At 55.8% G+C, this 112151-nt stretch carries 112 protein-coding genes, 3 tRNA genes and 2 pseudogenes; 22 read left to right on the top strand and 95 right to left on the bottom strand.

The window, feature by feature from the left end; genetic code table 11:
* The first annotated feature begins 33 nt into the window (after positions 1 to 33).
* The 4 genes from M8N44_RS01255 (at position 34) to M8N44_RS01240 (ending at position 5521) form a co-directional block, all read left to right on the top strand.
* Entirely contained in the window at positions 34 to 672 is a 639-nt protein-coding gene (locus M8N44_RS01255) for a polymer-forming cytoskeletal protein (RefSeq protein WP_102728891.1), read from the top strand.
* Between the two features lies 1 nt (position 673).
* Positions 674 to 3175, top strand: coding sequence for an excinuclease ABC subunit UvrA (locus M8N44_RS01250; protein ID WP_102722590.1), 2502 nt, complete (start codon positions 674 to 676; stop codon positions 3173 to 3175).
* A gap of 76 nt (positions 3176 to 3251) precedes the next feature.
* A complete protein-coding gene (locus tag M8N44_RS01245; RefSeq protein WP_102722591.1) occupies positions 3252 to 4247 on the top strand; it encodes an IdeS/Mac family cysteine endopeptidase in 996 nt (331 codons plus the stop codon).
* A gap of 131 nt (positions 4248 to 4378) precedes the next feature.
* On the top strand, positions 4379 to 5521 hold the full coding sequence (locus tag M8N44_RS01240) for a tetratricopeptide repeat protein (protein WP_180971835.1): 1143 nt from the start codon (positions 4379 to 4381) through the stop codon (positions 5519 to 5521).
* 159 nt (positions 5522 to 5680) lie between these two features.
* On the opposite strand, the gene M8N44_RS01235 is transcribed toward M8N44_RS01240, so the two are convergent.
* From M8N44_RS01235 to argC, 3 genes are read right to left on the bottom strand one after another with little or no spacing between them, the layout of a single operon-like run.
* On the bottom strand, positions 5681 to 6184 hold the full coding sequence (locus M8N44_RS01235) for a YkgJ family cysteine cluster protein (protein WP_102728892.1): 504 nt from the start codon (positions 6182 to 6184) through the stop codon (positions 5681 to 5683).
* A gap of 11 nt (positions 6185 to 6195) precedes the next feature.
* Positions 6196 to 7449 carry a bifunctional glutamate N-acetyltransferase/amino-acid acetyltransferase ArgJ gene (gene argJ, locus M8N44_RS01230; protein WP_022396168.1) on the bottom strand — a complete coding sequence of 418 codons (1254 nt, stop codon included), beginning with the start codon at positions 7447 to 7449 and terminating at the stop codon, positions 6196 to 6198.
* Positions 7450 to 7481: 32 nt separating this feature from the next.
* Positions 7482 to 8525, bottom strand: a complete 1044-nt coding sequence (gene argC / locus M8N44_RS01225; protein WP_102728893.1) for an N-acetyl-gamma-glutamyl-phosphate reductase — start codon at positions 8523 to 8525, stop codon at positions 7482 to 7484.
* Between the two features lie 102 nt (positions 8526 to 8627).
* Between argC and M8N44_RS01220 the strand changes: the two genes are divergently transcribed.
* The 3 genes from M8N44_RS01220 to M8N44_RS01210 all read left to right on the top strand — a co-directional run bounded on the left by M8N44_RS01220 (position 8628) and on the right by M8N44_RS01210 (position 11048).
* Positions 8628 to 8704 (top strand) — tRNA-Pro (locus tag M8N44_RS01220).
* 357 nt (positions 8705 to 9061) lie between these two features.
* A complete protein-coding gene (locus M8N44_RS01215) occupies positions 9062 to 9832 on the top strand; it encodes a phage tail protein (RefSeq protein WP_102728894.1) in 771 nt (256 codons plus the stop codon).
* 262 nt (positions 9833 to 10094) lie between these two features.
* Positions 10095 to 11048 carry a retropepsin-like aspartic protease gene (locus M8N44_RS01210; protein ID WP_102728895.1) on the top strand — a complete coding sequence of 318 codons (954 nt, stop codon included), beginning with the start codon at positions 10095 to 10097 and terminating at the stop codon, positions 11046 to 11048.
* Positions 11049 to 11071: 23 nt separating this feature from the next.
* On the opposite strand, the gene M8N44_RS01205 is transcribed toward M8N44_RS01210, so the two are convergent.
* The 21 genes and pseudogenes from M8N44_RS01205 to M8N44_RS01110 form a co-directional block, all read right to left on the bottom strand.
* The gene (locus tag M8N44_RS01205) at positions 11072 to 12139 is read right to left on the bottom strand and encodes a glycosyltransferase family 2 protein (RefSeq protein ID WP_102728896.1); all 1068 of its coding nucleotides are present in this window, start codon (positions 12137 to 12139) and stop codon (positions 11072 to 11074) included.
* 19 nt (positions 12140 to 12158) lie between these two features.
* On the bottom strand, positions 12159 to 13319 hold the full coding sequence (locus M8N44_RS01200) for a glycosyltransferase family 4 protein (protein ID WP_102728897.1): 1161 nt from the start codon (positions 13317 to 13319) through the stop codon (positions 12159 to 12161).
* A 5-nt stretch (positions 13320 to 13324) separates the two neighbouring features.
* Positions 13325 to 14215, bottom strand: coding sequence for a glycosyltransferase family 2 protein (locus tag M8N44_RS01195; RefSeq protein ID WP_102728898.1), 891 nt, complete (start codon positions 14213 to 14215; stop codon positions 13325 to 13327).
* Positions 14212 to 15330 carry a glycosyltransferase gene (locus tag M8N44_RS01190; protein WP_102728899.1) on the bottom strand — a complete coding sequence of 373 codons (1119 nt, stop codon included), beginning with the start codon at positions 15328 to 15330 and terminating at the stop codon, positions 14212 to 14214. The genes M8N44_RS01195 and M8N44_RS01190 overlap by 4 nt, the downstream gene beginning before the upstream one ends.
* Positions 15327 to 16367 carry a glycosyltransferase family 2 protein gene (locus M8N44_RS01185; protein WP_180971702.1) on the bottom strand — a complete coding sequence of 347 codons (1041 nt, stop codon included), beginning with the start codon at positions 16365 to 16367 and terminating at the stop codon, positions 15327 to 15329. Before M8N44_RS01185 ends, M8N44_RS01190 begins: the two co-directional genes overlap by 4 nt.
* The gene (locus M8N44_RS01180) at positions 16364 to 17479 is read right to left on the bottom strand and encodes a glycosyltransferase family 4 protein (protein ID WP_102728901.1); all 1116 of its coding nucleotides are present in this window, start codon (positions 17477 to 17479) and stop codon (positions 16364 to 16366) included. The genes M8N44_RS01185 and M8N44_RS01180 overlap by 4 nt, the downstream gene beginning before the upstream one ends.
* A gap of 1 nt (position 17480) precedes the next feature.
* Positions 17481 to 18668: a glycosyltransferase gene (locus tag M8N44_RS01175; RefSeq protein WP_215451197.1), complete on the bottom strand. Its 1188-nt coding sequence runs from the start codon at positions 18666 to 18668 to the stop codon at positions 17481 to 17483.
* Positions 18665 to 20179 (bottom strand): lipopolysaccharide biosynthesis protein, encoded by a 1515-nt coding sequence (locus M8N44_RS01170; RefSeq protein ID WP_102728903.1) that lies wholly within the window; start codon positions 20177 to 20179, stop codon positions 18665 to 18667. The genes M8N44_RS01175 and M8N44_RS01170 overlap by 4 nt, the downstream gene beginning before the upstream one ends.
* Positions 20176 to 21366: a glycoside hydrolase family 88 protein gene (locus M8N44_RS01165; RefSeq protein WP_102728904.1), complete on the bottom strand. Its 1191-nt coding sequence runs from the start codon at positions 21364 to 21366 to the stop codon at positions 20176 to 20178. Before M8N44_RS01165 ends, M8N44_RS01170 begins: the two co-directional genes overlap by 4 nt.
* Positions 21363 to 22526, bottom strand: coding sequence for a polysaccharide pyruvyl transferase family protein (locus tag M8N44_RS01160; RefSeq protein ID WP_180975246.1), 1164 nt, complete (start codon positions 22524 to 22526; stop codon positions 21363 to 21365). The genes M8N44_RS01165 and M8N44_RS01160 overlap by 4 nt, the downstream gene beginning before the upstream one ends.
* Positions 22519 to 23544: a glycosyltransferase family 2 protein gene (locus M8N44_RS01155; RefSeq protein ID WP_022396183.1), complete on the bottom strand. Its 1026-nt coding sequence runs from the start codon at positions 23542 to 23544 to the stop codon at positions 22519 to 22521. The genes M8N44_RS01160 and M8N44_RS01155 overlap by 8 nt, the downstream gene beginning before the upstream one ends.
* A 6-nt stretch (positions 23545 to 23550) precedes the next feature.
* Complete coding sequence (locus M8N44_RS01150; protein ID WP_102728906.1) at positions 23551 to 24699, bottom strand: glycosyltransferase; 1149 nt, start codon at positions 24697 to 24699, stop codon at positions 23551 to 23553.
* Positions 24696 to 25829 carry a glycosyltransferase gene (locus M8N44_RS01145; RefSeq protein ID WP_102728907.1) on the bottom strand — a complete coding sequence of 378 codons (1134 nt, stop codon included), beginning with the start codon at positions 25827 to 25829 and terminating at the stop codon, positions 24696 to 24698. Before M8N44_RS01145 ends, M8N44_RS01150 begins: the two co-directional genes overlap by 4 nt.
* A 21-nt stretch (positions 25830 to 25850) precedes the next feature.
* On the bottom strand, positions 25851 to 28232 hold the full coding sequence (locus tag M8N44_RS01140) for a GumC family protein (protein ID WP_102728908.1): 2382 nt from the start codon (positions 28230 to 28232) through the stop codon (positions 25851 to 25853).
* 4 nt (positions 28233 to 28236) lie between these two features.
* Positions 28237 to 29022 (bottom strand): polysaccharide biosynthesis/export family protein, encoded by a 786-nt coding sequence (locus tag M8N44_RS01135; RefSeq protein ID WP_022396187.1) that lies wholly within the window; start codon positions 29020 to 29022, stop codon positions 28237 to 28239.
* Between the two features lie 18 nt (positions 29023 to 29040).
* Positions 29041 to 31023 carry a UDP-N-acetylglucosamine 4,6-dehydratase family protein gene (locus M8N44_RS01130; protein WP_180970965.1) on the bottom strand — a complete coding sequence of 661 codons (1983 nt, stop codon included), beginning with the start codon at positions 31021 to 31023 and terminating at the stop codon, positions 29041 to 29043.
* Between the two features lie 11 nt (positions 31024 to 31034).
* The gene (locus M8N44_RS14020) at positions 31035 to 32192 is read right to left on the bottom strand and encodes a DegT/DnrJ/EryC1/StrS family aminotransferase (protein ID WP_343132764.1); all 1158 of its coding nucleotides are present in this window, start codon (positions 32190 to 32192) and stop codon (positions 31035 to 31037) included.
* 399 nt (positions 32193 to 32591) lie between these two features.
* Positions 32592 to 32822: pseudogene (locus M8N44_RS14015) on the bottom strand (PglD-related sugar-binding protein); the annotation flags it as partial.
* Positions 32819 to 33427 (bottom strand): sugar transferase, encoded by a 609-nt coding sequence (locus M8N44_RS01120; RefSeq protein ID WP_102728947.1) that lies wholly within the window; start codon positions 33425 to 33427, stop codon positions 32819 to 32821. The pseudogene M8N44_RS14015 and the gene M8N44_RS01120, both read right to left, overlap by 4 nt.
* Entirely contained in the window at positions 33427 to 34545 is a 1119-nt protein-coding gene (locus M8N44_RS01115; protein ID WP_102728909.1) for a glycosyltransferase family 4 protein, read from the bottom strand. Before M8N44_RS01115 ends, M8N44_RS01120 begins: the two co-directional genes overlap by 1 nt.
* Positions 34542 to 35633: an EpsG family protein gene (locus tag M8N44_RS01110; RefSeq protein ID WP_180975248.1), complete on the bottom strand. Its 1092-nt coding sequence runs from the start codon at positions 35631 to 35633 to the stop codon at positions 34542 to 34544. Before M8N44_RS01110 ends, M8N44_RS01115 begins: the two co-directional genes overlap by 4 nt.
* Before the next feature lie 461 nt (positions 35634 to 36094).
* Here M8N44_RS01110 and M8N44_RS01105 point away from each other — a divergent pair, with 461 nt between their 5' ends.
* The 4 genes and pseudogenes from M8N44_RS01105 (at position 36095) to M8N44_RS01095 (ending at position 39552) form a co-directional block, all read left to right on the top strand.
* Complete coding sequence (locus M8N44_RS01105) at positions 36095 to 37165, top strand: glycosyltransferase family 2 protein (protein WP_146021175.1); 1071 nt, start codon at positions 36095 to 36097, stop codon at positions 37163 to 37165.
* 160 nt (positions 37166 to 37325) lie between these two features.
* A pseudogene (locus M8N44_RS14010) lies at positions 37326 to 38039 on the top strand (transporter substrate-binding domain-containing protein); the annotation flags it as partial.
* Between the two features lie 81 nt (positions 38040 to 38120).
* Positions 38121 to 38810, top strand: a complete 690-nt coding sequence (locus M8N44_RS14005; RefSeq protein ID WP_343123150.1) for an amino acid ABC transporter permease — start codon at positions 38121 to 38123, stop codon at positions 38808 to 38810.
* Positions 38803 to 39552 (top strand): amino acid ABC transporter ATP-binding protein, encoded by a 750-nt coding sequence (locus M8N44_RS01095; protein WP_022396195.1) that lies wholly within the window; start codon positions 38803 to 38805, stop codon positions 39550 to 39552. The genes M8N44_RS14005 and M8N44_RS01095 overlap by 8 nt, the downstream gene beginning before the upstream one ends.
* Positions 39553 to 39634: 82 nt before the next feature.
* Here the strand turns inward: M8N44_RS01095 and M8N44_RS01090 are convergent, their stop codons facing one another.
* The 7 genes from M8N44_RS01090 to M8N44_RS01060 all read right to left on the bottom strand — a co-directional run bounded on the left by M8N44_RS01090 (position 39635) and on the right by M8N44_RS01060 (position 46550).
* The gene (locus M8N44_RS01090; protein WP_102722365.1) at positions 39635 to 40540 is read right to left on the bottom strand and encodes a hypothetical protein; all 906 of its coding nucleotides are present in this window, start codon (positions 40538 to 40540) and stop codon (positions 39635 to 39637) included.
* Between the two features lies 1 nt (position 40541).
* The gene (locus M8N44_RS01085) at positions 40542 to 41408 is read right to left on the bottom strand and encodes a hypothetical protein (protein ID WP_102728912.1); all 867 of its coding nucleotides are present in this window, start codon (positions 41406 to 41408) and stop codon (positions 40542 to 40544) included.
* 102 nt (positions 41409 to 41510) lie between these two features.
* Positions 41511 to 42428 carry a hypothetical protein gene (locus M8N44_RS01080; protein ID WP_102722367.1) on the bottom strand — a complete coding sequence of 306 codons (918 nt, stop codon included), beginning with the start codon at positions 42426 to 42428 and terminating at the stop codon, positions 41511 to 41513.
* Positions 42425 to 43105: a hypothetical protein gene (locus M8N44_RS01075; RefSeq protein ID WP_215709552.1), complete on the bottom strand. Its 681-nt coding sequence runs from the start codon at positions 43103 to 43105 to the stop codon at positions 42425 to 42427. Before M8N44_RS01075 ends, M8N44_RS01080 begins: the two co-directional genes overlap by 4 nt.
* Before the next feature lie 456 nt (positions 43106 to 43561).
* Positions 43562 to 44098, bottom strand: coding sequence for an adenylate kinase (locus M8N44_RS01070; protein ID WP_102728914.1), 537 nt, complete (start codon positions 44096 to 44098; stop codon positions 43562 to 43564).
* 216 nt (positions 44099 to 44314) lie between these two features.
* Complete coding sequence (locus tag M8N44_RS01065) at positions 44315 to 44866, bottom strand: cysteine hydrolase family protein (RefSeq protein WP_205597318.1); 552 nt, start codon at positions 44864 to 44866, stop codon at positions 44315 to 44317.
* Between the two features lie 301 nt (positions 44867 to 45167).
* Positions 45168 to 46550, bottom strand: coding sequence for a tetratricopeptide repeat protein (locus M8N44_RS01060; protein ID WP_180970968.1), 1383 nt, complete (start codon positions 46548 to 46550; stop codon positions 45168 to 45170).
* 137 nt (positions 46551 to 46687) lie between these two features.
* Here M8N44_RS01060 and M8N44_RS01055 point away from each other — a divergent pair, with 137 nt between their 5' ends.
* Together M8N44_RS01055 and M8N44_RS01050 are read left to right on the top strand one after the other, a co-directional pair.
* A complete protein-coding gene (locus M8N44_RS01055; protein WP_102728915.1) occupies positions 46688 to 47380 on the top strand; it encodes a pseudouridine synthase in 693 nt (230 codons plus the stop codon).
* 14 nt (positions 47381 to 47394) lie between these two features.
* Positions 47395 to 48171, top strand: coding sequence for an RluA family pseudouridine synthase (locus tag M8N44_RS01050; protein ID WP_102728948.1), 777 nt, complete (start codon positions 47395 to 47397; stop codon positions 48169 to 48171).
* 11 nt (positions 48172 to 48182) lie between these two features.
* Here the strand turns inward: M8N44_RS01050 and M8N44_RS01045 are convergent, their stop codons facing one another.
* The 5 genes from M8N44_RS01045 to M8N44_RS01025 form a co-directional block, all read right to left on the bottom strand.
* On the bottom strand, positions 48183 to 48824 hold the full coding sequence (locus M8N44_RS01045; protein ID WP_022396205.1) for an NAD(P)H-dependent oxidoreductase: 642 nt from the start codon (positions 48822 to 48824) through the stop codon (positions 48183 to 48185).
* A 532-nt stretch (positions 48825 to 49356) separates the two neighbouring features.
* On the bottom strand, positions 49357 to 51738 hold the full coding sequence (locus M8N44_RS01040) for an LPS-assembly protein LptD (protein ID WP_102749518.1): 2382 nt from the start codon (positions 51736 to 51738) through the stop codon (positions 49357 to 49359).
* Positions 51739 to 51824: 86 nt separating this feature from the next.
* On the bottom strand, positions 51825 to 53729 hold the full coding sequence (locus M8N44_RS01035; RefSeq protein WP_180975249.1) for an NPCBM/NEW2 domain-containing protein: 1905 nt from the start codon (positions 53727 to 53729) through the stop codon (positions 51825 to 51827).
* Positions 53730 to 53747: 18 nt separating this feature from the next.
* Positions 53748 to 55898: a hypothetical protein gene (locus M8N44_RS01030; protein WP_102728918.1), complete on the bottom strand. Its 2151-nt coding sequence runs from the start codon at positions 55896 to 55898 to the stop codon at positions 53748 to 53750.
* 144 nt (positions 55899 to 56042) lie between these two features.
* A complete protein-coding gene (locus tag M8N44_RS01025) occupies positions 56043 to 57032 on the bottom strand; it encodes a malate dehydrogenase (RefSeq protein ID WP_012420473.1) in 990 nt (329 codons plus the stop codon).
* Between the two features lie 184 nt (positions 57033 to 57216).
* On the opposite strand from M8N44_RS01025, the gene M8N44_RS01020 reads away from it, so the two are divergent.
* Positions 57217 to 58539 (top strand): UDP-glucose dehydrogenase family protein, encoded by a 1323-nt coding sequence (locus M8N44_RS01020; RefSeq protein WP_249852987.1) that lies wholly within the window; start codon positions 57217 to 57219, stop codon positions 58537 to 58539.
* 109 nt (positions 58540 to 58648) lie between these two features.
* Here the strand turns inward: M8N44_RS01020 and M8N44_RS01015 are convergent, their stop codons facing one another.
* The 5 genes from M8N44_RS01015 to M8N44_RS00995 all read right to left on the bottom strand — a co-directional run bounded on the left by M8N44_RS01015 (position 58649) and on the right by M8N44_RS00995 (position 63687).
* Positions 58649 to 59629 carry an Amuc_1434 family mucin 2-degrading aspartic protease gene (locus tag M8N44_RS01015; RefSeq protein ID WP_249852986.1) on the bottom strand — a complete coding sequence of 327 codons (981 nt, stop codon included), beginning with the start codon at positions 59627 to 59629 and terminating at the stop codon, positions 58649 to 58651.
* 54 nt (positions 59630 to 59683) lie between these two features.
* Positions 59684 to 59968: a hypothetical protein gene (locus tag M8N44_RS01010; protein WP_102722378.1), complete on the bottom strand. Its 285-nt coding sequence runs from the start codon at positions 59966 to 59968 to the stop codon at positions 59684 to 59686.
* A gap of 254 nt (positions 59969 to 60222) precedes the next feature.
* Positions 60223 to 61608, bottom strand: a complete 1386-nt coding sequence (locus M8N44_RS01005) for a hypothetical protein (RefSeq protein WP_146021176.1) — start codon at positions 61606 to 61608, stop codon at positions 60223 to 60225.
* Positions 61605 to 63236: a hypothetical protein gene (locus tag M8N44_RS01000; RefSeq protein WP_146020135.1), complete on the bottom strand. Its 1632-nt coding sequence runs from the start codon at positions 63234 to 63236 to the stop codon at positions 61605 to 61607. The genes M8N44_RS01005 and M8N44_RS01000 overlap by 4 nt, the downstream gene beginning before the upstream one ends.
* Positions 63217 to 63687: a hypothetical protein gene (locus tag M8N44_RS00995; protein WP_146021177.1), complete on the bottom strand. Its 471-nt coding sequence runs from the start codon at positions 63685 to 63687 to the stop codon at positions 63217 to 63219. The genes M8N44_RS01000 and M8N44_RS00995 overlap by 20 nt, the downstream gene beginning before the upstream one ends.
* 200 nt (positions 63688 to 63887) lie before the next feature.
* On the opposite strand from M8N44_RS00995, the gene M8N44_RS00990 reads away from it, so the two are divergent.
* Positions 63888 to 64805 (top strand): IS1595 family transposase, encoded by a 918-nt coding sequence (locus M8N44_RS00990; protein WP_102728924.1) that lies wholly within the window; start codon positions 63888 to 63890, stop codon positions 64803 to 64805.
* 105 nt (positions 64806 to 64910) lie between these two features.
* Here the strand turns inward: M8N44_RS00990 and M8N44_RS00985 are convergent, their stop codons facing one another.
* Positions 64911 to 65654: an outer membrane beta-barrel protein gene (locus M8N44_RS00985; protein ID WP_102728925.1), complete on the bottom strand. Its 744-nt coding sequence runs from the start codon at positions 65652 to 65654 to the stop codon at positions 64911 to 64913.
* Between the two features lie 174 nt (positions 65655 to 65828).
* Here M8N44_RS00985 and M8N44_RS00980 point away from each other — a divergent pair, with 174 nt between their 5' ends.
* From M8N44_RS00980 to M8N44_RS00970, 3 genes are all read left to right on the top strand, one after another.
* Complete coding sequence (locus M8N44_RS00980; protein ID WP_102728926.1) at positions 65829 to 66185, top strand: hypothetical protein; 357 nt, start codon at positions 65829 to 65831, stop codon at positions 66183 to 66185.
* Between the two features lie 265 nt (positions 66186 to 66450).
* A complete protein-coding gene (locus M8N44_RS00975; RefSeq protein WP_146021178.1) occupies positions 66451 to 66924 on the top strand; it encodes a hypothetical protein in 474 nt (157 codons plus the stop codon).
* Between the two features lie 20 nt (positions 66925 to 66944).
* Positions 66945 to 67490 carry a hypothetical protein gene (locus M8N44_RS00970; RefSeq protein ID WP_146021179.1) on the top strand — a complete coding sequence of 182 codons (546 nt, stop codon included), beginning with the start codon at positions 66945 to 66947 and terminating at the stop codon, positions 67488 to 67490.
* A gap of 111 nt (positions 67491 to 67601) precedes the next feature.
* On the opposite strand, the gene M8N44_RS00965 is transcribed toward M8N44_RS00970, so the two are convergent.
* The 41 genes from M8N44_RS00965 to M8N44_RS00770 form a co-directional block, all read right to left on the bottom strand.
* The gene (locus M8N44_RS00965; RefSeq protein ID WP_146021180.1) at positions 67602 to 68267 is read right to left on the bottom strand and encodes a hypothetical protein; all 666 of its coding nucleotides are present in this window, start codon (positions 68265 to 68267) and stop codon (positions 67602 to 67604) included.
* The gene (locus M8N44_RS00960) at positions 68264 to 69457 is read right to left on the bottom strand and encodes a ligand-binding sensor domain-containing protein (protein ID WP_215709555.1); all 1194 of its coding nucleotides are present in this window, start codon (positions 69455 to 69457) and stop codon (positions 68264 to 68266) included. Before M8N44_RS00960 ends, M8N44_RS00965 begins: the two co-directional genes overlap by 4 nt.
* A gap of 386 nt (positions 69458 to 69843) precedes the next feature.
* Positions 69844 to 70257 (bottom strand): hypothetical protein, encoded by a 414-nt coding sequence (locus M8N44_RS00955; protein ID WP_215709556.1) that lies wholly within the window; start codon positions 70255 to 70257, stop codon positions 69844 to 69846.
* A gap of 43 nt (positions 70258 to 70300) precedes the next feature.
* Positions 70301 to 72808 carry a hypothetical protein gene (locus M8N44_RS00950; RefSeq protein ID WP_215709557.1) on the bottom strand — a complete coding sequence of 836 codons (2508 nt, stop codon included), beginning with the start codon at positions 72806 to 72808 and terminating at the stop codon, positions 70301 to 70303.
* Positions 72809 to 72833: 25 nt separating this feature from the next.
* Complete coding sequence (locus M8N44_RS00945) at positions 72834 to 73256, bottom strand: SGNH/GDSL hydrolase family protein (protein WP_249852985.1); 423 nt, start codon at positions 73254 to 73256, stop codon at positions 72834 to 72836.
* 64 nt (positions 73257 to 73320) lie between these two features.
* Positions 73321 to 73926, bottom strand: coding sequence for a cytidylyltransferase domain-containing protein (locus tag M8N44_RS00940; protein ID WP_215709480.1), 606 nt, complete (start codon positions 73924 to 73926; stop codon positions 73321 to 73323).
* A complete protein-coding gene (locus tag M8N44_RS00935) occupies positions 73923 to 74657 on the bottom strand; it encodes a hypothetical protein (protein ID WP_215709479.1) in 735 nt (244 codons plus the stop codon). The genes M8N44_RS00940 and M8N44_RS00935 overlap by 4 nt, the downstream gene beginning before the upstream one ends.
* Positions 74654 to 76870: a hypothetical protein gene (locus M8N44_RS00930; protein ID WP_215709478.1), complete on the bottom strand. Its 2217-nt coding sequence runs from the start codon at positions 76868 to 76870 to the stop codon at positions 74654 to 74656. Before M8N44_RS00930 ends, M8N44_RS00935 begins: the two co-directional genes overlap by 4 nt.
* Positions 76867 to 77277 carry a hypothetical protein gene (locus M8N44_RS00925; protein WP_022395963.1) on the bottom strand — a complete coding sequence of 137 codons (411 nt, stop codon included), beginning with the start codon at positions 77275 to 77277 and terminating at the stop codon, positions 76867 to 76869. The genes M8N44_RS00930 and M8N44_RS00925 overlap by 4 nt, the downstream gene beginning before the upstream one ends.
* Before the next feature lie 71 nt (positions 77278 to 77348).
* On the bottom strand, positions 77349 to 77930 hold the full coding sequence (locus tag M8N44_RS00920) for a hypothetical protein (protein ID WP_022395964.1): 582 nt from the start codon (positions 77928 to 77930) through the stop codon (positions 77349 to 77351).
* A gap of 5 nt (positions 77931 to 77935) precedes the next feature.
* Positions 77936 to 78142 (bottom strand): hypothetical protein, encoded by a 207-nt coding sequence (locus M8N44_RS00915; RefSeq protein WP_022395965.1) that lies wholly within the window; start codon positions 78140 to 78142, stop codon positions 77936 to 77938.
* Positions 78132 to 78617, bottom strand: coding sequence for a hypothetical protein (locus M8N44_RS00910; protein ID WP_215709477.1), 486 nt, complete (start codon positions 78615 to 78617; stop codon positions 78132 to 78134). The genes M8N44_RS00915 and M8N44_RS00910 overlap by 11 nt, the downstream gene beginning before the upstream one ends.
* A complete protein-coding gene (locus M8N44_RS00905) occupies positions 78614 to 79048 on the bottom strand; it encodes a hypothetical protein (protein WP_215709476.1) in 435 nt (144 codons plus the stop codon). Before M8N44_RS00905 ends, M8N44_RS00910 begins: the two co-directional genes overlap by 4 nt.
* Positions 79049 to 79053: 5 nt before the next feature.
* Positions 79054 to 79452, bottom strand: coding sequence for a hypothetical protein (locus M8N44_RS00900; protein ID WP_215709475.1), 399 nt, complete (start codon positions 79450 to 79452; stop codon positions 79054 to 79056).
* A 23-nt stretch (positions 79453 to 79475) separates the two neighbouring features.
* Positions 79476 to 80507 (bottom strand): hypothetical protein, encoded by a 1032-nt coding sequence (locus M8N44_RS00895; RefSeq protein WP_215709474.1) that lies wholly within the window; start codon positions 80505 to 80507, stop codon positions 79476 to 79478.
* 3 nt (positions 80508 to 80510) lie between these two features.
* Positions 80511 to 81392: a phage protease gene (locus M8N44_RS00890; protein ID WP_249852984.1), complete on the bottom strand. Its 882-nt coding sequence runs from the start codon at positions 81390 to 81392 to the stop codon at positions 80511 to 80513.
* A gap of 266 nt (positions 81393 to 81658) precedes the next feature.
* Positions 81659 to 82261: a hypothetical protein gene (locus M8N44_RS00885; protein ID WP_215709472.1), complete on the bottom strand. Its 603-nt coding sequence runs from the start codon at positions 82259 to 82261 to the stop codon at positions 81659 to 81661.
* A 6-nt stretch (positions 82262 to 82267) separates the two neighbouring features.
* A complete protein-coding gene (locus M8N44_RS13860) occupies positions 82268 to 82396 on the bottom strand; it encodes a hypothetical protein (RefSeq protein WP_257228584.1) in 129 nt (42 codons plus the stop codon).
* A 164-nt stretch (positions 82397 to 82560) separates the two neighbouring features.
* Complete coding sequence (locus tag M8N44_RS00880) at positions 82561 to 83928, bottom strand: phage portal protein family protein (RefSeq protein ID WP_215709471.1); 1368 nt, start codon at positions 83926 to 83928, stop codon at positions 82561 to 82563.
* Positions 83929 to 83952: 24 nt separating this feature from the next.
* The gene (locus M8N44_RS00875) at positions 83953 to 84534 is read right to left on the bottom strand and encodes a lysozyme family protein (RefSeq protein ID WP_249852983.1); all 582 of its coding nucleotides are present in this window, start codon (positions 84532 to 84534) and stop codon (positions 83953 to 83955) included.
* Positions 84535 to 84590: 56 nt separating this feature from the next.
* On the bottom strand, positions 84591 to 84833 hold the full coding sequence (locus tag M8N44_RS00870; RefSeq protein WP_022395990.1) for a Thoeris anti-defense Tad2 family protein: 243 nt from the start codon (positions 84831 to 84833) through the stop codon (positions 84591 to 84593).
* Between the two features lies 1 nt (position 84834).
* Positions 84835 to 85044 (bottom strand): hypothetical protein, encoded by a 210-nt coding sequence (locus M8N44_RS00865; protein ID WP_215709410.1) that lies wholly within the window; start codon positions 85042 to 85044, stop codon positions 84835 to 84837.
* A 4-nt stretch (positions 85045 to 85048) separates the two neighbouring features.
* On the bottom strand, positions 85049 to 85327 hold the full coding sequence (locus M8N44_RS00860) for a hypothetical protein (protein WP_215709411.1): 279 nt from the start codon (positions 85325 to 85327) through the stop codon (positions 85049 to 85051).
* Positions 85328 to 85332: 5 nt separating this feature from the next.
* On the bottom strand, positions 85333 to 85737 hold the full coding sequence (locus M8N44_RS00855; protein ID WP_215709412.1) for a hypothetical protein: 405 nt from the start codon (positions 85735 to 85737) through the stop codon (positions 85333 to 85335).
* Complete coding sequence (locus M8N44_RS00850; RefSeq protein WP_215709413.1) at positions 85734 to 87959, bottom strand: hypothetical protein; 2226 nt, start codon at positions 87957 to 87959, stop codon at positions 85734 to 85736. Before M8N44_RS00850 ends, M8N44_RS00855 begins: the two co-directional genes overlap by 4 nt.
* A gap of 56 nt (positions 87960 to 88015) precedes the next feature.
* Positions 88016 to 89545: a hypothetical protein gene (locus tag M8N44_RS00845; protein ID WP_022397853.1), complete on the bottom strand. Its 1530-nt coding sequence runs from the start codon at positions 89543 to 89545 to the stop codon at positions 88016 to 88018.
* A complete protein-coding gene (locus M8N44_RS00840) occupies positions 89521 to 90030 on the bottom strand; it encodes a terminase small subunit-like protein (protein ID WP_249852982.1) in 510 nt (169 codons plus the stop codon). The genes M8N44_RS00845 and M8N44_RS00840 overlap by 25 nt, the downstream gene beginning before the upstream one ends.
* A 160-nt stretch (positions 90031 to 90190) precedes the next feature.
* Entirely contained in the window at positions 90191 to 91768 is a 1578-nt protein-coding gene (locus M8N44_RS00835; protein ID WP_215709468.1) for a hypothetical protein, read from the bottom strand.
* Between the two features lie 2 nt (positions 91769 to 91770).
* On the bottom strand, positions 91771 to 92037 hold the full coding sequence (locus M8N44_RS00830) for a hypothetical protein (protein ID WP_022397849.1): 267 nt from the start codon (positions 92035 to 92037) through the stop codon (positions 91771 to 91773).
* Positions 92034 to 93380 carry a replicative DNA helicase gene (locus M8N44_RS00825; protein WP_022397848.1) on the bottom strand — a complete coding sequence of 449 codons (1347 nt, stop codon included), beginning with the start codon at positions 93378 to 93380 and terminating at the stop codon, positions 92034 to 92036. Before M8N44_RS00825 ends, M8N44_RS00830 begins: the two co-directional genes overlap by 4 nt.
* A gap of 20 nt (positions 93381 to 93400) precedes the next feature.
* Positions 93401 to 94171 carry a hypothetical protein gene (locus M8N44_RS00820; RefSeq protein ID WP_215709467.1) on the bottom strand — a complete coding sequence of 257 codons (771 nt, stop codon included), beginning with the start codon at positions 94169 to 94171 and terminating at the stop codon, positions 93401 to 93403.
* A gap of 2 nt (positions 94172 to 94173) precedes the next feature.
* Positions 94174 to 94959 carry a DNA adenine methylase gene (locus M8N44_RS00815; protein ID WP_022397182.1) on the bottom strand — a complete coding sequence of 262 codons (786 nt, stop codon included), beginning with the start codon at positions 94957 to 94959 and terminating at the stop codon, positions 94174 to 94176.
* The gene (locus M8N44_RS00810) at positions 94956 to 95558 is read right to left on the bottom strand and encodes a hypothetical protein (RefSeq protein WP_215709419.1); all 603 of its coding nucleotides are present in this window, start codon (positions 95556 to 95558) and stop codon (positions 94956 to 94958) included. Before M8N44_RS00810 ends, M8N44_RS00815 begins: the two co-directional genes overlap by 4 nt.
* Before the next feature lie 282 nt (positions 95559 to 95840).
* Positions 95841 to 96179: a hypothetical protein gene (locus tag M8N44_RS00805; RefSeq protein WP_215709420.1), complete on the bottom strand. Its 339-nt coding sequence runs from the start codon at positions 96177 to 96179 to the stop codon at positions 95841 to 95843.
* A 1-nt stretch (position 96180) separates the two neighbouring features.
* Positions 96181 to 96483 carry a DUF1064 domain-containing protein gene (locus M8N44_RS00800; protein ID WP_215709421.1) on the bottom strand — a complete coding sequence of 101 codons (303 nt, stop codon included), beginning with the start codon at positions 96481 to 96483 and terminating at the stop codon, positions 96181 to 96183.
* A gap of 35 nt (positions 96484 to 96518) precedes the next feature.
* Positions 96519 to 97208 carry a lambda exonuclease family protein gene (locus tag M8N44_RS00795; protein ID WP_022397177.1) on the bottom strand — a complete coding sequence of 230 codons (690 nt, stop codon included), beginning with the start codon at positions 97206 to 97208 and terminating at the stop codon, positions 96519 to 96521.
* Position 97209: 1 nt separating this feature from the next.
* A complete protein-coding gene (locus M8N44_RS00790; protein WP_249852981.1) occupies positions 97210 to 98157 on the bottom strand; it encodes a recombinase RecT in 948 nt (315 codons plus the stop codon).
* 65 nt (positions 98158 to 98222) lie between these two features.
* Entirely contained in the window at positions 98223 to 98699 is a 477-nt protein-coding gene (locus tag M8N44_RS00785) for a hypothetical protein (RefSeq protein ID WP_249852980.1), read from the bottom strand.
* Positions 98700 to 98733: 34 nt separating this feature from the next.
* Positions 98734 to 99102, bottom strand: coding sequence for a hypothetical protein (locus M8N44_RS00780; RefSeq protein ID WP_022397838.1), 369 nt, complete (start codon positions 99100 to 99102; stop codon positions 98734 to 98736).
* Positions 99103 to 99107: 5 nt separating this feature from the next.
* A complete protein-coding gene (locus M8N44_RS00775) occupies positions 99108 to 99290 on the bottom strand; it encodes a hypothetical protein (protein ID WP_215709424.1) in 183 nt (60 codons plus the stop codon).
* A 352-nt stretch (positions 99291 to 99642) separates the two neighbouring features.
* The gene (locus M8N44_RS00770; RefSeq protein ID WP_215709425.1) at positions 99643 to 99837 is read right to left on the bottom strand and encodes a hypothetical protein; all 195 of its coding nucleotides are present in this window, start codon (positions 99835 to 99837) and stop codon (positions 99643 to 99645) included.
* An 85-nt stretch (positions 99838 to 99922) separates the two neighbouring features.
* On the opposite strand from M8N44_RS00770, the gene M8N44_RS00765 reads away from it, so the two are divergent.
* Together M8N44_RS00765 and M8N44_RS00760 are read left to right on the top strand one after the other, a co-directional pair.
* Positions 99923 to 100738: a S24 family peptidase gene (locus M8N44_RS00765; protein ID WP_022397834.1), complete on the top strand. Its 816-nt coding sequence runs from the start codon at positions 99923 to 99925 to the stop codon at positions 100736 to 100738.
* 119 nt (positions 100739 to 100857) lie between these two features.
* Positions 100858 to 101205, top strand: coding sequence for a helix-turn-helix domain-containing protein (locus M8N44_RS00760; RefSeq protein ID WP_022397833.1), 348 nt, complete (start codon positions 100858 to 100860; stop codon positions 101203 to 101205).
* Here the strand turns inward: M8N44_RS00760 and M8N44_RS00755 are convergent.
* From M8N44_RS00755 to M8N44_RS00705, 11 genes are all read right to left on the bottom strand, one after another.
* Positions 101200 to 101958: a hypothetical protein gene (locus tag M8N44_RS00755; protein WP_249852979.1), complete on the bottom strand. Its 759-nt coding sequence runs from the start codon at positions 101956 to 101958 to the stop codon at positions 101200 to 101202. The two genes, M8N44_RS00760 and M8N44_RS00755, sit on opposite strands and share 6 nt — an antisense overlap.
* A gap of 125 nt (positions 101959 to 102083) precedes the next feature.
* The gene (locus tag M8N44_RS00750; RefSeq protein ID WP_022397831.1) at positions 102084 to 102602 is read right to left on the bottom strand and encodes an IbrB-like domain-containing protein; all 519 of its coding nucleotides are present in this window, start codon (positions 102600 to 102602) and stop codon (positions 102084 to 102086) included.
* A complete protein-coding gene (locus M8N44_RS00745; RefSeq protein WP_215709426.1) occupies positions 102599 to 102979 on the bottom strand; it encodes a hypothetical protein in 381 nt (126 codons plus the stop codon). Before M8N44_RS00745 ends, M8N44_RS00750 begins: the two co-directional genes overlap by 4 nt.
* Positions 102980 to 103028: 49 nt before the next feature.
* Positions 103029 to 104147, bottom strand: a complete 1119-nt coding sequence (locus M8N44_RS00740) for a phosphoadenosine phosphosulfate reductase domain-containing protein (protein WP_022397829.1) — start codon at positions 104145 to 104147, stop codon at positions 103029 to 103031.
* A complete protein-coding gene (locus tag M8N44_RS00735; RefSeq protein ID WP_249852978.1) occupies positions 104116 to 104928 on the bottom strand; it encodes a hypothetical protein in 813 nt (270 codons plus the stop codon). The genes M8N44_RS00740 and M8N44_RS00735 overlap by 32 nt, the downstream gene beginning before the upstream one ends.
* Positions 104856 to 106025: a DEAD/DEAH box helicase gene (locus M8N44_RS00730; RefSeq protein WP_022397827.1), complete on the bottom strand. Its 1170-nt coding sequence runs from the start codon at positions 106023 to 106025 to the stop codon at positions 104856 to 104858. Before M8N44_RS00730 ends, M8N44_RS00735 begins: the two co-directional genes overlap by 73 nt.
* Positions 106000 to 107016 (bottom strand): hypothetical protein, encoded by a 1017-nt coding sequence (locus M8N44_RS00725; RefSeq protein WP_022397826.1) that lies wholly within the window; start codon positions 107014 to 107016, stop codon positions 106000 to 106002. The genes M8N44_RS00730 and M8N44_RS00725 overlap by 26 nt, the downstream gene beginning before the upstream one ends.
* A 59-nt stretch (positions 107017 to 107075) precedes the next feature.
* A complete protein-coding gene (locus tag M8N44_RS00720) occupies positions 107076 to 107900 on the bottom strand; it encodes a tyrosine-type recombinase/integrase (RefSeq protein ID WP_215833323.1) in 825 nt (274 codons plus the stop codon).
* Between the two features lie 371 nt (positions 107901 to 108271).
* Positions 108272 to 108348: transfer RNA gene (locus tag M8N44_RS00715), tRNA-Pro, on the bottom strand.
* A gap of 35 nt (positions 108349 to 108383) precedes the next feature.
* A tRNA-Phe gene (locus tag M8N44_RS00710) sits at positions 108384 to 108459 on the bottom strand.
* A gap of 134 nt (positions 108460 to 108593) precedes the next feature.
* A complete protein-coding gene (locus tag M8N44_RS00705; RefSeq protein WP_146021181.1) occupies positions 108594 to 109460 on the bottom strand; it encodes a hypothetical protein in 867 nt (288 codons plus the stop codon).
* Positions 109461 to 109619: 159 nt separating this feature from the next.
* On the opposite strand from M8N44_RS00705, the gene M8N44_RS00700 reads away from it, so the two are divergent.
* Both M8N44_RS00700 and tilS read left to right on the top strand, forming a co-directional pair.
* On the top strand, positions 109620 to 109895 hold the full coding sequence (locus tag M8N44_RS00700; RefSeq protein WP_022396217.1) for a type B 50S ribosomal protein L31: 276 nt from the start codon (positions 109620 to 109622) through the stop codon (positions 109893 to 109895).
* Between the two features lie 104 nt (positions 109896 to 109999).
* A complete protein-coding gene (gene tilS, locus M8N44_RS00695; protein ID WP_102728930.1) occupies positions 110000 to 111007 on the top strand; it encodes a tRNA lysidine(34) synthetase TilS in 1008 nt (335 codons plus the stop codon).
* Here tilS and M8N44_RS00690 read toward each other — a convergent pair.
* The gene (locus M8N44_RS00690) at positions 110961 to 112052 is read right to left on the bottom strand and encodes a phosphate acyltransferase (protein ID WP_022396219.1); all 1092 of its coding nucleotides are present in this window, start codon (positions 112050 to 112052) and stop codon (positions 110961 to 110963) included. The two genes, tilS and M8N44_RS00690, sit on opposite strands and share 47 nt — an antisense overlap.
* Positions 112053 to 112151 lie beyond the last annotated feature (99 nt).

Below are 112151 nucleotides of genomic sequence, written 5' to 3'. Positions count from 1 at the left end.
AACGGATCGTTCTTTTGCCGCCCTCTTTGTTCCATGACTCCCTCCTTCCATCCCGTTCCACGGACCAGCAGCGCGCCTTCCGGGAAAATCAGGCGTCCCGCTCCGGCCCCGCCCTGGACGCTCCCGGCAGCCGCGGAAAGGAGGCCTGCGCCCACCCGGGAGGTGGAATGCTTTTCCTGCCGCAAAAACACTTCCGTTCCCGTCACGGCCGTTTCCGCCAGATGCGGGCACTGCTCCGCCTACATCAAGCTGGACGACGTTATCCTGCACAGCAGGACGCACAGAACGAAGGTGCAGACCTGCGGAAGCGTCACCGTGCAGGCCAATGCAGACCTGAAGGGACTGAACATCGAATGCCGGGACCTGGTCTTATACGGCAGGGCGTCCGGCGATTTTCTGTGCCGGGGCGTCTGCAAGATCAAAACGGACCAGCACATCTCCGGCTCCATCTCCGCCCGCAGGCTGGTGGTGGAAAAAAAGACGACGGTGCTGGTCACAGGAGCCATCCAGGTGGAAAACATCTGGATACAGGGTTCCCTGGAAGGAACGCTCACGGCGGATGAAACCGTTACCATCCACCGGCATGCCAAATTCCTGGGGGACATCACGGCGCGCCGCCTCATCATTGAGGAAGGGGGGGCGCACCAGGGCTCCTTTACCCGGCTTACGTGACATGAACCTTCCCATCTCCATCCGCGGCGCACGCCAGCACAACCTCCGGAACCTGGATCTGGACCTTCCATCCAACAAGCTGATCGTGTTCAGCGGCCCTTCCGGCTCCGGAAAATCCTCCCTGGCGTTCGACACGCTTTTCTCCGAATCCCGCAGGCGTTTCCTGGATTGTCTTTCGGCACGGGCCAGGCAGGGCATGGAACAGCCGGAAAAGCCGGAGGTGGACAGCATCACCGGACTGCCCCCGGCCCTGTGCCTGGAACAATCCGCCAGGCAGCAGAGTTCTCGCACCCTGCTGGGGAGCATCACGGAAATTCTGGACTACCTGCGCATCCTGTATGCGGCTGCCGGCACTCCCCATGACCCGGAAACGGGCAAGGAACTGGTGCGCAAAAGCCCGGACCAGATTACGGAGGAACTCGTCTCCCTGCCGGAACAGACGCGCCTGGTCCTGGCCGCTCCGGCGGAAGCCCTGCTGGCCCAGGATCCTGCGGCGACTCTGGGCGACTTCCAGCGCCAGGGCTTTCTGCGGGTCTATTGGAACGGGGAAATGCAGGATATTGAGGAAATAGGCTCCCCGGCTCCTCCCCCGCCGGATGCCGCCCTGGTCATCGACCGCATCATCGTCCGCGGGGAAAACACGGCCTCCCGCCTGGCGGACTCCCTCCAAACGGCCCTCCGGATCAATCCGGACGAGGTGCGGGCCATCATCACCAGGCCGGGGGAAGAAACTACCGTCCAGGCCTTCCATACCCGCTACCGCAACCCGGAAACGGGCTTCCTGCTTCCCCAGCTTACGCCCCGCCATTTCTCCTTCAACTCTCCACTGGGCGCGTGCCCTTCCTGCCAGGGCTCCGGCCTGAATGAGCGGGAAAAAGGCCCATGCTCCGCCTGCGGCGGCCTGCGGCTCTCCCCCCTGGCGCTGGCCGTCACCATGCACACGCCGGACCGCGCCTATAACCTGGCGGAACTGACGGCTCTACCGCTGGAAGACATGGCCGGAGAGCTGGAACGGCTGAAGACGCCCGCCTCCCTGGCGGCGGCGCTGGACCCGCTCATGAAGGAGATCAACAAGCGCGTGCGCTTCCTGAACGAACTGGGCCTTTCCTACCTCTCCCTGGACCGGCAGGCAAACACTCTTTCCGGCGGGGAACTGCAAAGGGCGCGCCTGGCCTCCCAGCTGGGCGGCGGTCTTTCCGGGGTCCTTTACATCCTGGACGAACCTACTGCCGGACTTCACCCCGCCGATACGGACCGCCTGCTCCGCGCGCTCCGGACGCTCCGGGACCAGGGCAACACGGTCCTGGTAGTGGAGCACGACGAACAAATTCTGAACGCGGCGGACCATCTGGTGGACATGGGCCCCGGCTCCGGCACCCACGGCGGCCGTATTCTGGCGCAAGGTCCCCTTCCGGAAATTCTGGAAAACGCCGAGAGCCCTACCGGAGCATGGCTCTCCGGCAAACGGAGCATGCCCGCCTCCGGACACAGGACGGTTCCCACCGGGCATCTGGTCCTGGCCGGGGCGGACAAGCACAACCTCAACAACGTCACCCTGAACATCCCGGTAGGCACGCTGACCTGCATCTCCGGGCCCTCCGGTTCCGGAAAATCCACTCTTGTCCGGGACTGCCTCATTCCCGCGGTCAGGCAGGACATCCCCGGGAAAAAGGGCGTTCCGCGCCGCGTGCAGGGCTCGGAACACTTCAACCGCCTCGTCGTCATCGACCAGTCGCCCATCGGCAGGACGCCGCGCTCCACGCCGGCCACAGCCACCGGACTGCTCCAGGTTCTGCGCCCCCTTTACGCCCAGCTCCCTCTTTCCAAGCAAAGGGGATACACGGCGGCGCGCTTTTCCCCCAACATCCGCGGGGGGCGCTGCGAACGGTGCCTGGGCACGGGCATGATTGAAGTGGACATGAACTTTCTGGGCAACGTCACGATGCCCTGCGACGCCTGCCAGGGCCAGTGCTACAACCGGGAAACGCTGGAAGTCACCTGGAAGGGAAAATCCATCGCCCAGGCGCTGGCGCTGACGGTGGATGAAGCGGCGGAATTCTTCTCCTCCCTGCCCCGGGCCGCCGCTATCCTGAAAAGCATGCAGGACGTAGGCCTGGGATACCTCAGCCTCAACCGCCGGGCAGACACCCTCTCCGGCGGGGAATCCCAGCGCATCAAAATAGCCGCGGAGCTGGCCAAGGCCCCGGCCTGGAAACTGGCGGAGGACGGCAAGCGCGCCCTCTTCATTCTTGACGAACCTACCAGCGGCCTCCACTTCAATGAAGTGGCCCTTCTTCTGACGGCTCTTTTCCGTCTGAGGGACGCCGGGCACACCATCCTCTGCGTGGAACACCACAAGGACCTGCTGAACGCCGCGGACTACCTGGTTGACATGGGCCCCGGAGCCGGAAGACATGGCGGAAACATCGTGGCGGAAGGAACGCCCGCCGCCGTAGCAGCCATGCCGGAAGCCCCCACGGCGCCGTGGCTTCTCGCCCGTTAAGGAAGAATAATTATTATTATCTTGACGTTTTTCAGGCTTTTATCTAGCAATATGGGAATTCCTCTCTGCTTTTCCGATGAATCCCCGTTCCTTTTCCCTAGCGCTGCTGGCGCTGTTTCTTCTTCCTGAAACACTCCATGCCACGCCCGTATTCCTTGAAAACGTCTCCGAATCCGGCGGATGGTATGACTGCAACAAGAAAACCAAATGGAAGTGGGGCAGCGGTTCCATGACAGACCGTCCTTCCGGCTACTACAGCCCGGACAATCCCGTAGACAGCCAGCTCTGCTGGGCAGCGGCGGCCTCCAACGTTCTTCAATGGTGGCAGAATACCAGAAGCGACCTCTCACCTACGACCCCCAACGGAAAATCCTCCACTTACGGCAACATGCCGGAAGCCTGCCAGCTGCGCATTTACCAAACCCTGGCGACGAGCTGGACTGACAAGGGAGGGTCCGTGGAACAGGCTTACAACTGGTGGTTCAACGGAGGAATGCTTCCCTCCGCCTTTTATGGGACCGACTCCACGATCAGGGACAACCCCTCCTCCGAAGGAGGCTACTGGAAAGAGCTGAACCTGACCGTGACCTACGACAAGTGGGGAACGCCGGACAACACCCCGCTATTCAATTCCTACACCTTCTGGGAGGGCGATACCAGGGACGGAATCTACAGCGTTTTGAAAAACAGCATCAACAACAACTGGGGAACCACGCTCAGCATCGGCGAGTACGGAACCGGCCACGCCATCACCATGTGGGGCTATGATATGGACGCGGACGGGAACCTGATTATCTACCTGACGGATTCCGATGACTATGCATTGGGAATGTTCCGGCAGAAAGTTATCGTGGACGATGAGAAACACATCTATCTGACCAGCGTGGACGGTGAAAACAACGTGTACGGCTATAATTACGGTGAAGCAGGCCTGACCGGCACGCGGCTGGGCGAACTTCAAAGCTTCACCGCCCCGCTGGGAGACCTCAGGATTCCGGAACCCGGCACTGGAATTCTCTCCCTCTGCGGCGTATTCCTTGCCGTGTCCCGCCGCAGGCGCATCCTGCGGTAAGGCCATCCGAACTCCTTTCTCTCTCAAAAACGGGTCTTGATTCTTGCCGGGGAAATGTGCAGAATCGGGAAACGCATAAGTTCAGAAGAGCATGAATTGTTCCAATGTTCTCCAGTGCGGTTACCTGTGAAATGAATGACGCTTCCAACAACCACGGCGAGCTGGAAAGCACCGTCTCGACCTATTCCGTCGACATAGAAACCCTTCAGCAGATAGCCCTGAAAGGAGACGCCCAGGCACTGTTTCAACTGGCGATCAGTTATGAACAGGGGCGCGGGGTAGCAGAAAACCAGCAGGAAGCCTTCTACTGCTACCAGCAGGCGGCGGAACTGGGCCACGTGACAGCCCAGCTCAACCTTGGCTGGGCCTACTCCAACGGCATAGGCGCCCCGCAGGACAATGACAAAGCCTTTTACTGGTACCGGAAAGCCGCCGAGCAAGGCCATCCCACCGCGCAATTCGACCTCGGATTCTGCTATATCAACGGGCTGGGCGTGGAAAAAGACGAAAACCAGGCCATCACCTGGTACAAAAAAGCGGCGGAACAGGGTCACGCGGTAGCCCAGCTCAACCTCGGCTGGATTTACGCCAACAGCGCCAGCCAGAAAAACTGGGAACAGGCCGTGTACTGGTACAAGCAGGCCGCGGAACAGGGGGATCCCCGTGCCCAGTACAACCTGGCCTGGTGCTACGGCAATGGAAGCGGCACTCCCCGGAATCCGCAAAAAGCCGCCTACTGGTATGAGGAGGCCGCCATGCAGAACCACGCTACGGCCCAGTATAACCTGGGCTGGTGTTATGAAAACGGTTTCGGCGTGCAGCCGAATATCGACAAGGCGCTGGTATGGTACCACAAATCAGCCCTCCAGGGCCAGATCACGGCCCAATACACGCTGGGCTGGTGCTACGGCAACGGCCGGGGCATGGAAGTGGACATGGCCAAAGCCGTCCACTGGTACACCAAGGCCGCCGAACAGGGCCATACAACGGCCCAGCTCAACCTGGGGTGGTGCCACCTGAACGGCAAGGGAACGCCCGTCAACCGGGAGGAAGCCTTGAAATGGTATCTCAAGGCGGCGGAACAGGGCAACGCCACAGCCATGTTCAATGTGGGCAACTGCTACGCCCACGGCTACGGCATTCCGCAGGATGACGAACAGGCGGCGGAATGGTACCAGAAAGCCGTCAGGCACGGCAACAAAAAGGCCGCCAGCGCCCTGCGCCACCTGGCCTCCAAGCAGGAAAAAGAGAAAAAACCGGATGCGGAGGCCTGAAAAAACGCTTCTTCTTTTTACAAGAATCGGAGAATCCCTTTTCGCAGCGCAGCAGCCATCAAAAAACGCAGGGAAAAAACATATCCCCATGGCTTAAAGAAAAAACGTCCGCCTGGGATTGAAGGCCCCCGGCCTTCATCAAGAAGCCGTTGCATTCCATCACCGCCGCCTCTTCCTCCCACCGTCCGCCGGGCCTTTCCGGGACAACCTTTCCACCGCCTCCGGTAGCCGTGTTGCGCCATCGCCGCCCAGCACGACGTCAATATCCTCAAGAGCGCGAATCAGATCAATCACTTCCCGCCGGGGCAAGGCCCCACCCGCAGACATGCAGAAATGAGTGCGGCACGCCAGCGGCCTTCCCTGGTAAATCATGCACTTCCCCTGCCCGTTCAGAAATGGGCAGCTTCCGTCCGGCGGCAGCTCCACGCGCGTGCGTCCGGCGGCGCGCCACGCCTTCCAGGCCATCCACGCCTCCCCCAGCGTCACATGCGGCGTCTCTCCTGTCAGCCGGAACCGGCAACAGTCCGCCACGCCCGTGCAGGAACGCTGCGCCCGGGAAGCCCGGAGAGCGCCTTCATCCAGAAGGCGCCGCACTTCCATCAGCATTTCAGCGGAGGGAACAGCTCCCTCCGCTCTTCCATGACGGCACTTTCCCGGTGCCATGACTGCGGCGGTTAATGCGTCAGGCCATCGGCCTTCGCCTGGTTCCAATACGCGTACTCGGAACGGTTGAAGTCCACATACTCCGGAGACAAATCCGTGGTGTACACCGTATGGGAAAACTCGCCCCGGTTCAAATTGATATCCACCTGGAATGCGGAAACCTGCACGGCCTGCCGCAAATCGTCCGACGGAGTATCCGCCTGCATGCCGCCGCGGCAGGCGGCCAATCCGGCGATGTCGATGTCGATCTTCTCTTCATCCACCTTCGCACCGCAATAGCCCACGGCATGGATAATGCGCCCCCAGTTGGGATCGTTCCCGTTCCAGGAACTCTTCACCAGGGATGACTTGGCGACGGCTTCCGCCGCCTTCTTCGCTTCATCCTCCGTACGGCCTCCGGTCACATGCACGGTCACAAACTTGGTCACGCGTTCGCCGTCCTGCACGATATGCTTGGCCAGCTCCAGCATCACATGGGCCAGAGCCTGCTGGAACGCGTAAATATCTTCCGGGGATTCCAGCTTCACGCCGGAAGCGCCGTTCGCCATCACCAGCACCGTGTCGTTCGTGCTCATGTCGCCGTCGATGGTGATGCAATTGAAGGAACTTTTCACGCCGGACTGCACGCACAGCTCCAGCACGTCGCGGGAAATGCCCGCGTCCGTCGTAATAAAGCACAGCATGGTAGCCATGCAGGGATTGATCATGCCCGCGCCCTTGCAGCACGCGCCGATGCGCACGGGCCTGCCCTGCACCATGAACTCAATGGCAATGATCTTCTCCTTCGTATCGCTGGTCATCACGGCCTGGGCCACCTCGTGCCCCTTGTCGCGGGAAAGGCCTTCCGCCAATTCCGGGAACTTCGGGTAAATGCGCATCATGGGCATCGGCAGGCCGATCACGCCGGTGGAGCACACGGCCACTTCCGCAGGCTTCAGCCCAAGAAGTTCCGCAACGCTCCTGCACTCGCCCCTGGCGTCTTCCACACCCTGGGCTCCGGTACACGCGTTCGCATTCCCGCTGTTCGCCACGATGGCGCGGATATTCCCCTTCCGGAGGTGCTCCCGGCTCACCTTCACGCAGGCGGCCTGCACTCGGTTGGTCGTGAACGTGCCTGCGGAAACGCAGGGTTCCGTGGAATAAATCAGGGCCAGGTCCAGGCGCGTGGCCGTAGGCTTCTTGATGCCGCAGCTTACGGCGCTCCCCACAAAGCCCTGAGGCGCGCAAACGCCCCCGTCAACCGGAATATAGGATGAATCATTCATCGTCTTGAAGTGCCTTCCAGCGTATCAAAAAACTACAGGACCCACAAGCCTTCCGTTTCATCGAACCCGCACATGATATTGAAGGACTGGACGGCCTGGCCGCCCGCGCCTTTCACCACATTATCCTCCGCGCTCATCAGAATCACGCGGTTCGTCCGGGGATCATGGGCCCAGCCGATGTCCACGCAATTCGTCCGCGTCACATTCTTGGTATCCGCAGGCTGGTTGCGGCCCAGAAGGCGCACGAACGGAGCCGCCGCATAAGCTTCTTCCAACAGGCGGCCGACGGACTCGGGATCCGCTCCCTTCTTCACCCTGGCCGTAATGGTGGAGCAAATGCCCGTATTCACGGGAATCAAATGGGGGGTAAAGGACATCACCACCGTCTTCCCGGCGGCATGGGAAAGCTCCTGCTCAATCTCGCTCAAATGGCGGTGCTTCGGCACGCCGTAAGCATGGAAACTCTCATTGCACTCGCAGAACAGCAGGGGAATGGACGCCTTGCGCCCTGCGCCGCTCACGCCGCTGCCGGAGCAGACCACGACGTCCTCCGGCTCCAGAATGCCGGCCTTGAACAGGGGAATCAGGGGAAGAAGGATGCTGGTGGGATAGCAGCCGGGGGAAGCTACGATGCGCGCCCGGGCAATCTCCTCCCTGCGCCACTCCGGAAGGCCATACACGGCCTCCTGCATCAGGGCCGTATCCGGATGGGCGTTGCCGTAATACTCCTCGTACACTTCCGGGCTGTCCAGGCGGAAATCCGCGCTCAGGTCAATCACGCGCACGCCGCGGTCCACCAGGCCGCGGGCATAGGAAGCGGCCACGCCATGCGGCAGCGCCAGGAAAGCCACCTCCGCGCCCGTGGCGGCAATCGCGTCCACATCGGAATCCGTAAACTTCAGGTCGGAACCCGGAACCTGCCGGAAACGGGGAAACACCTCCCACAACGGCTGTCCGGCATACTGGCGGGAGGTAGCGCACACCAGCTTCACTCCGCGGTGATTCAACAGGATGCGCAACAACTCCTGTCCGGTGTAGCCACTGGCCCCGACGACTGCAACTTGAACTTGCTTCATGACAAAAAAGATATGCTATGAAAAAAGACTCTTGCCAACACTAAAGTTTTCCTATATACACCTCGCCGTCGCAAGACACGGCCCCGGTCGGTCCGATTTTATCGGGTTGTAGCGCAGTCTGGTAGCGCACCTGCATGGGGTGCAGGGGGTCGCAGGTTCGAATCCTGTCAACCCGACCACTTTTAACCGCTGTAAGTTGAAAAGCTTACGGCGGTTTTTCATTTTCAGGCATATTGAAATAATTGCCGTCCACCTGCCTCTCAACATCATGGGGATGTGGGTCTTTCTATCCATGAGCCCGCGTCAATGCGGAAAAATTAGGAAAAGGAGAAAAGCACGTGGAATCGTTGTATTCTGCCCATTTGGCGTTTCCGCCTGACGTTGCATGCGGGATGACTTCTTTTTGAAATACATGCAAATTCCTTTCGCAAGGTGTCTGTCCTGAAACAGGTTCCCGAATAATCAGGAGATATGTATCCCAGGAAAAACAGGATGTTCACCAGCCGGGGTTATCCCGAACCAATTAGACAACAATCATGAATGAGATTATCACGATTAACGGAATCCTGATGACCACGCAGAATGAATTTTCCGCTCATGCAGGAAACGCAAGCATTCACGTCACGGCACAGGAAAAGGAAAAATGGAACTCAGGCGGTCAAGGACCTAAAGGAGACAAGGGCGATCCGGGAGCCCCGGGACCGGAAGGCCCCCAAGGCCCCAAGGGTGAACCCGGCATCCAGGGCCCTGCCGGTCCACAGGGCCCCAAAGGGGACAAGGGAGATAAAGGGGATGCAGGTCCCGAAGGTCCGCAAGGTTCCAGCGTGCCTCCTGGCTGCTTCATGTGGTTCTGCGGCAGCACAGCCCCGAACGGCTGGCTGGAATGCAATGGCACGACTCTCCAAATCAGTCAGTATCCGGAATTGTACGCGGCAATCAGCACCACCTATGGCGGCGATGGCGTAACTACCTTCGCCCTTCCCGACTTGACAAGAGACAGCGGGTTGTTCATCCGTTCCACTTCTACAGAGAGAACTGTAGGCAGCGTGCAAGGGGATGCCATCAGAAACATTAAAGGAGCCTTTGGATTTTTGGGAACTGGTAAATCTCAAGGCTGGGCGACTAATTTAGAAGGCGCCTTCGGGTATATCCAAGACACGACAAATCGAAACACAGTTTCTATGTCAAGTACTGGCACGTTAAACAATACTACTAAACAATGGACTTTTGATGCATCCAAATCTGTACCCACTGCTGAAGAAAACCGTCCCGTCAATATAGCCTTCATGCCAGTCATCAAATACTAAGACAAATTTCAAGGACAGTCCTACGGACCGTTTCAACCGCTGCAGGTACCAACCTGCAGCGGTTTTTCTTTTTCTCAAAGAAAATCCTGGCCGCCTCTCCATGCGATAAAAACCATTCTCCAAATAAAGGATTCTTCTTTTATATTGTTAGCTCTTGAAGCCTTTGCTATAGAAACGGGCATCCGTTGGCCAGCCAGTACCACCAAATGCTCCAGCCGCCTGTTCCGGAAAAACAACTTCATTGACACAGGGAGTAACTCATATGAAAAAAATCCTGTCGTTTCTCACCATTTCACTGGTTTCCCTTCTCTCCGCCCAGGGAGCGAATACCCCCAGCGGCAGCATTCCCTTTGAGCTGGGCACTGCCAGCCGTATTTACGTGAAGGGGAGCGTCAATGGCAGCCGTCCCCTGCGTTTTCTTTTTGATACCGGAGCCACATCCATGGTCATCAGCACCAATTCCCTGAAAGGCGTTCCAATGGAATTCAACGAGACCGTCGTCAACCATGGCGCCACGGGGTCCGATGAAGTACGCGGAAGCACGGAGAACAAATTCACCATCGGGGGACGAAGCCTGGAGCACGTTCCCTTTATTGCCATTCCCTATTCACCGGACCAGTGGGACGGCGTGCTGGGCCTCTGGTTCATCCAACGGCAGGTAACGGAAGTGAATTACACGGACCGGAAGATTTACCTGTACCCGCACGGTTCCTATACGCCGCCGGCGAATGCCATCCGCCTGAAGATTGAGTACGTGATGGGCGTTCCGATTGTCCCCGCACAAGTGACGGTCAACGGAAAAACCCACCAGCTCCGTTTATCCGTGGATACCGGCTCCGACCGCGTTCTGGACCTCAATACGCCTTTCATCAAAAAACATCATTTGCTGGGCAGCCAAAAGCCCTTTTCCACTTCCCGCATTTCCAGTTCGGACTCCCATACCGGGGTTCTGGAAAACGTCATGTTCGACAGCATCCAACTGGGCGGCTGCAAGCTTCCGCTCATCCCCGGCGCCTTCTCCACCGTCACCAGCGGTATTCAGAGCATCGCGGAAATGGACGGCGTCATGGGCAACAACCTGCTGAAACGGTTCAACATGGTCTATGATTCCCGGGAAGGGTATATTTACCTGATTCCCAACAATCTGCTTTACACTCCGTTTTATGATTGCCTGCTCCGCCCGCAGCCGGACGCGGCCTTTTCTTCCAGAAAGTAAGGCATTCCGGCACCACCCCTACCCTACCGGGCGCTTCCGCGCAGGTTGATGATGCGGGTGCAGAGGTCCACCAGCCTGTTCCCCATGCGGGAATGCAGGACCCGGTAGATGCCGAAGAGGGCGCACCGCACGCGGAGATCGTTCCCCTTGGCAATGTGTCTCAGCAGGCGGAAGGGGGATTCCGGGGATTTGACGAACTCACGCCATTCATATTTGTCCAGCAGCGCCCGGACGGCGTCCAGGGCCTCCTTTTTTTCTGCCGCCGTCTGGTTCAACAGGTTGGAGGAAAAGAGCTGGATACTGCCGTTCAGCCAGTTCAGCACCGTAATCCCGGCTCTTTCCAGCACGCCCTGTTCCCGGTAGGCCGCCGCAATCAGGTCGATGCGTTCCAGAGCCGGATAAAAGCCGGAACCCTTTTTGTCCGGGGCCTTGTACACGTTCACCAGGGAGTCCGGGCGGGTAGGACGGTAGATGTACAGGCAGTCCGGTATTTTCACGATTCTTTTCACATAGGGCTGGAGCAGGTTGTTGAAGAGGGCGTCACTGCCCTGCTTCATTCCGGACCGGAAGCGAAGACCCGTCTTTTTCAGGAATTCCGCCCGGTACAGCTTGTCCCAGCACAGTTCGCTGAACGGCCCCATCGTCGTGAAGTCATAGTTACCGCAATGCCATTCCGGGCATTGCAGGCCGTTGAGCATGCTCCAGCGGACGGAGAGGGGCATGTCCCCCGCAATCGTCGCCCCCATGCACGCCACGTCCGCCCGGTATTCCTCCGCCGCCAGATACAGGCGCTGGAACATGACGGGGGAAATGTAGTCGTCCGGGTCCACAAAGCCGATGTATTCCCCGGAAGCCGCATCCAGCCCGGCGTTCCGCGCCGCCGCCACGCCCGCATTCGGCTGGTCGATGACGACGAACCGTTCATCCGCGGCTTCATATTCCCTCAGGATGTCCAGGGTTCCATCCCCGGAGCCGTCGTTGATGCAGATGATTTGAATGTCCCGGAGCGTCTGGGCACAGACGGTATCCAGGCATTTTTTCATGAAGGGGGCTACGTTGTAGCAGGGAATGATGATGGAAACGAGCGGCATGTTTTTATGAAAATAAAGGTTAGCATGATGAAGAAGAGTTTAATTGACGGAAGAGGTCCATCCACGCGGCGCAGACGGCATCCATCGCATAACGGGCCGCCTTGTTCCGGGCGGCTTCCCCCATGCGGCTCCTTAGCTCCGGCTGTTCCATCAGCCGGATGATGGCGCGGGCCAGGGCGTCCGTATCCCCGGGAGGAACCAGCAGGCCGTCTTCTTCCGGGGAAATGACGTCCCGCGGACCGCACGGGCATTCAAAAGCCACGCACGGCACGCCGCACGCCATGGCTTCCACCAGCACCATGCCGAAGCCTTCAAAGAGGGAGGGGAATACCAGCATGGAGGATTGAAGCAGTTTTTCCCGCACCTCCCCTGTGGCTCCGCGCAGCAGCACGTTTTTTTCCAGCCCTTTTCCCCGGACCAGGCGTTCAAGAGAACCGCGCTCCGGACCGTCCCCCCAAATTTCCAGTTTCCAGTCCGGATGAACGGCGGCCACTTTTTCCCACGCGCGTACCAGCAGGCCGAATCCCTTCACCGGAACCAGCCGCCCAACGGCCACAGCCCGCGGACGTTCCAGGGGAGCAACCCGCTCCGGCCGCCATACGCACGGATTGGGGATGACATGCACTCCCCGCCTGCCCTTCCAGTTTTCTTCCCGGTCCTGCCGGGTGAGAACGACGGTAGCGTCATAGGTTCCCCTGCGGAGGCCGAATTCATAGAAGTCGGAAAGAGCAGCCATTACGCGCGCACGGATTCCCCCCTGAAGCCGCGCATAGTCCTTCCGGTACGTTCCGGAGTAGTGGAATTCGCGCACGGTTTTCCACGGCTTGTCGCGCGACAGGCGCGGTATCATGAATTTTTCCGACTGCCCGACGGAGACGACTATATCCGGACGGAGTTCATCCAGCGCCTTCCGCAGAGCTTTCGCATGCCTCCTGCGCCGGACCAGAATGCCCTTCAGCACATACAGGAATCCCTTCCAGTCGTCCTCATAGTAGTTCACACCCAGGTGAACCACCTTCACGCCCGGAGGGAGGGAGGAAGCGGTCCGCCGGGAATCATTGGCCGTCACCAGCATTATTTCATTGCCGGGGATGGCAGCCAGGGCGGCAGCCTTGGCGCGGGTCACGGCCTGAATGCCGCCCGCCGCGTCCAGATCATCCAGTACATAGGCTATTTTCATTTCCGTTATTCCTTTCTTCCGTTTTTGGCCAGAATAAGGCCCGTCAGGACCACTCCGAACGGCAGGGCCGCCAGAGTCAGCAACGGTCGCGGTGATTCCCGCAAAAAACCCGGATTGCGGGCCAGCAGGGAGGCGGAGACGTAATGAACCGCCTCCATGAACCGCCGACGCCGGGAGGGCTGGTATTTCATTCCCTCCTTCCGCAGAAAGGCGAATCCCCGCGGGTTGAGCACGTATTGGCGGAACATGTTCCTGGAGGAGCCGTCCTCCCGGTATTCCACCAGGCAAAGCACCTTGTTCATCGTAAGCAGCGGGGCGACGCGGTCCGCCAGCATGTACTTGTAGCCCAGCCCCACGTATTTTTCACCGGGAAAGACGGGATACGGCGGCAATTGCTTCATCAGCGCGGTGCGGTACACCAGCTTCTTGTCTCCGCGGCCTCCCGCCGCATAAAACCCGGTCAATGTGGTTTCCTGCACATCCCCTGCAAAGGCCGTGCCGATGAGTTCCCCCGTCTTCACGTCCGCATCCAGCCCTGCCAGTCCGGCCACACGGTCACTTCCGTGACGTTCCCAGAATTCCAGAATGGAGGCCACGGCGTCTTCCGGCATCAGGTCGTCGGAATCCAGGCAGACATTGAGTTCCGTGTCCATCAATTCATACGCGGCATTGTGGGCGGCATGCATGCCTCCGTTTTCCTGATGGTGGCAGCGTATGTCCAGCGCGCCTTCCCGCATCCATTCCTTCACCAGTTCCTTCGTGCCGTCGGTGGAGCCGTCGTCCACCACCAGCCAGATAAAATCACGGCAGGTCTGCCGCCGCAGGCTTTCATAGCAGTGGCGCAGGCAGTCCGCCCTGTTGAAGGAGGGCGTGAAGACGGTGAGCAGGGGGTTCATGCTTCACCTCCCTGTGACAGATAGAGTTCCTGAAGCTTTTCCGCATTGCGGACGATGTCCAGCCCCGCTTCACGGATGAAGGCGGACGCATCCGTCCGTTGCCAGCCGTCCGCCAGTTCCGCTATTTTCCGCGCCCAGGCGGCGGGGGATTTTTTCAGGGACATAAAATTCACATGGCCCGGGACCACCGCTCCATCCCCCGGCACCCGGTCGGACGCCACCACGGGCAGCCCCGCCGCCTGCGCTTCCAGCATCGCAATGCCGAAGCCTTCAAACCGGGAGGGGAAGACAAAGACATCCATCCCCTGCACCAGGGCGGCAACGTCATCCCTGCCGCCCAGCAGGCGGATGCTTCCGTCCCATTCAGGCCGCTCCGCCTCCTGCCGGATCCTGCCCTCTCCTTCCCCGCCGCTTCCCACCAGCGCCAGCAGGGCGTCCGGCCTTACCGCCAGCAGGGCGCGGAAGACGCGCAGCAGGAATTCGTGGTTTTTGGGCCAGGAAAAATTGCCGATGTGGCCCACTACCAGCCTGCCTTCCCAGCCCATTTCCTTCCGCACCCGCTCCCGGACCTCCGGGGAATAGGTGAACCGCCCCGCGTCAATGGCGTTCCGGACGACGATGGCGTCACGCGCGCCCCTGCGGCCGAAAAGCCAGCGCCCGCACAGTTCGTTGCACGTGAACCGGTGGGTCAGGCAGGGACGCATCAGGTGCTTGAGCACGAAGCGGAACAGGGAGTTTTTATCAATTCCTACCGGAGAGCTGTGGGCATGCGCCGCAATGAAAGGAATGTTCCGCGCCGCCGCCTCACGATATACCCAGTAGCCCAGCTCGGAACAGTGGCCGTGAACCATCCTGTATTCCGGATGTCCGTCAAAAAAAGCCGCTATTTTTTCCTGATACGCCGCCAGACCGCGCAGGGTGATGGGCGGCAGCCTGTAAATCCGCCCTCCCAGCCTCCGGATTTCCTCTTCATAAATGCCGGGCGTCTCCCGGTGCACCAGAAAGTCAAACTGGAGCCTGCTGCGGTCCATGTGGCGGTAATAATTCATCACCATCGTTTCCGCTCCGCCGCGGTTCATGATGGTGAATACCATGAGCACTCGTTGAGGGGTCATTTTGCCAGAATTCTTTTAATGGTCAGAAGGAACAGGTACAAACCGGGCACGCATCCCAGTTTCACGGTCAGGAAAAACGCTTTCCAATGCGGGGGGAGAGGCGCCAGAGGCAGCTCCCTGACCGCCGTCCGGCACCAGTCCCGTTTCAGCAGTTCATGGAGAATACGGCATTTCCGGAAGGAGGAGGCCGGAGCGTCGCAGACGTTCAAGCCCAGGAAAATGACGGAGAGCGCCATGCGGTTCCGCAGGGCCTGCTCCGCTTCCGGATAAGCTCCGCTTTCCCGCACCTGCCGCTCCATCCGGCGGAAGAGTTCCTCCCACTGGTCCGCCAGCTCCGGCTTGTACCGCTTGGTCAGGGCTCCCGCCGCCGTCTTCCGGTAATGGTAGAAGGTGGTGGGGATGTACACCGCCCTGCGGGCCGCCCGGAACAGGGAAAGATTGCAGAGCACGTCTTCCGCGGAGCCGATCAGGGCCGTGTCCACGAAGGAGGCTTCCCCTTCCCGGAACAGGGAACGCCTGTAGAGCTTGCCCCAGGCCGTACCGTAGGAGTCCAGCCGTTCCGGACGCCCCAGTTCAGCCCCGGACGGCCCCAGGAGCCGGTTCCTCAGCCATTCCATGGATTCCCCTTCAAACACCCGCTCCTCGCGCCAGAACAGCACCGGGGCGGACGCCGTTCCATATTCCCTGGCATAGCTCCAGAACACGATGTCCGCGTCCCTTCCCAGCATGGCTTTCATCGCGTCCGCGCAGGCGTGTTCGTCCAGCCAGTCGTCCGCGTCCACAAACATCACGCATTCCCCTTCCGCCAGCTCCAGCCCGGCATTCCGGGAGGCGGACAAGCCGGAGTTTTCCCGGCAAGCCACCTGCACCCGGCCATCCCGGCGGCGCAGTTCTTCCAGCATGTCCCCACTGGAGTCCGTGGAACCGTCATTCACGCAGATGACCTGAATATCCCGGTACGTCTGGTTCAGAATGCTTTCCATGCAGCGGGAAAGATAAGCCTCCGCGTTATAGACGGGAACGATGACGGAAATCACGGCTTGCCTCCTTTCCTTTCCTGAAGGATGCGGCGGAACAGGCCGTCCCATTGGGCCGCCACCGTTTCAGCCGCGTACCGCTTCACATTTTCCCGCGCTTTCGCGGCCATGGAGGAGCGCAGTTTTTCATTCCCCATCAGAAGTTCCAGGGCGGAAGCCAGTTCCGCCACCTTTCCCGGCCGCGCCAGAAGGCCGTCCTCCCCATGGCGGATGATGTCGCCGGGACCGCAGGGACAGTCAAAGGCCACGCACGGCACGCCGCACGCCATCGCCTCCGCCAGCATCATGCCGAATCCTTCATAGCGGGAAGACATCGCACAGATGGAAGAGGCCAGATACTCCCGCATGATCTCCCGCGTGGGGGGATGCAGCAGGAAGCTTTCCTCCAGCCCTGCGGCCCGTATCTCTTTCCTCAGCATCCCTCCGTCCTTTTCCGCTCCGAACAGCTCCACCTTCCATTCCGGAAATTTACCGTGCGCCTTTTTCCAGGCGGCCAGAAGCGCTCCGTAGTTTTTCTGGGGGGAAACCTTGCCGACGGCAATCACCCTTTTTTCTTTTCCGGAAGAGGGTGCCTCCGGATAAAACGGCAGGGGATTGGGAATCACCTCCACATTCGCCATGGGCCATTCCTCCCGGTTGCCGGGCGTCAGCACCACAAAACGGGAGAAGCGTTTTCCCAGGAACCGCATCAGGGCGAATTCCAGTTTCATGAGAGCGGAAGATTTCAGGCCGTCCGCCTGAATCAGCCGGGAAACGTGGCGTTCATAGACCACGGGGCAGCCGCAGCCCGTCAGCAGGAAGGGAATCCAGAACCCCTTGAAGCCGTCGTCGCAAACGGAAACGACAGCAGGCTTGGCGGCGCGCACCGCCTTCCGAACGCCGCTTGCCCAGGCCTTCAGCCTCGCGGCGGGATTTCCCTGCATGCGCACGTCATGGACGTGAATGCCGGGCCAGAAGTCATAAAAAGGCTCCTTTCCTTCTTCATTCAGCGTCAGGATATGGATTTCATCCCCGTACCGTTCCGCCAGCAGGCGCGTCCGGACGGAGAGCACCCGTTCCAGCCCTCCCGCTCCGGCGATGCCGTTGGTGATATACAAAAGCCGTCTTCCCATGTCAGATCAATGCCTCCAGTTTCAGGATTTCATTACGGTTGCCGTAGTCACGCCTCCGGCATTCCGCAGACAGGCTTTCCAGGCGCGCGTCATCCTTCAGCAGCCGGAACAGGGCCAGCGCGGCACCTTCCTCGTCATTCGGGATGATGATTCCGTCCACGCCGTCTTCCAGATGCCCGGCGGAGGTCGGAAAGTTTGTAATGGCTACGGGCCGTCCCAATATCTGCGCCTCCCTCACCGCCACGGCCCTTCCCTCATACCGGGACGGCTGCACATACAGCCCGCAGGCGGCCATGTACGGGTAGGGATTGGCCTTTTTACCCAGAATGACCACGTGTTCCCGCATGCCGCAGGCGGCAATTTCACGGCGCAGGGACATTTCATCCCCGTAGCCGATGAGGTACCAGCGCAGTTTTTCCATCCCCATTGCCACCAGGCGCGCGGCCAGCCTGACGGCGCGGTCCATCCCTTTGGCATGGGAGAACCTTCCCACGGTGCACAGGGACGGGGCCCCCTCCATCACGGCGGAAACGTCTTCCAGAGCGGCCTGTTCCCTCACCGCTTCCGGGGAAACGATGTTCTGCATCTCCACCAGCTTATCCTCCAGTTCCGGAAAGCGGGACAGGAAGCCCCTCCCTGCCTGCGGGGAAATGGAGATGATGCGGTCATAGCTGCGCCACACCGGCAATTCACGCTCCACATTGATTCCGATGGAGGAGTAGTCCGTATGAATCCAGGCTATTTTCCTGCGGGCCAGCACCTTGTCCCGGACGATGCGGTGGGGCGTCAGGAAGCTGATGGCCAAGTCATACACGCCCAGCTTTTTCAGGGAAGGAAGAAACGGGGAGACGGCGGCGGCGGCATCGTCAAAGACGGCGTAGTTTTCACGGCCTTCCAGCCGTTTTCCAAAACGGGCGGAACGCCGCTTGGCCCACAGGCGCGCGGCGGCAATGCCCAGCCTCCCTTCCTTCAGGATGTCCTTTACCGGACGGGACAGCGCACGGTAGGAGGGAAGTTCCGGCAGAAGGTTCACTTTATCCGGAATCAGCGGCATCAGCTCTCCGGAATGGCGGTAAACGAACAGGTCCACGCGGAAGCGGGAGGCGTCCAGCGCATCCAGCAGCCCCAGCAGAGCGCGTTCCGCGCCCCCCAGCTCCATGTATTGAATGGCTATGAATATACGTTTCATCTGCATGCCAGCGTGCGCATGTGGCCCATCAGCCCGCGGAAGGGGGACGTCCTGAACAGCACGAGTACGTCCAGCCCCAGCGGAATGACTACGGAAATAATGCCCCACATGAACAGGTCCGCCAGGGGGGAGGAAAAATAGGAACGGGCGCAGAGGGGATACGTCAGCGCATATCCCGCCGCCGCCAGCAGCAGGTACCATCCGTACGTGATGAAGTACCGCCTCAGGGGCTGGTGGAATACATGCCTGTACACCAGCCGGGGGAATTGCCAGACGCCGATGGAAAGAAGGCTGAGCGTCGCGGCCAGCAGCACGCCCGTAATCCCCCACCACTGCACCAGCGTGACGGAAAGCGCGACGTTGAGCACGCCCTGGAGAAGCGGGGAGTACCGGTCCTGGTGAAAGATGCCCGCCTTGGTCTTGAACACCATGGCGGAACGCCTCATGCCCACCACGAAGAAGTTCAGGATGATGACGAACGAGCAGGCCCCGGAGAGCATGTATTCAGGCCCCAGCCACCAGACGATGAAGGGATTCAGCGTGTTCAGCAGAACGATGGAGGACACCCCTGAAATCAGAAAGTTAATCAGGAAAACCCTCTTGAAAATCTCGTACACATGCCCTCTGTCCTCACTGGCGATCAGGTTGCCCACGCTTTCCGCCATGCTGTTGATCACCTGCATGATGAAGGTGGAAATGGTTCCCACCACCAGCATGTAGTTGGAATAGAAGCCCACCGCCGCCAGCCCCACGAAGCTGGAAATGACGATGTTGCTGGTGGAATGCATGAAGTAGCCGCCCACGCTGTGCAGGAACAGGGCCTTGACGTTGACGACGATCTGGCTTTTCGTCACGGCGTCCAGGGCATGGGAGACCCTGCTCCTGACGTAGGGGTACAGGGCATCCACCTTGCGCACCATCGCCACGTTGAACCCCGCCAGGAACAGGGATTCCACCACCAGGTACAGGACGTAGTTGCCCGTCCAGTACAGGATGGCCAGCTTGGACAGGTTCAGCCCCACCTGATAGATGAAGTTAATGGCGCCCAGCCTGTAATTTTTCTGGTCCGCGTTGATGAGGGAATTCTTGTACGCCGTCAGGTACGGCAGGATGGAGTTGAAGACAAAGATGAAATAAACCAGCGCCAGGTAGTCCAGATGCCCCTCGTCCTTGATGAAACAGCCAAGGAACGGATACAGGCACAGGCACAGGATGAGCACGGCGGCGGCAATGATGCGGTACACCTTGCGGTAAAATTGCAGCAGGGCCAGAATCCGCGGCCGGTCGTTCTCCGCCAGAGGCTTGTAGAGGTGAAAAACCACGCTGGTTCCAAAGCCGGACTCCAGCAGCGTGACAGCGGCCAGGATGTTGGTCAGCAGGCCGTTGAGGCCCAGGTACTCCACCCCTATCTCATTGACGAACAGCTTGCGCGTCACAAAGCCCAGCAGGGTCATCGTGACCATCAGGCTGATGGTCACCAGAAAGTTCTTGCCGGAGTTCAGCGTTCTCACGCCTTACCCTCCTCCCCGTTGAGTTCCACGCTCAGCCGCAGGGCCATTCCCTGGGCGAACGGCATCAGGCTCCACACGTCGGAATACATGCCGATGCCCTTGGTATCCCCCTGGCACATGTCCAGCACGCCGTTGCGGCGCGTCACCCCCATCAGCGCCTTTTCCGCACGGAAGGCGGCTTTCAGAAAACGCTCCTCTCCGGAAATACGGTAGGCGGCCAGCAGCAGAAGGCCCAGCAGGGCCGTTCCGGAAGATTCAAACACGGATTCCGGCCTGGCGACCATCCAGCCGAAGCCGCCGTTTTTCTTTTGCAGGGGCAGCAGTTCCTCCGCCAGCGCCAGAATGCGCCGGGCCATTCCAGCCGCCTCCGGCCTCCCGTGCCGAGCCATCAGGCGGTAAAGCTCACACAATCCCAGCGCGTACCAGCCCAGGCCCCGGGACCAGTCATACAGCCCCAGCGGGTAGCCGCGCTCCATTTCAAAGCCATGGGCGGGGAAGGAAGAACCCGGCAGCAGGGCCATATCATATTCCTCCACCTGCTTCACCGCCAGGTTCCAGTATTCCCCTTTTCCCGTACGTGCCGCGCAGGCGGCCGCCAGCGGGCAGGCCAGCCCGATCGCATCCACGTAACGCACGCCGGGCTGCCTGCGCCTGTAGGCCAGCGTTCCCGCCCCCGTCCGCAGGGATTCCAGCAATGCGGCGGAAGCCTCCGCCACCTGGTCCGCCCCGCGGCATCCGGCCTCCAGCACGGCATAATCCAGCAGCAGCCGGTCCGCCTCCCACCGTTCCGGCTCCGGAACGGCCAGGCAATTCCTAACCAGTTCATGTTCCTCCAGACTGTGGCGCAGCCTTTCCTTCAACGCCTCATCCTTCCTGTCCGCGGCATAGACGTGCAGACCCAGGAACAACCCAGCCGCCTGCCACCCCTGAATGGCGGCGTCCGCGTAGGTTCCCCGCGCCATCTCCCACAGGATGCGCCTGCCCTGGTCCCTTTTGGGAACGGCCGGCATGCGCCGCGTCCATGCCGCGGCCGTCCGGGCCAGGGCCTCCTGCCACGCGCGCCGGTCCTGCCAGCGCCCGATATGGAAACGCCCCGCCAGAGTCCCCAGGAATCGCCAGGCATCCACGCAAACCACGGCCAGAACCAGCAGGAGCAGGACGGACAAGATGGAAACGTACGCAATCATGACCGCTTCAACAGGGTTGAAAGTTCTTCCGGCAAACGCGCCAGGCGTTCCCGATACGCGGGGATTTTTTCCGCATAGGCGGCCTTCAGGCCGTCCTCCCTTTCCATCATCCGGATAAACGCCTTCCTCAACTCGCCAGGGTCATCCATCGCCTGCACGGGCAGCACGTGGCCGTCTTCCGTCCCGAACAAATCGCGGGCAATCCCCCTGGCCTTCACGGAATATCCCGCCACCAGCGTGGGAACGCCCGTGGAATAGGCGGCAATGGAGGCGTGGGTACGGGCGGCCACCAGGAAACGGCACCGGGAAATGCAGCCCTTCAATTCCTCACAGGGGGCGTCCCCAACCATAACGACGCGCCCCGTGTGCCGGAAACGCTCCCGCAACGCGCCCAGCGGCTTCCGGTCATCGTTGCCGGGCCACACCACATGGGGAATGAGGGCCACATTCATATCCGTAGCTTCCAGCAGGTATTCCACCAGCCGCACATAGTTTTCCATCACGGCCCCGGCCCTTCCCTCATGGCCGATAATCAGGGGGCTGACGTTGATGCCGACCATGTTCCCTTCCTTCCAGCCCTCCGGCAAAGGCCCCTCCTTCACCGGAAGGGCAAACGCCGGGTCCGGGTACAGCACCGTGCGGAGGCACCCGCATTCCAACAGGGCGTCGCAGGTCAGGGATTCCCTCGCCACAATCAGGTCAAAGGCCCGGAGGTCCTCCAGCATCCGCCCCTTCATATCCTTCCGTTCCAGGGAACACCCCCACAGGACGGCGGGCACGCCGGCGCGGCGCAGCAGGTCGTTCTGCAAATAAATATGCACGGGCTCCCCGTAGCAGTAATTGTCCCCGCCGCTGCACAGGGCCAGGTCCGCACCCTCCTTCACGATGCCGCCGAACGCGAGCCGGTCAAAGGCGTCACGGACGCCCAGCACGCGCCGCCGCAGCCACGCGCCCGCATACCCGGAGGAGCACCTCCGGATGGGCCGCTGTTCCGGCAGCACCCTCACCACTTGTTCCAGCCCATAACGCCTGTCTTCCCCGCACGCGGAGGAGAATAGAACACCCTGTCCGGGACGGAGCAGCAGCATCGTGGACCTGACGATCGCCTCGCAGCCGTGATTGCCGCTGCCTCCATGGGGATATAAAAGAATCTTATGCATGCCCATTCGATTTATTTTTTCCGGCGCGCGCGCCTTCCATCAGCAGGAACAGGCAGAAGGGCCAGCGGTTGAATAAACACATGCTCATCCACCCGGGACAGTGGAACACCCCGGGATAAGCGCGCAGCAGGTTGTTTTCCGGCGTTCCCACAATGGTTCTCACCGCCTTCATGCGCTCCGCCAGGCCGTACCGGTCCCTGAAACGGTAGATTTCAAACAGGGCGTTGTACACCAGCCCCCACCAGCGGAAGGCCAGGTATTCCTCGATTGACGCCCCTTCCAGCCCCCTGGTATGGAAGTACTTCCGCTCCAGGCGGAACTGCCTGACAATCCAGATGAATTTTTCCGGGACAAAACGCGTGGACAGGGTGCCTTCCTCCGCCCGGCGATAGAAGTATCCGGCCTTGTCCACCGTTCTCAAACGCCTGATGTATTTCAGGTACGCCATGTTGAACATCAGGTCCTCTCCATAGGAAACGTCCTCCGGAAAGCGTATGGAATGCCGGGACAGCAGGGTGCGGCGGTACAATTTCACCACCGGGCCAAAAAGCAGGAAGGAACGGAACAGCCGTACCCAGGCTTCCTCCTCTCCGGGCCTGGCGTCCAGCTCCATGGGCTGCGGCACCGTCACTTCATCCTTTTTCCCGGCGCGGACGGAGCACAGCCCTTCCACCACCAGGTCGCAGGCGCCGTCCTCCACGGCGGAGACCAGTTCCTGAAGGTAGGAGGGGGTCACCCAGTCATCCCCGTCAATGAAACACAGCCAGCGGCCGTCCGTTTCCTTCATGCCGCGGTTCCTGGCGGCGGAAACCCCCATGTTCCTGTCCAGATGGATGACCCGGACGCGCTCGTCCCCGGAAGCCAGCCTGTCGCACAGCGGGCCGCTCCCGTCCGTGGAGCCGTCATCCACCAGGCAGACGTCAAAATCCGTGAAGGTCTGGTCCAGCACGGACCCCACGCATTTTTCAAGGAAACGCGCGGCGTTGAACACGGGAATAATGACGGATACGGAGGGCATGGCGGTTCAGCGCGTTTCTTCAAAAAGTTCTTTCACGGCATTCATCTGCCCATCCAGGTCAAACCGGCTCCCCCCGCGGAGCGCCCGCCCGCAATAGTCCCGGCGGTCCGCCTTTCCCGTCAGAATATCTTCCAGGGCGCGGTAAAGCCCCAACAGGTGGTTTTCCGCAATCAACCCGAATTCCCCGTCCCCAAGCTGCTCCCGGACTCCGGAACACAACGTGGCCGCCACGGGCGTGCCGAGAATCAGGCTCTCGGAAATCACGGTGGAATACCCCTCGCTGCGGGAGGAACAGACCAGCCAGTCCGCCGCCTTCACGTAGGGATACGGATTTTCCAGTTGCCCCAGCAGGGATATCCTGCCCTGCAAGTTCCCCTCCGCAATCATGCGTTCCAGCGTCTTCCTTTCAGGCCCCTCCCCCAGAATCCAGAGATGGAAGGAGAAGCCCTCCTGAGCCAGATAGCGGCACGCCGTCACCAGCCGGTCAAATCCCTTCTGGCGCACGAGACGGCCGGAAGCGCAGAACAGGACGGCCCCTTCCGGACGTTCCGGAACGGATTTCCCCGCCTTTTCCCGGACGCGCGGAACGTCCACGGGGTTGTAAACCACCCGCGCATCCTGCAACGGACCAGCCAGGGCCAGCAGGGAGTCCCGGACATTCCGGGAGACGCAGGCCACCGTGTCAAAACGGCGGTAAACGGCCTTTTCCTCTTCCGCGTTCCGGTAGGCCGGCAGCGTCCAGTGGTTGGCGGCCAGGTCAATGTGGACCCAGGCCAGTTTCCGGCTTCCGGCATGGGGGGAGCCGGCGGCTATCCGCGTGGCGTAGCCTTCAATGAAGGCGGCCTCCACGTCATAGGTTCCGCGAATGAACAAGCGGTAGAAAACGGAAGAAGGGAAATGCCTGTAAACCAGCAATTTCAGACCGTTCCGGATTTTGACGAGCAGGCGCGCCCAGGGGCCGTCCTCCTCCCGGAGGGCGTCAAACAGGAAACGGACGGACACATTCCGGGGGTAGCCGGACGGGATGTCCTCCTTCCTGATGGAATAAACGACCACCTGCCACCGGTTTCCGTTCCAGCGGTTCAGCAGGGTTTGCAGAATTTTTTCCGCACCGCCGCCGGACAGGCTGTTGACAAAAAACGCCACCTTCTTCATTTCATTTCCTCCAGCAAATGCTCCACCTTCCGCACGGCGCTTTCATAAGCAACCTCATCCCCGCCCCGGGCCGCCCTTTCCCTCCAATCTTCACAGGATTCCCTGCCGGAAAGGAAATCCTCCATGCCGCCGGCCAGCGCCCCATCATGATTTTCCACAATGCGCCCGAACCTTCCCATGCCAAGCTGTTCCCGCACGCCGGAACACTCCACGGCCAGAACAGGCAGGCCCAGCGCCAGCGCCTCCGTGACCACGGTGCTCATTCCCTCGCTGCGGGAGCTGCATACGAATACATCGGCAGTGGCCATCCACGGGTAGGGATTCTCCCGGAAGCCGGGCATCAGCACGGAGTCCGCCACTCCCAGAGCGGCGGCCTGGCTTTCCAGCTCCCGCCTCCGGCTTCCTTCCCCCAGAATCACCAGTTCCGCCTGCCATCCGCGCTCCTTCAAGCGGGCCAGCGCGGCAATCAGCCGGTCAAAGCCCTTCTGTTCTTCCAGACGCCCCACGGAAACAAAGCGGAAACACTTTTTTTCTGGCACTTCCTCCGCAGCGGAGGCTCCGGAACGCACGGCATCCCGGTCCACCGGATTGTGCAGGACGACGGACCCGGCATGCGCTCCAAAGCGCCGTTCAAACGCTTCCCTGACGGTTTGCGACACATGCGCCACGGTTTGAAAACGGGCGTAAGCCTTCCTTTCCTCCTCCAGCGACCGGAACACCGGCCCCTGCGTCCAGGGCCGGGCCTCCAGGTCCACATGGACCCACGCCAGCCTCCGGGCCTTCCCTTCCGGAGCGGCTGCAAGAAGGCGCGTGGGAAACCCTTCCGTAAAAGCCGCCTCCACATCGTAATCCCCGGCAATGCACCACTTGTAAATCCAGCCCGCAGGCAGAAAACGGTACACCAGAGCGTACTTGAGCCGGTAGAGCCAGCCCCGGCCGCCCACGATGGTGCGGTAATGCGCGTATTTTCCTACTTCCTCCCGGTACGGACCGCAGTCCACCACCGTGCACACCGTCACGTCAAAACGCTCCCGGTCCAGGCCGCGCACCAGCCCGGAGAGAACTTTCTCCGCCCCTCCCCCGGACAGGGATTCCACCAGGAACAGGACTTTCAGACGGGAACGCGGCATAAGACGGGCTTCTGAAACGAATTATTTTCCCGCGCACGGGGAGGAGGTGTCCAGGCTTCTGTACACGGCATACCCGCGGGAAGAGCGGCCATGGGGCTCCACGTCGCACAGGACGATGCCCATGCGCTTCAGCTCTCCGTTTTTCCAGATCTTCTGCAATCCGGCCAAATCACGCTTCTTCACGCAGCCGGCCCGCATGACGTACAGCGTAACGTCGGCCAGCCGGGCGACGATGCGCGCATCCGCCAGGGAGGAGTAGGGAACGCAGTCCATGAAGATGAAATCATACTGCTCCTTTACTTCCTCCATCAGCTTCCTGATGCGGTCATGCAGCAAAAGCCGGGAGGGATGGTCCGGCACGGTTCCCGCAAACAGGTAATCCAGGTGGTCGGAAACGGGGGATTGTTCCACCAGGGAACGCCAGCCGCCCTCCCCGGCCTGCTCCAGATCCCCCAGGCCCGGCTTTCCGGCTCCGCCCAGCAGGGCGCTGAGCGCCCCTTTTCTTAAATCCATATCCATCAGCAGCACCTTCTTTCCGGCCACGGCCAGGGAAAGGGCCAGGTTCACGGAAAGATAGGTTTTCCCCTCCCCGGAACAGGTGGACGTAATCAGGACGCTGAGGGGGTTCCCCTCGTTCCCGTCGGAAAGGGCCACCATGCGTTCCGCCAGCAGGGGGAAGCATTCGGACAGCTCGGAAGGTTCTTCCAGATTCACCACGATTTCCTGGTTCTTCAGCTTCCGCGGCTTGCGCGGCAGTTCCCCGTACACGGGAATGGAGGTCAGGGTTTCTATTTCCTTCCGGCGCTTCACGCTGGAATCCAGCATGGCCGCGACCACGCACAGGAACACGGGAATAGCCATCCCGGCCAGAAATCCCACCATCAGAATCTTGGGAACGTTCGGCTCCAGCGGACCGTTGCCGCCCCGCACGCCGTCCACCATCCGCGCGTTGTCTTCCGTGGCGGCCAGGGCCAGGGAATTTTCCTCCCTCTTGTTCAGCAGGAGAACGTACAGGGATTCCCGGACGCGCTGCTCGCGTTCAATGTGGTTGACGGCCCTTTCCCTGCTGGAAACATTCCTGATATGCTCCCGCGTCTGCTCATGCTGGTCCTGCACGTTCTTCTTCTTGACCAGCAGGGACGTATAGTAGTTATTCACGGAACGCTTCAACGCATCCTTCAGGGAGTTCAAATTGGCCTCCAATTCGCGGATAATCGGATTATTGTCCCCGGCATTCACCTTCAGGCTCGTCCTTTTCAGCAGGGTGTCATTAAAAACGCTGATCTGGTCCCGGATGCCCATGTCCGCTATCTTTGAATTGATGGGGACCAGCCTGGCGTCATGCTCGGCCTCCTGCTCCAGGTAATCTTTCAGGTATTCTATGGACTTGATTTCAAGCTCCAGCTCTCTCAAATCCTTCTTGTCATTGAGGCTGTTCTCATATTCCTCCGTGAGGGCCGTGGACAGGTCCGTCAGAACGTCCGTCTCCTTTTTCAGATCTTCAATGGCGAGGTCATTTTTCTTCATCTCCTCACTGATGACGTCCAGGCGATCTCCGATGAACTCGTTCGTCTTTGTGCCGCGCTTGTTCTTTTCCTCCAGGGACGCCTCATTGTAAAAATGGACGATGCTGTACAGAATATCCTCCGCCTTCACCGGATTATTGCAGCGCATGGAAATGTTGATCAAATCATTCTTTCCGCTCGCCTTTCTGACGGTCAGGCCGCTTCCCAGCCCCATCGCCGCATTCTTCACGGAAGTTCTCCTGACAATCACGGGAACGTTCAGGCTGCTTTCGTCAAACTTGGGAGTTTTCTCCACGATGAAGGCCTGGGAGTCAAACCGGATTTCCTTGCCGAAGACGCCCGTCTCATGCCCGTGATGATCCTTCTCATCCTTTTCCAGGCGGAATTCCGTTCCGGAAACGGGAATCACCAGGAACCGGGCGTCAGCCGTTTTTCCCTCCTGCGTGAACTGCGCCGCAATAGGGGAGTCCTGATAAATTTCCACCTTCCGGAACCCGTTCTTCTTCCAGTAGGTGACGTCCAGCTTCAAATTCCGGACTACCGTTTTCAGCAGGGAATGGGAGGAAAGCAGGAAAATTTCATTGTCCAGATTGGTGGCGCCCGTGTTGACTATTCCGTTGGTGGAGGCCAGCACCGTGGCGGCCACGGATTCCCTGGGGTAATCATCCTTGATGAGGATGGTGGTGGCCTTTCCGTACACCTGGGGCTGCCGCGCCGCGTACAGATAGGCCAGGGGCAGGCAAATGCAAAGGGAAAGCACGCACCAGTACCATTTCCGGACAATCCGGCCCATGATGGCCCTGGGGCTGGGAAGCAGGGATACCGGCGCGGCGCCGCCGGCATCCAGGGATTCCTTCTTGGGGGAGAGGTCTTTCATGGGATTAAATGCAGAAGGCCAGAATGACCATGGCAATGGAGGTGCCGGAAATCAGGTAGGGATAAATCTGGAGCTGTTCGCTACGCGTGTTCACCTTCCTGTCCGACGGAGTGACGTAAATGACGTCATTCTGCTGGATGTAGTAGTAGGGGGAATGGAACAGGTCGCTGTTCCGCAGGTCCACCTTGGACGCAATGCGCTCTCCCTGTGATTCCCGGATAACGTAAATGTCACGGTTGCCGTCCATGTTCAGGTCTCCGGCCTTGCTCAGCGCTTCCAGCAGCGTCAGGCGTTCCCCCTTGATTTCATAATTGCCCGGCTTGGACACTTCCCCGAGCACGGAGAATTTGAAGTTCATCAGGCGCACGCTGACGGCGGGGTCCTTGATGTACCCTTCCCTGATGATTTCACTTTCAATGTCGTTCGCCAGCTGGGTGCAGGTTTTGCCCACGGCCTTGATTCTCCCCAGAACGGGGAACACGATGTCGCCGTCCGTGTTCACGAAGTACCCGCGCTCGTCATCCCTGGGGCTGGAAACGCTGCCGCTGTCCTTGTTGAACATCTGCGCGAGCGTGGGATTCTTGCTGCTGACGGAAATGAACAGGCGGTCATCCTTTTTGATGACTATCTTATATTCCTTCCCGATGGACGCTTTCTGGTCCAGCACCAGGTTCTGGACGTAATTGACTTCTTCAGGCTTGACGCAGGCGGGAAGCGCGCACGCCAGGGCGGCGGCCACCAGCAGGCGGCTCCACAGGGAGGGATGGCGGAACAGATGTAGGTATTTCATTGGATGATTAAGCAGAGGTTAGATGGTAAGGGGTTTCTTCAAGTCCAGGTAGTCGTACTTAGCGTAGGGAGAGTTGTTGCTCTTGTATTCGGGTATCAATTGCTTCATGGCGCGGATGGTATCCTCCAGATGGTGGGCTTCCGCATGCCGCACCAGCTCTTCAAAGGCTTCCTTCAGCTCGGACATGTCATATTTCCGGGTCTGGAAAATGCGGATGCGCTGGTGGGAGGTTTCCAGCGTATGTTCATAGTCCGCCAGAAGTTCTTCATAAAGTTTTTCGCCGGGGCGCAGTCCGGTGAAGACGATGCGGATATCCTTCAGCGGAGAGAGCCCTGCCAGGCGAATCATTTTTTTAGCCAGCTCCACGATTCTGACCTGTTCCCCCATGTCGAAGACGAAAATCTCCCCGCCCTGCCCCATGGCGTTCGCTTGCAGAATCAGGCGGCAGGCTTCCGGGATGGTCATGAAATAGCGGATCATTTCAGGATGGGTGACCGTAACGGGCCCTCCCTTCCTGATCTGCTCCTTGAACAGGGGAATAACGGAGCCCGCGCTTCCCAGCACATTGCCGAACCTCGTGGTAATGAATACGGTGGCGCCTTTTCCGCTCTTTTTCAGCAGGGCTTCCCCCAGGCTCTGCACGTACATTTCAGCCAGCCGCTTGGTGGCGCCCATGACGCTGGTGGGGTTCACCGCCTTGTCCGTGGAGACCATGACGAAACGCTGCACCCCGTACTTGACGGCCAGGGAGGCCAGATGCATGGCCCCCTTCACGTTATTGACCACGGCCGTGCACGGGTTCTCCTCCATCAGCGGAACATGCTTGTAGGCGGCCGCATGGAAAATCACATCCGGCCGGTACAGCTTCATGCTTTCCTCCAGCTGGCGGCGGTGGCAGACATTGGTGATGGAAGTGGCAACGGGAACGTGGGGATATGATTTTTCCACCTCCTGGCGCACCAGCCACAGCGGCGTTTCCGCGTGGTCCAGCAGAACGATCCGGCGCGGGGAAAACCGGCACAGCTGCCTGACCAGTTCGCTTCCTATGGAGCCGGCCGCGCCCGTCACCATCACCACCTTGCCCTTGATGCCGCCAGAGATTTTTTCCATGTCGATGCTGATTTCCTCCCGCTCCATCAGGTCTTCAATCTGCACTTCATCCACGGCCACGCCGGAATATTCGTGAAACGACTGGAACAGGTCGTGGGAAATCATCAGTTCAATCCCCTTTTCCAGGCAGACGTCCGCCAGCTTCTTATCTCCCAGCAAATCGTCCTTCCCCACAAAAACGACTCCCGACGCCTGGAACACATTCAAGGCCGTCTCCACCTCCGCGGCCTCCTTGATCAACCGTATCGGAATCTCCTTGATTTCCTTGCCGTCCGCCTCCGGAGCGGAAGTCAGGATGCCCACCACTTCATATTCCTCACTTTTCAGGCTTCTGATAAGGGAGGCTTTCAGGAGGCAGGCGTCCAGCTTGCCCACCAGCGCAATCCTCTTGCGCCCGGTCGTCGTGAGAGAGGAAACGGATTCGCTGGAATTGAGGTGTTCCAGCCATCTTCTTCCGCCGATGCACGCCATGCGGCACCCGATCAGGACCAGGAAGGTGATGACGAAATTGAAAATGGCGCAAACGACATGCCCCTTGTAATACGCGGGCCAGAGAAGAATGTTAAAGAGGCACAGCAGCATGCTGGCCAGCAGGATGGCCGCCATCAGCTTCTGCAAGTCCTTCATGGTCGTGAACCGGACCAGGGTCTTGTAAACGCCGGACCGCCAGAGCATGGTGCCCGTGACAGCGAGATCGAAGAGGAGGGCTACCCCCATGTGCTTGTCCACCCAGTCACCCTTGTAAATCCATTCCCCGTAATAGCAGGCCAGCAGCGTGACCAGGGAGGAAAGCCCCAAATCCAGCAGGAAGATGAATTTCCCGCTGGCATTCAGCAGATAATGCCGGGCGTAATAGAGGAATTTTGAAATCTGGCTATGAGTCTCGGTCATAAGAGCGAACATTAAAGATTCAACAAGACGTCAATGATGCGGTCCATGTCCTCCCCGGCCAGGGAAGCGCCCGAAGGCAGGCACAGGCCCTCTTCAAACAGGCGGTCCGATACGCCGGAGCCATAAAACGGGCAGGAGCGGAACACGGGCTGCAAATGCATGGGCTTCCAGAGAGGGCGGCTTTCCACCCCGGCCTTCTGGAGCGCCAGCCGCAGCGTTTCCCGGTCAAACCGGGCCTCCTCCGGATTGACCTGAACGCAGGTCAGCCAGTGGTTGGAATGGTAGCGGGAATCCGGATTTTCCAGCAGGGACAGCCCCGGCACGCCGGAAAGCCGGCGGCGGTATTCTTCATGGATGCCGCGCCTTTTTTCCAGGAAGGAGGGGAGGGAAAGCATCTGCCCGCGGCCTATGCCCGCGCACACGTTGCTGAGGCGGTAATTGTAGCCTATGCGCGTGTGTTCATAATGCGGCGCCTGGTCCCTGGCCTGGGTGGCGTAAAACTTGACCCTGTTCCGGGATTCCTCATCCGGGCAGCACAGGGCGCCTCCGCCGGAGGTGGTGATGATCTTGTTTCCGTTAAAGGAAAAGGCCCCGTACGTGCCGAACACCCCGCACTTCCGCCCCCGGTATTCGGAACCCAGCGCTTCCGCGGCGTCCTCCAGCACGGGAATGCCGTATTTCCCGGCAATCTCCATGATCTCCCCCATGCTGGCGGGCATGCCGTAGAGGTCCACCGGAATGATGGCTTTGGGGGTGCGGCCCGTCTGCCTGATGCGGTCCCGGATGGCTTCCTCCAGCATCTCCGGAGACATGTTCCACGTCTTTTCCTCACTGTCCACAAACACCGGGGAAGCCCCCTGGTAAATGATGGGATTGGCGGAAGCGGCAAAGGTCATGGACTGGCAGAGGACTTCATCCCCCGGCCCCACTCCCAGCATCACCAGCCCCAAATGAAGGGCGGAAGTGCCGGACGCCAGGGCCACCACATGCGTTTCCCCCAGGTATTCCTCCAGTTCCCGTTCAAAAGCGTCCACGTTCGGCCCCACCGTCGTCACCCACTTTGATTCAAAGGCTTCATGCACGAACCTTTCCTCCGCCTCCCCCGTGCAGGCCAGGGACAGCCAGACGGTGGATTTCTTCTCCGGCGCAGGGGACGGCTTCTTTTTCAGCACGGCGGGACAGCCCGCATAAGTGCCTCCCACCAGCGCATCCCGGACCAGGGTGGAATTGGCGCCCAGGACGACGTTTTCCTTCACCGTGCGGCACGGGAGCACCACGGACGCGGCCCCCAGGAAATTGGCATTACCCAGCGTCACGCCTCCGGACACCTTGCAGCCGTTGGCCACGACGTTCCAGTTTCCCAGCGTCACGTCATGGCCGATCAGGGAACCGCAGCTGAACAGGTTGAAATCTCCCATGTCCACATGGCAGCTGAAGATGTGGCCGAAGCTGATGACATTCCCCTTCCCCATGGCCACCCGGCCGCGGTCATAAAACTTCACATCAGGGGCGATGATATTGGGAAAATCCAGCAGGGGATTATCCAACAGGCCGGAAATGCGTTCCAAAGCCCGTGGCGAAGCAATCGCGATCACAACGGAAAGAGGCTCCTTCCAGGCATTCAGGTCTTCCACCGTGCCCAGCACGCGGCCGTACTCGTTTTCCGTTCCGGCGGCCACCCCGTCATCAAAGAAACCTATCAAATTCCAGGAGGGGGACTCCCCGTTGATTGCGCGGAGGCAGCAGGCCGTTTCCCTGCCGAATCCCCCGGCGCCGATGATTGCTATATTTTTCTTCATTTTCCGGAACCCGTGAATTTTTCCATGGTGGCGCAGCCTTCACCGCTGATGCCCTGGCGCTGGACCACCTTCGCCAGCGTTAACAGAATGATGCGCGCATCCAGCAACAAGCTCAGATGGTCCACATACCAGACGTCCAGTTCAAATTTGCGGTCCCAGCCGATGGAGTTGCGCCCGTTGACCTGGGCCCAGCCCGTAATGCCGGGCCTCACGTCATGGCGGCGCGCCTGCTCCGCACTGTACAGGGGCAGGTATTCCGGCAGCAGCGGGCGCGGACCGATAAAGCTCATCTGCCCCGCCAGCACATTGAACAGCTGGGGCAGTTCATCCAGGGACAGGGAGCGCACCAGCCGCCCCGCGCGCGTCAGCCGCCGTTCGTCCGGCAGCAGTTCTCCCCGGTCATCCTTTTCATCCGTCATCGTCTTGAATTTGACGATGCGGAACAACTTGCCGTGGCGGCCGGGCCGCGTCTGGCGGAAAAACGGCGTTCCGCGGTTGGCGGCGGCCAGAAGCGCCGCCAGCGCCAGGAACGGAACCAGCAGCACCGCCAGCACAATCAGGGCGGCGGAAAAATCCAGCACCCTCTTGACGCAATTACCGTAAATCATGCCGACGCCCTCCCGTAAAAATGGAGCAATGCTTCCCACACCATCCGGCAGCTGAAACGGCTTTTCACCTGTTCCGCCGCTTCCGCGCCCATCCTCCCGCGCCGTTCCGGGTCGTCCCGCATGGCCGCCATGGCCTGCCGGAGAGCCTCTTCATCCCGTGCCGGAACCAGCAGGCCGTTCACGCCGTCTTTCACGATCTCATTGCACCCGCATATATCCGTGGCAATGGAGGGCAGTTCCATGGCACCCGCCTGCAGCAGCGAATTGGGAAATCCCTCCCGGTAGCTGGGCAGCACGAACGCGTCCGCGGCTTCCAGCCAGGACCGGATATCCTCCTGAAAACCGGGGCGGAACACGCCGGGCACGTCCAGCTTGTCTCCGGCGTAATCCTCCGTCCATCCCACCAGAGCCAGAAAAACGGGAGGACGCCCGGTCTCTGCGCGCAGGGCGGAAAACGCGGCAAGCAGCTCACGGATGCCCTTGTCTTCCGTAATGCGCCCCACAAAAACAAACAGCACGGCATCTTCCGGCAGTTCCAGACGCTTCCTCACTTCCTCCCGGCAGCCGGAACGGCGGAAATAATCAGGATCAACGCCGTTGACGTTCCCGTGGGCCAGGATTTCCAGAGGCTTGCCCGTCACCTTCTCCGCCATCAAGAGCTGCCGGACGCCCTCCCCCTCCGGAATAACGTGGGTGGCAAACAGGCAGGTCAGGCGGTCCATCTGCTTGAGCAGGAACTTGAAGGCCCCCTTCCGGTAGGGAAAAATCAGGCCGGTGAAGGTATGGACGCGGACCGGAACGCGGGCAAGAGCCGCCGCCGCCATGCTCAGCAGTCCGGCCTTGGGGGTCACGGAATGCACTCCCCACGGGCGTTCCCTGCGGAACAGCAGGAACAGGCGCCACAGGCTTTTCAAATCCTTCCACAGGGAAATGGTCCGTTCCATCTCCAGCTCCACGGTTTCCACGCCTTCGCGGCGGCGGATGCGCGCATGCTCCGCTCCGGGGGAAGCCACGGCAAGAACGTCAAAAAACCCGTTCAGGTAATTCAACTGGCCCTTGAGCAGCAGGTCCAGCGAGATAGGGGACGCCGCAACCCGGATGAGCTTCCTTTTCATGCGTTGTAAATATTCATGTAAAAGGTGAAGGCGTAAACCACCGGGATAAAGCAGGCCAGTTTCTTTTCCTGGTCCGCCCAGAACCTCTGCTTGAAAAAGGGATAGATGAAGACAAAGCCCATCAGGAACCAGGAAAGCTGGGCGAACCTGTTGCTGAACGCCGCGTACATGCAGAGAATCCAGAACGCATTGGCCGCAATGTAGATGTTCAGCAGCCACGTATACATCACGTCCCGGTATTCCTCCCGGAACAGGAAGTAACAGCTCGTCACAATGGGGAGCGCGCTGTAAATCAGGAAATCCCAGCGGAAACCCACGCTGCTGAACAATGCGGAGGAAGCCTTCAATTCATCCGCCTGGTTGATGTAAAGGGTCAGGCGCGGATCATCGAAAAAGCCGGAGGAGGCGATCATCTCCCCGATGGCGGGACCGGCCAGAATGACGGCCAGGATGCTCCCTACCCACGCCGCCACGTAATACCGCGTATCCGTGATAAACCAGGCGCAGGCTCCCGCGGCGGCCAGCAGCATCATGGACTTGTGCAGGCTGACGGCGAGCACGGTGCAAAGGAGAAGCATTTTAAGGTTGCTGCGGAAGGTGAGGCCCAGAATCATCACGGAGGCGGCCATGCCGTTGCGGACGCCGTTGACCCCGTATACCCAGAAGGTGAACATGGCGCACGTAATCAGGAAGGGAATGAACCACCGGGCTCCGAAAATCCTGTAGCTGGCCAGGGCCAGCGCTCCCACGTATACCGCGGAACAGGTCAGGAAATAATCGTGCACATTGCCGTGCTGCGCCCACGCATGCAGAATGACGGCAAACAGCCATTCCCCCTTCATGCCCGTCAACTGGGCTTTCCAGTTGCCCGCCTCTCCCTGCTGAAGCGTCTGGAATTCCGCGGCGTAATTGATGGTATCTCCAAACTCTGCGCTGACGGGACGCGCGCCCATGTACATGATCAGGGCGACGACGAATAAAAAGCCGGCCAGGCTGTCCAGCCTGGCGGTGGAAGCGGAAAAGATTCCTCCCGTTCCCGCCTGATAAACCGCACCAAGGATTAAAAAAAGAATGGTCCAGTTAAACAATGCAGTGTATGAGGAAATGGGAATAAAATCGAAACACATGCCAAGGCAAAAACGGGCGCGGCCGGACATTAGCGGATTACCAGTCCGTTTGAAAATAGAGGCCCGGAAAAGCTGGCAAATTCAGCCTCTTAGGCAGGGGAGGAAAAACGGCTTTTCCGTTGGGATAAAAATCCAGAAACTCCTTAAAGTTTATATTGTCAGAATCTTCGATTGACAGCGGACTGGTAATCCGGTTTAATATTTGGCCCTCAAAAAACGATTTTTCTTTCCCTTTATCATTATATATTGAATATGAAGAAAATAGCAAATGACTCTAACTATACGATAATGTAGAAAACAGCTTTTCGGCATTGTTTGACGCGCCCGGATGCCCTATCGTTTCCTCCGGTCCGGGCCATGTCCCCTGCTTCCGTTCCGGCAGGCATCCTGTTCATGGCGGCGGAGCCTTTACGACCGCGCCCATGCACCACCCTGTTCAAACCATTCCGGAGGCTCCCCTCGTCAGCATCATCGTTCCCGTGTACAACCTGGAAACGTGCGTTTCCTCCTGCCTGGACAGCCTGCTGCGCCAGACCTGGTCACCGCTGGAAATCATCCTGGTCAATGACGGTTCCACGGACCGCACGGCGCACATTCTGAACGCCTATGCGGCGCGGCATCAGAACATCCGGGTCATCACCCGGGAGAACGCGGGGGTGGACGCCGCGCGCTACGCCGGCATGGACATGGCCGCGGGAGAGTATGTGATGTTCGTGGACGGGGACGACGCCATTTTTCCGGACAGCGTGGAAGCCATGGCTCAAATGGCCGTCCGGGAACGGGCGGACGTCGTCATCGGAGACTACGTCCGCCATCTGGACCGCTTCGGCCTCTTCCGCAGGAAGGACGGCCATATCCCGCACAGCCGGGTGGTGGAAAGGGAGGAATTCCTGTCCTCCTACCATTCCGGCTTCTTCGGCATGGACAGGCACGGCCTGTTCTACACCTACGGGAAAATGTGCATCAAGCTTTACAGAAGGGAATTCCTTCTGTCCAGCCGTCCCGCCCCCAGCGGGCTCAGGTACGCGGAAGACCAGCTGTTCAACCTTCAGGTATTCCCCAGGGCGGAACGAATCGCCGTGCTGGCAAAGGAGGTGTATATCTATAAATTCGGAGGGGTGACCGGGAACCTGTCCCTCTCCCTCTTTGACGACATGCTCCGCCTTCATTCCCTCAAGCTGACCTTGACGGACCGGGAAGACTGGAAAAAAAGCGAACTGGGGGCCTTCCTGAACAACGTGCGCAGCTTTCTGGCAACCCTGGCCGTCTCCGGAAAACTGAAGGCGGACGGCATGCCGCAGGCGCTTGAAAAATTGAACGCCAGCTCCATCTGGCGCCACGCGCTGGAAGCCCATCCCGCCCGTGACGACGCCTTCCTTTCCGCCATGCGCCGGAATGACGCCGCGGCGGCCTACGCGGAACTCAGCCGCCATACCTTCCTGAAAAAAATCGCCTACAGGCTGCGCCGGATCCTTCTGCGGCTGGTCCGCTGAATCCATTCCCGCACCGTGGGAACGTCCCCACGCTCCCCGGCACAGCCGCCGCAGGGCCGGAAAAAGCCGGAGCCGGGAAGAAACAGTTTTTTATTGCGTTCCGGGCGGGTAAATCATATATCCCAGCGGTTCAGCCTCCACCGTTTTTTTCCTACCTTCCATGCCCTCCATTTCCTTCCTGAAAAACCTCGGAGTCCTGCTGACGGGCTGGCTCCTCTTATGCTGCGGCGCGGGAGCGGCGGAAAACGGCAGAATCCTGATGGTGACGGAAGCGACCTTCCCGCCCTACGAATTCCGGGAGGGGAACGCCATCATGGGCATTGACCCGGAAATCATGCGGGAGGTGGCCCGGCGCACCGGCAGGGAGCTGGTCATTGAAGACATGAGCTTTGACTCCGTGATTACGGCGGTGGTCTCCGGAAAGGCGGACGTGGCCGCCTCCGGCATCACGGTCACTCCGGAACGCAGGGGAAAAGTGGACTTTTCCATCCCCTACGTGGAAGCCGCGCAGGTCATCATCGTCCCCAAAGGCTCCCCCATCCGGGGCCGGGAAGACATCCGCGGCAGGAGAATCGGCGTGCAGCACGGAGCCACGGGAGACATCTACGTCACCCGGAACATCCAGCAGCCGGAACGCTTCCCCAACGGGGCGCTGGCCGTAGCCGCCGTGGCGGCGGGCAAGGTGGATGCGGCCGTAATTGACCAGGACCCGGCCAGAATGTACGTGGCAGGCAATGACCGGCTGGAAATCCTGCCGGAACCCCTCACTTCAGAATCCTATGCCATTGCCGTCCGCAAGGGAAATCCGGAACTTCTCCAGGACATCAACAGCGCCATTGCGGACCTGAAAGCCTCCGGCAGGCTGGAGGAAATAAGGACCGCGTACGCGGCCATGCAGGTCAAGTCCGCCGCGGGAGCCGGAAAACACGCCGCCGGGGGGAACTGGCTGGAAAACATGTGGCTGGACCTGAAGGACTCCTTTGACGTCAACTTCATGCAGGAAGGCCGCTGGAAATACCTGGCCAACGGCTTCCTGGTCACGGTGGAGGTCTCCTTTTTCTCCGTCCTGCTGGGCATCCTGATGGGCTTTGTGGTAGCCGTCATCCGCGCCACGCATGACAAGACGGGCAATTTCCGCTTCCTGAACGCCCTCTGCAAACTGTACCTGACGGTGATCCGCGGCACGCCCGTGGTCGTGCAACTGCTCATTATCTACTTTGTGATCTTCGGTACCGTGGACGTCAGCAAGGTGCTGGTGGCCGTGGTGGCCTTCGGCTTCAACTCCGGCGCCTACGTGGCGGAAATCATCCGCGGCGGCATCATGGCCATTGACAAGGGGCAGTTTGAAGCCGGCCGCAGCCTGGGCCTGGGATACGCCCAGACCATGATTTTCATCATCCTGCCCCAGGCCTTTAAAAACGTGCTGCCCGCGCTGGGGAACGAATTCATCGTGCTGCTGAAGGAGACCAGCGTCTCCGGCTACATTGCCCTTCAGGACCTGACCAAGGGCGGCGACATCATCCGGAGCCAGACTTACACCGCCTTCATGCCCCTGACGGCCGTAGCCCTGATTTACCTCTCCGTGGTCATGCTGTTCAGCTGGCTGCTCGGCAAACTGGAAAGGAGACTGAAAAACAATGAATGAACAGCCCGGAAACACCCCCATGTTCCAGATCAGCCGCCTGGTGAAGGAATTCAACTCCGTGCCTGCGGTCAATGACGTCACCACGCAGATTGACCGGGGGGAAGTGGTCTTCATCGTAGGGCCGTCCGGCTCCGGGAAAAGCACCTTCCTGCGCTGCCTGAACCTGCTGGAGGAACCCACCTCCGGGGAAATCCTCTTCAAGGGGGAGCTGGTCACCTCCCCCCGCACGGACGTCAACCAGTTCCGCCGGCACGTGGGCATGGTCTTCCAGCACTTCAACCTTTTCCCGCACCTGACCATCCTGGAAAACATCACGATCGCCCCGGTCAAAACGGGACGCTCCACCAGGAAGGAGGCCGTGGCCCAGGCGGAAACCCTGCTCCGGCGCATCGGGCTGTACGACAAGAGGAACTCCTATCCCCTCCAGCTTTCCGGGGGACAGAAGCAGCGCATCGCCATCGTGCGCGCGCTGGTCATGAATCCGGACGTGATCCTGTTTGACGAACCCACATCCGCCCTGGATCCGGAAATGGTGGGGGAAGTGCTCTCCCTGATGAAGGACCTGGCGCAGGGTGGGCTGACCATGGTGGTGGTCACCCATGAAATAGGGTTTGCGCGGGAGGTGGCCTCCCGCGTCCTGTTCATGGACAAGGGAAAAATTGTGGAAGAAGGGCCTCCCGCCCAGGTGATCGACCACCCCGCCAACCCCAGGCTGAAGGAATTCTTCTCCAAGGTGCTCTGACGCGGCCAGTCCCGGAAAATTCTCCGCAGGAGACCTGCCCCGCGCCCTCCTGCCGCCGAAGCAGGAAGCAGCGAAGACCGCCTTACTTCTTCTTTTCCCTGATCTCCCCCCTCATGCCCAGCTTGACGTCCACGGGGACGGAGACCGGCTCCACAGGAACCTTGTAAATCATCCGGAACCTGAGTTTTTGCATATTCTCCGGCTCTTCAAACTGCAGGCGCCTTGTCCATTCACGGTAGGAGGAGTTCATTCTGCTCCCCCCGCCCCGGGATTCGGTTTCCAGAACTTCGTCCTTCTCATTGAGAATTTCAAAACGGTCCAGGTCGAAGGAGCTTTCCACCCCCAGCCCCAGAATCATTTTCCTCATCTTTTTTCCGTTCCTTTCAAACGTACTGCACTCTTTCAGGAAAAGCCTGCCTGTAGGCACGCTTTCAGACAGGACGATGTCTCCGCCGCCCGCTTCCTCCCGGTCATTGGCTCCCGGCAGCGGCACATGCTCTTCCGCCTCTTCTGCCAGGGGAAATTCGTAAACAGGGCTCTCCACGGAACGGGAGACGGGAACGCGGAACACCCCTTTCAGCCGTACCCAGGAAGCGTCCGGAGAAGGCAGTTCTCCGGCAACTCCATTGACGGTTGCCTGTACTATTCCGCCTTCACTCCGCGGGTACATGCTGCCCATCCTAAACTCTGCCGGGGCCAGCTTCCTGCCGGTGGAATCGGTCGCCTCCAGATACTGGATACCGTCATTGTATCGCGATCCAAAGCCCAAGGGGGACTTGACGCTGAAATTTACTCCGAACTTCAGCTGCAGAGGGGATTCCTGGGGCGCTCCGTTAATCCACATGCTGTTTTTTTCCATGCCGACGGAAACAAAAACGACCTTCACCGGATTTTTTTCCTCCGGCTTGCCGCCGCCCCACGCCGCCGCTCCCAAAGCCGCAGCGGCGCACAGCAAAAACCGGGCAACAATAATGCTCTGCCTGTTCATCCTAGTTCTCCTTGTTCGGGGTATCCTGTTGTTCCACGGCGCCGGACAGGCCGCACCGGATACGGACGGGCACCATGATTTTCCTTAATCCCTCCGCATATTGAACGGCCACCTTCAGTTCCTCCTGCTTCTTCCCCTGCATCCGGAAGTACCGGCCCCAGTCATAACTCTTCAGGGAGCGTCCGGAGCTGGAACCGTAATTTTCCGTCACCAGCGGAGCGCCATCCGGGGAATGCAGTTCAAAATCCAGAAAGCCAAGCGGAGTGGAAGAATGGACTTCCACCCTCAGCATATACCCCTTCGTGTCGTCTCCGCCCTCATCATAATGGCCTTTCAGTTTGACCTTCACGTCCCCGCCGTCCAGTCCGGCGTTCTTGAGCACCAGAGGAACGGAGAAATCCTTGACCGTCATCTTGAGCGTCACGCTCTCCGAAACGGCGGGGCTGCTATATATCACCAAGGGAACCTCCCCTTTGACTTCCACCCACCTGGCTTTTTCCGAAGGCAGCCAGGACGGCGTACTTAAAAAAATTGTTCCGGCTATGTTGCTCTGCTGGTAGGAACGGGAATCACTGTAACGGCAATTCGTTTTGGCAGGAGAACTTCCTTCGGAATCCGTCAGGGCCAGCTCGGAACCGGACTCCCCGCCATAAGCCACCTTCCATGAAGAAGACGTTTCCCTGACCTTCAAATCCATGGAAAACGACCGGCTGGCTTTTGAAAACGGCCCGGCCTCCTGGAGGTTCGTTCTCCAACCATCCAGGGAAACGGTTACGGCAGGTTCTTCAGGGCTTTCCTTTCCGGCAGCGGGGCCGGAAACAGCCGCGCAGCAGAACGCGGCCAGCCAGGGCAGGCAATAGTGAAGCATAGGCAGGGGGTAAGGGTACTTTTTCAGCATAACACGTTCGCAGAACGGCACAAGATGAAAAGAGACCGCCGCCAAGGAAGAAGCGCCGGTTCCGGCAAAACGCTAGCCTGCTTTCTTTCCTCCCCGCTTTTCCGCCTCCTCCCGTATTTCCCCGCCTATGCCGAACCTGGCATCTACAGGAACGGAAACATACTTCAGGGCAGTTTTATAAACCAGCCGGACCCTGCATTTGTCTGCATTCATTTTTTCCGGAGGGGAAAACGTAAAATCGGCCGTCCAGGTTGTTGACTCATCATCAATCTCCGAATTGTCAAGGGACTGGTACTCCAGCACTTTCCCATTCTCGTCAAGAAGCTGGAATTTTTCCGGACGGAACGCGTTATTCGCGTCCAGACAAATGCTGAGCATGAGCTGTTTTTTTCCATCCTCCGTCACCCGCTCGCATTTTTTCACATACAGGTTCCCCACCGGCAGCTCGCACGGTTCCACCACATCGTTCACATTCCCGCCGTTCTCTTCCTCAATGCCAGGAAGCGGAATGAAGGCGGCGGCGCCCTGCCTTAAAGGCAATTCGTAAACAGGGCTTTCCAGCGTGCGCGCCACCGGGACCCTCAGGCATCCCTTCAGCCGGATCCAGGCACAGCCGGCAGGGGGCAGATTGGCCGCAGTGCCTTCAATTACCGTGAAACTCACTCCTTTTCTACTATTTTCATTCAGCCATGCCGTTTGAAATTCCACAGGGGCCAGCTCCCTGCCATCCGCTGCCCACCTTCCCAAAGACTGGTTTTCCACCACGCTACTCTCTCCAAACCCCCAGGGTTCGCGGATAAAAAGAACGGCGCTGCACTTCCATTGCAGTACCCCTTCCCCGCCGTCATTCCCCGTGTCCCGCTTCAACCCCGCTTCCCTAAAGACGATTCCCACTTTTTCCTCCATTTTCCCCTCTTCCGCTCCCCGGCACGGGTGCCAGCCCGGCAGGAAGAAGACGATGCCGCACCATAAACAATGTATCGCCTTCATGGTTTCCGCTGCCGTGAAGTTTCCCGGACCATTCCGGACAAACCGAATTTCAGGTCGACAGGCACGTCAATCCGTTTCAGCTCAGTCATGTAATTCACCAAGACCTGTATCTCCCCCTTTTCTTCCGGTTCCAGCCTGTAATCCCATTCCCAGGAGAGGGAACCGCCGGAACCGGAAGAATAGCCCCAGCTCCAATTTTTTCCCATCACGGGAGTACTGTCCGGTTTCATGAGCGTCACTCCGCAAATACCCAGCATGCGTGACGAAACCAGCTCCACGTTCAGGTTTATTTTTCCGGAATCCTTATTGAGCGACCTTGTTATTTTCAGAGTAGCCTGCGCGTCTCCCTGCCGGCCGTCATCCATCAGGCTCCCGCCTTTCAGAACAACATGGCGTTCTTCCTTTTCCTTGTCCATGGAAAAAAGACAGCCCTCGGACGTCACCTCCTTCTCCGCTGTCACCAGCAGCATATTCCCCTTTACACTCACCCAGCGGGCGTCCGGAGCGGGAACCCAATCTTCCGTTTCCATCCTGAATTCGGGATCGCGGGCATGCAGGAAATCAACATAATCGGAAGGAACGTTCCCTCCACCGGTGGAATCACGTATCTCCAGGCGGATGCCCTCCTTTCTGCTCCCTATGATTTTGCCGGGACCGGGATTGGAAAAACCCAGCACGACCTGGAACGTTCTTTCCGGTTTTTTTATTCCGGGCTCCCAAGGGATTTTACTTGTAGCCGACAGAAGAATGACGGAAACCGCCTTTTCCTCCGGCGCCTCGTCACCCGGTGCGGAAACGCCCGCAAACAGGCAAAAAACGGGAATTGCGAAAAAGATTTTCATCAGGGCAGTTGTTACAGTAATTCACGCTAGCATTTCCCTTTCAAGGATCAAGGGTAAAATGAAAACGTCAGGAATTCACTCCCTCTGCCGCCGCATGGGAACGGTGGCAGCGCAGCATTCCGTTCCCGCAAAGCCGCCTTCCGGCCATGTTGTAAAACCGGGAAGCCGCTGCCGGAAAACTTCTCCGCCCGGGTGAAATGTCCATCCCGAGCAATGCCTGACGCTATGGAAAGCCGCAGGCAGGCATGGCGCCGCCTCTCTCCGGAAAGGCCTCACACGAGACCTCCGTTTTTACAACACGATATCCACGTTGTAGGACTCCTCAATCAACAGATAGTCACACCCATGCTGCCTGCATTTCTCAAGGTTGTCCCTGTTTTCACGCAGCAGGCTCTCCCGTGTGCAGGACGCCTCATCCATGCGCTGCTCAATCGCGTTTGCATGGTCCATGATGTCATGGTAATGCCTTTGAATATAATCCTCTGAAAAAATCAGGCAAACATACCGGATCTGCTCCCGGCAGGCCGGTGTAAAATCCTTCTTCCAGTCAAAGGGGATGCAGCACCCTTCCACCACCAGATTCTGCCCATTTTCCATGGCGGTTTTTACAATTTCCCTGATAACGCTCCAAAGGAAGGGGGTGAGCTCTTCATCTGGGCTTTCAGGTGCAAGGGGACATATTCCGCTGCGTATCAACCCCATCTTTAAATGGTCAATGGATAAATAGGGATAGGAATATTTTTCAAGCGCCCGCTGCGCCGCAAGCGTTTTTCCGGTATGCGTGCCGCCGCCACCGGAAATCCCTCCCCCGGCGTCCCTGCGAGGCATGCTCGATTAGCCCGATGCGGGCAACGCCCGGCATTGTTCCATTTCCGTTATCCAGGTTCATGTTGATTAACTGTGGATATATTTTACAGGATTTCCCGCAAACCGCGTGTTTTGCCCAAAAAAACGGGCCGGGCCGCACAGAGGGGGAACAGGGGGCGCCCCTCCCTACAGGCATTTTGCCCTGCTTTCCGGAGGCACATTCTGCGGCTAGGGACCCTAAAGTTCCAGTTGCTCCGCCAGCTTGATTTCCGCAAACATTCCATTCAAGCCTGCCATATACGCATCCTGTACTGTCTGGGCCGGGATGGAATGCTCCATGATCTTCAAATCCCTGGCAGCGCAGGCGTCATACAGGAGCGTGACGGGAATGCCGTAATCCTTCGCCGCGCGCACGGTGGTATCAATGCACATATGGGTCATCATTCCGCAGACAACCAGTTCATTCACTTCCCTGGCTTGCAAGAGCTCCAGAAGATTCGTCCGGAAAAAGCTGTTTGGAGCATGTTTCACGACAATCGGCTCATCCCCCGCGGGAGCAATGTCCGGATGGATTTCCGCGCCGACGGTATCCGGGAGGAAAAACGAAGCGTCCGGACGGGTGTTGATGTGCTGGACAAAGATAACGGGAAGCCCCTTTTCCCGGAACCGGTCCAGTACGGCCCTGGTCCGTTCAAGCGCTTCAACGGCGCCCGCCAGTTCAAACCGGCCGCCAGGAAAATAATCATTTTGAACGTCAATAATAAGCAATGCCTGCATCAGCTTCTCCATCCGGCCATTTTTCCAGTTCTTGCAGAGGCGGGCAAGGAAAATTACAGGAGCGCGTGTACTCCTCTCCTCCCCGCTACCGCTGCCTTTGCGGAATCTGGCAGATGAAGTAATACGTTTGACGGAAGCATCCCGGGAAAAGAGCCTCACAGCGGCCATACCGGAAAGGAGGCCGCCGCGGCCGCTTCCGGCCCGGCGCAGCCCATCCGCAGGAAGGCCGTCCATCCAGCAACAAAGCCTTTGCCGTCTCCGGCAAAGGCTTTGAGAATGGCGCCCCGTCGCGGGCGCGGAATGGATCGGAACCTTAATTGCTGTAGGAGGATTCCACGCGCTTGGCTACGTCGCGGTAGCCGTATTCGGCGTCGTAAATCTGCTGGAACGCCGCCAGGGATTCCTCCTTCTTGCCCAGCTTTTCATAAAGCAGGCCGATCATGTAAAGGATTTCCTTCTTGGTGTCATTCATTTCAATCAGTTCCTTGTTGGCTTCCTCCAACTGGCGCAGGGCCATATCATGCATGTTCTTGGCGTCATAGCACTTGCCGAGCAACAGCATGGCGCGGATGCGGATATGGGGGTTGTTGCGGGCGCGCTGGAGCTCCGGAATGGCTTCCGTGTAGTTGCCGCAGTCGAAGAGGGCCTGCCCCAGTTCAAAGCGCGTCTGCGGGTCCGTGGGGTTGTTTTCCACGCGCTGGCGGCACACGGCCACCTGCTGTTCCGCCGCTTCCTTGCTGAACTGGACGAGCTGTTCCTGAAGTTCCTTGTTGTCCGGCTCCGCGGCGGCGCGGCGGCGGATTTCCTCCACCTGGGCCTTGCGGTAGCGCTCATTCATTTCAGAGGCCTTGTTTTCCAGGGAAATATCATTGTTGCTGAGGCTGAACGCGTAGTTGTAGAAGGAATAGGCATTCGCCCAGTCCTCCATCTGTTCATAGACGCCGGCGATGTCGCGCACGGCGGCCAGGTCCTGCTGGTTCTGGGCATAACGGGCGGAAAGGAGCCCAAGGCGTTCTTCCAGCTCCGCACGGGTGAGGCCCTTCTTGTCGCTCTTGTCCAGGGAGTTCGTTTCCGCGGAGTTCTTCATCACGTCCCGGAAGCTCTTGGCTTCCTCCCACTTCTGCTGCTGCATCGTGGCGCGGGCCATGCAGTCTTTTTCACTCTTCACGGCCACGCTGTCCGTGGGGTCCAGCTTCACGAGGTCATGGTACACCTCAGCAGCCTGGGCGGGCATGTCCCGTGAAACGTAATGGGAGGCCAGCATGTGGAGCATCTTCTTGTTGCCGGGATGGCCCTGGCGGACGGTTTCCAGCGCAAAGGCGGCCAGGTCCGGGAAGCCCACGTCCATGGCGGCCGTGTACAGGGCCTCGTTGACCGGAATGCTGTAAGGATCATTTTCCAGTTCGTCTTCCAGCGCGGAAAGCTGGGTGGCCGCATCCTTCTTGGAGGAGGTGAGCTTGCTGGTGCTGATTTTCATGCCGCTGAACAGACCGCCTTTCTTGGCTTCCGGGTTCAGCTTGATTTCACAGGCACGGAGCGCCCTGCGGCCTTCCAGAAAGCCGGGAAGCTGCTTCACCAGGGCCTTGAGCAGGCTGACGGCATAGGGATAATTGTTCATGTCCACCGCCTGGCGGGCGCGCACCCAAAATTCGGCCTGCTGGGGGGTCAACTGTTCTTCTGTAATCGTTTCAATCATGGAACTATATAAGCGTAAATGGTGAACAACGGCAGCGCTCCAAACGGGGAGGCTCCGCATGTAATAGTTTAATGCTATCAGCCGGGGAGGCATACTTCAACCTTGTTTTTTGTTCCCGTTAGGAAAAAATACGCCGTATGAGACTGGATGCTCTTTTATCCCGCTACGGGTACTGTTCCAGGCGGGAAGCGCCGGGCTGGATCAAACGCCACTCCATCACGTTCAAGGGGGAACCCTGCTCCGCCCCCACGGACAAGGTGCAGGCGGAAGGCATCCTGCTGGACGGAGAGCCGGTGGAGTTCCCGGACGGCCTGTACGCCGCCCTTTACAAGCCCGCGGGATATACGTGCAGCCATGACGACGGGGAGGGGGACGTGATTTACGACCTGCTGCCCTTCCAGTGGCGGCACAGGAACCCCGCGGTTTCTTCCGTAGGACGGCTGGACAAGGAAACGTCCGGCCTGCTTCTCATTACGGACGACGGGAAATTCATCCACCGCATGACGTCCCCCAGGCATCACGTCGCCAAGGTTTACGAAGCCGTCACGGAAGAGGACATTCCGGCGGAGGCCGTGGAACTGTTCGCCTCCGGAACTTTCATGCTGAACGGGGAGGACCGCCCCTGCGCCCCCGCCGTGCTGGAAATCCTGGAACCGCGCCGCGCCCGGCTGACGCTGACGGAGGGGAAGTACCACCAGGTGCGCCGCATGCTGGCCGCCGTGGGCGCTCCCGTGGCCTCCCTGTGCCGCATTTCCATCGGCTCCCTGCATCTGGACAGCCTGAACCTGGAGCCGGGGGAATGGATGCCCATCCGTCCGGATGCGCTGTAATCCTCCTGTTCGCCATGTGGATTCCCATTTCCGACGCTCCTATTGCCTGCTTTCCGCACTTTGAGGTGGCGGGGGAGTCCGGGGACTGGATTGTGGTGGACAAGGGCGCTCCCCTCATCGTCCACCCGTCCAACGGGAAGAAGGAGCCCAACCTGCTGGAGGGCGTGGAAGCCCTGCTGAGCTATGAAATAGCCAACGGAGCCGCCCTTTCCCTGGTCAACAGGCTGGACCGGGAAACCAGCGGCCTGACGCTGATCGCCAAGAACAAGGCGGCGGCGCGCGAGCTGGGGAGGGCCATGCAGAGGCGCCGGATGCACAAGGAATACCTGGCAATCGTGCAAGGCCGGCCGGAGTGGGCGGAAACAACCTGCGCCGCCCCCATCCTGAGACAGGGGGACGTCGCGGAAAGCCCCATCTGGGTCAAGCAGGCCGTTCACCCCGCCGGGAAGGCATGCGCCACCGTTTTCCGGACGGAACGGACGTGGAACACGCCCCGCGGCCCGCTGGCCCTGGTCCGGTGCATTCCGGAAACCGGACGCATGCACCAGATACGCGTGCATCTGGCGCACCTCGGCCACCCTATTCTGGGAGACAAGATTTACGGCCCCTCTGAAGCCTGCTATCTGGAATACATCCAGCACGGCTGGAGCCGGGAGCTGGAAGAACGGCTGATCCTGCCGCGCCATGCGCTGCATGCCTGCCGGCTGGAGTTCCCGTTTGATGAAGAAGTTTTCACCGCGGAAGCCCCGCTGCCGGAAGACATGCGGCAACTGCTTGAAGCGGGGGATTAAAGAAAATTCCGTCAGACGACCGGAATGACGTCATCCCGGTCAAAGCGCACTTTCGCCAGACGGGCGTATTTGTCCGCCTCTTCATCCCGGTAGCCCAGGGCCAGGGCGCAAAGCGCATAGTACGGGGAGCCTTCCAGGTTCAGAATGCGGTCATAGGCCGCAGGGTCCATTCCTTCCAGAGCGCAGGTATCCACCCGGAGGTCAGCGGCGCAGCTCATCATGAACCCGAGGGCGATGTACACCTGGCGTTCCAGCCATGCCTTCAGGACTTCCGGAGACTTGGAATCCACCAGTTCAAAAATGCGCGCGCGGTACTGCTCCAGGGATTCCATGGTGACGCCGCGCACTTCCACAATGCGTTCCAGATAGCGCTGCACATCCTCCGGCTTGAAGTCCCTGCGGGCGCAGAAGACTACCAGATGGGAGGCGTCCGTAACCTGGGGCTGTCCCCAGGAAACCTCCCGGAGCCGTGAGCGCACGGACGGATCCTGCACGTCGAGGAATTTCCACATCTGGAGACCGAGGGAGGAAGGACTCAAATGCAGGGATTCCAGAAGGGCTTCCCAATCCTCTGCCGGAATTTGGCGGTCCGGGTTGAATATCTTGGTGGCATAGCGCCATTCCAGCGTCTTGATCAATTCCTGAGCGTTCATATTCGTATAAAATGATTGATGCGGGAGCTTTCCGCGTAGCCGGCGCGCCGGGCGGCGTTGCCGCCATGGCATGCGCCGCGGTTTGCCCCATGTCATGGCATCTTCCCCGTTTCCTCCCCGGAATGCAAGCCAAGGTTCCGGCACAAGCGCGGCAGCGGGTTCTTGCGGAAAAACTTTTCCTACCCGGTACGCCGGAAGCCCCAGCCCTCCCTGAAAAGAAGATGAACGTGGACGGACGAATTGTAAAAATGCGGCCTTGGACCGTGTCCGGGGGGGTCCATGAACAAAAGCTGATTCGTTCATCTTCCAGCTTCACTCACCTTGAGGACGGCCTGTCTCGCATTCCGCTCCAACCAGGGAATCCCGGTTTCCCGGCCCCTGTAAAATCACGCAACCCCGGAGAAAAAGCCCCCCTCCCCGGAAAAACGTCACACAGCCCGGGCAGCTTCCATCCCTAAAAACACGGATGCCGTAACAAGGAGAAACGCTTCCGGCGCACCCATTACAAGAGAACCGCGACCTTCCCCGGACATTAGAGGAACTTGACCGGCATGTAGTCCCCGGTCTGCTGAATGGTGAAGCTGATGCCCAGGCCGAATTCGTTTTTATTCCCGTTCTTGCGCACGAACGCTCCCACGCCCAAATACCAGGAACCCATGTTGTGGTACACGTTGTATTCCTGAATGTCCAGCTTTCCGTCCAGCAGGGAGAAGCGCCACTTGCCGCTGAATGCCCAGGCTTCCGAAAAACGCTGCAAAACGCGCAGGTCAAGCTGGCTGCTGTCCTCCAGCAGGGAGTGCTGGTTCAGGTAACGGTGCCTCACCACGAATTCCGTGGAGCGCCACGGCATGAAGCGCAGTGAGTTGTTGTACTCATGGCAGCCGGAAATCTTGTCCTTCCCCAGGATGGGGGCCTGCATTTCCGACCGGTATTCCATCCACGGAACGGGGTTCCAGCGCATGAAGGAGAAGAGGTTGGAGAAGTCCCGCTGGTTGATCGGGTCATACAGGTACGCATCCATGAACACATCCCAGGAAAACCAGCGGTGGGAATTGGCGTCCCGGCTGGTCATCAGCATGTTGCGCAGGCCGTACCGGAATACCAGCCCCGTTGGGAGGGAGTCAATCTCCGTATACCTGCCCAGGCTCAGGGACGGCGGATTGGTGGTGGGGGTGTCTCCGTCAATCTGGGGATAAAGCTCGCTCAGGCGGTTGGTCTTCACGTACGCCAGCGTAAAATGGGGCTGCACGATGTGGTTCATGCCGTTCAGGCCCAGGGAATCACTGTACACGGAGGAATAACGGCGGGAAAATTTGAAGTCCGCATCCGTTCCGGCATAAAAAATCCCCTGGTTGAGCGGCTTGTAGTCCTCCACGCCGTAATACCCGGTGTAGCCCCCGCCCAGTTTGGGCGTCAGGTTCAGGAACCCCATGATTTTCTTGGAGGCGGAAATTTCATGGAAGGAATGGAACCGGCTGTAGCTGTCCGTCATCAGCATGCGGGCCCAGTAATCATAGGAAGTGGTTCCGGGCTCCATCTCGTCCAGCATATCCCGGATTTCCGTCCGCATGAAAGGGGGGACGTACTGCTTCAGGAAGGCGAAGCTGGTGCGGCTTTCATACATGACGGGAGAACGGAAAATGGGGGACTTGATGCGTTCATAGCTGAACTCCGTCCGCTGGTCCGCCATGTAGAAGTTGTTGGGAACGAAACGCTGCAGCAGTGAAAAATCATTCGTGTCGTCCGTGCGGGAGAGAAGCACCGTATTATCCGGAGAAGAATTGCGCTGATAGATTTCCGGATAAAAGTCGCGGAGCATGTACTCGTCGCTCAGCATGTTGACGTTGGCCTTCAGCCGCCAGTCCGTGCGGGCGTTTACCCGGTGGGACCACATCTGCTGGAGCGCCAGCCGCCACCGGTCCGGGTCCAGGTGCTCGCGGTATTCATCATCCCCGGCGTTAATCTTCACCCCCTTGTCATGGGTTTTGTAAAAGGACAGGCCCGTCATGTCCGGACAGTCCTTTTCCAGCAGCACGTCACGGATGTCCAGCCCGTAGGCGAAGCCGCGCCTGGTGCGGTAATCCACATGGAGGGTGCCCAGATAGTCGGCGGAAGGCATGCCGTTGTCCGACCATTTTTCCCCCAGCAGGAACCCGTATTCATTCAGGAGGTAAGGCCCCCAGATGGACCGCATGCCGGGAAGGGGAAGATAGCCCACCTCCGGATTCAGGGAATGGCTGAGATAGGGAAAGTAAAAGAAGGGAACGCCCCCGTAATACAGGGTCAGGTTTTTGAAGGAGAACCTGTCTTCCGGATACACGCGTATCCTGTCCGCTGAAATCCAGGTGAGGGGTTCGCTGACGTCCTCCGCCGTAACGGAGGCGTTACGGGCTTCCAGATAGGTCTTGCCGGCGGCGTCCTTCCGGGATTCAAACTTCCCGCTGCGCAGGATCAGCCCTTCCATCTTCGCCCGGATGGCGTCCGTGAGGAGCACTTCGTTCTCCCAGTCGAACTCCGCGCTGCTGGCGCGTATCAGGCTGTTGGTGCGCGTCTTGCTGTCGCTCTGGTAAATGGACAGGTTCCCTTTCAGAAAAACCCTGCTCCGGTCCATATCCGCCTGCGCGTAATCCGCAAACACCTCCACCCCGGTATCCGTGACCATGTGCACGCGCGGGCCTTCAAAAATGATCTTCCTGGCTTTCTCCACCCTGATGGGCCCGTCATTGGTGATGGAGATATTGGAGGGAATCTGCGGCATGAGCGTGCCGGAAAGCAGGTTCCCCGCCATTTCCCCCTGGGGTTCTTCCTGCCCGGAACCGGAGGACGGGGAGGACGGCGGCTGTTCCGCGGGCGTCTCTGCAAACAGGGGAGCGCCGGCAATCAGCGCCGCGGCACCCCATAGCTTTGCATTCATCCCAATCATGGCTAGTCCACAGAACACTATGAGAAAGGACAAAAGACAAGCCTAATGTCACATTTCTCCGCCAGTGGAGCGGAAATTTACCGGGTCAGAATGCCGTTGGCAATGATGCCCCAATCGGCGGCATTGCCGTCTCCGGCGTCATCCACGCGGATTTCCAGCTTCCTGCCGCCCTCCACCGCCGCCTTCACCGGAACGGAGGAGCCGTCCTTGAGCACGGGGGTTTCCACAAGCTTTTTCCCGTCCAGGTACACGCCGAATTTGACGCTGCCGCGGGAACCGAAGGGCAGCCCCACATCCGCGCGGAACTCCTTCCAGCGTCCGTCCAGGTCATAGGAAAAGACGGCCGGGGCATGCGCCAGGATGAAGCGTTCCGGCTTCCCGATCGTCCTGAAGAAAGGCACGGGCCCCAGGTCAGACGGAAAGAGGACGTCCCACAACGGAACGGCCCACCCCACTTGAGCCACGGAGGGCTTGCAGTCATTCAGGCTGACGCTGGCGGTTTCCGCAGGAATCTGTGCAGGGGTAGCCTCCAGGGAGGGGTCCTGGCGCTCCAGGGCGCGCTTCCAGATGGGGAGCCATTCCTTCACCTCCGGACGGGAGCCATGCTTGCGCTCCACCTCCGCGAGGGCCTTCCGGGCTTCCTCCGCGCGGCCGCGTATCCACAGGTTCTGAACGTCGCCGAAGTAAACGGTCTGGGCCAGCGAAGGAGTCTTGGCCCCCTGGGCGTCCATCCACACGGGCAGCGTAATCATGCTGCGGGTGCTGTCGCAGTTCAGCACGGCCACCCGCATTTCTATAAAGCCGCCCCTGTAGCCGGGCCGGCAGATGGTGAGGTCAAACTCTCCCTTTCCATTCAGGGAAGCTCCCACGGCATTGGAATCATAATCCGAACCGCCGGGAGGGTCCAGGTGGACTACGATTCCATAAGCGGGCCGCGTCAGGCGCACCCGGCCTTTCAGCCGCAGGCCGTCCTTGACGGGAATGGCCTCCAGCCGTTCAAAGGACCCCGGAACGTATTTGCCGATCATGCGCCCGTAGGAGGCGTCAGCAGGAAGCTCTGTCTCCACGCCGTTGAACAGGGGAACGCTGGCCAGTTTCAGGGCGTCCGTAGGCGCCAGGAAAGCCCCCTTCCCCTCGTTGCGCAGTTCATTGCCGTACGTGGAATTGCCGTGGCCCATCAGGGAATCCCCCGCGTTGGGGTAGTCCCATCCGTTGCCCGTGTGCGGAAGGCCGAAGGAATGCCCCAGTTCATGAGCCGTGCCGCCTATGTAAATGGTGGCGTTCTTCCCCTTGGTCACCTTGAAGCGGCCACCCTGCATCATCTCCGTATCCAGGAAGCTGGCGGGATCCAGCCCCTCCTGGTCGCAGGTCCAGCCCGTTCCCTGGTGGCTGAAGCCGCCGCCGTAATAAGGCCCTACGCCGTCCGGCAGCTGGCACACGATCAGCACGTGTTCCTTTTCAATGTCAATCCCCTTGGACGCCAGCACCTTCTTGGCCGCCTCCCGGGAGACGGGACCGGAGCTCTGCACGTTCATCTCGCTCATGGGCCTGTCCACATAGGCATCGTAAATGACCAGCTTCCCCCGTTCGTCCAGGTCCAATTGGAACGTAAGCGGAGGAAACCCGTTGGCCTGCATCTGGTCCGCATAATAGGCCTGGATGTTCTTCAGGATATGGTCATACCGTTCCCGGTATCCTTCAAGGGCCGGCCTGTCCTTGAACGTTACGTAAACCACGTGCAGCTTTCTGGAAGACTTGGGCTTCCCCTGGTGATAGGCGCTCAGGGCCTTCCATGCGGCGCGCGCGTTGGCGGCATCCCCGGGATTCACCGTCCAGCTCACGGGCAGGCGGGTGAACTCCGCCCCTTCCCGGGCCGCGGGAGCCGGAGACCGGGAGGCTGATTCCGCATCCTTCCCCATGGCGGGGGCGTTCCACGCCCCGGCGCCCAGGGCCAGCAATAAGACAAAAAAGCGTTTCGACATAAAATCCATGAACCGATGTCAGGATATACGGGTAAACCGGAGGTGTTTTATCACCATATCATTCACCAGACGGTTCATATTCTCGGAAAAAGAGTCGTACACCACTTCCACGCGGCAGGGACCGGGCGTCATCACCACCTCCACCGCCGTGGAATAAATGAAATGCTCCCAGTTGCCGGAGCGTGACGTATGGGGAAAAGCCAGCGTGCCCGCGCGCCGCCCGTCCAGGTACAGGCTGCGCAGGGCGCAGGTGTTCCCGTCTGAAACGTCAAAAGTGCCGTTCGCGAAAAAGGCGTCCACCCGGTACACGCCGGGCTTGTCTATGTTGACATTATAGCACAGGGCGTCCGGAGACTCCGTAACGCGGGAAAACCAGACTTCATCCCCGCTCAGCCCGCAGGGGCGCGTCTCCATGCGGGCATCCGCGGAAGGATAATCATTGGGTTCATTCAGATAAGACTCCCTGCCGTCCAGAGCGACCGCCATCACCTGGAAAGACACGTCCCCCCGGCTGGGGGCAGGCATGTAATGGCAATACTCCGTCTGGGACACGGGAATGCCGTTCCGGTAAACACGGTAATAATCCGCTCCGGCCACGGCCTCCCAGGCGATTCCATGGCGGGCTGCCTTCCACTCCGGAGCCTCCAGGCTGCCGCCCATGTGGGCCAGATTCACCTGCCCCGCCCCTTCTTCTGCGGCAACCATCTCCAGTTCCACGAACACGCGGCCCTTCATGCCCGGAGAAAGCACGGGGGGAGCCTCCTGCCCGTTGACCAGGCACCGCGCTATCCGGCGCCCGTGGCCGCGCAAGCGCACATCCACCGTCATGCCGCGGTATTCCAGCCCGGCCAGTTCATGAACTCCTTCAAAAGACTCCGGAACACAGGGGCGGAACTCCATGGAATCCGGCTGAAGGCGGATGCCGAACAACCCCTTGTAAAAACTGCCCAGCATCCCGGCAATGCTCCAGAGCTGGCTGTCCGAACTGAGCAGCAGCCCTTCATCCAGGCCCGTTTCCAGAAGCACGTTCTCTTTGTTCGTCCCACACAGCAGGGCGGCGCGCACCATGCAGGCGAACGCCAGAGCCAGGGCAGACTCATTCTCCACCGCGGCGGCGGCCTGCGCGTAATAGCCCTCCAGGAACGGCCACATGGCACGGTTGTGGTAAGGCGGCACGCCGTCCGGCATCTGGGGATGGAAACAGGGAATGCCGTACACGCAATGGGGGAGAACGGCTACCATTCCGGCGGCATGCGGACCGTGAGCCTGCCCCAGAAGCACGCAAAGCAGATTGCCCAGGGAATCCACCTTTTCCGACAGCACGGGGTAACCCCGGCCATACAGGTACTGCCCGTACAGGGCATGCTCCGGAATCCGGAAAAACCGCTCGATGACGGCGGACAGGGAGACGCTTTTTTCCTCCCATTCCCGCGCCTTCTCCTCCAGCCCCAGTTCCCGGAACATCCGTGCCAGAACCTTGCGGGCCTCCGCATGCAGAACCATGGTGGAAAGGCTGCATGAATCCCCGATGTCCGCGGAAGTCATCCACGCCGGGTAACTCTGTTCCCGCCAATCCAGGAAAGATGACTCCCCTTTCACCAGGCCGCCGGTAGCCGCAAGCACCTGTTCATCCCGCATGCACGTCTTTTCCAGCACGCGGCAGGAACGGGCCAGCCAGCCGGCGTCCCCCGTCAGGCAGTAAACCTCCCAGGCGGCCATTCCCCACACCACGCGGTCGGAGGAAATGGGCCAGGAACCGCCCGTGCCGGTATCCTGCTCCACCTCCCCGTTCCGCACCCGGGCATTCAGGCTCTTCATGCAGGCATGGACATTCCACAACCCCAGCCCCAGATGGGTGGCGTAGGAAATATCCCGGGTCCACACGGTGGGCCAGTTGGCTCCCGTCCGGAACGTCCCTTCTTCATTGAGCAGGGCGCCGGCCTCGTTAAGCGCCAGGCTGTAGGCCTTATTGAGCACTTCAAAGCTTCCCCGGTAATGCGGGGCGTTTCCGGCCTCCGGCAGAACGCGCCATTCGGAATAACGGCCGTTCTTCATGGTCTTCACCTGGCCATCCGGCTGCACCTCCGCCCAATGCGCGGCATCCTGGCGCACGGAATTTCCGGTCAGTGTAAAGGCCTCACCCCGGTATAATATGCGGTCTTGGTCCATAAATAAGCGGATGCTGCATCCATCTTTCTTTTTAACACGGGGGAAAACTTCTGTCCCGCAGAAAATGAGGCTTACGGAGCTTTCAAGGCACAAAAAAACCGGGCTCCCCGAAAACGGGAAGCCCGGCGCAAGAGCAAATCAACTTTAATGCTTCAACAGAGAGGAAACAGCGTCACGTTCTTCCTTCAGTTCATTAACGGTAGCGTCAATTTTTTCACGGGAGAACGCATCAACCGGCAACCCCTGCACGATTTCCCAGCCGCCATCCTTGGTGGTGCGGACCGGGAAGGAGCAGATAAGACCTTTTTCAATGCCGTAGGAACCGTCGGAGCAAACGGCCACGGAATACCAGTCGCCTTCCGGAGTCTGGGTAGCCAGGCTGCGGACGGTATCCACGGCTGCGGAAGCGGCGGAAGCGGCGGAAGAAGCGCCGCGTGCCTTGATAATGGCGGCACCGCGCTGCTGCACGGTGGTAATGAAATCGCCCTTAAGCCATTCCGTATCCTTGATGACTTCCGTCACAGGCTTTCCGCCAATCCTGGCGTTGGTGAAATCAGGGTACTGGGTGGAGGAATGATTGCCCCAGATGGCCATGTTGGTCACTTCCGTCACATGGACGCCGGCCTTTTCCGCAAGCTGGCTCTTGGCACGGTTTTCATCCAGGCGAGTCATGGCAAAAAAGCGGTCGGAGGGAACGCCGCTCGCATTGTGCATGGCAATAAGGGCATTCGTATTGCAGGGGTTGCCGACCACCAGCACGCGCACATCCTTGGCGGCGCTGCGGGCAATGGCCTGCCCCTGGCCGATGAACACCTTGCCGTTGATATCCAGTAGGTCCTTGCGTTCCATACCGGCCTTGCGGGGAACGGAGCCTACCAGCAGGCACCAGTTGGCGCCGGCGAACGCTTCATCAGGATCGCTGGTCGGGACAATTTCATTAACCAGCGGGAACGCGGCGTCACGCAACTCCATCACCACCCCTTCCAGAGCATTCATGGCCGGGGGAATTTCCAGCAGGCGCAGGTTGATCGGCTGATCCGGCCCCAGCATGCTGCCGGAGGCAATACGGAACAGAAGGGAATAGGCAATTTGGCCGGCGGCTCCTGTAACGGTAACGGTGATAGGTGTTTTCATAACGTTCAAATTAAAATAAACAGATATTTTCCTGTCTGGTCACGGTTATACCACAAGGAAAGGAGGCGCTCAATCAGGAACTTTTTATTTTGACAGAAAAAATTCCCTATCCCATAATGCTCAGGGGTTGACTGCTCTTACTTTTCCATACAGTTAAGTTTTTACCAATATTTACGCTAACACTATGAATTTAACAATTATCGGCAGTGGTTACGTGGGGCTGACCACAGGCACCTGTTTTGCCGAAATGGGCCATCACGTCATTTGCGTGGATAATAATACGGAAAAAATACGTACTCTTCAATCCGGGGCCATCCCCATTTACGAGCCCAAGCTGGAAGAGCTCGTGAAAAAAAACGTAGCCGTGGGGCGGCTGGAATTTTCCCCTTCCATCGCCGCTTCCATTGCGGAAAGCGAAGTCATCTTCATCGCCGTGCCCACGCCGCCCAATACGGATGGTTCCGTGGATCTGACCTACATTGAAAAAGTGGCCAGGGAAATCGCCCAGGCGCTCCAACCAGAAATGGGATACAAGGTCATTGTGGACAAATCCACCGTACCCGTCAAAACCGGGGAAAAAGTCAGCCAGACCATCAAGCACTATGCGGGGCCGAATGTTCAGTTCGACATTGTCTCCAATCCAGAATTCCTGAGGGAAGGATGCGCCGTGGACGACCTGCTGCACCCCGACCGCATTGTCATTGGAGCCAACTCGGAACAGGCCATGAACGTCATCAAGCGCATTTACCAGCCCATTCATGCCCCTATTCTGGAAACGGACGTCAACTCCGCGGAACTCATCAAGCACGCAGCCAACTCCTTCCTGGCTCTGAAAATTTCCTACATTAACGCTGTCGCCAAGGTCTGTGAAAAAACGGGCGCAGACGTGGAACTGGTGGCGGAAGGCATCGGCATGGACAAACGCATCTCACGCCACTTCCTCAACGCGGGGCTGGGCTACGGCGGGTCCTGCTTCCCGAAAGACGTCAAAGCCTTCATCAATATCAGCCGCACGCTGGGCATTCCCTTCACCCTGTTGGAGGAAGTGGAACACATCAATGACACCCAGCATATCCACTTCCTGGACAGAATTCGGGACCGCCTGTGGGTCCTCAAGGACAAAAAGATAGCCGTTTGGGGCCTTGCCTTCAAACAGAACACGGACGACGTCCGGGAGTCCATCGCCCTGAAACTATGTGAAAAACTCTGCGGGGAAGGAGCCATTGTCACCGCTACGGACCCCAAAGCCATGCACACGGCGGCCCCCATTCTGAACCCTATGGGGGTCAAACTGGTGGAAGACATGTACGAATGCGCCCGGGATGCGGAAGTTCTGGTCATCGCCACGGAATGGAGCGAATATGCGAATGCGGATCTGCAGAAACTCGCCGGAGTCATGCGCAACCGCATCATCTTTGACGGAAGAAACATCCTCTCCCCGGCAAACCTCCGGGCCGTAGGATTTGAATACCACTCCGTGGGCAGACCCTCCGTTGAAGAAGCCTGACTGCCTCCGGGAACCGTCCCGGCTTCAAACGTCCCCATATGTAAAAGGCCTCCGGCACATTCAACGCACCGGAGGCCTTTGTCATGTATTCGCTAATCCTGTTGGCCGGTCAAAACTCAAATAGCAGCCCCGCACGCAAATAAAAACCGGGGTCATAATGGTATTTTTCCAAATCATGGCTTCCGTTGCTTGTCTTGATAGTGCCGGAATTCCCGAAGGAAAAACCGACATCCGCCACCAGCCTGGGGCGCACGCTGCCCCAGTGACCCAACCCCACATCGGCGCCTATGCCGGCGACGCCGGAAATCCATGCAAACTGGCGGACGCGGCGGTCATGGTGAATCGTCCATGTGCCGGACACCACGGAAACGAAGGGTCCCCACTTCAACCCATCGCTCACCTTGTTGATATAGGAAAGGCGGGCCCCTTCCAGCTGAAGCGTCCAATTGCGGGAAGCTTCCCATTTAAACTGGATAAGGGGCAGGAAAGGATAATCCCCAAGCTGCGGATAACAGCCGATGCCGATTCCATAGCTGAACCGGTCGTTCAAGGGGCCTGCCAGAAGAACATGGCCTCCCAAGAAAATATTATGGCTCGTCCATGTATCGAAATCCGTGGAAATCTGGGGCGTCACACCGAAAACCAGGCGCGTCTTCCCCGTGATGGCATAGGAGGCGTTCACATTCAGCCAAATCGTGTACAGCCGGTCCACATCCATCTCATCCGCTCCTTTTCCATTAAACCAGCTCAGACGCAAGGCCGCCGTAGAAGAAAAATTCCAGGAACCGCTGGACATCCTGCACAAATTCAAATCCGTCATCCAATTCTGGATATCCACGCTTCCGCGCCCGTTTCTGGAATCCATGGGGCCAAGCAATTCAAAATAGGACTGCGTGGGGAAAACAGGCCTGGAGGCGGATTCCCCCGCCGGAGCCGGAGCGCTGTCGTAGCCGCCGGAATAAGCCTCTGCATAAAAACCGGTATCGTATCCGTCAGAAGAATCGGAATCCGGATAAGGCTGGGTATTCGCCTGGGCGACCAGAGTCATGCCAGCCATGAGAGAGAAACTTGATAATAATCGAAGGAACATGATCGGAAATTATATATCAGTGCACACTCGGTCAATCAAAACATATACAAATGACTAATTAATATTTTCACGCCCGAACAGCAGCGCGATCATAATCATCACGAGTACAAGAAGTAAGTACCAGCGGGCCGCTTTGCTGCTCCGGATACACGCCCCCGCACAAACAAGAGACACGACAAAACAAACCGCCGCCGCCAAAAGCATGGCCCGCGCCAGCATGGGAAAATCCAGCGCCCCTGCCCCCGCCGCAAAAAGCGTCCCTACCACATACCCGGCAAATGACCACCTCAACCCCACCAGCCAGGAAAAGGAGGCTGTTTTTTGCTGACTCTGCTTCATATATTCACTCTGCTTGCCTCCCTCCGAAGCTCAAGTAAAAAATCGGCTTTCTCCATGATATCAACAAAGAGAATCTCCCTCAACACGGGAATGCCTCCCAAAAGCAATAAAAAAGCACGTTGAAAAATAGACCGGGCACAAGAGGCGAAGACCCCCCATATCTGGTTTTATGAACTAAAAAAACTCCGGAATACTGCACCTCCAGGATTTCTTCTCAAGATAACATTATTCAGGTTCCATATACGGTTCAACATTTATTTGTTTTTCCTGACTGCTTCAAGCCTCTTATCAATTTGCTCTGTTAGGGAAAGAACAGAACAAGACGGATCCATGGAAACAAGGGCTACTACCGTATTACCGTTCACGAAAAAGAGGGACGACTCGTTGCTCGACGGAATAATTCCGCCAAAATCGCCCAATACCCCCTGCCTTCCCAAACTGTAATCTCCCAGTTTGAACGGATTGACGACCACTGTTGCTATTTCGTCATCCCAAGACCATTGTTCAGGCCTGTCCGGGGTTTTCTGAAAACGCCGTGAATACAGCTCGTTCATGGCCGCAGACTGAGACTGGCAATAGCCGACAAAAAGCCAAATATCGCTCTTGTCATCGTCTTTCCCTTCCGTATGAAGGCGCGCAACCACGCCGTTTTCCTGTTCATCCACCACATCCACGTCTCCCTTCTTCCAAACAGTCTTCAACCATGCCTGATTGATAGCACCCTGATCGGGATTGGGCAAAATAACCTTCTTGTCGGGAGAAAGCGAAAGAGATGAGAAATATGTATCAAAGTTTTTCCACTTTAAACCTTCCGATAAATCAGATTCCCCACGAACGCTAAAAGGAAACTTTCCGGGAATGCCATAGTCGGGAGCAAGTTTTTTTCGTTCTTCCCGCTGCTTCTCTTCTTTTTGCCAACGGAGTTTGGATACTTCTCTGGCCCTACGGTCCCGCTGTTTGATAGATCGGTTGAATTCCATTAATTTTTCTTGGGCTAAATCAAAATCATAAACAGCCGGCGCTTTCCCATCCAGAACGAGAGACAATGCTTTAAGTACAGGCAGCATTTCACGCGTAGAGGCATATCTCGTCTTTACCGTTTCGGGGGTAACAAAAGTAGCCGGATCGGTAAATCCCTTGAACGCCAATCCAGCGTTTTTAAACGTAAAACAAAGAATATCATCACCTTTGGTCATAACCCAGCAATCGTCGCTTAACACTATTTCCTTATAAATGGAAGGCATGGACCAATAATTGAATGAAGCTCCTTCAAAAATAATCATATCAGTCCGTATGCCGAAAACACTGGTGGAGTATCTGACATCCATCGATCCATTTATATGTCCATGTTGATTGCAATAGAGAATAGGATTCCATGAATCGGAGGTAACAAAAAAAATACCGTTTCTCACTTTTAATCCATGGAGGATTTTTTTGAGATCAGGCGCCTGATCTGTTAACTTTTTACTTCCAAAATGAAAGGAAGTATTTTCCAAGTCTTTTAGCCCATGCAATCTTATGCTTTGCATGGAAGATCTATTTTTTTCCGCAGCTACTGTCATCAAAGGCATAGACTCCGTTGCAAATAATGAAACGGAAGTACATGATATTGTAAATAGTATAATCAATATATTTTTCATGAGAACTCTGTTTTAAATATTCTACTATTAGGCGGAACAGGTGGATTTTCTATCGTGCTTTTTTGATAGGAATTAGAACTATCACCAACTACTGGTCCGGCACAGGCATCATAAATAAATTTAAACGAAGAACCAAATAAACTTACATCGAATACGACATATGCATGATTACCAAATCCGGTCCTATACTGATAATAGGGATTTGTTTTCAGAATGACTGGGACCGCAAGAGCTGCGGGAAGGCGAGGATTTTTATAAAAAGGATTATTACAAGAACCCACTCCTATTAAATTGACAGTTAATATATTCCCAAAAGGTTCCTGATAATTTCCTTCGACGTTGATTCCAAGCAATCTAACGAGAGCAGTTAGAGAAAAGCATTGGTCGTAACAATTGACTACATTCCCATTGTTCTTCTCAAGATAGGAATCCAGATTAATAGTACCAAGTGATGGAGTATACTTTGGTGCTCCCCTCACCGTATCATAAGTCCACCCCATCTTGCTAAAAGTATAATTAGTAATATTTTTTATGATTGAATCTGATGAATTTTTATCAAGCCCTATATTCCCTGAACCTTCTATTACTACATCTAGCGCTTTAATCCATGGTTTTTTCTTATTGTCATTCATATCCCACGGCGATTTGAGTGGTTCACTAAACAGGACATACCCATTCCTAACTGTTGTTTCAAAAACAATTGTCTCGTTAGTAAGAGCAGTTCCTTGAATCTCTGTTAATCTCCAAGTCCATTGTTGATTTCCTTTATTCAATTTGGAATCAATATTATCTTTGAAAGGAATTTCAAATTCTGTGTTGTTATCAAATTCCTGTTCATCCAGTTCTGGGAGGAAATTTTTCGAAACTTTTCCCTCACCCTTTGTCTTTACCTTCGCTTTCTTTATGATTCCAGGTTTTACTTCCGCTTTAATTTTTAGATCAGGTTTTTTACCGCCAATATAGAGAAAAGGTTCCGATTTCGTTGCTTTGCCATTCTTATCAAAAGTTGCTTCCGGGACATCTATGATTTTCCCTTTATAAGTTTTTAATAAATCCATAGCATCCTTGTCATGCTTACCCTGTACGTGATTGAAACTTATTTGATGGATTAGGAGGCTTGGAGTTAATAATTTGTGTGCGGCTTCAAGATCAGTCAAATGTTTTTTCTGTCCGTTTTTAGTCTCATAAAAACTCATCTTGCATTTTACCGTGATCACTTTTCCCCAGTGTTCCTTGTTAGACGAATGGACAGTACAAGTGTCCTGATCTCCATTTTTGACTTCCAACTTTTCCGTAACGGTCCATTCGTACTTTTTCTCTTCGTCCAATTCGTATCCTGCATGTGGCTGCGGCGGCTCCACGACAACAACAGTGAATTGCCCCTTAGCTTTATACTCCTTGATTTTCTCTGGTTCAAAAATGGCATATTTATTGCTGTTCTCATCTTCTGGATCCTCTCCTTCTGCCTCTTCTATAGTACATATGGGAAGTGACTGAGGATCCACCTTGATTTTACCTCCCGGCTCCCCGCTCGCCCAACTCGCTTGCAGAATCAGAGGACAGGCAATTAGAACAATATAATAATACCGCAATATACTCATATGTCTTTTATCGATTAAAATATTCATTCAGCCGTAATCTCATTTTATTTACATTTGATTCACTGTATTGCTTTGTTCCAATGATAAATTGTTTCCAATCAACTTTCCATCTATCCATCATTCTGATTTCCTGGGGAGTAAAATCAATGACATTGGGACTGTTGGGGAATTTATAGCTGGAGCGATAATAAGAATCCTTCATTTGCTCCGTTGACCATGTCTCAAGCATCTTTTGTTCAAATTTCTTGATATCGCCTTCATCCCAGATCTTTAGATGCCACTTCCAGTTTTCTTTCAATGGATCGGGAACTGAAGCCTCATTCCATAGTTTCCTGAACGTATAAAGCAGTAATTTTTGGGAAAGGCGAAGATGAAATGGAGAATCGGCCCGTTTCACAAAACAGTTGCTCCAAGCTTTCAGTAGATTTTCCGGAACATCAGCATTTTTTATGGAAGTAAGTTCCGGAGGGGAAGGCATCCTGGCATTCTGATAGCCGCTTTCCAGACATGCATTCAGAAAAACACCACCAAGAGTCGCCTCTTTAGAGCCATTTCTGGAAATTCTTAAAAAATAGAATCCGGCCCGGTCCGTATAAAAATTTTCGGAACTATATACTTTAATCTTGTAAATCCCCCATAATCCATTACACTACTCCTAGAAAAAGAAAGGAGTAGAACATGACGTACCGCGAATTCATTGAAAAATTTCCTGATGATGAGAGCGTGGCAAAATACCTGATTGAAAAACGGTTTGATGGGAAAATAGTTTGCCCGTTTTGCGGGAAAACAGAGAAGGTTTATCACGCTCACTATAATTGCCGCAATGCCTATTGCAACAACTGTAAGATGGAATTCTCTATTTTCAAGGGAACCATTTTTGAAGAAACAAGAATGCCTTTAAGGCATTGGCTGTATGCTATCAATATGGTTTGTTTGTCTAAAAAAGGGATTTCTGCTATGCAATTGAAAAGGGAATTAGGTGTTTCTTATAAAACTGCTTGGAGGATGATGCATAAGATTAGAGGGGCAATGGCAAAAAGAGAGGTAGGAGAAACTTTTGAGGCGATTGTTGAGATTGACGAAACCTATGTTGGAGGAAAACCCCGGAAGAAAAATGAACATGGGGATGATGACGATTTGCCGAAAAATCCTAGAGGAAGAGGGACGGCTAAAGTTCCTGTTATTGGAGTCAGAGAAAGGGGAACTGGGAAAGTTCATGCCGTCGTTGCCAATAGGAATGAAGAAGGAAAACAATTGACGGGCAAACAATTATTCAATGTCCTTAGCAAGGTTTGCAAACCTAATACCAAAGTCATGACTGACCAGTTCAAGGGCTACAATATTCTAAAATATCCTAACAATAAGAACCTTACCCGCATCATGATTGACCATAACGTTATGTTCAGCGCGGGCAATGGGGTTCATACCAATGGGATTGAAAGCTTCTGGGCTTTATTGAAAAGAGGGATTCATGGAATATTTCATCATGTCTCCCTTAAACACCTACAGAAATATGTGGATGAATTCTGTTTCAGGCAATGTTATAGGAACGAAAATGAGGCCTTTGAGGTTTTGATGGGGTTGTGCTGGAAATGAAAAGCCGCCACCCTGCAAACAAGGTGACGGCCTAAGTCATGCAAATCAAAGAATCGCCCCCTTCCCCGAAAGGAAGGAGGCCAGTTAATTCACCGCCGAAGGGGATTAGAAGGTCCAGCTAATGCCAGCTTGGATAAGGTGGTAGGGTTCGACTTCATGGAACTTGAGGAGTTCATAGCCCAGAATCAAATCTGTTTTGTTACCAATGGCAAAACGGAAGCCAGCCGTAAGAGAAAAGGTAAAATCAGCATTGTATTCTGAAGCACTAATTCTCTTACGCTCAATTCGATAAGAGGAATTATGCCAAACTTTTCTATCAAGCGTTGCTGTTGCTCTCCATGTATTAAAGGTGATGCCAATCTTGCCTCCTAAGTAGAAATACGCTTTCTCCTGTACTAATGGAAGGTTCAATGTATATCCCGCCAGTAATGGAATAGATGTTTGGTATTTGATTTTCAGGTCAACATTCGTAATATTTTTATCATTAAGAAATTGTTGAATCTGAGCATCGGAATATCCCAATTCGCGGCCAATATCAAAGGCATTGAAATGTTTAGCATCGGAAGACATCAATCCCGCCGTCAAAGACAATTCGTGAACGATATCTCCTGTTTCAGTATAGGAATTTAGGCTGAGCAGACCGCCGCCAAGATTGGGCATGTCACTATCTCCCGCAATCCCATAAACACCCTTGATACTCATTCCAAAGGTAGAATCGTATTTCTGAGTATAGGATGGGGAACTGTAAGAACTGCCTGCTCTATAATAGTTCCAAGGGTCAGACGCTTGGACTGAAAAAGCACAGGATAATAGACCTAATGCACACGTTATAAATAAGTTTTTCTTCATGGTCGTTTATGGGTTGAAGTCATAATGAAGTCACGCTTGCCAACAAAGATTCCCTCTTGAGGGTCTCAATTGCGAATCGCAATAATCATCATATGCGAGTTATTAACATAACAAATGCGAACAACACAAGCTCTTTCTTTCTATGAACTGGGTTCTATCAGATAATCAAACCGCATGTTTACGAGCAATTCCAAGCCTGAACCGGACTATGTGGACACTAAAAAATTAGGCCAATGGCTCAGCGAACATTCCATTAGCCGTGCCGAAATAGCCAAGGCTCTTGGAGTCCAAACCACCGTGGTTCATAACTGGTTTGCCCGTCAAAGAATCCCTAAAAACGTGCAAGGCTCATTGCGTCATTTGATGAGTAAGGACTATCCTTCGGAACTCGAATCTCAAATCGCCGTTCGAATGAAAAATTCTACTCTGAATGAAGTGGTCAAGCGGGCCGTCAAGGAAGGGTTGTCTGTGGAGGAATGGATTTTGAGGGCGGTGGAAGAGAGATTAGGAGGGAGTAAATCCCTACAATAAGAGACCCTAAAAACGATTTTTATTATTTGTTAGAAAGCTATTTGAGACATAAGGAAATACCTATGGCATCAGATGAACGGATAGCATTCAATAAGAGTCAATTCCAACAGGAATAACAGAAACAAAATGCCATCAAATGAAATTGCTAAAAAGTGTAATTTTTTAGAGAGCAAACATTCTGAACATTATAAAAAAACAGGAAAAGCTTGACCAGACTTAAGAGTTCGACATAATTTTCCCGATATTTTTAAGTTTTACAATTATTATGTCAATTTTTTACAAAAACGACTTTGTTAAAAAAATAGAAGAAGATTCGCCAGAGTGGATAGACAATATCAGTCGCGAGCATGCTTGTATTATTATTCAAGAAATTATTCGTGCTTCAGTAAATTACGTTTACATTCAATGTTCTAAACTTGCTTCTGATATTTATGGCACTAAAGAAACAAAAGATTTAATTGTTGATGCCATGAATAGAGGAGTAAAAATTCGTATTGCGGTTCGGTCCTCTGTACCAGAGGCAAGAGATTGTTATGATATCCTGAACTTGAAAGGTGGAGCAGAGGTTCACCTTCTTTGTAAATGCTCAAACAACGATTTTTGCATCTCTGACAATAAAAGATTTCGTTATGAAACGGATGCTGAAAATAGGCATGCTAAAGTTTGCGCTAATGACCCAGAAATGGTCGAAAACTTGAAATGTATTTTCGATGCTGGGTTTGGAAAATGTTCTGTTTAGGAAATTAAATTACTCCTATTATGCCAGACGAATATTCTAATTTTTGTGCTGTAATGTGTGGTGTTTTAATCGCTACTAACATATGGGACAAGCCTCAACAAATTTTTAAAAATATAATATTTCGAATATTCCACATTATGAAACACGGGCTTGCTAAGCTCTGTGTTTTAATGTCATCTAATGATAAAAAAAATTTGCATGTAGATTACTTCGAAAAACGTTATGAGCAGGCTAATGAGAAAGTTGATAAGATTGGTCATTTTTTTACAGTCAGACTATATCCTTATTTATCTTTTCCTACATGTGTCATAGGAATTTATTTCATGTATAAAGGATATTCTTCCGAGTTGGGTGAAAAAAATCTCTATCTTCTTTTGGCCCCAGCTACAGTCTTGGCTTATTATGTTATTGCTTATTTTATAGCTGTAATTTTTCTATTTGTTGAATGTCTTTCAACATTGTGTCATGTGCATGTGGATAATATTATGAGCAATGAAACAGTTAAAGCTCAAGTTAAAAATGAAGCAGAACAGCATCAATGTGACCCTATTTCATCTTCTGAGTAAATTTTTTATTGTCTAAAATAGATTCAAATCATATTTGAACATCTAACAAAAGCTCCTTCTTTGAAAGGAGCTTTTTTTGTTACCCTATGCAATAGGAGGGGGAGAACAAGACTAAAAGGGATAATTCCGAAAATTTTTATATACTCCATTATTCCCGAAATCCCGGCATCTCGTACGGACCATAACAGGAAGCGACATGATACGGGTTAGTTCAAGGTTTACAATATTTTCCGATTTTTTCCCATTCCTTTGAATCAGAACCTCCTGAGGCAAACGAGATTCGACAAAACGAGCTTCGATCAGGTAATCCCGATCATAGCGTGAAATGTCATTGGATAAGGGTTGGTTGAAGTAGAGGGAAATTTCATTTTTACCAGCAGGAACGCGTACAAGAACCCATAAGTCTGGACCATCAAAAAAGGTACCGTGCATATAACCCTGATCACTCCATTCGGAACAGGGACGGGTCGCATCGTTGATGTTGTACAGACAAATTCGGGACGCTGCATTTTCTTCATAGAATTTCCCCGATATCCAGGCATCTTTGATTTTCTTCCTCGGCCCGAGAGTTACTCTGGCGTCATACAAATAGCCTCGGAAATCCTTTCGTTGATCAAAACGATGCATGATATTTCCCCATGACTTTTTTGCCGAACGTCTTAAGGAAAAATGGCGTCCATATCTGTTGCACCAGTCGCCCTGTGTTTCCCAATCATCACAGGCAAAACAAATACCATAAGGCCTTTCGCCAAGCGGCAGAGATTGAAACTGGTTCAAAGAATTATGCCATGCCTGATCATCTGGAATGGAAAAAATTTTTGGATGTTTGATTTCATCTCCAAGACGACGTCTTTTCTTTTTACTGGCTGTTGTTTTCCAACGACCCGAAACCCTTCTCCAAAAACTCCAGCTAAAACAGTCCCATCAGGAAGATCAACAAAACAACTGACTGTGCCTCCCTTTTTTTTCTCTGCCAATTTAGTGTTCACAGAACTTTCATATTGCATATTTGCCGGATTAAGCAAGATGGGAACTTGATTGCGGAAGCCTATCCACACTCCTTCCTTTACGGGATAAAGGCTCGTCACATAATCTTCGGGAAGAGGCCTCAATTTACCTTGGGAAGATTTCATAATTCCCTTCGCTTTCAGTTTTTCCACGGCATCCATTCCCCGGATAAAAATCTCTTTGTCACCGCGTTTTATTCCCAGTCCTGACGTTGTGCCCACAAATACGGAATTACCATTGGCAGCCATGGTATTGCACAAATTTGACGGCAGCCCTGCACCGAAAAGAACCGGAGGTTGCGAAAGCTTGCGTGCATCATCCGAATGCCATTTTGACTGAAAAAACTCACAGGTCTTGTATTCATCCTTAAGAGTCATCCGGGCCATTCCTGCCGTTAAGAAGCCTACCCACAAATCTCCCGACCTATCAAAGGCTAGTGCTGAAACTTGATCTTCAGGCAAGCCATCGGCCCGCGTGACATCCTTCCATGAATCCGTCAAAGGGGAATAAATAGCAATGCCTCCCGAGGTTGCTACGGCAACATCCCCTGTTGCAGAAGAGACGCTAATGTCAAAAACACGGCCACCCGGCAATGTCGTCTTACGGGTGTATGTTTTCCATTGTTTGCCATTCCAAATACACACTCCCCAACGGTCTGTTCCCACCCATATTCTTCCCTGGGCATCTTCAGCCAGGGCATAGAAATTTTCAGTATCTGGAAAATCTGCCGCTGTTCCTGCCTTTTTCCAGACATTTTTATCCAGCTCCAAGTAGAATAATCCCTCACCCTGGGTTGAAGCCCATAAAATACCTGAAGAATCCACTAAAGCATCCGTTATCCTGCTTCCGGGACAAGGAGGAAGGTTGGAGAAATTTTCCACCCCAAGAGAGAAGGAACATAATGCAAGCAAAGTTGAGACCATTAATCCCAATAGCTTCAGAAATGCCGTGAATCTCATATTCATCGGATGAAATTCTACTAATTTCTACAACAAAAAACTAAAATAGACTTATCAACAACAGTAGTTCTTCTGGCATTTGTCATTATGTTGAAATCAAATTAAAAAGTCAAAAATTATTTCCCTCCTTATTTTGGAATATTCAAGACTCTCCCTGGTTTTTCCCATTACTGGGAGTAAAAAATGGTCGGGAAGACAGGATTCGAACCTGCGACATCCTGCTCCCAAATCACTTTATAACATTATACGTTTCTTAACTTTCCTAGTATTTACTAACATTTTTGTACAGAAATGAGCGGCATAGGTTGTCCGTACTTGCCCGTTTTTAACCATTTTTCAAGGGTTGTACGGATAACCTACGGACAACCGCCCGTGCTCCATTCTTCTTACTTTCTCCCCGTGTTCTCGGCAATCCGTTCTAAGAGACGGATAATGACCCCGACACCCAGCCAGCCTAACCCGGAAAGGGCAAGGACAAGGAAAATTGCAGCAGCAAAGATGGTCTGACCGCTCCCACCAGCCAAAAGCACAAGAGGAACGACTACGGCCAGTACAAAGCAAACGATGCCAACACCTCGGAATGCCCCAGATATACCGTCCGCAGAGTGGTTTTCTCCATGGCTTTTTTCTGATCCAGCGAAATTATTCATTTCGGTTTGGTCCTCCTTTTCTTCATTTCTTGCCATTCCATTCGACGAATATTTTTCATTACCTAAACTAGTCTTCGATTTTTTCCATGCTAAATAAACCGCAAATGAGGTAATCAAAATGACACCAATAAAAGCAATAGAAGCATCCATAAAGTAACCATATCATGAACAAGAAAAAAACTAAATGGAAAAGTTATCTGCGGAAAGGAGCATTCACAACACAACCGGGCCGCTTCTGTCTCTCCGTGGTGTTGGCCCACTTTTTAATGGCTTTGATTTCTGCATTAACAGCCCCCATATTGCTGTCGAACTCCTGTTTCAAACCCTGGATAGCTTGTCTTGATGCAACTCCAAGTTCCGTCAGTTTTCCCACAAAAAGCTTGCCTAAATCCTGCATTTCTTCCGGGTCAATATGCCCATCAGCCGCTGCGCGTTCTATGTCTTTTCTGATACCGTCAATAGCTTTGTGAACTATGGCGGTTTGCCGGGGGGAGGCACTCTTCCCAGCGTTGATGGTGAAGCCTTCCACAAAGGTTTTAATGGCCTTGTTGGCTTCCTGCTGCTGTTCCCGCTGAAGCTTCTTTAGTTCCTGTTCATTTTTCTGGTCAAGCTTCTTCTGTCCCTTTTCCTCTTCCTTCTTCTTTTCGTTTTTCCATTCCTTTTCCCCTACCCTATCTTCTTTCTTTCGTACTTGCTCATTTCTCGCTTCTTCTGTTTCAAGACGCAACATTCCTTTTTGAATAATAACACGCTCTTTCAAAATATCATTTAATTCTTCTTGGTGTTTTCCTGCCTCCTCTAGTGCTGTTTTTTGTCTGGCTTCAACCTTTTTTAAGGAGGTTTTATATTCTTCGGTTCTTTGTTCGTTAGTAACAGGCTTCCCGTCCTTGCCTACACCGTAAGAAGGTTGAAACGATATGCCTTCTTCTTCCAGTCTTTCTTGAATATTAGAAATATGGTTCACTGAATTATTGAGGGAATTTTGTGCTCGTTTCCTGGATTCTAAATATTTCTCCTTTTCTCTCTCAAGTTTTTCCATTTCTTTTACCATTTTTTCGGGCGTTGGTAAAAAATCGGGAATACCCTCTATGGCCTCTTTTACTAAAGAAACCTTCTTTCCAACCTCTTCTATTCTTTTATCCCATGATTGTACCTCCATTTGAACTTCATTCTGTTTCTTGAAAATCCCTGCCATTTCATCAACAGTAGGAAGACTCATTTTCACATCCTGTAGCCGTGAGGCTTCGCCTAAAGCTGTATTTCTTTTCCCTTCGGCATCCCCTTGTTTGTCAGCTAAGGCAAGGTCTTCCTCATGAGCGGTTTGAATCTTGGCTCGCTCCGTTATCCTTTCAAGTTCCTGATCCAGAAGTAAAAGCTTGTACTTTCTTTCGTGCTTGCTGATTTTGCCATCCTGGTATTGTTCCTCTACATCCAAACGTTCCATCTTGTTTTTCCAGGTGTCCGCCCCCTGCTTTTCGGCAATCTCCATCTTGCGAAGGGTAAGCTGATACTCAATTTCCCTTGTCTGCTGCTGATATTCGTACGTAATGTTTTTGACGTACTGTTCATACTCCCGGTTGACGACGTTGGCCGCATCCTCCTGTTTCGTTTTCTGAACAAGAGCAAGGCGGCCCTTTTCGGCATCCCTCAAATACTGGTTGATTTCATCATGCTTCCTCTTTGCCTTCTCGGCTGCCTTGTCAAGTTCATCGCTTTTGGCCTTGAAATGGTCAATCAGGGCACTAATGCCCGCGGTAAGCCCCTGGATCAGCAGCATGGCCCAGCCAAGCGGCCCCATGGCCGTCTTGATGGTGGTGCCGAACAAATGAATGAATGGAATGGCCCCCCGCAGGGAACTGGACATGCCGAGGATGCGCGTTGCCGCAATGGTGATTTGTCCGGCCATCCCCTTCACCTGCGTCGTGGTGAGTTCTCCGGCTTCTCCTGCCGTCTTGATGCGCCTTCCCAAATCCTGAATATTCTTCAGGGCATCCGCCTGGGCTACGTTGTCCCCCGCCTTCCGGGCCTCTTCCAGCTTGGCAATGTAGGCTTCAAGTTCGGCCTGCAATTCCTCATAGGTGGCAGAGGCGCGGCGGTTCCCGGCTTCCAGCCGTTCCACCGTAGCCGCGGCGGCTTTCTGCTTCCGGGCCTCCGCATCTTCCGCTTTGTCCGCTGCCTTGTCGGCGGCGTCCATTTCCTTGTTGTAATCGTCGATGATCTTCTGAAGGTTTTCGTCAAGGCCATCCCCCCACTTCGCCCCAAGGTCCAGGTTGGAGGCCCTGTCGTTGAGGACTTCAAAGACGTCATCCACCTGTTCCAGCTTCTTCCTGAATTCTTCGGAGGTCAGAACACCGTTGGTTACTTCGTCGATAAAGCCGGTCAGTCCGGGGTTGTCGTCAAAGGCGGCTTTCATCCGGGAACCGGCAGCGGTCAGGGCGTCGGCGTATTCGTCAAGTTTGCTCCTGGCGTTTTCCAAAGCTCTTTCCTGTTCCGGCCCTATGCCCTCATTCATGGCGGCGCCGGTTTCCTCGGCTGCCGTTTTGGCATTGTTCAGGGCATCGGTTACTTGGTTGATGGCGTCCGCGCTTTCGCCGGCTCCCTGGGCCGCTTCCCGGGTCTTGTTGATGGCCTCCGCAGTCTGGTCGGCTCCGGAAGTGTCGGCGGTCGTCCTGATGTTGATGTTTAGTTCTTTGTCTGACATGTTGTTTATTTATTAGTTGTTGAAATTAAATAGGGAAAAGCACTCCTCGCTTGACAAGGCTGTCCATATAGGAACTTTCCCCACTATGGGCGTGGTAAGGGAAAACGCGGTCCCGTTCCTGTCCGAAGTCGACGCCCGCGCCTAAAATAACCGCTTCCGGTAACCGCCTGTGAACATCGTAGACAGCCATTGCAAACGTCGTGCAGTCCTTCAGTCCGTTCTCCACTTCCGGAGGGATGACATGCACCTGATCCCAACGCAGAATACCCTGCGAGATAAGTTTTTCCCCAGTGCGCCGCCACCATGAATTCCTGATGTAAATCGACGGGATCGTATTGAGCATATCCAGCCTGCGACGTTCGGGAGGATATCCCCACCATACGCAATTTGGTTCCAAGTAGAGTGCATCCGTTCTCGTCCCCACCAGCCCGGAATCCAGGTGGTCCATTTTAGAGATGCGTACAACCATATCCGCCACGTCAATGCGTGCGGAACAGTCGTGAGCGATGTGCTTATTTCCAACTATTGCTATATTCATATAATGCTCTTGCTATGTTAAGATCGCTTGAATGATCTATCTGAACGGTGAATGGAGGGCGCTGCTCCACAGCTACGGCATCCGGGGCAAAAAGGATGCCCTGTTCCGCCATGAATCGTGTACCAGTGAGAATGGAGCCATCGAACTGAAGAAGGATGTCGCAGGCGTCCTGCCGCCGCCCCTGAACAACAAGACGCGTTCCCAGCCTGCCAATCACCTTGATGCGTTGGGCCGTAAAGGCGCAGGCAGCGCTCATACGTTCCATTCTGTTCAGCAATCCCGGTTCCCGGAGGGGAGAGGTGGGCTGAAGGAGGGCGTAGCGGTCGGCATCTACCTGGCCCATCACCTGCCGGACGCAGTTAACCATGCTGCTGTCGTTCACAACTTCATCCACCACTCGGCAACCACGCTCCAAGGCGTAATCCCTGATCTCCGTATCGTCAGTGCTGACAACGGGCTCCACGCCTTCCGCCCGCGCGTAGCGGACGGAGTGCCAGAACAGGGGCATCCCGCCCAGGTCCGCCATGTTCTTGCGGGGTACGGCGTCGCTGTGTCCCTTGGCAGGGATAATGGCAATCATTCCTTGCCCCTCCTTTCATTCATGACCGCGTCGCACATGGCGTGCATGACCTCCCAGCGGGCGCTTTTGGGGATGTGGGGAGGACGGGGGTTCCCGACGTTCACCACGTCATAGGAGCGGGCGTAGTCCTCCGGGTCCGTCGTGCTGCTGTCCCAGTTCCACCAGGACCAGCGCCCGGCGCGGTTCATGGGTGTCCAGGGAGCGGCAAAATGCCCCCGTTCCATACCGCACAGGTCAATGACCGTCCGTCCAATGGTAAGATCTTCCGGGGCGTTTTCCGGCAGGGTTGCATGCTCCAGGGCCTCGCCGGCCAGTCTGGCTGTTTTTCCACTCATGGCGTAGCAAAGGCCGAAGAACCGGCGTGCCCCACATCCGCATGCGTACCAGTCAAGGCCGACTCCGTGCATGTTCCTGACCCACTCGCCGGACAAAAGCGCCGTGTCGGAATCAATTTTGACGATGATGTCGTCATCCGCGGCGTCCCCGGCCAGCGTGGAAATAATGCCCCTGACGCATTCCGGCCCGTTGAGATTGCCATTCCTGGGAAAATCCGTCCTTTTGTAGCGCGCTCCATAAGCCAGAAAAGCCCTCCTGACTTCTTCCGGCACCGGAAAGGCTGAATCGTCCGCCACGGTTACAAGGGCACCGGGAAGCGCCGTTCTGGCGCACCGGACGCAGGCAACGGCCTCCTGGGCGTCTCCAGCATACGTGAAAATGTAAATCCTGATCATGATTTACCGCTTGGGCCGAAGGTTCCGGGATCGTACTGTAAATACACCGTTCCCGTCTGATGCTGCACAACCTTGTCGCCGTCGATGGTGGCAAGGTGGAAAAAATATTCATAAGGAGTCTGGCGGTCCTCTTCCCCCAGCTTCACAGGATCGGTAACCCCGCCGACTGCAGAAAGATAGGAACCCATGTATTTGGCGTCTTTATCCAACTGCACCTTCAGCCAGACTTCCCCGGAGGTGGTGGGGCTTTTTACCCAGCCGCCGGAACCGGCGCCCTCCGGCAGTATGCCCCCGATGTAGTTGCCGGCATACATGGCTTTCCCCTGCCGGATGTAGGCTTCATCCACCTTCCCGGCATCATCGTAGGCAAGCCGGCACTGGAAGCCGACTTCAACGGCGCTTGTCCCCATGGCCGGGGACTCCTGGGCTTGTCCGATCTTGACGGACGGCCCCACGCTGGGGAGCTCCGGCTTTTTGTCGTCCATGTCCGGGCTGGGGATGGTCCCGCCGCCGCCCGGTCCCACGCCGCCCGCGGAACCGTCGCCGGAAGACGTGGAAGCGGACGCCTGGGAGGTGTTGCGGAGGGCATCGGCGAGCTGCTTGCTCTTGTCGATGGAGTCTTGCAAGGAAAGCTGTTCCGCGGCACCCACCGTAACATCAGACGCTCCCGTCTTGAGGTCGAGGGTAATTTCCTGGATGACGGAACGCATGGTTTCCCACTCGCGCAGCCCTCCCGTGATGGAGAGGCGCCCCCCGCAAACCTGGTCAAAGTCGTCGTGCACAGTCGCGGAGCCGTCATAGGGCATGATGCGGGTCGCCTTGTAGATACTCTCCGTAAATTTGACGTACAGGGCTGCGGAATTGTAGTCTCCATCGTCTCCCGGGTTGCCGGGGTCAACCGGACCGTCCCCGTTATCCAGGTATTCCACCGTTCCCTTGTCGTCCATCAGGTACCGGGCATGGGCGACGTTGGTCGTCGTCACCTCAAACGGGATCAGCCCTATCCAGCGGTCGCCGCCGTCCGTGCGCCCGGCAAATTCCGGAAAATACTGCTTAGCCGTGGCGGGCGGATCCGTGGCGCGCAGCCGGACATCAACCTTGACCTTGCCCCACTTGATTTTTGAGCTCTTGCCGTTGATTTGGCCGCCTATAAGTTCATGGGAAATGGCGTTGCGGTCATAGCCCCGGTGCTCTGCGTCCGCGGGCGTGATAGGTACCACTGTCGGGAGGTTGGCAACTTCCAGGTTGGCGCAGTCCGCCAGGGCCGGCACCCAGCGTTTGACGCGGGCCAGCCATTGAGCTTTTGCCGCGGGGAATTTGTCACCCCTGACGGTCATCCGGGGAGCGTCATAGCCCAGCGTCCCAGTTTCCACGGGCTCGTGCTGGCCGGAGGCATCCGACACATTGAGCCCGCCCGGCACATCCACCTCCGCAGTGACCACATAAGGCTGGGACAGGGACGCCCCCGGAGGGTAGACGGCCACGGCTCGTTGCACATTGGTGCCAATGGAGGCGTTGCAGGTCAGCCCTACGGCAGGGGGCACCAGGTCGGGCCGCGCCTTGAGGGAAAGGGTGCTCACGTCCACGGCGGACAGGTCAAGCACCACGTCCGGCAGGTTGGCATGATCGGCAATGACCAGCGTGACAGCGTCGCCAGCCCCATACTCAAACCATGCGGCCATGTTGGGGCGCCATTTTTGAATTTGAATCAGGAGGGAAGCGTAAGTCTCGGAAGAGTAGGCAAAGGGTATCAGTTCCGCCTCCTGGTCAATCCGGAGGTCGTACTTGATCGGAACCAGGGCCGTTTTGATGGCGTGGTCCAGGATGCCGGCCAGGGCGTCCTTGATTTTGGCCGTGGCCTGTTTGACCTGGCTCCCGTCCGTGCCGTATTTGTACGAGGCAAAGATTCCGCGGGAGCGCCCATCGCTGAAATATTGGATGTTGGCGAGATTCCACCAGAAATCATGAATCTTGATGTCCCAGCTTTCGGAAGTACCGTCCAGGGAGTGCTCCGGGTTGATGACCGGACCAATGAGCAGGGTTTTCCCACGCCACACGACTTTGACAATTTCTCCCTCTTCATAGGGACAGGAAGAAAAGCGGTCTACGGGGACGCGGAAGGAGACGGAGGCGCCCCCGAAGGAAAGCCGGCTGTAGGCGGGGCTTTCGGCGATGTCCAGGAATTCGCTGCTGGAAACGTCAAGGGTTTTCATAGGGGTTTGCCAAGAGTGAAGTTGTAGGAGACGATGAAATACAGCCCTGTCACTTTGGGTTCCGCGTCGGCGACGATGGCCTCGAACCGCTGCTCATGGGAACCGATGCAGTCGGCCCAAGTCAGGGTTCCCTTCCCCGCCGTCTTCCAGTCGCGGAGCCATTCATAAAAGCTCCTCCACGCGTCCATGTGGGAATCACATTCCCGGACGGTGGAGATGGAGAAGGACATGGAAATGTTGCCGAAGGCATCCAGGCGGGGAAACGGACTGTTGATGATGGGAGTTGCCGAGGTGCCGAACTGGACCGGGAAAGCGTGTTCCGGCAGGGCATCGAGCAGGCATTCCCCGGCGCGGACGACGGGGCGCCCGTCAAAAGTAACGGAAAAAGGAGAAACAGTCGTTTCCATGTCTCAAAAACGGTAAAGGGAAATACGGGCCGCCCCTCCCCATGCAAAGAACCAGAGGGGCGGCCCGCGTGTCATGCCCCGGCAGGAGCCGGGAAAGCGATTTCTTCGGTGGGCGTCAGGGAATTCAGGGAGGAAGGAATAACCTCAAGCGTCAGTTTCGGCGTGAGCAGCTTGTTGTTTTCCGTGGGGAGTTCCACCTTGAGCAGCGCCGCCACTTCCAGGACCATGATTTCCTTCTTGTCTTCCTGGTACTTGGTGAGGCGCGCCCATACCTTTTGCCCGTAGATGTTGCGGGAAAAAGGCTGCACTTCCTTCCCGGCTTCCAGCTTGTCGCACTGATAGATGACCTGCCAGCAGACCGGGTTGATTTCCGTCGAGTTGATTTCGATGGTGTTGCCCGTCACCTTGGTGTTCTTCCGCGTCACATACGAGGTCGTATCGCGGGAAAACACCGTGCGGGCGTCGTCTTCGGTGGTCGGCGTGATTTTGTAGTCGATCACTTCGTTGGCGACCATCCAGGCGTCGGAATCCTTCGCCGGCTTGAAATGCTCGTCAACGGTATCGGTGCTTTCTCCGCTCGTGACCGTCGTTCCAAACGGGCACAGGTCGAGAAACGTACCGACAAGCATTTCCTTGTTGTATAGTTCTGACATGATATTTAGTTTCTTACGTAGTCAATAAGGGTCACGTTCCCGTCTTTCTTGTGCTGTTCAAACACGTCTTCAGGGATGTGGACGATTCTTCCCCGCGCGGCAATGCCGTGAGGGAGTTCCAGCTTGTTGACGACAACCCGGCATTTGACGATGCGGGGCGCCGGAGTAGGGGCGGCCTCCTGGGCCGCGGGGGTGGTGGTTTTAGTTGCCATGTTTCAATATTGCTGTTTGTTCAACGGTGATCGTAACGGCCTTGTTGGTCATCTGTACCCGACTTGACTCCGTGCTTGTCACCTTGAGCTTCATGCTGGGTAGCCAGTTGAATTCCCGGTGCCCTTCAAGCCCGATGGCGAGCAAATCGGCCAGATCGTCCGCATCCCAGCCGAGCACGGCGGTCGCATCGGACTTTTTCAGGACGGGGTTGCTTTCAATGACGATTTTGGTTGTCAGGATGGCGGCGTTTGTGCCGCCGTGCTCCTGAAGGGGCTTGCGCTTCGGGGCGCACACCAGCACGCAAATTCCCAGCTTGGAAAGCTTCTGATCAATCAGGGCTTTCAGGCTTGCATCCCAGCCGCGCATGACGATACCGGGGTCTTCCCCCCCGTTGTAATGGGCGCACAGGGAAACGATCTTCTGATAGATTTTTTCCCCGATGGCGATGCGCGGGCTTGCAGGTAGAGCGCTCATAGTTCGCACCAGTTTTGATAGGGTTCCCCGGAACCGAACACCTCAACGCCGCTGCTTTCCGAGTCATAGGGGGCAAGGTAGAATTTACCCTGCCGGACGGCCCGGAAAATCTCGCTGGCCGTGCTGTACTGCTTGGCACGGGGGGACCCTTCCAGGTCTCCCATGTCAGGCAGATCGGCCAGCATGGAGTGACGTATCCAGACAAGCGTCGGGTGTTCCAGTTCCTCCGGAACCTTCCCCTGCCCTGTTTCCAGGACAGGGTATTTTCCGGAGGCGTTGACGATGCCGGCAACAAGGTTGCACGTCGTTCTGATCAGGGCGCCGGCCCGTTCCGGGGAATCACCCTCTGCACCTGCCGAATCAAACGCCGTGATTTCGGCGTCCGCAAGGAAGGCCCGCAGGGTGTTTTCCGTGATTTGGACCAGCGCCATGACGTTTACACACGGATGGAGAGTTCACAATTGGCGGCGGTGTTGTCGCCGCTGGAAGCGTCCGCAACGGCCTTGAGCCGGATGTAGCGTCCCATGTCGTAGGGGACACGTCCGGAAATGCTGTTCGCAAGAGCGCCCGCCGCTTCTCCCGCCGTGGGAGCCAGGGAGAACCCCGGCACCTCGGCCCAGCTTTCGCCATCCTCGGATGCTTCCAAAGTCAGCGTGATTTTCTTTCCGGCAGCCAGGGCCGGAAGGTCTTCGTGCTCGATGACGATCGCCATTTCATCAATGCCGCCCGTCTGCCCCGCATCCAAAACTTCGGAATAGACCGCCTTGCCTGTGCCCGGCATGTTCATCCGGGCCGTCAGCAATTCGTCCTTGCGGGTGTGTCTAATAGGATTCACTGTTTAAGGTTCCTTTCTCTGTTTTATTTGTTCTTCTTGTTGGCAACCTTCTTCGGCGCGTGCTTGCCCCAGTGGGAAATGCCCGTGATGGAAGTCAGGTCGCTTTCGTTGTTGACGATGGAATCCGTCACCAAGATCGGGATGCCGTGGGCATGCGTCGGAATCGGAGCGGAGCCAGAGGAATCCCCGCCCGCCTTGCTTCCGTTGACAGAAACACTCACCACATTTCGGCTCTTGCGAAGCTGTTCCAGGGCCATACGGTTCATGATGAACTTCGTCACACGGGCGCCAGCCGGGAACAAGGCCAGCAATTCCGCCAGCTTGTCGTCATCCAGAGTCGTTCCTTCCGCAGTTCCGATATTCTTCAGGCGTGCGGCAGACAGCTTGGAGTTGTTGACCAGCGCAACAAAGGCGGTCAAATCGGCAGCCTTGCCGGGAATGGCTCCCTGCTCTCCCGTTTCCGGGTCCTTGCCGGGAATGTACGTATCCTTGAACGGCCCGAGGCTGATTCCCCGGTCGCGGCCCCAGCGCCAGTGCACGCCCTTGGGACCTTCAATGACGGCAAAGACGGACGTTCCGTCGTAACTGTCGGCAGCTTTGGAGCTGTCCGCGCTTACGATCATCGTATCGTCAATGAAGTCGGGAAGCCCGGGGAAGCCGTTCTCGTCGATTTGCGTTCCGTAAAAACCTTGAGCGCCCAAAGAAAGCAAAACGCCCTCCGTAATCCCGGAAGCTTCGTCGGCCAGTACGGCGGCTTCTCCATCATCAGAGCTTGCCAAGGTAATAGTATCTACAAAAACGATGGAGGAAACGGGGAACAATTCCACATTCCTTGCTTCGTAGGTGCAGGACGTATAGCCAATGGGAGCATTGGCCGGACGGAACCGGGCACGGGGTACGCCGGTGCGTACAAACGTCTTGATCATGGTCTTGGAACCCACCACGGAAGCAAGCTGCGTTACTTCAGGAGCGGAAAGACCCACTTCTTCGATCAATCCGATGTCGGATGCCGAACCGTTGCGTTTCTGGATGTCCAGTAGAGTCAAAAAAGCCATGGCTTAGTTCTTTTCCTTGTTGATGTTTTCAATGATGCGGTCACGTCCAGTGAGTTCTTCGCCGCCGCTTCCGCCTTTACCCTTGTTGGCGACCACCGTCGCAAACGCGGGGTCCGGCTTCATCGTGTCAATCAAAGCCTTGCCGGCCTTGATATTGGCAGTCAGGGCGGTCTTGAGCGCTTCCTTGGCTTCTTCGTTTTCCGGGGCAATCTTGCCGGCCTTGATGGCGGCTTCAATTTCCGCGTCAATGAGAGCCGCCTTGGATGCTTTCACCTCGGCAAGTTCCTCTTCCGCGGCTTTCAGTTTGGCTTCGGTGTCGTCCAGCTTGGCCTTGGCCGCCTTGCAGGTGGCCGCTTCCTTTTTGGCGTCCTCCGCCTCCTTTTTGGCCGCTTCAAGTTCCGCTTTGGACTTCTCGCCTCCTTCGGATTTTTTCTTCAGGTCGTTGATTTTATCCTCCGCGATCTTGCCGGCCTTATCAGATGCGGCTTCCTCTTTGGTGAGGACGCCGCATTTAACCAGTAGTTCGTACATTGTTGTATTTGTGTTGTTTGTTTGGTTATGAACGGCGTCGGTATCCTCTCCGTCGCTATTCAAGGGGGTATCCGGTCCAAGGACCGTGAAATTCTCAAGCTTGGCCTTGCTGGCCGCAATGCGGGCAATGTTTTCAAAGGCCGGGTCATTGACCAGGGAGCCCACCTCAATGTCATCCGGCTCCAGCCCCACGGGTTTGCAAGTGTTGAGGTCAAGCCTGAACGCCGGTGAAAAATAGCCGTAGTCTTTTCCCTCCTTGGCATTCTTGCCGCTCAATGTCCATTCGCCCACCAGAATTGGCCCGACCCCGTCCAAATAGTCAAAGTCGGACGGAAGAAAGGAGGCTGGCCCCATTTTATGATCAAACAGACAGACAGGACGGACGTTTTTTGCCAGCTTTAAGGCTAGGTCACGTTTCAAGGGGGCCAGACAGGAGCGGTCTACAATCACCTTCTGCCGCCCGCCAACGGATGCATTGATATAATGCACGCCCTCCGGCATGTATACAATGCGTGCCGGAGAATCACCACTGAACGCAAGAGGGACGTTAAACTCAAAATCCATGCCCCAAGCATGGCATGAAACGCGATTGCGTAAATAGTCGGGGCTGGATATGGATTTCAGGCATCCAGGGAGGCCGCCAGAACGTCCATGAGCTTGATGCCATAGGCCGCGGCCAATTCTTCGCTGGCCGGGATGGCGTCCGGCCACGGGTCCTGTGTGATGGATTGGCGCAGGGCGTACACCGCACGCACCCCGCCGCCTTCCACGGCCTCAAACAGGGCGCTTTTGTTGGGGATGGTGAACAATTCCCCGATTTCAGAGCGATAATCAGCCGCCCGGCGCCCGTGGGCCTCCGGAACAAGGGGAATGGTCAGTGCCCCGGCATTTTTGGCCGTGATCGTCCCTCCCCTGATTTTGTGCCGCAGGGAGCCGTCCTCGTCAGGGTTTGTGATGACCGCTCCGGAAGCGTCCGCAGAGGAAAGGAACCATTTGCGCGCAATGTTGGAGAACCAGCCTGTCGACATGCGGCCCGGGCCGTGTGTAGGAAGTGAGTTGTTGACCCAGTGTTCCCGCCCCTTGTTGTCGTACCAGGACGCCAGATAGTCCCGCAGGTATTCCCCGCTTTCCCGGTTCGCGGCTTCCAGCGTTTCCGGGGCAACGATTTTCATGGCCTCATTCAGCACGGCGTCAAAGCCGCTCATTTCAATTTCAATGTTCATGGCCCGTCATCCTTCCACATTGGCGGTTTCCGGCTCGCGCATGGAGTTCCAGCCGGCTTCCAGCGCGGCGTGCTGGATCCTGACAAGCCGGTCTTCCAATTTGGAGGTGTCTATCTGGTCCCACAGGTCCGGCACCTGCTCACGGGCAGACCGGATGACCGTTTCCAGGTCTTCCCCGGCCTCGACGGCGGCGATAAGGTTTTCTATGAATCCGGCAAGGCCGGAGGTCAGTTCATGGGCTGCCTGGTCCGTCTGACGCCCGATGCGCGCGGCAATCCGGTTGACCTCGTCAATGTGCTTCAGCGTTTTTTTTTACGCGCTGCATGCACCAGGGATTCCCGGTCCAGGTCATCCATCTCTCCCGTTTCCGGGTCGTCTCCAAACGATGGTGGCTGATAGAGCTCCGCGCCTTCTTCGGGCATGGGAATATCCAGCCAGTCGTAAACCTGTTCCTTTGCGACGGGAACAAGCTTGGTTGCCCTTTCCACCCAGCCAAGTTTTGCTTCGCTCATGCCGGAGGACGGGTCCTTGAAAGAGATGATCGGCAGGTGTTCCGGAAGGCGGCCCATGTTGAGCCGGAGAATGGCCGGAACAAGCTGCTGGTTGAGGATGCCGGCAACATATTTGCCGCGGGCCAGCACGACCTTGTTTTCCGTGGCTTCATGCACTTCTCCCAACGCACGGTTGCCGCCCTTGCTGGAAACGTCGCTGGTCAGGGTTTGCCCTAAAATCAGGATGTCACAAGCATTATTGGACTCGCGGAGCATGTCCAGGTGCGGAAGCTGTGTCCCTCCCTTGACGGCGTCGACGAAGTCAACCTGTGCTTCCGGGTCAGTCACCAGGATACCGGTTTGCCCGAATTTAATCATCTGGTCAAATAGCTTCCGCTGGGCCACCGTTCCCGATGCCCTGCCATGACGAAGAGGGGAACCGAATATCTGGCAGAATTGCATGAACCAGGAGAGGCCGAACTTGGCAGCCCCGAACCATCCCACCAGGGCGAGCATGTTTGCTCCGTACATGGGGTGGTCAAGCCCGTCGCAGTTGATGGCGGCAATGAATTTATCAGGCGGGAATTCCATTTCGGGGCTGTTCCCTACTCCATCCGGACACAGGACAAGGCGGTCAATCTGCGCCGGATAGCTGGACCATTTGAAAAACGTGGACGGAATGGGGCAATATGCGCGGGGAGACCGTATCTTGCCGGGTTCCCACATGATTTCCAGCACGCCCACCCCGCGTTCCGGCGCTTCCGCCAAGGCTCCGATCAGTCCATTCAAATCCAGTTCCCACTTCCCCTGTTCCAGCCGGCAGCGGTACAAGGCGGATTCAACAAGATTCGCGTGCTTGATGGCTTCCGGAGTCGGCTTCTTTCCCTTTTCCGCCCACGGGGTTACGGCAAGCTCCAATTCCTGCACGTTTTCCCGGAGCTTCCGCAAGTTGCCCCGCAGCCGCGGCCATTCGATTTTCATCGAGCGGAACACGCGTTCCAGATCGAGCATGTTGCCCGTCTGGACGCTTTCACGGGCATTTTTCAGCACCTTGGGCGTGATGGTCTCATAGATGCCGAGATAGCCGCGTTCCTGCGGGGAGCGGTCCTCGAAAATCTCAATGTCAGCGGCCTTGGTTGTCTTGGCGGCCTTTTGGCTGCGGGGCTTCTTACTCATGGGACGGATAAGTGGGGAGAAGGATTAAACGAGGGAACGGGCAACGCTGTAGGCGTCGTCACAGCGGCGCAGCCAGCCGCGCCCGAAGGTCGGGAACTGCTTGCAGGAGCGGTAGAAGGCTGCTCGCTGTTCCCGGAGGTCATCAAGGAATGCTGCATCATTACCACGCGATAGGGAATTATGCAGAAATGCCTTGGACATGGGGCCAATGATGCCATCCACAGTGAGGCCGGAATGATGTTTGTCGAGGACGCGCTGCAATATCTTCCCGGTGTTCTTGCTGCCGGAATTGAAATAGTGGTCCCGGAGGAAGAACTCAATGCCCGGATGGGCGTCAGAACCAATCCAGGCGCGGACCGCGGCGGTATTGTCCAGGACGTACTGAAGACAGCCCTCCCAGGCTTCTTCCCGCTTTCCGGCGTCCAGCAGGGACTTGAGGCGGTTGAATACGGCGGGTTCAATGCCATCGCAAATGCCGCAAATCTCCCATTTCCCGCCCTTGTCGGCAGCAGGGAGACGGGAGACGCGCAGGGAGGCCGGACCGGTCACACGGCTGTCTTCAAAGCGGAGGATGGCCGCAGCCATGTTTCTTTCAGTGTTATTCATAGTTATAACTTGTTTTGATTAGAACTGGTTAGAACTTGTAAGAAAAACTTTACAGTTCAGTCGACAATCTCCCATTCTTCGGAAAACAGTTCGATAAACGTCTCCTTCCACGGCACCCGCCCGAAACGGGATTCCACGTACAGATAGGGAGCTGTCATCTTGCTGTGCTCGTCCGGGAACTGGGCGCGGATGACTACATCCGGGGACCATTTCGGCAATCTGGCTCCCTTGCCATTTTTCAAAGCGTGGAGAGCATCCGAAAAAGAGAGTCCTGAATTGGTGTATAAATTGTTAGGCATATTATTTATTGGTCTGGTGTTCAAGGTTGGAAAGGCGGAGGTCCATTGTGCGGAGTATTTCAGCAGTCTTGGCCGAAGTTTCCGCTTGTTCCTGGACCACCGTCCTGAAGTCCATGTAGATGCAGACGGCAGCCCCAGCCCCGCCGAACATCATGATGATGTCCTTGTACTTGCGGATGGTTTCCAGCCGCTTGTCTACAAAATCACACATGGTCTTATTTCTTGGTAGCTTGAACTACGGGCGGAACCTCCGTCTTGGGCTGGGCCTGGCTGTAGGACAGGTGGCCCTGCTCGATGATCAGGCAGGAACCGTCCTTGCAGACCTCGGTGCGGTCCGGGGTAATGTCCACGTTATGCCCGCAGCCGGTTACGGTGATGTAGCCAGCAGCGGCCAGAGCGCCGATGATGGCGCCGATGACGTACTTGACCCAATTCCCCCAGCGGGCAGATGCCGCCTGCTGGGCCTTTTCAATGTCGTTTTTATTTACGTTCATATTTGTTATTTATTGGTGGTGAAATGTTTAAAGAATACGATGGCGGCAGGGTCCAGAATGATGAAATCCGGGTAGTCCGTGGCGGTGAACGTCCGGCGTCCGCCCTGAGGGTTGACGGCCTCGACGGTCAGCCAGACGCTCTCAACAGATGTGGGCTCGTCAGGGCGCCGGTCAAAATTGATGAAATCCTCCAGCCGCGCCCACACCTGGGAGGCTTTCCACGGTTCCGCCAGTCCCACCAGCGCGGCAACTACAGCCTGCATGGCCGGGGCCTGGTCCGCTGGTATCTCTCGCGCAGTGTAGCTGTCGGTACGGGTGTACCCCTCCGCGTCCCGGTAGATGGCCGTCAAGGCGAATTCCTGCCAATCGCCGGGCCGTGGGAATTGTATCTGTATTTCTGCGTTGTTCATGACTCAATCGGGGCGTTAATATCTTCAAAATCAGTCGTTTCTTCGGTTTCAATGGCATTTCCGGCTATTGCGGCCAGGGCATAGTAAACCGGGTTGACATTGCCCGGTTGGTAGTTGGTGCGCTCCGCAGACCCGACAAGGAGCGCAACGGTATCGCCTGCAATCCCCGGCACGTCTGACACGATGCGGTTAAACCCCGTCCCCGTCTCAAAGGTTGTAACGCCGCGGACCGTAGCAATCTTCCAGAGTTGCTGATTGCTGCCGCTTCCGGTCAAGAGATACAATGCGCCGTAAGCGTCGCCATAATCCCCCGCAATGTAGGAGCGTGGCTCATATTGCTGGTAGATTATCTTGTTAACTATATAAGGAATTGGCTCGTTACCGGAAGCAGGGATAAAGCTGGTTGTGGTTTTAACCTTCCAGAGCTGCGTGGACTCGGTACAGTATATTTCACGGACGCGGATCACATAGCCATTGCGGGCCGTATCGCGCACATTATCAAACGTAATATCCAGTATCTCCCCGGTATTGTACGCCAGATTATTGCCAGGAATGATGCTGTATGAGTCCAGGGATAAATCTTGCCGCGTCGTCTTGCTCCCGCGCCCAATATCTACGGTGATTTTGCCAGCCGCCGTTAATTGATAGGGGATAGAAAACCCGGCAAAACTGGAATAATTCCATTGGCCGTGCGGCCCCGTGAAAGTATGTATAACAGTACTGTGCGTATTGGCCGGGACGTTTGTCTGCGCGTACTGTCCAGGTATCAGAATTTTAGTAGATGCCGTACCTGTCGCCGTAATAGCGCCCGTGTTCAGGTAGACATGCTGGGTATAAATGTCCGTCACTCCGGCCATTCCTGCGGCATACAGGCGGTTCACGGCTGCCGTGCCTGTTTGCGCTCCCACGGTAAGCGGGATATTGATGCCTCCATTGGCGTTGATCATGGCGTCATAGGTTTGGGGCTGTGTCCAGGTGTAAGCCTGGGCTGTGTCCACGGTTCCCACGTCTCCCCTCGGTATGGTCATGTCCATCCGCCACGCCCCCGGCGTGCTGCCGGGTGTCAGGGTGGCGGTTGCCTGGCTGCCCGGCGCTCCCGTTGTGACCGTGCCCACAGTGATGGACAAGCCCTCGGCAATCTCCTGTGCCGTGTCCCTGGCCGCCTCGGATGCGCGGGCATCCTGATAGACCTGCTTGCCGACATTGCCGGTATAATCCGTCAGTCGCTGCACCTCGGCACGGGTGGCCAGATTAACTCCTCCTACGCTGACGCCGTCCTGATAAGTGCAGGACAACATCACTGCGGGCATGACGGTGGTATCGGTAATCGGCCCGTCCAGCGCAGACGCTATGCCGCGCCCATCGGCAGCCGTCACCATCTGGCGGGCGATGGACAGGGGCAGCTCCACCGGTGCCTCCGGCGTGCCGCCATAGACATGCAGCGCCACCTCGTCCCCGATCACCATCTCCGTATCGCCAATCATCCCCCACATGTACAGGTCCACATCGGTACGGGCCGCAACGGCTTGGCTGGATCGTGCCGCCAGTACCCAGTCCTCGCCCGGAGCACGCCGCCAGATGTCCAGCCAGCGCGGTGTGGTGTCCGTCGTGCCGAGGACCGCCCACATGCCTACGTCGCGCACCTTGCAGACGCTGCCGCGATAACCGCCGAGCATGTCGTCCCCAAACCTAAACCGCGCCCATGACCACTCCACGGTCTGGTCTTGGTCGTAGCCGGGTGGAGACATGGATGCCGTGCCGCTAACCGGAGTGACGTACATGCCGCGCTGCTGAAGGGATTCCTCCACGGCATCGTCTACCCATGCAGGGGATTCGGAAATAACGGTAATGGTGCCGCCTTCGTCCTCCGGAATCACGATGTCGAGATAGTCCGCAGGGGCGTTGTCATCCACGTCCACGGGAGTGACGCGGGGAGCCACATGAATGACACCAGCCAGAAGGGGCTTGTCTGTCCCGTCGCCGGAGACAAGGACATCATACCGATGGCAGCCAGCCGCGAGCCGGGGAAGCTGCAAGGCGCATCTCCCGTCAATGATCTCGGAGCCGGGTATTTCCCGGATGCCGTCATCAAGGACGCCGCCCCGGATGGTCATGCCGTTGAACTGCGTGTCTACCTCGCCGGAGGGCAGCACAAAGCGCAGGTGCTGCACCTGTGCCAGTCCCTCGGTTGTGTGTAAATCGTAGTGAGCCGCTTGCCTCATACGGACATGATGCGGCAATCCTCAAATCCGTAAATAGCTGGGACTGGATATGAGTTTCAGATTTCGCAGGAGACGGGACCTTCTGTCCATGAGTCATGATACCAATCTTCCGAGCCCGGAGGCGTGTAAACCTCCGTTTCTTCCGTCCAGACTCCTGTAAACCCACGTATGGAAGCCCATATAGCCCCCAGCAAGGCGTCTGCTCGGTCAGGCGAACGAACACCGCGAGCCTTCATCTTCTCTTTTTTCTCATTTCGTACCTTTGAATCGTCAGCGTATTCTTTGTATCTAGTGGTCAATTGCTCGAACAACACCTTATCGGCATGTTTTGCCCTGATATGTACCCTCCCCGTCATGAGTTCCAGCCCAGCGTCATTCCAACATTCTGCGGCAAGGTTGATATAGCGGTCTTTGCACTTCGGCTGGGCATTGCCAAAAAATTCATTGGGATACCATCCCATTTCATGAAAATCGTTAATGACGGCAAGGCCCATGCCCGGAGCATCCACCCATAAATCACAATCCGCAATGCCCAGCCCTTTGAGGGTGGCAATGCACTTGCGGACACTCTGCACCGTGTCCCGCTGACGTTCCGCGTACTCGATCCAAGCTTCGTTCCCGTCGCAGATGGCGAGGACTGTTTCATCTCCGCCCGCGGCAATGTCCAGGAAAGCCACAGGACGCCCCCTGCGGGGTTCATAGGGTTGCCGCTGGCCCCATTCCAGTTTTCCAGGGTCAATAATGTACAAGTCCCCTTCCAGCGTGAATTCTGCTAGCACAACGGAACGGTAGTAGGGATCATCCTCATTGCCTCCTACGCGGGCCAGAATGCGGTCAATGCGCTCCTGGGAGATATGGGGGCAGTCAAAGGCCGTCACGACCATCGGGCAGAAGAGGTCTTTTTCCTCGTGGAAACAACGGTAGAACTGGCCGGAGGGCTTGCCTGGGGAAGATAGGTAGATGCAGAACTGAAGCGTACAGCGTTCAATGGCGTCAAAGATTTCATCCGGCACTGTCTTTGCTTCGTCCACCACGAAAAACACGGGGGAAGAAGGGTCATCCCCGGTGAACTCGTCAGCGTCAAACAGGCGGGCTTTCTTCTCGCTGCGGGGGTCTTCCTCTTCCTGCTCCTTTCGTTCATCCTTGAATTCGTCCGTCACGCGCCCGTGCCAGCCTTCCGCCTTGCCGGCGTGGTTGGTGGAAAAGCCTTCAACGAATCCCCCTTCCGGAGTTTCCACGCGGCAATTCTTGAGCCATTTCCAGCCCGCAAGGGACGGGTTGTTCCGGTGCCGTTCCAAGGCAGGCCATAGCTGGTTTTTTACCTGGCGCCATGAGCCGGATGTGATCGGCATGCGCCCGCGGGGGTAACGCCACAAGAACCACAAGGCCAGGATGCCGATTAGCTTGTCCGTCTTGCCGGAGCCGTTGGCTGCACGCAGGGTAACACGCTTGCCGCGGGCAGCACGCTCAAGGGCCTTCATCTGCCATTTATACAGCCCCGTTTCCCCGAGCACCACGGCGGCAAAGATGACGGGGGAGTCTTCCGGCCTGACGGGGGGCCCTAGCTTTCTTCCTCTTCTGACCATATTTCTTTCAAGGCTGCTGCCAGCGGCGCCACTGCTTCTGCGGGCAGCGTGTGAGCCAATTTAACGGGCGTGTCTCCACCTTCCAGGGCCAGAGCCGCGCGGTCTCCGTATCTCTTCGGCATCAGCTTGGCAAGCATCCATTTGAGCGTGTCTATTTCCAGTTTGACCGCTTGCAGCATGGTTCCCCCTATTTCGGCACAGGGGGCCACTTCATGCCCCTTCTCCACAAGGTCAAGCAACTTGTCCTCCAAAGCGGTCAATCGGTCCTCGCACGCGCGCGCGTACTGGTCGGAAAATACCGTGTTGTTGAAGGCCCATGTCATCACTGTGGAATGAGGTACGCCTTCCTTATCAGCGGCTCTTCGCAGACTGCAACCGCACCGGATATGCTCGCAAATGCGTTCCGCCAGGGCGGCACTGTACCTGGACGGGCGCCCCTTCTCTTTATTCTCTGCTTCCTGCTTTCTGGTCGGTTGCTTCTTCATTCGAGTGTATGAGGTTCTTCCCCGTCTTCCGGGGCGTGGGTGCAGTAATACACGTCCTCCAGGCTTGGGTCGTTCATGAGGCCGGGCAGAAAGGGGAAATGGCGGTATACATCCTCCCACGTCAGTTCCCCCTGGTCAATGAGGGTGAAGAGCTCTTCGTTTACTTCATCCAGCCTTTTTTCCTGAATAAGTTTCTGAAAGCGTTCCGTATGGGCTTGAATTCCTTGATTGTCCATTGAGTCAGGTTCCTTTTTTGTCGTTGGTGGTTGAGTTGCTTGATAAGGGTTTTGTCGCGGGATTCCACGGCGATGAATTGAGCATAGGCGCGGGCAAAGCATTCACGGCGGCTTTCAAGGTACCGGTAGTACCTGCCTGGAATATTGCGGATGGTGGAAAGCGTGGGTGATTCCATGATGGCGGACATGAGTTCATCCATTTCCGGGGAATGTTCAGAACCATACTTGGACCGTTTTTCCGCTTCAATCTCGCTGGGAATCATGCCGGGGGTGAGATGGCATTGACCCTTGCCGAGTCCCCACAGGTCGACATAGTGGCCTATTTCATGGCATGCAGTCAAATCCGGATGTTTCCCGGCGCTGGAAATAGCAATCGGGGCATCCTTTTCCCACGGGTTGAAACTCCCCAGCAGTTGCGGGCTTGAAGTCTGTCTGATGTGGGCTTGCGGAAGCGGTCCGTCCGTGTGAACCGCATCAACGGAGCGGGCGGCCCTGCTGACGGCTCCACGCACCTTCCCGCTGATGCCGGATGCTGGAATGTTAATTTTGTCCCCTACCTTGGAAACCATGTCCATGTTGAGCATCATTTGCACCGGCAACACGTCTACTGGGTTCCCCTGCTCCGCCTGTTGCTGCATGCGCTGGGCGAGCTCGCGGGCCGGAATGGCAAGCCGTCCGTCTCTGTCCAGGGCATCTGCTCCAAGGCGCTTCTTGAGGCTTTCCCGGAGCCGGGCGGCAAGGGCCGGGTCCTTTATCTTCTGGACGGAGGCAGACCGGTTCATGAGGCGTTCCGGCAGCGTTGCCCCAAACTGGGACAAATCCACCGGGCCGGGGGCCCAGTTGGAGCCAATCAGGCCGGCCCTGATGCACTCGGCGCGGGATACGCTCTCAATGTCCATCCAGGAGTTGAAGCCGTAGAGAGGCCAGGGCAGCAGGAAGCCCCCAATAGCCGGAGAATTCATCTCGACGGCCCAAAATTGGAAGTCCGTCTTGAGCCTGACGGCGCCTTCATGCAGGACATGCAGCGGGCGGGGCATCCGGGCTCCCGGGTGCCGGACAAAGCGCCATGCCGGGTAAGCGTGGAGCATTTCCGGCGTCATCCCGTTTTCCCAGCGGGCCTGGCCGTAACATGATCGGGTGTAGGTGTCGAAAATGAGCGCCAGACGCGACCGGGCCCCAATATTGGTAATATGGTTGTCGCGGGCATCCGGCGTCATGCCTTCCGCGGCCATGAAGCCGCGGGCCTTGGCGATGAAGTCTGCCTTACCCTGCATCACCCCCACCGTTGTTGACGTACCATCCGGAAGAATGATTTCCTGCCTTTTCCCGGCCAGAAAATCGTCAAGCATGTTGGCGAGGCGTTGCAGGAGACTGGCCTTTTCCGTGTCCGCCGTGAAGATGGAGTTCACCCGTTCCGCGGCGGGCAGCATGGCCCGCTCGCGGGTGGACATGGGGCGGGCATCTACTTTCTTGCGCCGGAATATGTCAACGGGTGTTACCATTTTTATTCGCCATTGTCGCCCCGGAACAGGGGCAAGTCATCCGTTTTTGCGGGATATGTGATTTCAGCTTCTCCGGGAATATCCTGATCATAAATTCCAAGGCGTTTGTTGTAACGTAGAAGGAGCAATGCGCGGCGCTGGGCTTCCATGTAATCGTGTGTTTCCAGCCCGATGCAAATTCTCATTCTCTTGCGCTTGGGTCCCAAATAGAGGGACATTCTCAAGGCATGAGCTCCGCAGGGTTGAGTGATGATGTCTAGTTTTTTCATGATTTGCTGGTGGTTGTAGATTCTTCTTCGTATTTCGTAAGTTCCGCGATCCAACGGAACGGAATATGCCCCATACGCCCAAAGCGGTTTTTGCCAATAATCCACTGCGCTTCTGTGGGCGCGTGCTTGTCCGGATTATACATTCCGGGCCGGTGAATCATGATGATCTGGTCCGCGTCCTGTTCAATGGATCCGGAGTCGCGCAGGTCGGAAACAACCGGCTTTCCCTGGGACTTGCCTTGACGCTTTTCCACGTCGCGGTTGAGCTGGGCCAGCACCAGGACGGGAATATTCAACTCTTTTGCCATAGCCTTCAGGCCGGCCGAGATTTCCGAGACTTCCCGCTCCCGGCTCCCGCGGGCCTGCTGGGACGTGGAGCGCACAAGCTGCAAGTAGTCTACCCCGATGCACTTGACGCCATGTTCCCGGACCATCCGGCGCCCACGGGCCATGATTTTATCAATGGTCAGGGCGCTTTCATCGTCGATGTGCAGAGGGGCATCCGTGATTTTCCGCACAGCAGCCGTGAAATTCTGCTGCTGTCCGACCGTCATCGGCTTGCCGCGGCGAATGTCGTCGGAGTTGATTCCGGCCATGCCGTAAAGAATGCGCTCCAAAAGCTGGGCTTTCGGCATTTCCAGGCTGAACATGCCCACGGGGGTTCCTTCCAGGCAGATGTTGGTCAGGATGTTGACCAGGGCAGCGGTTTTCCCAACGCCGGGCCGGGCGGCGATCACGATCATGGCGCCGGGCTGTAACCCGTCCAGGGTCAGATTTAGACGGCGGAACCCGGAAGACAGCCCCTTGATGGCGCCGGGGTTCTTCATGCGCCATTGCAGGTTTTCGATGATGGAGCCCACCGCCCCGCGGATGGTTTCGGTTTGCTTGACGCCGCATTTGTCCCGCAGGGAGGACATATCGCGTTCAACTTCATCCAATGTCTCTTCCGCACTTTTGAGCTGGTCTCCGGCACATTCCGCAATCCGGGACGCAAAAGCGAGCAGAGAACGTCTTTTTGCGGCTTCCGTGACCATTTCCAGCGCAGCGTCCGTCTTGTAGCGGGCAAGGGCTCCATAGGTGGCAATCTCTACCACCCCGGCGTGCCCTCCTACGGCGTCAAGCTGGCCTTGAGTCTCCAGGTGAGCAATGACGGTCAGGGCATCCACGGTGCCGCCTGTCTTGGCAATGGTTTCCAAGGCAGACCAAATCTGTTGATGTGCCGGGAGGCTGAATGTCTGCCGGGAAATGCCTTTGTCCCGGAAGTCCGTAAATGCCTGGGTTCCGTCCATAGCTTGGGAAAGCACCAGTTTTTCAGCGTCAATGAGTGTTTGAGAGTCGATCATGTTTTGAAATAGGTTGATTGTTAAAGTTCTTCAAGGTTCGAATATGGGTCTCCGTTTTCAGGAGGCGGCGGATGGTTGAGGGCGTAGCTGGTGGCGAAGCTGATGGCGTCAGATTGCCATTTGGTCACGGGGATGCCGTTGCGGGTCCAGTTGACGGCATCCCGGCTTCCCCAGTAGGCCGTAGCGCAGTCCGGTATCTGGTCAGGGGTTAAACGCACGCGCCCCGCAAAAGCCGCGGCCCGAAGATGGTCTTCGATTTCCTCCACGGTGCACGGAAAGGGGGTAAGGGGGTGAATTCCTTCCTTCCTTCCCTTCCCTTCCCTTACGGTTTTCGGATAGGTTTCAACATAGGGGGCTACGTTGGTTCCTATTTCGGTTCCTACATTGGTTTCTGAAAAAACCGACGTAGGTTTTTCTTCGGTTTCCGCGTTGGTTCCTATGTTGGTTTCAACATTGGTTTTCTTCGGGCGTCCCCCCAGCTTCCCATTTTCACGGGCGGTTTTCCTTTTGACTTTGAGGGTTTCCTGAATCTCATGAGGATAGCCGAACACGACCAGATGATCACCGTCAAAATGGTAAAGTTCGTTTTCTACGTTGATTTCTTGGTCCGTCACGCCGCAGGTCTGCATCCAGCGACGCATGCCCCAGGAGCGGCAACCCTCAATGATGCCGCCATTCTCCTGTTCACAACACCACGCAAGAAGAGAAATCCAGGTAGCGCGCTGTACGGGTTCCGCCCCGATATATTCGGGGCTGGAAAACAAGGCTGTTGGGATGTTGATGAATTCCATAATTAAAAAAGCGTCAGTTGGGGGTTGTAGTTAATCCACAGGCATTCCACACGTGGACTGCTCATGTTGGAAATGGTCTTGATGGAGTCCTTGTGCCAGCCCTGCAGGGCGGAGTTGTAAAGCTCGTTATCATAGCCGGACAACACCACCTTGCCCTGCAGCGTGACCAGGACGTTGAGCAAGCGCCGGTGATCGTCCTCCGTGTACTCATGGCTGTATCGCCCCGTCCTGGTGCGCGTGGCTGGCATGTAAGGCGGGTCAACGTAGTGGAGTGTTTCCGGCCCGTCGTGGGCCTGTAAGACGTCAAGGGCGTCCCGGTTTTCCACGTGGACGTGCTTTAACCGCTGGGTGGCCAGCCGCAGAGTTTCCGGCAGCCGGTCCCAGTCGGTAGCCGGAGAAGGCACCCTGTTCCGGCTTACGAGTAAGCCGGAACGTCCATCCCTGAAAGAGTCGCTTGCAATCCCCATCCAGGAGCGCACTAGCAGACGCCGGGCACGCTCCACGGCATCACCTGCAGGGGCGGAGTCGTTGAGCTCGTCACGGCTGTATGGGGTCAGCATGACGGCCTCAAGCAGCCGTCCGGCGTCCTCACTGCGGAGGACGCGGAACAGGTTGACAATCTCGCCGTCTTTGTCATTGCAGATTTCCACCGGCGCCGGGGCCTTGTTGAGCAAGACACCCAGGCTTCCGCTGTATGGCTCCACATAGCAAGTGTGAGCCGGGAAATGCCGGATAATCCACGGGGCAAGGCGGTTTTTACCGCCTAAATATCGCAGTACGGCTTTCATAACCACTTCACAATAGTTTGATTGTTATATCCTTTGACCCAGTGAAACCAAGCGTAGGCAATGGCGCCGCCTTCGGTTTTGGAAAAATCCCCGTTTTTGGCGCAGGTCCGCCGCTCGCTGAATACCCACACGTCGGAGGGGGGGGCAACGTCGAACAACCGGCGCCGGGCCTTGCCCTCTAAAAACTGGAGACGCAGAAGCATCCAGACATTGGCTCCATCCTTGACGCAGGCAAGCGCACGCTCGACAAATTCAAGGGCTGTGGCGTAGGGAGGATTGGTCATAATATCCACGTCTCCTATCTCGCCATCGTCGAACTCCCACAAGAAATCTTGTACGCAGGAATCAGGACATCCACGGTCAACAATGTCGGTTGCACAGACTTCATGCCCCCGCTCCCGCAGGACATTGACGATATGACCAGCTCCGCAGGCTGGTTCCCATACCCGCTGACGGAGAGGCGCGCCAGCGTTGAGCAGATCCCGCACCATGTCCGGATCGGTGGCGTAATAGTCTTCCCTCGGCCTTTCACCGGTGGCGAGATAGGATGCTCCCAGCGTAGCGCCAAGCGTCCTTTTATTCCCTGTCCAGTCCTTCATAATGCCTCCTTTCTCGGCTCCCAGTTATTGGGAATTTCGTCGTCAATACCTGTGCAACAAAAACAAGGAGAACCAAATTTCGTGTCGCGATAAAGGTGCATGCAATTGTTGCAATTTCGCTCCTTTAAAGGCACCCACGCCCTGCACGCGGCCCGCTTCTGCCAGGCTTCACATACATAGTTCTCGTAGAATTCTCTTAAAGTTTCTTCCCGGTATGCAAAGTCCGTCTTAAAGAGCCGAAGAGCCTCACGGGCTTTCCCGTACTCGTAAAAAGCTTTCTGTTCAGGCGTCAGTTTCATTTTCGGCCCCTCCCTTCTGTTCAAGTTCCCACGGATATGTGTCGATTTTACCGTCAACCAAAGTTCGGAATATTAAGTTTCCTTGTTCTTCGTCGAATCTATCATCTACCGCCGCAAGATCGCCTGTTATCCCATATTCGTTTTCAACAGGATCACCGCCCCCATTATGAAGCAAATAATCCAATGGTTCACCGTTTTTATCTTCTGTAATAACATGTAGACCATTATTCCAACCAACGATCGGATAAATACATCCTGCGACAAAACCTCCTGATGATACTAAGCAAAGGCATTCTCTATATGTTTTCTTAAATCTATTCATTTCAATTTTCTCCTTCCTGGATTGTTTCGATTTCCCAACCCGTTTTTGTCTGCTTGGCAGCGATAAAAACAAAGGGGAACTTGTCGGCGGCGGTCTTGATTTTTACCCTGGCGTCGTCGCGCCAGAAGCCTTTCACCTCGTGGAATTCAAGGGTGCCGTCAGGGCGGACAACCATGAAATCCGGTGTGTATGAGCAGCGGTTCCCCAGGATCAGTTTGACGGCTTCAAACTTGAATTCCCGTATCTCCCCTTTGTTTTGGAGGTCAGACAGGTAAAAGCCATAGGCGGCTTCCGTTTTGTTCATCACGCCGGGCCGGTGGATAGCTCTTGCCTTCGTTCTCATGCCGCCCTCCCTTCTGCTGCCGGGCGGATGCGCGGCATAATGAGATCGTATTTATCCCGATATTCCGCTTTAAATTCATCCAAGGCTTCCTTGATTTTGTCCGTGTATTCATCCCACTCCACCTTGATGACAAACGGACGCAGGCCCCGGCAGTAGGAAATGAAATACCATGTCCGCAACCCCGTCACGGCCATAGAGCCGTGAACTTGCTGCCGGTAGTCATCTGGCAGCACGCCGTTGAGCAGGTAAAGAGCATGTGTCTTGGAGAGAGGGCACTTGATTTCCAGTCCGGCAATGTAATCGCCAGACGCATCAACAATGAGTCCGTCAGGGCTGCACCCAACCGGGCCGTCTTTGCAAAGGACAAACCCCACTTCCTTGACAGTCAGTCCGGTTATTTTTCTGAATTCGTCCCTGGCTTCCGGTTCCAGTTCTTCTCCCCGGTCCGTGTGGCGGTTTCCTTCCCATTGGATTTCATCAGGACGGAGGAAAGAGCAGCACAATTCAATAATCAGGGCGCCCCACGGGCCCCTTTCTTTGTTGTTCTTGGGCTGGGGTTTGCGTCCCGTAGGGGTAAGCAGCCTGTCAAAATTGCTGGCCGTCAGGCGTCCGGAGCGCAACTTGAACCACGCTTCCGAACGCTGGGGCACGTTCTCGTAAACGGTACAATTCGATGATAGGCTCATGTCAATAGTCCTCCCTGCTGATGGTTACGGGCTCTTTCGGCGCGGGCATCTTCAGTCCGGGAATAAGGTCATTCTGTCCTTCCGGCTCCGGTTCCGGCAGGGCTTCCGGTTGGTCGTTTTGGAATTCTTCAGGTGCTGGCGCGTTGTTCCACGGGGTTTCCCCTTCGGCGGGTCCATCGGTTTTTTCCGGGGTTACATTCCGCATTTCGCTTCCAAATTCCTGTTCGTCGGAGACGCTCATGGCTTGCTGGATATACAAGGGCAAATCCCATTGCTTGGAGGCGCGCTTGATCACTGTTTTCAAGCCCATTTGTTCAAAATCGGTTTTCCAGGGTCCTACGATTTCCCCCTTCTTGTTACGGGAGTTGGAGCGGGCCATGATATCATTGACGGCTTTCAGACTCATCCGCTCCCCGTGCAAGTAGCTATCCTTGTCTGTCCAGATACAGTAAAAACCCCTGATGGGTTTCTTGTCGTCATCCCATCCGGGGGTGTGACCCATGACAAATTTCCCGTCCTCGATATTCCAGTAAAACGGCTCTCCCTCACGTGCAATGCCAATGTTGAGGTTGGTGACGCCATTGGAGCGGGCCATACGCATCAGGCCGCGGGCGGAGGGCACCGGCACGCAGGTTAGCACGGGCTTTCCGGTTGCCTTGTCTTTAGCCCAAAATGGAACAAGATAGCCGTGGATGCCGTCAGGCTCACAACGCATCATCAGCAGGTTTTTCAGGGATGCAATCAGCGTTACAGGGGCGCATTGCTGAAGGAGTGGGGTTTTCTGGCAGCAGTGCCAGAAGATACTGATACAGCGTTCCGGCGTCATCATGCCCTCTACAAGCTGGGCAATGTGGCTCTTCATGTCCTCCGACATCACAATTTCATGGAGTGTCTTTTTCGGGACTGGCGCCTGGGGCAAATCTAGTTTATGTGTAGGTGCGTTACTCATAATCTTTGCATGGTTCTGTGTAACAGGCCGGGGATCAGTTGGCGCTGACCCCGGCCAACTGCTTTTTAGGCATTCAGGGATTCCTGATGCTTGCGGTTCAGTTCGTCGCAAAGCTCCTGCGCTTTCCTTAAGGCTTCTTCCTTGTTGTAGGGAGATGTGAGACAAGCGTCTGAATTCCACCATATTGTGTGCATATAGTAGATATCTCTCGTGACCCGGAAATTAAAAGCCATCTCTTCGACCCTATAAGGTTGTTCCGCTTCAATTTCTTCAATCGGCTTGACAAGTTTGATACAAGCAACTGAAAGGTAATTGTTTCGGTTTAGTAAAACGCCATCAGGGAGGCTAACATCCCCTCCCGCAATCTCGTCTCCACAAAGGGCCACTTGGCCTCCAATTGCGTTATTTGCGGACAACTCCCGATTACCTCCACTTCCGAAAAGCCTCCCGTGAAATCCGGTGATTCGAACTAAATCCCCCTTGCGGTATTTCCGCGCCGGGTCGTACTTCGCTGTTCCAGTCTTACATTCGTTTCTTTGCATGGTGTTTTTTCTGTTTGTTGTTACTTAGGTTAGGTTAGTTGGAAATGGTACTTGGGGGGTTCCTCTTCCGTTTTGCGGGAGGTCTGTTCATGTCGACCCCTGTCTGAGAGATTTTCTCCTTAGTAAGAAAGCGGTACACGCTCACGGCAGAAATACGGTAGTCGCGGGCACTGGTACCAAGGTCTTCTATGTGTTTGTCCCGTAGAAGTTTAATAGTCTTCTTGCGTGACCATCCGCAGGCTGGATGCTGCGCCAGGTCGTTTATAGAGAGTTCCAGCTTTCCATTAAACATGCGGGCGGCTTTCTGTTCATCGGATTCTTCCAAAATCAACAAGCCGCGGTCATGCAGACTTTCAATAGTCTGCTCCACGATAGAAGTTACAAATTGATCCAATCCGTTCATATACACTAAGATTTAACGATGAAATAAATGATCGTGCAGATGCCAACCAGCAGGGAGGAAAAGACAAGGTTCTGCACGATGCCAGGCCGGGGCTTGAGGTCATTTTCCGGCAAGTCCAGCGGGCAGCCGTATAGGGATTCTATTTTTGCGTCGCGGTCTCGGCGCATCCAGTATTGTTCATTCGTCATTTTTCTCATTGTTGTTTAGGGTTGGGGTTAAAGCTCGTACCAGCCGAGCCGCTTCAGTTCTTCAATCAGGGATTCTTCCATGGTTCAAAAATGGCCGCCGTAGGTGTCGGCGTATGGGAAAGCGGGTTCATCGTCGGTTTCTTCCCATCCACAGGATTCACAGCATCCTCTGCACAGAGGGTCAGCCTCGTCGAAGTCCACCAGGAGCGCCCCACATTCAGGGCAGTGGAAATCTCCGTTGATATCTGCGTAGGGCCTCATGATTTACCTTGTTATTTTTGGATATTATCGTTCTAACAAATCCAGATTTACTATTTTAGCAGAAGAATTCAACAAAATATTTCCCATTTTGTCATTTTTCTTTGGGATACGTTGTTGGTTTCTTGGGAGCGGGATTCTTACGGGGGCGACGATTCTTTTTAGCCTTGTTGGAAAAATCCATAATGGCTCCCATAATGAGAGCAAAGCCGCTCAAGCCTGTGGCCCTCTCGGCATCCTGTACCCATTCCCTTACTTCTTTCGGTTCTTTTCTCAGGTCGATGATCATATTCGCGTCTTGCGTGTTGTTGATGATTACAAAATGCACCACAAACGAAATCTAGTCAATATTAATTTTCGCTCTAGGTGCATTCATGATAAATATTTCTATTGCCTCTAATGCGCTTCTGGTGCATAATGCTGACATGCTCAATGCAGAAGACATCAAAACGTGGCTCAAAGAGATAGGGAAAGACCGCGCTTGGTTAGCTGAAAAAACGCTGGTCAGTAAGCGAACGGTGGATAACTGGCTTTCCGCAGGCAAGCCGATCGTTTCTCAAAAAATGGAACTCATTGAACGCCTCATGAACGGGGATGAAGAAATTGAATTTGAACTTCCCCCTGACTTTGAAAAACAACTCCGGTCCCTGGCGGACGAAATGCACAAAAAGCTTGAAGACATGGTCTCCTATATCCTCCAGGTCACTGCCCGGGAGTATTACAAAAACGCGGCCAAAGAAGAACCTGTCCGTAGGCAGTTTGTTCCGGTTGAAACAGCAGTGGAGTCGCCGGACTATAAAGCACAAATCATAGGTAACACGGCCGCAGGTAAACCCGCGGACGGTGCGACCATTCTACAGGACATTCTTATCGGACGCCCCTTGGAGAAAGACGAATATGTACTGCACGTGAATGGGAAGTCGATGGAGCCCAAAATACCGGATGGCTCGCTGGTTGTCGTAAGAGAATACAAGGATTATCTCTTTCCCAAGCTTGGAACCTTGGTGGTTTACAATGAGGGGAATGACTATACCCTGAAAAAACTTGGCCGCCGCAAGAATCCTGAAACAGGGAAACAAGAATATGTCCTCAAGTCTATCAACTCAGCCTTTAAGGATGTAGAGCCCATTGAAGAAGGTAAAATCTCCGCCGTGTATGTGGAAACGTTGAAAGATTGGCGTAAAGGATAAGAATTCCTCATTTAGCAAGTGCTTGCTATAATAGGAATCTTTTCAAACTAAGTTATTCCTAAAAAGTAAAATCATCAGAAAAAACTTGCCGCTGTTTGCCATTTGGGAAAAATGTCCGCATGGATGACACAAAAGACAAAATCCGGGCGTTTCTGAAGGATATGGAAATGAGCAGAGAGGTTTTTGCCGATCTTTGCGGCGTCAGGAAGAGCCAAGTTGATAAATGGCTTTCCTACCTTCCAATTCCGGAAGCACGGCAACGTGTCATTGAGCGCATCATGAAGGAAGAATACAGCCGGCGCCAAAAAAGCCTGCATGACCCTGATATGGACATTATTGAGGTGCCATTTCCCCGCAATCAATTTGACCGGGCTAGAATGACGGCGAACATCCATGGCATGACGATTGAAAAATGGGCCTCAAGAACGCTTATTGCACTCTCTAACGTGCCGCACCACAACCTATAAAGCCACAAGCTTTTTTACCATTTCAAGCTTCACAGGAAAATCAGACTGGCGCGTTGTCCATCGGTGAATTGTCAGAGGCTTCACCCCAAAATGAGCGGCAATCTTCGCCCGGGCCTCCATTACAGGGATTCCCTGCCCCGTCAGTTCCTTCATGCGTTGCCCGATGATGAAAACCGGGTCCAGCAGGCGTCCATTGTACTCAATAAGCTGTTTTAAAACTGGGATGGAATCATGCAACGGTGAAACCTTCCATTCTCCACCGATCCTATTCAAAAGAACGGCCAACCGATTCGGATTGAGCTCGCACCCTACAAAGCGGCGCCCGAATTTATGGGCGTAGTACCCGACCAGCCCGCGGCCCATCACAAAATCGCCAATGCAGGAATACTCTTCATTCTCACAAATCCACGCGATGATGTCTTCTTCGTCCAGCCCGTCAAGCTTGGGCTTCTTGGCCTTCCTGCTGGCCCGGATGACGTAGCACACATTTTCCTTTTTGTGGTAATAGGAGGAATTGTAGCAAGTAACGTACTTATAAAGCTTTTTTGCCTCTATCATGAACTCGGCAAGATATTCCTTCCCGATTTCAATATAGGCGGTTTCCGGGTTGATTTCCGATAACCGTTCAAAGACTTTCTTGTAGAACCGGACAAAATCATCCTTGTAATCAGTCCGCCCGGCCTTCGTCACAAACGCGTTTGCATTCCCCAAGTTCCACGGAGGGTCGATGAAAACCAAGTCCGCTTCCTTCATGAAAGCGGGCAGCCCGTCAAAGATGTCATTGATGGCAACTTTGTTTCCTTCCTGCTCCCACACTTCGCCGGGGGCAATGGGGTATTTCTTGATGCTCCCGTCGTATTCCCATTTGTTTTCATTGCTCATTGCGCGTCCTCCCCGTCTTTGATGCCCCATGAATGAGAGTAGTTGACCCCTTCAAACAGGGCCAGAATGCCGGTCATCTGCTTGTACCGCAGTACCGTGTCCAAATCCAGCCCGAGGGAGTTTGCAATTTCCTCTTCCTTCTTCCCCTGTTCCAGCAGTGCTTTCACAATGTCTGCATCCTTGTCAACGGCGTGGACACCCCGCGCTTTGTTGAATTGCACCGTGGCCGTCATGCGCTGGCTCAAATCGTGCTTCAGAACGACAATAGGAACTTTCTTGATATTAAGCCATTCAGGCTGGCAAATTGTGAAACGGTGGAACCCGTCAACGATAATATATTTTTCGTCTTCTTCGCTCCAAATCGTCACAATAGGGAAGCAAAATCCATTATCCAAAATGGACTGCTTCAGCAAGAGCATTTTGTCCCTGGGAACGGTGTTCGGGTTGTAATCATTGGCTTGGAGCTCTTCCCGGTCTACCATCCGCACGTCTAGGCATGGAATGTCGATTTTCATACGATGTAATTCCTTATTCTGCAAGCCAGGGCATCTAGTGTATCAGCGATTTCTAAACAATGCCTCGCAAAAGTAATTCTTGAGTTCATTTCATATAAATCAAATTGAGATAGAACAATAACTTCGCCAATAACCCGTTCCACTTCTTCGTGAAGTCGGCTTTCATCAATATTTCCAACATCCCTACTTTTTGGAGACAGATCAACGGACTCTGAAAGGAAATATATCAAATTCGGGTTCTGTGCCTGACGAAGCCCGTCGCGGATGGACGATGCTAAATCGGTTATTTCCGCGGCAGACAATGGCATTCTATTCAGTGTGGACGCCATATCATCAATAATTACATAGAAAGGGTGCTTGGCGGGATTTTCATTCATGAGACACACGTATCATTTTTTGATAAATATTCAACGCAATTTATCATTTTCATAAAATATCTTTCCAGTAGTTGAGCTTTTCAACCAGCGGGTCTTCCGTGTTCTTCACGGGGAGGTTGTTTTCATAGTCATTCAAAATGAGCTGCCGGCATTGCTGCCGGGCAACAAATTCGTTGTCCAGGTGTTTTGCAAACCGCTTCCGGAATATCTCGCGGCGCTCCGGGACCGGGTACGTTTGAAGCAGGATGTCCCTGTACTCGCGCCACGTCTTGATGTTCTTCGGCAGCTGCTGGCATCTGAACATCTTTTTATCCTTAGCCGTCTCCTGGGCAAAGGAAATGCCCTTGGTCCGCTTCAAAAGCCGGTCATAGGTCTTCGGCTCGAATTCCGGCAAGTCCTGAATGGCCTTGAAGCTTTTTTCATGCACCAGGGAAGAAACGCGCATAGCGTGAGGCGGGGTTCCCTTCAGGAAGGCAAAATCATAGTATTTATGATACTTGAGCCCATGTTCCGCGATGTACTTCCAAATGTCGGAAAAGGCCCAATCGTAAATTGGGTAAAAGGCAAAATTGCCGAACTGCTTTTTCGTGGACCAGAACACGCCCTCAAAGCCAGGATGCTTGATCATGGTTCTGTACCGGTTCAGGCTTTCGTCTGCGCGGAGCCCCACCAGGAACGCAGCATTCCTGAATCCCATCTCAAAATTGGTAATGACATCGTAAAAGCCGAACCCCTTGTTCTTGTCGGCAATAACGGTTTCATGTGTCCATGTCCGGTTGAGGATGTTCTTTGAACTGCGCTTGTGCATCCAGTTGGGCCGCTCCTTCGGGTCCCAGCAATGGAACTGTCCGTTTGAAATGTCAACCGAGTTGGTCAGGTTGAATTCAATCTGCAACCAGTACCGCATGGTGTGCTCGGGGTCCATGTCCATCAGGTATTCTACCTGCCGGATGGTAGCGTCATAGACGACTTCTTCATCAAGGTAGAACAAGCCGACCTTGCGCCTGCGGCGCCGGGCTTCCTCAAGGGCAAGGTGGCACAGGACGGTTGAATCTTTCCCCCCTGAAATGGATACGATGATGTCTTCAAAGTGGTCAAAGATGAACGCCATCCTTTCCCGGGCGGCATCCACTACGTTAACCTCGACGTTGTATTTTTTCGCAGACATTGTTTACTGCTCTTCTGTAATCATTGAGGCGGCCCATATAGTATGCGTCAACCCCCGTATTGGTGACGGTCACGTTCATGACCGGCTTGATGGTTCCCTTGGTGTCGTATTCCCCGCCAACCTTTTTGGCAGCCAAGGCTTCCGTCCATTTCAGAAGGCGCCGCGGCACAATGTTCGGGTCTTTCTTCACTTCCCCAACAATCCGGTCCTTTTCGGCAGCGTAAGCGGCCAGCTCTTCTTCATCCAACTCCACGGGAGTTTCATGGACTTCAAACCGGATGTCCCCCAGGTGAATTTCACCCTGCGAAAAATCGCATTCAGCGTAGGGCTCTTTCAAAAAGGGGTTGTTCAGCGTCATATCCCAAAGGATCATGAATTCCTCTTCCTTCTCCCTGACCGGGAAATGTTCAAAAATGATGCGGTGGTCCGCCTGCTGCATGTACCGCCTGATGCAGTTATAATGCAGGTCGTAACGGCTTTTTGTCCGCATGGCATTGTTCCACACGACGAGGCAATTTGACGTAATGTCTTTCAACCAAGGATAATAAAATTTGTACAGGATAGTTTGAGCATACGTGATGTGATCCACGCGGGCGCCCGAGTCCAGGTCAATCTTGTCGCCAATGATGAACACTCTCTCTATCTGGTTGTTTTTAAGATAATCCTCAACGATTTCCTTCGGATTTTGCTCACCGAGAAAGATAGCCTTCATAGTTTTTTTATAGTCTCGTTTCCGTGGGTTTTGAAGTAAGAAATCAGGTTCGTTTTCTTCCTGATACATTCATCCATCAAATATTCCAGGCCGACATTACCACTCAAATCGAAGTAGGAACAGTCTTCTTGCTGTCCGGTTCTGTAAATACGGGCTTCAGATTGTTCGCGGAATGCGTAGTCAAACGTTTTGTCAAAATAGACAATGCGGTTGTACGCTTGCAGGTTCAAGCCAAAAGACCCCTTCCCGTAGGTCAAAACCAGCGTTCCCGGGAACCGTTTTTCAATCTCTCGTTTGCTCTTCAGGAATTTGCAGTAGACGATCGTTCGAGGTGTCAGCAGCTTTTCCATGAGTTCAAATTTACCTTCCGAGCAGCAATAGAGATGGTGCATGCGCTGGATGATTCCAAAAAAATGGGTGTCCCTGAACACGTCAAGCGTCAGCAAGCGCTCCTTGAGGTGTTCATAGGCCGCCATTTCTTCGTCCGTGAGGGAATAGCAGCGGTCTCCATACTGCTTTTCAAGGGGGAGGTTCAGGCTGCACTGATACACATACGGGCGGATGATGGAAAGCAGATAGTCTATATTCGCGTACCCCACAATCACGCGTTTGACAACACGCTTGAACCTCTTGATTGCATGGTAGTAGCAAAACGTATCAAGGAACTCGGAATATCTCATGTCCAGAATTTTCGGAGACAGGAATTCCATTTGAGCGTAAATGTCAGTGAGTCCCTTTGTCAACGGGGTTCCGTTCAAAATAAGCTTGTATTCCGACAGTCTGGAAAGGGTCAACAAGCGGCGGGTCCGGACAGCGTACAGGTTTTTGATTTTGATGCTCTCGTCGCACACAATGAACGGGTGCGTGGCCGCTTGCAGCTTCCGCATGACTTCCATGTAAATTCGCTCACTCTGGCCGATAGACTCAATGCCGACAATATCCGGTTCATACCGCAAGCCGCACCGGGCTATTTCCTGCCTCAAGTTGTCCTTGGTCTGGCAGGGGCAAAGCCACAGCAGATAATCCACCCCGTCCACGGAGTTGACCAGGACAGAAGCCGTCTGCGTCTTGCCGGTTCCGCACTCCATGAAAAGGGCTCCCACCTTCAGTTCATGGAGCTTGCGGACAGCCTCCGCCTGATCATCGTTTAAGTTCCTCGGCTGCATCAATGTCAACAGGGGTTTTAGGTTCCGGCGTATGGTGGATTTCCTCTTTTCCGTCGTCATAGACGAGAGAAGCCTTTTCCGTTTTTGGGGCGTCATGGTCAACTTCGTTCCCGAAGCATTCAATGACGTCCGCCCTATGAATCGTGACCGGTTCGACGAGCTCGTACCATTTCCCTTGCTTATTCTTCTTCTCAAGCCTTTTCAGCTTCATGGCCGTCTTCTCGAAATTCCGGTACAGTTCAAGGTAAAGTTCCCCATCATGGCTGCCTTCAAAAACGCAGTAGTTGCCGACCACAAACGAGTATTCGGCCAGACGGGATTCCGCAGGGAATTTGATGCGGATATTTCCAGAGATACCCCCGATGTTCCGAGCGCATTCGGCAGGAATGGCAACGCGCTTCCACTTGTTGCGTTCTTCCTGAGCTTTCCTTTCGGTCTCCTGGCGGGTCCGTTCCTGGCGAGCGGCTTCCGCTTCTTTTTTCTCCTGCTCCTTGCGTTCAAGTTCCTGCTTGCGGTTCAACAGGATTTTGTTGAGCAGGGAAATGTCTCCCATTTCAGGCTTCCGTTCGGAAACGTGCGTCGTCACGCCTTCCTTGACGCGGGCAACCAGGGAATCATATTCCGCCTTCAGTTCCTCCGGGGTTGAATAGCTGGGAGTGTAGGACCAACATTTCTGACGCGCGCCGTAGCGGCTTGTATTCAAGAAAGCGCATGATATTTCACCGAACCTGAACCCCAGCTTCTTCAGCTCTTCCTTGTGGGCGTAGGTGTCGCCGTAGGCAATGATTTCAATGATTTCGGTATCATGGTCACAGGTCAGGTGCAGGACAACGCCCAGCGCCTTGTTTTCTTCATCCCGCTTTTTCCGGGCACATTCCGGACACAGGCATTGGGTTTCATAATACCTGATCTTTCTGTCCCGTTCAGATTGTTTGCCGATCAAGTCTTTGACGCCTTCGTGGCCGCATGAGTAGGTGATTTCGTACTTCATGCCGACAATTTATCAATATATGATAAATTGTCAATAGGTATTTATCTTTTTTTGATAAATCAGAAGACAAGCTTCTTTGCGGCCTCCTTACTGTGTTCGTCCCGGAGGTGCCCATACACCTTCATAGCCAGCGCTCCGCCGTCACGATGGCCGAGCCATTTTGCAACCGTAGGAATGTCAATCCCTGCTTCAATGCAGGACGTTGCGAAGAAATGGCGCAAGTCGTGAATACGGACGTGAGGCAGCCCAAGCCTGATACAAGCGTTTGTGAGGGCTTTCCGGGGGTTTTCTATGGCAAATACCGGGTCATCGGGGCTATTCCCCCGTCTTTCCCTTCGGAGGCTTTCTATCACCTCGGCCAGGGATGCGTTAATGTACAGGGTCCGGCGTGAGGTGGCATGCTTGATGTCAGGCACGGAAATAGATTCCTTTCCAATATCTCCCCACACCAGGCGCCGGGCTTCTTCAATACGCAGCCCTGAATAAGCCAGGAAGGAGATCATGTCCGCCGCTTCGGAATATAGGCCCTTTTTTTGCCACTTCCTTAATATAGGAGCTTTTTTCACTTCCTCAATAATTCTCCGGAAATCTTCTTTTCCAGGAACATGAAGTTTTCCGCTCCGCAACGTCATTCGTTCAAGCTTGGCTGCTGGGTTGTTCTTGAGGCAGCCAGCATCCTGGAGCATGGAAAATACATTTTTCACAATGGCGAGCGTTCCGTTTGCTGTGCGTGCAGATACGGACAGAGCATCCTTCTTCCACCAAACCCGACATATTTGTTCCGTGATGGCTTCCGCCGCCATGTCGCGGACGACAAGCTTTTTGGCACGACCGGCAAAGAACTTGATGGATTCCACCGCGGCCGGCTTGAGGTTGGGCCTCATCTCCTGCCGCTGGACGTACATATCAACCGCCAAATACCAAGACACGGATTCCACAGGTAATTCATCCCTCCCCTGCTCCGCCAGAAACCCGGCAAGCCTGGAAAGGGCTTCCGTCAAAACGCGCGTCTTGAGGGACTTTTTCACCGTTTTTCTTCCTCTGTCGATGCGGGCATAGAAAATTTCTGACTCCTTTGACTTGTACAGGTTCGGATAATCCGTCGCAACGAGGGTGTTTTTCATGCCTTCAAGCATGCCCTGCGGCCCCTAAACCGCAAGAATAATATCTATTTACGGACAACCATACGGACAACCAGCGAGAAATACACCTAAAAACAAAAACCCGTAAATCATTGGATTTACAGGCTTTAAAATGGTCGGGAAGACAGGATTCGAACCTGCGACATCCTGCTCCCAAAGCAGGCGCTCCACCAGGCTGAGCTACTTCCCGTATAAAAAAGGGATTAAAAAATTGGGAGAAAAAAATGGTGGCTCGGGACGGGATCGAACCGCCGACACGGGGATTTTCAATCCCCTGCTCTACCGACTGAGCTACCGAGCCACTTGCTTGCACGCAGAACGTGTTTGCGGGGCAGAATCTAGCACCGCATCTCCGGTATTGCAACCACAAAATATCATTTTTCCAATTTTCCTGCGTTTTGCCGTGTCCGGCCCAAGGAAGTTCTTCCCTGTCAATCAGGAGGAGGCCTGAGCCAGAATACCGCTCAGCAACAGCGGAAAGATCAGCGCCACCCAGGAGAGGGTGTACAGCAGGAGAGGGGGCATGTTCTTCTTCAACCTGTCCAGCACGAACATGAATACCCCCGCCATGGCCAGCCCGTAATAGATCCACGCGTCACCGGTATATTCCCGGGCGGCGGCGGCCAGGCAGAAGACGACGTAGATCACAATCACCCCCATCCAGACCAGGGAAACCATGTCCCGGGCGGCGGAGTCCTGCCCGTCTTCCTCCTCTTCTTCATTCCACCGTTTGCGGCTGAACATGCTGAGGATGACCAGAGCGACGAGATACCAGGTGGGCGTGGACAGCTGGCCGCCCCAGCCTCCGCCCATCGTTCCATAGAAGTAGGCAGGGATTCCCGCTCCCGTAGAAAAGGAGACGGCGGCAAAGAATGATGCCATGACGAATCCGGAGGACAGGCTCCCCTTTTTGTGCGGATTGGAGGAAAAGTAGAGGAAGAGCAGGCTGCAAATACCCGGAAGCAGGGCAAACTGGAAGATGACCACGCCCAGTTGGAAGAACATGATCCACAGCCCCGTCACGGCCGCCACCACAATGAGCAGGGAGATGACGAAGCAGTGCTTTTTGGCAAACAGCAGGCATTCATCCGAGTATACCGCAGGGCCTCCCCGGAATATTTTAAGCACCCGGTCCAGCATGTTGACGCACCAGACGGCCACAAAGAGGAATTGGTACAGCCAGGGGGTGGAGACTACCACCAGATGGGACTGGCTGACGGCAAAAGCCCATGCAATGGCTGCAGAAGGAATCTCCAGTCCCATCAGGGAAAACCACGCCCACCAGGGGGGTCTCTTCAGCACCTGCTCCATTTTCCGTTACATCATCCCCATAACCGTTCCTCCCGCAAGCTCCCGAACCGTCATTCACAAACTTCCGCATTTTTATGCGGGGATGCTTGACATGCAATAAAACACTCCTATACTGGTGCTCCCCTTGCGTCGGAAACGCAATACATCACCATGAAGAAAGATATTCATCCCCAGTACAATCCGGTCGTTTTTGTCGACATCACCACCGGACGCCGCTTCATCACCCATTCCACCGTTCGCTCCCCCAAGACGGAAGTTATTGACGGGGTTGAACATTTCGTGGTTTCCTGCGGCATCACCTCCGACTCCCACCCGTTCTTCACCGGCAAGAACCAGTTCGTGGACACGGAAGGCCGCATCGACAAGTTCCAGAAGCGTTTCGGCGCTGTCCGCCGCAGCGGCGGCAAGCCCAAGCTCAACAAGTAAGGCTTGTCCCCAACAGTTTTCCAACCCCGTTTCCTTTCCGGAAAGCGGGGTTTTTTATTTGCAGGCTTCTCTTTGCCCCTTTTTCCTGCTTCACTGGCGGCAGCATGACGTTGACACCAGACCATTTTGACAAGCAGTCTGCGGAGCTTCTCCGCTCCGGCCGTCCCGTCCTTGCCGGAATCAGCGGCGGACGGGATTCCATGGCGCTGCTTTCCCTGCTTTCCCAAATGCCGGGATGCCACCTCATTGCCTGCCACGTGAATCACGGGCTGCGCCCGGAGGCGGAGGAGGAGGCACAGTTCGTATGCCGGTACGCCGCCTGCCTGGGGGTTCCCTGTGTCCAGGAACGGGCGGACGTCCGCGGCATGGCCCGTTCGCGTGGAATTTCCATTGAAGAAGCGGCGCGGGATGCCCGGCAGGCCTTGTTCCTGAAATGGGCTGCCGGCTATCCGGGGGCTTTCGTGGCCCTGGCCCACCACCGGAACGACCAGCAGGAGACAGCCCTTCTCCACCTGTGCCGCGGGGCTTCCGGCATTCACGGCATGTCACCCGTTTCCACCTGGGCCAACGGATTGACTGTCGTACGCCCCCTGCTGGATTTTTCCCGGAAGGATATTACCGCCTACCTGGAGCATCGCCATATTCCATGGCGGGAGGATTCCAGCAACCAGTCTGCAGAGTATACCAGGAACGCCCTGCGCCATGAGGTCATTCCCAGGCTGGACACGCTGTTCCAGCGAGACACCAGCCTTTCCTTTTCACGCGCCTGCCGCATTGAGAACCAAATCCGCACGGCGCTTTCCCAGGCGCTGGATTCCATGAATCTGGCAGACCCCCAGGGGCGCCTGTTCCTGCCCAAGGTCAACCAGCTTCCCGCGGAGCTGAGGCAATGCGCCGTGCATGATTACCTGCGCCGGCAGCATATTCCGGACCTGACGGAGGACGCCGTGCTCCGGGTGATGAGCATTCTGGATACGGACGGTCCTTCCCGGACTTCCCTGCCCGGCGGCAAGCTGGCCGTACGCAAGGAGAAGCGCCTGATGGTCACGGATGCGCCGTGCCCAATCAATAAAGGGGAGCAACCCCCTGCGGGTACAGCAGGTGGAATTTAATGGCTTCATTCCCCACCACCAGAGCGGTGCCGAACATCCTGTCTTCATCCGTCAGCCGCGGGAGCTGGGCAATCGGGAAGAGCAGCCCTCCCAGAATGAGGCCATAGTTGTATACGGAGGGCATCATGCAGAGCAGCTTTTTGGAGATGTCCGCGGCGTCCAGGGTCGGGAAGACCCACACGTCACTGGGCTGAAGCATGGAGTTGCGGTGAACGCGCACGCTGTAGGAGTCCGGGGACAGGGCGGCGTCAATCTGGATTTCCCCTTCCACGGAGATTTCATTGTTCAGGCAGTCCTTCTGCACCATGCTCCGGGCCAGCGCGGTAGCGGCCCTGGTGCGGTCCGCAGCCAGTTCCGGCACGGACCCGGCGGTGGAGGCGCTCAACATGGCGACGCGAACGCTTTTGCCGAGCATGTGCCGGGCCATTTTGGCCGTTTCCACGGCAAAGTAGGCCATGTTTTCCACGGTGGGATCAGGGGTCACCCCGGTATCCGCCAGGAAGTAGATGCCGCGGCCTCCGAATTTTTTGGCAAATTCGGGAACGAGAACGATCGAGATGGCAAAGAGGGGCTTGGTAGGAACGGGTTCCTGCCGGTATTTGTTCACGGCGCGGAAGACGGAAGCCACCCTTTTCATGTTCCCGGCCACAATGGCGTCCGCCTGGCCGTAAAGCACCATCATGGCGGCAAAGTGGACCGGCTCGGAGACGATTTCACGGGTGTTCATGGGCAATCCGTTGCCGAACATTTGTTCCGCCCGTTCATAGCGGTCGCAGAACATTTGAAGGTCCGAGCTTTTTTCCGGCTCAATGATGCGGACGAATTTCAGGGAAATTCCGTTCATTTCCGCCATCCTCCTGATGACTTCCTTCCTGCCCAGCAGGATGGGCACGCCTGCCTGTTCCGCCACGAAGCGTTCGGACACGCGCAGCACGCGAACATCCTCCCCTTCCGGGAAAACGATGCGCTTGGGATGACGCTTCAGGTTGTCCAGGAGCGGTCCTGTAAAATCATTCAGCGGGGAAAAGCCTTGCCAATCACTCATATGTCACGTGTCCTATTTAACGCGACTCTAAAAAATCCTGTCCATAAAATCAACCCATAATGTCAAAGACGGCAAATAATCGGCAAATACGTCCTCCGG

Source organism: Akkermansia massiliensis (assembly GCF_023516715.1).
GTDB classification, from domain to species: Bacteria; Verrucomicrobiota; Verrucomicrobiia; order Verrucomicrobiales; family Akkermansiaceae; genus Akkermansia; species Akkermansia massiliensis.
Note: the sequence above shows the minus strand (reverse complement) of the source record. Positions and strands in the feature narration are given on the sequence as shown.

What these genes read in the sequence shown, in the direction of transcription:
- M8N44_RS00755 (WP_249852979.1), bottom strand. Translation starts at nt 101,958, where the DNA reads ATGAAGGAAGCGGACTTGGTTTTCATCGACCCTCCGTGGAACTTGGGG.
- M8N44_RS00860 (WP_215709411.1), bottom strand. Translation starts at nt 85,327, where the DNA reads ATGAACGTAAATAAAAACGACATTGAAAAGGCCCAGCAGGCGGCATCT.
- M8N44_RS01045 (WP_022396205.1), bottom strand. Translation starts at nt 48,824, where the DNA reads ATGAACGCTCAGGAATTGATCAAGACGCTGGAATGGCGCTATGCCACC.
- M8N44_RS00935 (WP_215709479.1), bottom strand. Translation starts at nt 74,657, where the DNA reads ATGATCAGGATTTACATTTTCACGTATGCTGGAGACGCCCAGGAGGCC.
- M8N44_RS00780 (WP_022397838.1), bottom strand. Translation starts at nt 99,102, where the DNA reads ATGAACGGATTGGATCAATTTGTAACTTCTATCGTGGAGCAGACTATT.
- M8N44_RS00855 (WP_215709412.1), bottom strand. Translation starts at nt 85,737, where the DNA reads ATGAACAACGCAGAAATACAGATACAATTCCCACGGCCCGGCGATTGG.
- M8N44_RS01060 (WP_180970968.1), bottom strand. Translation starts at nt 46,550, where the DNA reads ATGATTGAAACGATTACAGAAGAACAGTTGACCCCCCAGCAGGCCGAA.
- M8N44_RS01155 (WP_022396183.1), bottom strand. Translation starts at nt 23,544, where the DNA reads ATGCCCTCCGTATCCGTCATTATTCCCGTGTTCAACGCCGCGCGTTTC.
- M8N44_RS00730 (WP_022397827.1), bottom strand. Translation starts at nt 106,025, where the DNA reads ATGCAGCCGAGGAACTTAAACGATGATCAGGCGGAGGCTGTCCGCAAG.
- M8N44_RS01180 (WP_102728901.1), bottom strand. Translation starts at nt 17,479, where the DNA reads ATGGGAAGACGGCTTTTGTATATCACCAACGGCATCGCCGGAGCGGGA.
- M8N44_RS00885 (WP_215709472.1), bottom strand. Translation starts at nt 82,261, where the DNA reads ATGAACATTGAAATTGAAATGAGCGGCTTTGACGCCGTGCTGAATGAG.
- M8N44_RS00785 (WP_249852980.1), bottom strand. Translation starts at nt 98,699, where the DNA reads ATGCAAAGAAACGAATGTAAGACTGGAACAGCGAAGTACGACCCGGCG.
- M8N44_RS00890 (WP_249852984.1), bottom strand. Translation starts at nt 81,392, where the DNA reads ATGGGGCCAGCCTCCTTTCTTCCGTCCGACTTTGACTATTTGGACGGG.
- M8N44_RS00805 (WP_215709420.1), bottom strand. Translation starts at nt 96,179, where the DNA reads ATGAATAGATTTAAGAAAACATATAGAGAATGCCTTTGCTTAGTATCA.
- tilS (WP_102728930.1), top strand. Translation starts at nt 110,000, where the DNA reads ATGACGTTGACACCAGACCATTTTGACAAGCAGTCTGCGGAGCTTCTC.
- M8N44_RS01160 (WP_180975246.1), bottom strand. Translation starts at nt 22,526, where the DNA reads ATGCATAAGATTCTTTTATATCCCCATGGAGGCAGCGGCAATCACGGC.
- M8N44_RS00740 (WP_022397829.1), bottom strand. Translation starts at nt 104,147, where the DNA reads ATGTCTGCGAAAAAATACAACGTCGAGGTTAACGTAGTGGATGCCGCC.
- M8N44_RS01200 (WP_102728897.1), bottom strand. Translation starts at nt 13,319, where the DNA reads ATGAAAATAGCCTATGTACTGGATGATCTGGACGCGGCGGGCGGCATT.
- M8N44_RS00725 (WP_022397826.1), bottom strand. Translation starts at nt 107,016, where the DNA reads ATGAAGTACGAAATCACCTACTCATGCGGCCACGAAGGCGTCAAAGAC.
- M8N44_RS01150 (WP_102728906.1), bottom strand. Translation starts at nt 24,699, where the DNA reads ATGAAGAAGGTGGCGTTTTTTGTCAACAGCCTGTCCGGCGGCGGTGCG.
- M8N44_RS00760 (WP_022397833.1), top strand. Translation starts at nt 100,858, where the DNA reads ATGGATGACACAAAAGACAAAATCCGGGCGTTTCTGAAGGATATGGAA.
- M8N44_RS00795 (WP_022397177.1), bottom strand. Translation starts at nt 97,208, where the DNA reads ATGAGCCTATCATCGAATTGTACCGTTTACGAGAACGTGCCCCAGCGT.
- M8N44_RS00905 (WP_215709476.1), bottom strand. Translation starts at nt 79,048, where the DNA reads ATGGCGCTGGTCCAAATCACGGAAAACACCCTGCGGGCCTTCCTTGCG.
- M8N44_RS00950 (WP_215709557.1), bottom strand. Translation starts at nt 72,808, where the DNA reads ATGTCAGACAAAGAACTAAACATCAACATCAGGACGACCGCCGACACT.
- M8N44_RS01005 (WP_146021176.1), bottom strand. Translation starts at nt 61,608, where the DNA reads ATGAAAAATATATTGATTATACTATTTACAATATCATGTACTTCCGTT.
- M8N44_RS01095 (WP_022396195.1), top strand. Translation starts at nt 38,803, where the DNA reads ATGAATGAACAGCCCGGAAACACCCCCATGTTCCAGATCAGCCGCCTG.
- M8N44_RS00770 (WP_215709425.1), bottom strand. Translation starts at nt 99,837, where the DNA reads ATGATCATCGACCTGAGAAAAGAACCGAAAGAAGTAAGGGAATGGGTA.
- M8N44_RS00815 (WP_022397182.1), bottom strand. Translation starts at nt 94,959, where the DNA reads ATGAAAGCCGTACTGCGATATTTAGGCGGTAAAAACCGCCTTGCCCCG.
- M8N44_RS01090 (WP_102722365.1), bottom strand. Translation starts at nt 40,540, where the DNA reads ATGAACAGGCAGAGCATTATTGTTGCCCGGTTTTTGCTGTGCGCCGCT.
- M8N44_RS00990 (WP_102728924.1), top strand. Translation starts at nt 63,888, where the DNA reads ATGACGTACCGCGAATTCATTGAAAAATTTCCTGATGATGAGAGCGTG.
- M8N44_RS01115 (WP_102728909.1), bottom strand. Translation starts at nt 34,545, where the DNA reads ATGAAAAGGAAGCTCATCCGGGTTGCGGCGTCCCCTATCTCGCTGGAC.
- M8N44_RS00825 (WP_022397848.1), bottom strand. Translation starts at nt 93,380, where the DNA reads ATGATCGACTCTCAAACACTCATTGACGCTGAAAAACTGGTGCTTTCC.
- M8N44_RS00775 (WP_215709424.1), bottom strand. Translation starts at nt 99,290, where the DNA reads ATGACGAATGAACAATACTGGATGCGCCGAGACCGCGACGCAAAAATA.
- M8N44_RS01085 (WP_102728912.1), bottom strand. Translation starts at nt 41,408, where the DNA reads ATGCTTCACTATTGCCTGCCCTGGCTGGCCGCGTTCTGCTGCGCGGCT.
- M8N44_RS01015 (WP_249852986.1), bottom strand. Translation starts at nt 59,629, where the DNA reads ATGTTCCTTCGATTATTATCAAGTTTCTCTCTCATGGCTGGCATGACT.
- M8N44_RS00800 (WP_215709421.1), bottom strand. Translation starts at nt 96,483, where the DNA reads ATGAACAAAACGGAAGCCGCCTATGGCTTTTACCTGTCTGACCTCCAA.
- M8N44_RS01030 (WP_102728918.1), bottom strand. Translation starts at nt 55,898, where the DNA reads ATGGACCAAGACCGCATATTATACCGGGGTGAGGCCTTTACACTGACC.
- M8N44_RS01175 (WP_215451197.1), bottom strand. Translation starts at nt 18,668, where the DNA reads ATGAAACGTATATTCATAGCCATTCAATACATGGAGCTGGGGGGCGCG.
- M8N44_RS00690 (WP_022396219.1), bottom strand. Translation starts at nt 112,052, where the DNA reads ATGAGTGATTGGCAAGGCTTTTCCCCGCTGAATGATTTTACAGGACCG.
- M8N44_RS14005 (WP_343123150.1), top strand. Translation starts at nt 38,121, where the DNA reads ATGTGGCTGGACCTGAAGGACTCCTTTGACGTCAACTTCATGCAGGAA.
- M8N44_RS01130 (WP_180970965.1), bottom strand. Translation starts at nt 31,023, where the DNA reads ATGACCGAGACTCATAGCCAGATTTCAAAATTCCTCTATTACGCCCGG.
- M8N44_RS00955 (WP_215709556.1), bottom strand. Translation starts at nt 70,257, where the DNA reads ATGGATGCTTCTATTGCTTTTATTGGTGTCATTTTGATTACCTCATTT.
- M8N44_RS01070 (WP_102728914.1), bottom strand. Translation starts at nt 44,098, where the DNA reads ATGCCTCGCAGGGACGCCGGGGGAGGGATTTCCGGTGGCGGCGGCACG.
- M8N44_RS00980 (WP_102728926.1), top strand. Translation starts at nt 65,829, where the DNA reads ATGTTTACGAGCAATTCCAAGCCTGAACCGGACTATGTGGACACTAAA.
- M8N44_RS00830 (WP_022397849.1), bottom strand. Translation starts at nt 92,037, where the DNA reads ATGAAAAAACTAGACATCATCACTCAACCCTGCGGAGCTCATGCCTTG.
- argC (WP_102728893.1), bottom strand. Translation starts at nt 8,525, where the DNA reads ATGAAGCAAGTTCAAGTTGCAGTCGTCGGGGCCAGTGGCTACACCGGA.
- M8N44_RS00700 (WP_022396217.1), top strand. Translation starts at nt 109,620, where the DNA reads ATGAAGAAAGATATTCATCCCCAGTACAATCCGGTCGTTTTTGTCGAC.
- M8N44_RS00865 (WP_215709410.1), bottom strand. Translation starts at nt 85,044, where the DNA reads ATGTGTGATTTTGTAGACAAGCGGCTGGAAACCATCCGCAAGTACAAG.
- M8N44_RS00945 (WP_249852985.1), bottom strand. Translation starts at nt 73,256, where the DNA reads ATGGACCACCTGGATTCCGGGCTGGTGGGGACGAGAACGGATGCACTC.
- M8N44_RS00910 (WP_215709477.1), bottom strand. Translation starts at nt 78,617, where the DNA reads ATGAGCGCTCTACCTGCAAGCCCGCGCATCGCCATCGGGGAAAAAATC.
- M8N44_RS00735 (WP_249852978.1), bottom strand. Translation starts at nt 104,928, where the DNA reads ATGTATCAGGAAGAAAACGAACCTGATTTCTTACTTCAAAACCCACGG.
- M8N44_RS00895 (WP_215709474.1), bottom strand. Translation starts at nt 80,507, where the DNA reads ATGGCTTTTTTGACTCTACTGGACATCCAGAAACGCAACGGTTCGGCA.
- M8N44_RS00720 (WP_215833323.1), bottom strand. Translation starts at nt 107,900, where the DNA reads ATGAGGCCCAACCTCAAGCCGGCCGCGGTGGAATCCATCAAGTTCTTT.
- M8N44_RS01025 (WP_012420473.1), bottom strand. Translation starts at nt 57,032, where the DNA reads ATGAAAACACCTATCACCGTTACCGTTACAGGAGCCGCCGGCCAAATT.
- M8N44_RS01235 (WP_102728892.1), bottom strand. Translation starts at nt 6,184, where the DNA reads ATGGCACCGGGAAAGTGCCGTCATGGAAGAGCGGAGGGAGCTGTTCCC.
- M8N44_RS01135 (WP_022396187.1), bottom strand. Translation starts at nt 29,022, where the DNA reads ATGAAATACCTACATCTGTTCCGCCATCCCTCCCTGTGGAGCCGCCTG.
- M8N44_RS01050 (WP_102728948.1), top strand. Translation starts at nt 47,395, where the DNA reads ATGTGGATTCCCATTTCCGACGCTCCTATTGCCTGCTTTCCGCACTTT.
- M8N44_RS01165 (WP_102728904.1), bottom strand. Translation starts at nt 21,366, where the DNA reads ATGATTGCGTACGTTTCCATCTTGTCCGTCCTGCTCCTGCTGGTTCTG.
- M8N44_RS00930 (WP_215709478.1), bottom strand. Translation starts at nt 76,870, where the DNA reads ATGAAAACCCTTGACGTTTCCAGCAGCGAATTCCTGGACATCGCCGAA.
- M8N44_RS00820 (WP_215709467.1), bottom strand. Translation starts at nt 94,171, where the DNA reads ATGGAATTCATCAACATCCCAACAGCCTTGTTTTCCAGCCCCGAATAT.
- M8N44_RS00835 (WP_215709468.1), bottom strand. Translation starts at nt 91,768, where the DNA reads ATGGTAACACCCGTTGACATATTCCGGCGCAAGAAAGTAGATGCCCGC.
- M8N44_RS00975 (WP_146021178.1), top strand. Translation starts at nt 66,451, where the DNA reads ATGTCAATTTTTTACAAAAACGACTTTGTTAAAAAAATAGAAGAAGAT.
- M8N44_RS01020 (WP_249852987.1), top strand. Translation starts at nt 57,217, where the DNA reads ATGAATTTAACAATTATCGGCAGTGGTTACGTGGGGCTGACCACAGGC.
- M8N44_RS01205 (WP_102728896.1), bottom strand. Translation starts at nt 12,139, where the DNA reads ATGCCGCTCGTTTCCATCATCATTCCCTGCTACAACGTAGCCCCCTTC.
- M8N44_RS01055 (WP_102728915.1), top strand. Translation starts at nt 46,688, where the DNA reads ATGAGACTGGATGCTCTTTTATCCCGCTACGGGTACTGTTCCAGGCGG.
- M8N44_RS00995 (WP_146021177.1), bottom strand. Translation starts at nt 63,687, where the DNA reads ATGCCTTCCCCTCCGGAACTTACTTCCATAAAAAATGCTGATGTTCCG.
- M8N44_RS01065 (WP_205597318.1), bottom strand. Translation starts at nt 44,866, where the DNA reads ATGGAGAAGCTGATGCAGGCATTGCTTATTATTGACGTTCAAAATGAT.
- M8N44_RS01145 (WP_102728907.1), bottom strand. Translation starts at nt 25,829, where the DNA reads ATGCCGCGTTCCCGTCTGAAAGTCCTGTTCCTGGTGGAATCCCTGTCC.
- M8N44_RS00875 (WP_249852983.1), bottom strand. Translation starts at nt 84,534, where the DNA reads ATGAATAACACTGAAAGAAACATGGCTGCGGCCATCCTCCGCTTTGAA.
- argJ (WP_022396168.1), bottom strand. Translation starts at nt 7,449, where the DNA reads ATGAATGATTCATCCTATATTCCGGTTGACGGGGGCGTTTGCGCGCCT.
- M8N44_RS00790 (WP_249852981.1), bottom strand. Translation starts at nt 98,157, where the DNA reads ATGAGTAACGCACCTACACATAAACTAGATTTGCCCCAGGCGCCAGTC.
- M8N44_RS01000 (WP_146020135.1), bottom strand. Translation starts at nt 63,236, where the DNA reads ATGAATATTTTAATCGATAAAAGACATATGAGTATATTGCGGTATTAT.
- M8N44_RS01040 (WP_102749518.1), bottom strand. Translation starts at nt 51,738, where the DNA reads ATGAATGCAAAGCTATGGGGTGCCGCGGCGCTGATTGCCGGCGCTCCC.
- M8N44_RS01105 (WP_146021175.1), top strand. Translation starts at nt 36,095, where the DNA reads ATGCACCACCCTGTTCAAACCATTCCGGAGGCTCCCCTCGTCAGCATC.
- M8N44_RS00960 (WP_215709555.1), bottom strand. Translation starts at nt 69,457, where the DNA reads ATGAGATTCACGGCATTTCTGAAGCTATTGGGATTAATGGTCTCAACT.
- M8N44_RS01035 (WP_180975249.1), bottom strand. Translation starts at nt 53,729, where the DNA reads ATGTCGAAACGCTTTTTTGTCTTATTGCTGGCCCTGGGCGCCGGGGCG.
- M8N44_RS01190 (WP_102728899.1), bottom strand. Translation starts at nt 15,330, where the DNA reads ATGACCCCTCAACGAGTGCTCATGGTATTCACCATCATGAACCGCGGC.
- M8N44_RS00880 (WP_215709471.1), bottom strand. Translation starts at nt 83,928, where the DNA reads ATGAGTAAGAAGCCCCGCAGCCAAAAGGCCGCCAAGACAACCAAGGCC.
- M8N44_RS01215 (WP_102728894.1), top strand. Translation starts at nt 9,062, where the DNA reads ATGAATGAGATTATCACGATTAACGGAATCCTGATGACCACGCAGAAT.
- M8N44_RS00840 (WP_249852982.1), bottom strand. Translation starts at nt 90,030, where the DNA reads ATGAAGAAGCAACCGACCAGAAAGCAGGAAGCAGAGAATAAAGAGAAG.
- M8N44_RS00745 (WP_215709426.1), bottom strand. Translation starts at nt 102,979, where the DNA reads ATGAATGAAAATCCCGCCAAGCACCCTTTCTATGTAATTATTGATGAT.
- M8N44_RS00850 (WP_215709413.1), bottom strand. Translation starts at nt 87,959, where the DNA reads ATGAGGCAAGCGGCTCACTACGATTTACACACAACCGAGGGACTGGCA.
- M8N44_RS01010 (WP_102722378.1), bottom strand. Translation starts at nt 59,968, where the DNA reads ATGAAGCAGAGTCAGCAAAAAACAGCCTCCTTTTCCTGGCTGGTGGGG.
- M8N44_RS00750 (WP_022397831.1), bottom strand. Translation starts at nt 102,602, where the DNA reads ATGAAAATCGACATTCCATGCCTAGACGTGCGGATGGTAGACCGGGAA.
- M8N44_RS00925 (WP_022395963.1), bottom strand. Translation starts at nt 77,277, where the DNA reads ATGGAAACGACTGTTTCTCCTTTTTCCGTTACTTTTGACGGGCGCCCC.
- M8N44_RS00845 (WP_022397853.1), bottom strand. Translation starts at nt 89,545, where the DNA reads ATGGTCAGAAGAGGAAGAAAGCTAGGGCCCCCCGTCAGGCCGGAAGAC.
- M8N44_RS00970 (WP_146021179.1), top strand. Translation starts at nt 66,945, where the DNA reads ATGCCAGACGAATATTCTAATTTTTGTGCTGTAATGTGTGGTGTTTTA.
- M8N44_RS01255 (WP_102728891.1), top strand. Translation starts at nt 34, where the DNA reads ATGACTCCCTCCTTCCATCCCGTTCCACGGACCAGCAGCGCGCCTTCC.
- M8N44_RS00765 (WP_022397834.1), top strand. Translation starts at nt 99,923, where the DNA reads ATGATAAATATTTCTATTGCCTCTAATGCGCTTCTGGTGCATAATGCT.
- M8N44_RS00940 (WP_215709480.1), bottom strand. Translation starts at nt 73,926, where the DNA reads ATGATTGCCATTATCCCTGCCAAGGGACACAGCGACGCCGTACCCCGC.
- M8N44_RS01245 (WP_102722591.1), top strand. Translation starts at nt 3,252, where the DNA reads ATGAATCCCCGTTCCTTTTCCCTAGCGCTGCTGGCGCTGTTTCTTCTT.
- M8N44_RS01250 (WP_102722590.1), top strand. Translation starts at nt 674, where the DNA reads ATGAACCTTCCCATCTCCATCCGCGGCGCACGCCAGCACAACCTCCGG.
- M8N44_RS01195 (WP_102728898.1), bottom strand. Translation starts at nt 14,215, where the DNA reads ATGAACCCCCTGCTCACCGTCTTCACGCCCTCCTTCAACAGGGCGGAC.
- M8N44_RS01140 (WP_102728908.1), bottom strand. Translation starts at nt 28,232, where the DNA reads ATGAAAGACCTCTCCCCCAAGAAGGAATCCCTGGATGCCGGCGGCGCC.
- M8N44_RS01240 (WP_180971835.1), top strand. Translation starts at nt 4,379, where the DNA reads ATGAATGACGCTTCCAACAACCACGGCGAGCTGGAAAGCACCGTCTCG.
- M8N44_RS00920 (WP_022395964.1), bottom strand. Translation starts at nt 77,930, where the DNA reads ATGTCAGAACTATACAACAAGGAAATGCTTGTCGGTACGTTTCTCGAC.
- M8N44_RS01080 (WP_102722367.1), bottom strand. Translation starts at nt 42,428, where the DNA reads ATGAAGGCGATACATTGTTTATGGTGCGGCATCGTCTTCTTCCTGCCG.
- M8N44_RS00915 (WP_022395965.1), bottom strand. Translation starts at nt 78,142, where the DNA reads ATGGCAACTAAAACCACCACCCCCGCGGCCCAGGAGGCCGCCCCTACT.
- M8N44_RS00810 (WP_215709419.1), bottom strand. Translation starts at nt 95,558, where the DNA reads ATGAAGGACTGGACAGGGAATAAAAGGACGCTTGGCGCTACGCTGGGA.
- M8N44_RS01210 (WP_102728895.1), top strand. Translation starts at nt 10,095, where the DNA reads ATGAAAAAAATCCTGTCGTTTCTCACCATTTCACTGGTTTCCCTTCTC.
- M8N44_RS00870 (WP_022395990.1), bottom strand. Translation starts at nt 84,833, where the DNA reads ATGCCTAACAATTTATACACCAATTCAGGACTCTCTTTTTCGGATGCT.
- M8N44_RS00985 (WP_102728925.1), bottom strand. Translation starts at nt 65,654, where the DNA reads ATGAAGAAAAACTTATTTATAACGTGTGCATTAGGTCTATTATCCTGT.